Annotated in this window: 99 protein-coding genes and 1 tRNA gene (1 of these 100 only partly in view); 45 read left to right on the top strand and 55 right to left on the bottom strand. The window is 35.2% G+C overall.

The genetic code is table 11. The features are described 5' to 3' along the window. Positions 1–66 precede the first annotated feature (66 nt). The 6 genes from EYD45_RS08415 to EYD45_RS08390 form a co-directional block, all read right to left on the bottom strand. On the bottom strand, positions 67–1,908 hold the full coding sequence (locus EYD45_RS08415; protein ID WP_130964095.1) for a PKD domain-containing protein: 1,842 nt from the start codon (positions 1,906–1,908) through the stop codon (positions 67–69). A 30-nt stretch (positions 1,909–1,938) separates the two neighbouring features. Continuing rightward, complete coding sequence (locus EYD45_RS08410; RefSeq protein WP_165453908.1) at positions 1,939–3,504, bottom strand: RagB/SusD family nutrient uptake outer membrane protein; 1,566 nt, start codon at positions 3,502–3,504, stop codon at positions 1,939–1,941. A 3-nt stretch (positions 3,505–3,507) separates the two neighbouring features. Next, positions 3,508–6,612 carry a SusC/RagA family TonB-linked outer membrane protein gene (locus EYD45_RS08405; protein WP_130964094.1) on the bottom strand — a complete coding sequence of 1,035 codons (3,105 nt, stop codon included), beginning with the start codon at positions 6,610–6,612 and terminating at the stop codon, positions 3,508–3,510. Positions 6,613–6,844: 232 nt separating this feature from the next. Continuing rightward, entirely contained in the window at positions 6,845–9,658 is a 2,814-nt protein-coding gene (locus tag EYD45_RS08400; RefSeq protein WP_233702583.1) for a triple tyrosine motif-containing protein, read from the bottom strand. 149 nt (positions 9,659–9,807) lie between these two features. Continuing rightward, a complete protein-coding gene (locus tag EYD45_RS08395) occupies positions 9,808–10,485 on the bottom strand; it encodes a head GIN domain-containing protein (protein WP_130964093.1) in 678 nt (225 codons plus the stop codon). An 85-nt stretch (positions 10,486–10,570) separates the two neighbouring features. Then, positions 10,571–10,894: a YbjQ family protein gene (locus EYD45_RS08390; RefSeq protein WP_130964092.1), complete on the bottom strand. Its 324-nt coding sequence runs from the start codon at positions 10,892–10,894 to the stop codon at positions 10,571–10,573. Between the two features lie 166 nt (positions 10,895–11,060). Here EYD45_RS08390 and EYD45_RS08385 point away from each other — a divergent pair, with 166 nt between their 5' ends. The 3 genes from EYD45_RS08385 to EYD45_RS08375 all read left to right on the top strand — a co-directional run bounded on the left by EYD45_RS08385 (position 11,061) and on the right by EYD45_RS08375 (position 14,264). Next, positions 11,061–11,729: a gamma-glutamylcyclotransferase family protein gene (locus EYD45_RS08385; RefSeq protein WP_130964091.1), complete on the top strand. Its 669-nt coding sequence runs from the start codon at positions 11,061–11,063 to the stop codon at positions 11,727–11,729. Positions 11,730–11,763: 34 nt separating this feature from the next. Next, on the top strand, positions 11,764–13,419 hold the full coding sequence (locus EYD45_RS08380; RefSeq protein ID WP_130964090.1) for a SulP family inorganic anion transporter: 1,656 nt from the start codon (positions 11,764–11,766) through the stop codon (positions 13,417–13,419). A 170-nt stretch (positions 13,420–13,589) separates the two neighbouring features. Then, positions 13,590–14,264: a hypothetical protein gene (locus EYD45_RS08375; RefSeq protein WP_130964089.1), complete on the top strand. Its 675-nt coding sequence runs from the start codon at positions 13,590–13,592 to the stop codon at positions 14,262–14,264. A 155-nt stretch (positions 14,265–14,419) separates the two neighbouring features. On the opposite strand, the gene EYD45_RS08370 is transcribed toward EYD45_RS08375, so the two are convergent. After that, positions 14,420–16,654, bottom strand: a complete 2,235-nt coding sequence (locus EYD45_RS08370; RefSeq protein ID WP_130964088.1) for a ribonuclease R family protein — start codon at positions 16,652–16,654, stop codon at positions 14,420–14,422. Positions 16,655–17,273: 619 nt separating this feature from the next. Here EYD45_RS08370 and rpiB point away from each other — a divergent pair. From rpiB to EYD45_RS08355, 3 genes are read left to right on the top strand one after another with little or no spacing between them, the layout of a single operon-like run. Beyond that, positions 17,274–17,708, top strand: coding sequence for a ribose 5-phosphate isomerase B (gene rpiB / locus EYD45_RS08365; RefSeq protein WP_130964087.1), 435 nt, complete (start codon positions 17,274–17,276; stop codon positions 17,706–17,708). A 9-nt stretch (positions 17,709–17,717) separates the two neighbouring features. Beyond that, positions 17,718–18,638 carry a cation diffusion facilitator family transporter gene (locus tag EYD45_RS08360; RefSeq protein ID WP_130964086.1) on the top strand — a complete coding sequence of 307 codons (921 nt, stop codon included), beginning with the start codon at positions 17,718–17,720 and terminating at the stop codon, positions 18,636–18,638. A gap of 6 nt (positions 18,639–18,644) precedes the next feature. Then, positions 18,645–19,091 (top strand): GNAT family N-acetyltransferase, encoded by a 447-nt coding sequence (locus EYD45_RS08355; RefSeq protein ID WP_130964085.1) that lies wholly within the window; start codon positions 18,645–18,647, stop codon positions 19,089–19,091. On the opposite strand, the gene EYD45_RS08350 is transcribed toward EYD45_RS08355, so the two are convergent. The 6 genes from EYD45_RS08350 to EYD45_RS08325 form a co-directional block, all read right to left on the bottom strand. After that, positions 19,092–20,588 carry a T9SS type B sorting domain-containing protein gene (locus tag EYD45_RS08350; RefSeq protein ID WP_165453907.1) on the bottom strand — a complete coding sequence of 499 codons (1,497 nt, stop codon included), beginning with the start codon at positions 20,586–20,588 and terminating at the stop codon, positions 19,092–19,094. A gap of 57 nt (positions 20,589–20,645) precedes the next feature. Further along, positions 20,646–21,509, bottom strand: a complete 864-nt coding sequence (locus EYD45_RS08345) for an OmpA family protein (protein WP_130964083.1) — start codon at positions 21,507–21,509, stop codon at positions 20,646–20,648. A gap of 45 nt (positions 21,510–21,554) precedes the next feature. Then, on the bottom strand, positions 21,555–23,189 hold the full coding sequence (locus tag EYD45_RS08340; RefSeq protein WP_130964082.1) for a S41 family peptidase: 1,635 nt from the start codon (positions 23,187–23,189) through the stop codon (positions 21,555–21,557). A gap of 140 nt (positions 23,190–23,329) precedes the next feature. After that, positions 23,330–24,019, bottom strand: a complete 690-nt coding sequence (locus tag EYD45_RS08335) for a DUF4349 domain-containing protein (RefSeq protein WP_130964081.1) — start codon at positions 24,017–24,019, stop codon at positions 23,330–23,332. 9 nt (positions 24,020–24,028) lie between these two features. Continuing rightward, the gene (rnpA, locus tag EYD45_RS08330; protein ID WP_130964080.1) at positions 24,029–24,406 is read right to left on the bottom strand and encodes a ribonuclease P protein component; all 378 of its coding nucleotides are present in this window, start codon (positions 24,404–24,406) and stop codon (positions 24,029–24,031) included. 115 nt (positions 24,407–24,521) lie between these two features. Beyond that, complete coding sequence (locus tag EYD45_RS08325; protein ID WP_130964079.1) at positions 24,522–25,400, bottom strand: alpha/beta hydrolase; 879 nt, start codon at positions 25,398–25,400, stop codon at positions 24,522–24,524. 200 nt (positions 25,401–25,600) lie between these two features. Here EYD45_RS08325 and EYD45_RS08320 point away from each other — a divergent pair, with 200 nt between their 5' ends. Together EYD45_RS08320 and EYD45_RS08315 are read left to right on the top strand one after the other, a co-directional pair. After that, a complete protein-coding gene (locus EYD45_RS08320; RefSeq protein WP_130964078.1) occupies positions 25,601–27,451 on the top strand; it encodes a CBS domain-containing protein in 1,851 nt (616 codons plus the stop codon). Between the two features lie 4 nt (positions 27,452–27,455). Beyond that, entirely contained in the window at positions 27,456–28,640 is a 1,185-nt protein-coding gene (locus EYD45_RS08315; protein WP_130964077.1) for a M14 family metallopeptidase, read from the top strand. Positions 28,641–28,732: 92 nt separating this feature from the next. On the opposite strand, the gene EYD45_RS08310 is transcribed toward EYD45_RS08315, so the two are convergent. The 4 genes from EYD45_RS08310 to EYD45_RS08295 are packed head-to-tail and all read right to left on the bottom strand — an operon-like array spanning position 28,733 to position 32,217. Further along, the gene (locus EYD45_RS08310) at positions 28,733–29,608 is read right to left on the bottom strand and encodes a sterol desaturase family protein (RefSeq protein WP_130964076.1); all 876 of its coding nucleotides are present in this window, start codon (positions 29,606–29,608) and stop codon (positions 28,733–28,735) included. A 2-nt stretch (positions 29,609–29,610) separates the two neighbouring features. Beyond that, a complete protein-coding gene (locus tag EYD45_RS08305; protein WP_130964075.1) occupies positions 29,611–30,492 on the bottom strand; it encodes a sulfurtransferase in 882 nt (293 codons plus the stop codon). A 30-nt stretch (positions 30,493–30,522) separates the two neighbouring features. Next, positions 30,523–30,996: a monoheme cytochrome C gene (locus EYD45_RS08300; protein ID WP_130964074.1), complete on the bottom strand. Its 474-nt coding sequence runs from the start codon at positions 30,994–30,996 to the stop codon at positions 30,523–30,525. Then, positions 30,997–32,217 (bottom strand): sulfite oxidase, encoded by a 1,221-nt coding sequence (locus EYD45_RS08295; RefSeq protein ID WP_130964073.1) that lies wholly within the window; start codon positions 32,215–32,217, stop codon positions 30,997–30,999. Positions 32,218–32,345: 128 nt separating this feature from the next. Between EYD45_RS08295 and EYD45_RS08290 the strand changes: the two genes are divergently transcribed. Further along, positions 32,346–33,038: a hypothetical protein gene (locus EYD45_RS08290; RefSeq protein ID WP_233702581.1), complete on the top strand. Its 693-nt coding sequence runs from the start codon at positions 32,346–32,348 to the stop codon at positions 33,036–33,038. Positions 33,039–33,176: 138 nt separating this feature from the next. Here EYD45_RS08290 and EYD45_RS08285 read toward each other — a convergent pair whose 3' ends face one another. The 6 genes from EYD45_RS08285 to EYD45_RS08260 form a co-directional block, all read right to left on the bottom strand. After that, on the bottom strand, positions 33,177–33,431 hold the full coding sequence (locus tag EYD45_RS08285; RefSeq protein WP_130964071.1) for a hypothetical protein: 255 nt from the start codon (positions 33,429–33,431) through the stop codon (positions 33,177–33,179). Beyond that, positions 33,412–35,253 (bottom strand): M1 family metallopeptidase, encoded by a 1,842-nt coding sequence (locus EYD45_RS08280; protein ID WP_130964070.1) that lies wholly within the window; start codon positions 35,251–35,253, stop codon positions 33,412–33,414. The genes EYD45_RS08285 and EYD45_RS08280 overlap by 20 nt, the downstream gene beginning before the upstream one ends. A gap of 65 nt (positions 35,254–35,318) precedes the next feature. Next, positions 35,319–36,926, bottom strand: a complete 1,608-nt coding sequence (locus EYD45_RS08275) for a S8 family peptidase (RefSeq protein ID WP_130964069.1) — start codon at positions 36,924–36,926, stop codon at positions 35,319–35,321. Between the two features lie 23 nt (positions 36,927–36,949). Beyond that, positions 36,950–37,810 carry an MBL fold metallo-hydrolase gene (locus EYD45_RS08270; RefSeq protein WP_130964068.1) on the bottom strand — a complete coding sequence of 287 codons (861 nt, stop codon included), beginning with the start codon at positions 37,808–37,810 and terminating at the stop codon, positions 36,950–36,952. 53 nt (positions 37,811–37,863) lie between these two features. Then, complete coding sequence (locus EYD45_RS08265; protein WP_130964067.1) at positions 37,864–40,056, bottom strand: SulP family inorganic anion transporter; 2,193 nt, start codon at positions 40,054–40,056, stop codon at positions 37,864–37,866. After that, positions 40,053–40,901 carry a universal stress protein gene (locus EYD45_RS08260; protein ID WP_130964066.1) on the bottom strand — a complete coding sequence of 283 codons (849 nt, stop codon included), beginning with the start codon at positions 40,899–40,901 and terminating at the stop codon, positions 40,053–40,055. The genes EYD45_RS08265 and EYD45_RS08260 overlap by 4 nt, the downstream gene beginning before the upstream one ends. 139 nt (positions 40,902–41,040) lie before the next feature. Here EYD45_RS08260 and EYD45_RS08255 point away from each other — a divergent pair, with 139 nt between their 5' ends. Further along, entirely contained in the window at positions 41,041–42,897 is a 1,857-nt protein-coding gene (locus EYD45_RS08255) for a cation:proton antiporter (protein WP_130964065.1), read from the top strand. Between the two features lie 56 nt (positions 42,898–42,953). Here EYD45_RS08255 and EYD45_RS08250 read toward each other — a convergent pair whose 3' ends face one another. The 12 genes from EYD45_RS08250 to EYD45_RS08195 all read right to left on the bottom strand — a co-directional run bounded on the left by EYD45_RS08250 (position 42,954) and on the right by EYD45_RS08195 (position 62,321). Beyond that, complete coding sequence (locus tag EYD45_RS08250; RefSeq protein ID WP_130964064.1) at positions 42,954–45,356, bottom strand: glycoside hydrolase family 31 protein; 2,403 nt, start codon at positions 45,354–45,356, stop codon at positions 42,954–42,956. Between the two features lie 330 nt (positions 45,357–45,686). Then, positions 45,687–47,597: a 1,4-alpha-glucan branching protein GlgB gene (glgB, locus tag EYD45_RS08245; protein ID WP_130964063.1), complete on the bottom strand. Its 1,911-nt coding sequence runs from the start codon at positions 47,595–47,597 to the stop codon at positions 45,687–45,689. A 9-nt stretch (positions 47,598–47,606) separates the two neighbouring features. Then, positions 47,607–49,226, bottom strand: a complete 1,620-nt coding sequence (locus EYD45_RS08240; protein ID WP_130964062.1) for a phosphotransferase — start codon at positions 49,224–49,226, stop codon at positions 47,607–47,609. Between the two features lie 3 nt (positions 49,227–49,229). Then, a complete protein-coding gene (locus EYD45_RS08235) occupies positions 49,230–51,170 on the bottom strand; it encodes an alpha-1,4-glucan--maltose-1-phosphate maltosyltransferase (protein ID WP_130964061.1) in 1,941 nt (646 codons plus the stop codon). Between the two features lie 30 nt (positions 51,171–51,200). After that, positions 51,201–52,469: a glucose-1-phosphate adenylyltransferase gene (locus EYD45_RS08230; RefSeq protein WP_130964060.1), complete on the bottom strand. Its 1,269-nt coding sequence runs from the start codon at positions 52,467–52,469 to the stop codon at positions 51,201–51,203. A 41-nt stretch (positions 52,470–52,510) separates the two neighbouring features. Next, on the bottom strand, positions 52,511–53,713 hold the full coding sequence (gene glgA / locus EYD45_RS08225) for a glycogen synthase (protein WP_130964059.1): 1,203 nt from the start codon (positions 53,711–53,713) through the stop codon (positions 52,511–52,513). A gap of 493 nt (positions 53,714–54,206) precedes the next feature. Continuing rightward, positions 54,207–54,971 carry a hypothetical protein gene (locus EYD45_RS08220; RefSeq protein ID WP_130964058.1) on the bottom strand — a complete coding sequence of 255 codons (765 nt, stop codon included), beginning with the start codon at positions 54,969–54,971 and terminating at the stop codon, positions 54,207–54,209. A gap of 230 nt (positions 54,972–55,201) precedes the next feature. Next, positions 55,202–56,575, bottom strand: a complete 1,374-nt coding sequence (locus EYD45_RS08215; protein WP_130964057.1) for a hypothetical protein — start codon at positions 56,573–56,575, stop codon at positions 55,202–55,204. A gap of 313 nt (positions 56,576–56,888) precedes the next feature. Next, positions 56,889–58,709, bottom strand: coding sequence for a sensor histidine kinase (locus EYD45_RS08210; RefSeq protein WP_130964056.1), 1,821 nt, complete (start codon positions 58,707–58,709; stop codon positions 56,889–56,891). Beyond that, positions 58,687–59,322, bottom strand: coding sequence for a response regulator (locus EYD45_RS08205; RefSeq protein ID WP_130964055.1), 636 nt, complete (start codon positions 59,320–59,322; stop codon positions 58,687–58,689). The genes EYD45_RS08210 and EYD45_RS08205 overlap by 23 nt, the downstream gene beginning before the upstream one ends. 35 nt (positions 59,323–59,357) lie before the next feature. Continuing rightward, positions 59,358–61,154, bottom strand: a complete 1,797-nt coding sequence (gene lepA, locus EYD45_RS08200) for a translation elongation factor 4 (RefSeq protein ID WP_130964054.1) — start codon at positions 61,152–61,154, stop codon at positions 59,358–59,360. A 69-nt stretch (positions 61,155–61,223) separates the two neighbouring features. Continuing rightward, on the bottom strand, positions 61,224–62,321 hold the full coding sequence (locus EYD45_RS08195; protein ID WP_130964053.1) for a TolB family protein: 1,098 nt from the start codon (positions 62,319–62,321) through the stop codon (positions 61,224–61,226). A gap of 54 nt (positions 62,322–62,375) precedes the next feature. Between EYD45_RS08195 and EYD45_RS08190 the strand changes: the two genes are divergently transcribed. Genes EYD45_RS08190 through EYD45_RS08180 form a run of 3 tightly spaced genes read left to right on the top strand, consistent with a single transcriptional unit; the run spans position 62,376 to position 64,613 of the window. Further along, positions 62,376–63,599 carry a M20/M25/M40 family metallo-hydrolase gene (locus EYD45_RS08190; protein ID WP_130964052.1) on the top strand — a complete coding sequence of 408 codons (1,224 nt, stop codon included), beginning with the start codon at positions 62,376–62,378 and terminating at the stop codon, positions 63,597–63,599. A gap of 9 nt (positions 63,600–63,608) precedes the next feature. Next, positions 63,609–63,992, top strand: a complete 384-nt coding sequence (locus EYD45_RS08185; RefSeq protein ID WP_130964051.1) for a DUF4345 domain-containing protein — start codon at positions 63,609–63,611, stop codon at positions 63,990–63,992. 27 nt (positions 63,993–64,019) lie between these two features. Next, positions 64,020–64,613, top strand: a complete 594-nt coding sequence (locus EYD45_RS08180) for an SOUL family heme-binding protein (RefSeq protein ID WP_233702579.1) — start codon at positions 64,020–64,022, stop codon at positions 64,611–64,613. A 3-nt stretch (positions 64,614–64,616) separates the two neighbouring features. Here EYD45_RS08180 and EYD45_RS08175 read toward each other — a convergent pair whose 3' ends face one another. Genes EYD45_RS08175 through EYD45_RS08160 form a run of 4 tightly spaced genes read right to left on the bottom strand, consistent with a single transcriptional unit; the run spans position 64,617 to position 67,162 of the window. After that, positions 64,617–64,826, bottom strand: a complete 210-nt coding sequence (locus tag EYD45_RS08175; protein WP_130964049.1) for a hypothetical protein — start codon at positions 64,824–64,826, stop codon at positions 64,617–64,619. Positions 64,827–64,828: 2 nt separating this feature from the next. After that, positions 64,829–65,038: a hypothetical protein gene (locus EYD45_RS08170; protein WP_130964048.1), complete on the bottom strand. Its 210-nt coding sequence runs from the start codon at positions 65,036–65,038 to the stop codon at positions 64,829–64,831. Further along, a complete protein-coding gene (locus EYD45_RS08165) occupies positions 65,035–66,429 on the bottom strand; it encodes a radical SAM protein (protein WP_130964047.1) in 1,395 nt (464 codons plus the stop codon). Before EYD45_RS08165 ends, EYD45_RS08170 begins: the two co-directional genes overlap by 4 nt. Next, a complete protein-coding gene (locus EYD45_RS08160; RefSeq protein ID WP_130964046.1) occupies positions 66,419–67,162 on the bottom strand; it encodes a prolipoprotein diacylglyceryl transferase in 744 nt (247 codons plus the stop codon). Before EYD45_RS08160 ends, EYD45_RS08165 begins: the two co-directional genes overlap by 11 nt. A 58-nt stretch (positions 67,163–67,220) precedes the next feature. Here EYD45_RS08160 and dusB point away from each other — a divergent pair, with 58 nt between their 5' ends. From dusB to EYD45_RS08145, 3 genes are all read left to right on the top strand, one after another. Further along, the gene (gene dusB, locus EYD45_RS08155; RefSeq protein ID WP_130964045.1) at positions 67,221–68,216 is read left to right on the top strand and encodes a tRNA dihydrouridine synthase DusB; all 996 of its coding nucleotides are present in this window, start codon (positions 67,221–67,223) and stop codon (positions 68,214–68,216) included. Between the two features lie 81 nt (positions 68,217–68,297). Beyond that, entirely contained in the window at positions 68,298–68,414 is a 117-nt protein-coding gene (locus EYD45_RS16935; protein ID WP_233702577.1) for an Rdx family protein, read from the top strand. Positions 68,415–68,616: 202 nt separating this feature from the next. Further along, the gene (locus tag EYD45_RS08145; protein ID WP_130964044.1) at positions 68,617–69,741 is read left to right on the top strand and encodes a C1 family peptidase; all 1,125 of its coding nucleotides are present in this window, start codon (positions 68,617–68,619) and stop codon (positions 69,739–69,741) included. Positions 69,742–69,868: 127 nt separating this feature from the next. On the opposite strand, the gene EYD45_RS08140 is transcribed toward EYD45_RS08145, so the two are convergent. The 3 genes from EYD45_RS08140 to rbfA all read right to left on the bottom strand — a co-directional run bounded on the left by EYD45_RS08140 (position 69,869) and on the right by rbfA (position 72,244). Further along, entirely contained in the window at positions 69,869–70,537 is a 669-nt protein-coding gene (locus EYD45_RS08140; protein WP_130964043.1) for a DUF3667 domain-containing protein, read from the bottom strand. A 105-nt stretch (positions 70,538–70,642) separates the two neighbouring features. Further along, positions 70,643–71,848, bottom strand: coding sequence for an ABC transporter permease (locus tag EYD45_RS08135; protein WP_130964042.1), 1,206 nt, complete (start codon positions 71,846–71,848; stop codon positions 70,643–70,645). Next, complete coding sequence (gene rbfA / locus EYD45_RS08130) at positions 71,849–72,244, bottom strand: 30S ribosome-binding factor RbfA (protein WP_130964041.1); 396 nt, start codon at positions 72,242–72,244, stop codon at positions 71,849–71,851. A gap of 78 nt (positions 72,245–72,322) precedes the next feature. Between rbfA and mce the strand changes: the two genes are divergently transcribed. Both mce and EYD45_RS08120 read left to right on the top strand, forming a co-directional pair. Then, positions 72,323–72,742: a methylmalonyl-CoA epimerase gene (gene mce, locus EYD45_RS08125; RefSeq protein WP_130964040.1), complete on the top strand. Its 420-nt coding sequence runs from the start codon at positions 72,323–72,325 to the stop codon at positions 72,740–72,742. A gap of 129 nt (positions 72,743–72,871) precedes the next feature. Continuing rightward, positions 72,872–72,948, top strand: a tRNA-Ile gene (locus tag EYD45_RS08120). A 210-nt stretch (positions 72,949–73,158) separates the two neighbouring features. Here the strand turns inward: EYD45_RS08120 and EYD45_RS08115 are convergent. Next, positions 73,159–73,770, bottom strand: a complete 612-nt coding sequence (locus EYD45_RS08115; protein ID WP_130964039.1) for an RNA polymerase sigma factor — start codon at positions 73,768–73,770, stop codon at positions 73,159–73,161. Between the two features lie 155 nt (positions 73,771–73,925). Here EYD45_RS08115 and EYD45_RS08110 point away from each other — a divergent pair, with 155 nt between their 5' ends. From EYD45_RS08110 to EYD45_RS08090, 5 genes are all read left to right on the top strand, one after another. Then, complete coding sequence (locus EYD45_RS08110; RefSeq protein ID WP_130964038.1) at positions 73,926–75,083, top strand: FecR family protein; 1,158 nt, start codon at positions 73,926–73,928, stop codon at positions 75,081–75,083. 157 nt (positions 75,084–75,240) lie between these two features. Continuing rightward, a complete protein-coding gene (locus tag EYD45_RS08105) occupies positions 75,241–78,612 on the top strand; it encodes a SusC/RagA family TonB-linked outer membrane protein (RefSeq protein WP_165453906.1) in 3,372 nt (1,123 codons plus the stop codon). 19 nt (positions 78,613–78,631) lie between these two features. Next, a complete protein-coding gene (locus EYD45_RS08100) occupies positions 78,632–80,425 on the top strand; it encodes a RagB/SusD family nutrient uptake outer membrane protein (protein WP_130964036.1) in 1,794 nt (597 codons plus the stop codon). A gap of 298 nt (positions 80,426–80,723) precedes the next feature. Then, the gene (locus EYD45_RS08095) at positions 80,724–82,121 is read left to right on the top strand and encodes a hypothetical protein (protein ID WP_130964035.1); all 1,398 of its coding nucleotides are present in this window, start codon (positions 80,724–80,726) and stop codon (positions 82,119–82,121) included. 407 nt (positions 82,122–82,528) lie between these two features. Then, on the top strand, positions 82,529–82,729 hold the full coding sequence (locus EYD45_RS08090) for a PID-CTERM protein-sorting domain-containing protein (protein WP_130964034.1): 201 nt from the start codon (positions 82,529–82,531) through the stop codon (positions 82,727–82,729). Between the two features lie 8 nt (positions 82,730–82,737). Here the strand turns inward: EYD45_RS08090 and EYD45_RS08085 are convergent, their stop codons facing one another. Continuing rightward, positions 82,738–83,325 (bottom strand): riboflavin synthase, encoded by a 588-nt coding sequence (locus EYD45_RS08085; RefSeq protein ID WP_130964033.1) that lies wholly within the window; start codon positions 83,323–83,325, stop codon positions 82,738–82,740. Positions 83,326–83,389: 64 nt separating this feature from the next. On the opposite strand from EYD45_RS08085, the gene pdxA reads away from it, so the two are divergent. The 9 genes from pdxA (at position 83,390) to EYD45_RS08040 (ending at position 92,365) form a co-directional block, all read left to right on the top strand. After that, positions 83,390–84,448: a 4-hydroxythreonine-4-phosphate dehydrogenase PdxA gene (pdxA, locus tag EYD45_RS08080; RefSeq protein ID WP_130964032.1), complete on the top strand. Its 1,059-nt coding sequence runs from the start codon at positions 83,390–83,392 to the stop codon at positions 84,446–84,448. A gap of 63 nt (positions 84,449–84,511) precedes the next feature. Beyond that, the gene (locus EYD45_RS08075) at positions 84,512–85,048 is read left to right on the top strand and encodes a YceD family protein (protein ID WP_130964031.1); all 537 of its coding nucleotides are present in this window, start codon (positions 84,512–84,514) and stop codon (positions 85,046–85,048) included. Positions 85,049–85,056: 8 nt separating this feature from the next. Beyond that, positions 85,057–85,257, top strand: coding sequence for a 50S ribosomal protein L32 (gene rpmF, locus EYD45_RS08070; RefSeq protein ID WP_130936604.1), 201 nt, complete (start codon positions 85,057–85,059; stop codon positions 85,255–85,257). Positions 85,258–85,436: 179 nt separating this feature from the next. Further along, a complete protein-coding gene (locus EYD45_RS08065) occupies positions 85,437–86,438 on the top strand; it encodes a beta-ketoacyl-ACP synthase III (RefSeq protein WP_130964030.1) in 1,002 nt (333 codons plus the stop codon). Between the two features lie 24 nt (positions 86,439–86,462). Then, positions 86,463–86,960, top strand: a complete 498-nt coding sequence (gene accB, locus EYD45_RS08060; RefSeq protein ID WP_130964029.1) for an acetyl-CoA carboxylase biotin carboxyl carrier protein — start codon at positions 86,463–86,465, stop codon at positions 86,958–86,960. Between the two features lie 86 nt (positions 86,961–87,046). Continuing rightward, entirely contained in the window at positions 87,047–88,399 is a 1,353-nt protein-coding gene (gene accC / locus EYD45_RS08055) for an acetyl-CoA carboxylase biotin carboxylase subunit (RefSeq protein WP_130964028.1), read from the top strand. A gap of 119 nt (positions 88,400–88,518) precedes the next feature. Then, entirely contained in the window at positions 88,519–89,634 is a 1,116-nt protein-coding gene (locus tag EYD45_RS08050; RefSeq protein WP_130964027.1) for an NAD(P)/FAD-dependent oxidoreductase, read from the top strand. After that, on the top strand, positions 89,631–90,080 hold the full coding sequence (locus tag EYD45_RS08045) for a 3-oxoacyl-ACP synthase (RefSeq protein ID WP_130964026.1): 450 nt from the start codon (positions 89,631–89,633) through the stop codon (positions 90,078–90,080). The genes EYD45_RS08050 and EYD45_RS08045 overlap by 4 nt, the downstream gene beginning before the upstream one ends. A 32-nt stretch (positions 90,081–90,112) precedes the next feature. After that, positions 90,113–92,365 (top strand): efflux RND transporter permease subunit, encoded by a 2,253-nt coding sequence (locus EYD45_RS08040; protein WP_130964025.1) that lies wholly within the window; start codon positions 90,113–90,115, stop codon positions 92,363–92,365. Between the two features lies 1 nt (position 92,366). On the opposite strand, the gene EYD45_RS08035 is transcribed toward EYD45_RS08040, so the two are convergent. From EYD45_RS08035 to EYD45_RS08000, 8 genes are all read right to left on the bottom strand, one after another. Continuing rightward, positions 92,367–93,278 carry an ABC transporter ATP-binding protein gene (locus EYD45_RS08035; protein ID WP_130964128.1) on the bottom strand — a complete coding sequence of 304 codons (912 nt, stop codon included), beginning with the start codon at positions 93,276–93,278 and terminating at the stop codon, positions 92,367–92,369. A gap of 72 nt (positions 93,279–93,350) precedes the next feature. After that, positions 93,351–95,513 (bottom strand): prolyl oligopeptidase family serine peptidase, encoded by a 2,163-nt coding sequence (locus EYD45_RS08030; RefSeq protein WP_130964024.1) that lies wholly within the window; start codon positions 95,511–95,513, stop codon positions 93,351–93,353. 309 nt (positions 95,514–95,822) lie between these two features. Beyond that, entirely contained in the window at positions 95,823–96,812 is a 990-nt protein-coding gene (locus EYD45_RS08025; protein ID WP_130964023.1) for an aspartate-semialdehyde dehydrogenase, read from the bottom strand. Positions 96,813–96,950: 138 nt separating this feature from the next. Continuing rightward, a complete protein-coding gene (gene mscL, locus EYD45_RS08020) occupies positions 96,951–97,352 on the bottom strand; it encodes a large-conductance mechanosensitive channel protein MscL (RefSeq protein ID WP_130964022.1) in 402 nt (133 codons plus the stop codon). A 492-nt stretch (positions 97,353–97,844) separates the two neighbouring features. Beyond that, on the bottom strand, positions 97,845–98,501 hold the full coding sequence (locus EYD45_RS08015; protein WP_130964021.1) for an HD domain-containing protein: 657 nt from the start codon (positions 98,499–98,501) through the stop codon (positions 97,845–97,847). A gap of 6 nt (positions 98,502–98,507) precedes the next feature. Continuing rightward, on the bottom strand, positions 98,508–99,503 hold the full coding sequence (locus EYD45_RS08010) for an acyl-ACP desaturase (protein WP_130964020.1): 996 nt from the start codon (positions 99,501–99,503) through the stop codon (positions 98,508–98,510). Positions 99,504–99,515: 12 nt separating this feature from the next. Then, entirely contained in the window at positions 99,516–100,253 is a 738-nt protein-coding gene (locus EYD45_RS08005) for a lysophospholipid acyltransferase family protein (RefSeq protein WP_130964019.1), read from the bottom strand. Positions 100,254–100,339: 86 nt separating this feature from the next. After that, on the bottom strand, positions 100,340–100,750 hold the full coding sequence (locus tag EYD45_RS08000) for a BrxA/BrxB family bacilliredoxin (RefSeq protein ID WP_130964018.1): 411 nt from the start codon (positions 100,748–100,750) through the stop codon (positions 100,340–100,342). Positions 100,751–101,083: 333 nt separating this feature from the next. Between EYD45_RS08000 and EYD45_RS07995 the strand changes: the two genes are divergently transcribed. From EYD45_RS07995 to EYD45_RS07980, 4 genes are all read left to right on the top strand, one after another. Further along, positions 101,084–101,854 (top strand): TerB family tellurite resistance protein, encoded by a 771-nt coding sequence (locus tag EYD45_RS07995; RefSeq protein ID WP_130964017.1) that lies wholly within the window; start codon positions 101,084–101,086, stop codon positions 101,852–101,854. A 105-nt stretch (positions 101,855–101,959) separates the two neighbouring features. Continuing rightward, positions 101,960–102,499 carry an RNA polymerase sigma factor gene (locus tag EYD45_RS07990; RefSeq protein WP_130964016.1) on the top strand — a complete coding sequence of 180 codons (540 nt, stop codon included), beginning with the start codon at positions 101,960–101,962 and terminating at the stop codon, positions 102,497–102,499. An 11-nt stretch (positions 102,500–102,510) separates the two neighbouring features. Then, complete coding sequence (locus EYD45_RS07985) at positions 102,511–104,040, top strand: hypothetical protein (protein ID WP_130964015.1); 1,530 nt, start codon at positions 102,511–102,513, stop codon at positions 104,038–104,040. A 197-nt stretch (positions 104,041–104,237) separates the two neighbouring features. Further along, positions 104,238–104,690 (top strand): DUF1569 domain-containing protein, encoded by a 453-nt coding sequence (locus EYD45_RS07980; protein WP_130964014.1) that lies wholly within the window; start codon positions 104,238–104,240, stop codon positions 104,688–104,690. Between the two features lie 55 nt (positions 104,691–104,745). On the opposite strand, the gene EYD45_RS07975 is transcribed toward EYD45_RS07980, so the two are convergent. Further along, a complete protein-coding gene (locus EYD45_RS07975; RefSeq protein ID WP_130964013.1) occupies positions 104,746–104,979 on the bottom strand; it encodes a hypothetical protein in 234 nt (77 codons plus the stop codon). Between the two features lie 270 nt (positions 104,980–105,249). Then, positions 105,250–106,263, bottom strand: coding sequence for a S66 peptidase family protein (locus tag EYD45_RS07970; RefSeq protein WP_130964012.1), 1,014 nt, complete (start codon positions 106,261–106,263; stop codon positions 105,250–105,252). Between the two features lie 277 nt (positions 106,264–106,540). Here EYD45_RS07970 and metG point away from each other — a divergent pair, with 277 nt between their 5' ends. From metG to EYD45_RS07945, 6 genes are all read left to right on the top strand, one after another. Next, complete coding sequence (metG, locus tag EYD45_RS07965) at positions 106,541–108,631, top strand: methionine--tRNA ligase (RefSeq protein ID WP_130964011.1); 2,091 nt, start codon at positions 106,541–106,543, stop codon at positions 108,629–108,631. Between the two features lie 50 nt (positions 108,632–108,681). Beyond that, positions 108,682–109,524 carry a helix-turn-helix domain-containing protein gene (locus tag EYD45_RS07960; RefSeq protein WP_130964010.1) on the top strand — a complete coding sequence of 281 codons (843 nt, stop codon included), beginning with the start codon at positions 108,682–108,684 and terminating at the stop codon, positions 109,522–109,524. 91 nt (positions 109,525–109,615) lie between these two features. Next, positions 109,616–109,792, top strand: a complete 177-nt coding sequence (locus tag EYD45_RS16745) for a hypothetical protein (RefSeq protein WP_165453905.1) — start codon at positions 109,616–109,618, stop codon at positions 109,790–109,792. Between the two features lie 123 nt (positions 109,793–109,915). Continuing rightward, the gene (locus EYD45_RS07955) at positions 109,916–110,464 is read left to right on the top strand and encodes a carboxymuconolactone decarboxylase family protein (RefSeq protein WP_130964009.1); all 549 of its coding nucleotides are present in this window, start codon (positions 109,916–109,918) and stop codon (positions 110,462–110,464) included. Positions 110,465–110,649: 185 nt separating this feature from the next. Further along, a complete protein-coding gene (locus EYD45_RS07950) occupies positions 110,650–111,039 on the top strand; it encodes a cupredoxin domain-containing protein (RefSeq protein ID WP_130964008.1) in 390 nt (129 codons plus the stop codon). 186 nt (positions 111,040–111,225) lie between these two features. Then, positions 111,226–111,744, top strand: a complete 519-nt coding sequence (locus EYD45_RS07945; RefSeq protein ID WP_130964007.1) for a ferritin — start codon at positions 111,226–111,228, stop codon at positions 111,742–111,744. A gap of 235 nt (positions 111,745–111,979) precedes the next feature. Here the strand turns inward: EYD45_RS07945 and EYD45_RS07940 are convergent, their stop codons facing one another. After that, entirely contained in the window at positions 111,980–112,450 is a 471-nt protein-coding gene (locus EYD45_RS07940) for a nuclear transport factor 2 family protein (RefSeq protein WP_233702573.1), read from the bottom strand. 153 nt (positions 112,451–112,603) lie between these two features. Here EYD45_RS07940 and EYD45_RS07935 point away from each other — a divergent pair, with 153 nt between their 5' ends. The 3 genes in view from EYD45_RS07935 to EYD45_RS07925 are tightly spaced (at most 45 nt apart) and all read left to right on the top strand, a layout consistent with a single transcriptional unit that may run on beyond the window. Then, positions 112,604–113,467 carry a DUF695 domain-containing protein gene (locus EYD45_RS07935; RefSeq protein WP_130964006.1) on the top strand — a complete coding sequence of 288 codons (864 nt, stop codon included), beginning with the start codon at positions 112,604–112,606 and terminating at the stop codon, positions 113,465–113,467. A gap of 34 nt (positions 113,468–113,501) precedes the next feature. Beyond that, positions 113,502–114,404: a histone deacetylase family protein gene (locus EYD45_RS07930; RefSeq protein WP_130964005.1), complete on the top strand. Its 903-nt coding sequence runs from the start codon at positions 113,502–113,504 to the stop codon at positions 114,402–114,404. 45 nt (positions 114,405–114,449) lie between these two features. Next, on the top strand, positions 114,450–115,343 hold the 5' portion of the coding sequence (locus tag EYD45_RS07925) for a VCBS repeat-containing protein (RefSeq protein WP_233702571.1). Its footprint extends 2,379 nt past the window's final position; only the first 894 of its 3,273 coding nucleotides appear in the window; its start codon is at positions 114,450–114,452; the stop codon falls past the right edge of the window.

Genomic DNA, 115,343 nt, shown 5'->3' with positions numbered 1-115,343 from the left:
AAGCGGTCCGAAAATGAGACCGCTTAGCAGCAAAATAATTTTCTTGAAGTCAGGAGTATATTACTATTACTGTTTTACCAGTTTGAAAGACCAATGCCCTCCACCTGCAACTTCAATATCAAGTTCTAGTGTATTTCCGTCAAGACTAGCCATATATGTTACTGAATCTGGTGCATCGGCAGGACTCGCTAATTCCGCTCCGTTTACAACCTTTGCCAATCCTAGGAATGCCCCTTTACCATCGATGGTAATAGTTCCTGCAGATTCGTCATACGTGTAAGTAGCGGTAGCTGTTCCGTCATGCGGAAATATTGGCGTGCCACAGCTTTCTCCATTATTACCTTGCCATCCTTCTAACCATGTTTCACTTCCTAAAATATTTTGGAAAGAACCATCATTATTAAACACATATTCATCATCGAATAAGCATGCTCTTGTAGTTACGTCCTCAGACGAGTTAGACCACCATGAAATATCATTTAATGCAGGACCTACCCCTAACGCAGCAGCTTCTGGTGCTAGTGTCCAAGTTCCTACTAATGGGTTTGCAGGAGGTGCTTCTTTTACAAGTTTGAACGACCAGTGTCCACCGCCCGCAACTTCAATATCAAGTTCCATGGTATTTCCATCTACTGTTGCTATATAAGTAACTGAATCTGGTGTATCTGCTGGACTAGCCAGTTCAGCTCCATTAACCACTTTTGCTAAACCTAAGAACGCGCCTCTACCATTAATGGTAATGGTGCCAGCTCCAGCATCATAGGTATATGTTGCGGATGCGGTACCATCGTGTGGAAATATTGGCGCGCCACAGCTTTCCCCATTATTGCCTTGCCATCCTTCTAACCATGTTTCACTTCCTAATATATTCTGGAATGTACCATCTTCATTAAATACGTATTCGTCATCGAACAAACATGCTCTTGTGGTAACGTCTTCAGACGAATTAGACCACCATGAAATATCATTTAACGCTGGCCCAACACCTAATGCTGCAGCTTCTGGCGCTAATTTCCATGTTCCTACTACTGGAGATATTGCCGGAGGAGCCTCTTTAACTAATTTAAAAGACCAATGTCCTCCACCTGCAACTTCTATGTCTAATTCTAAAGTATTATCATCTACCAATGTTGCCATGTAGGTTACTGAATCTGCTGCATCTGCTGGAGATGCTAATTCTGCACCGTTGACAACTTTTGCCAACCCTAAGAAAGCACCTCTACCGTTGATGGTAATCATATCGTTTGCATAGGTGTATGTAGCAGATGCCGAACCATCGTGAGGAAATACGGGTGCACCACACTCTTCTGCAGCGGCTCCTTGCCAAGGTTCTATCCAAGTTTGGTCTCCCATTACATTTTGGAATGTTCCGTCTTGATTAAACACATATTCGTCATCAAAAAGACATGCTCTTGTTGTTACATCTTCTGCGGAATTTGACCACCATGACACGTCGTTTAATGCTGGACCAACTCCTAGAGCTCCAGCTTCTGGTGCTAATTTCCATGTTCCAACAATTGGTGGTGCATCTACAGGGTCTGGCTCAACTGTAAACACTACTGTATGCTCTTTTGTTATGGTAACATCTTCCTTACCAGATAAAGATGCTGTTACAGTTATGGTATAGGTCGCTGATTCCTCTGGATAAACATAAGTTACCATTGGACCGCTCGTCATAAATACATCATCCGCTGAAGCAGGGTCACCAAAATCAACAGAGTATACTATCCTGCCATCACCAGGAACCGTTGTGGGTACAACGCCTGCTTCAGTCCCTTCAGGGTTTAGCGTCGCTACTGTAAAATCTAAGCCTGCTATTATGTTTAAGTCATCTTCTTGTTCGCAAGATGTTATAAAACCTACCAATAAAATTGATAGAACGTATATTCCTTTTTTTAATAAATCCATCTTTTTAATTTTTTATTTTAATATTTTAGTTTAGTTATTAGTATATCCTGGGTTTTGTCCCCAAGTTTCTTCGGCTAGAGCCAACTTAAGCTCTATTTGTGGAATTGGGAAAACCTCATTCTTGTTTTCTACAAAATCAATCGATTGAAAATCGTCAGGCTTATTGGCATTATATTCATCAAATGCTGCATTGGCTGTTCCTGTCCTTACTAAATCAAAAAACCTATGACCTTCTCCCGCTAGCTCTTTTCTTCTTTCTTCATAAATAGCATCAATTAAAGCGCCTTCTGCAGAAGTATAATCCATACTATTATCACCATAGGCTCTGGCTCTTACTTGGTTTAGATAATTTTCAGCATTTGAACCACCACTTTGTGCTTCTGCCTCAGCAGCCATTAATAACACATCGGCATAACGTATTGCGCGATAGTTGTTTTTATGCACTAACTCTGCTGTATTCGCGTTTCCTGCCTTATCAGCTTTTCTAGGCATGTATTTATGATTGTAAAACCCTGTATCTTCTCTGGGGGCAGAATAATTTCCTCCTGAGTCTCTTAGCTCTCTTAAATCGAAAATGGTAACATCTCTCCTCATATCATTGTCATCATATAAATCGTATAACATTTGAGATGGCAATAAGAAGCCCCAGCCTGAAGCATAAACAGGATCATCAAACGGAGATCTTGGACCATTAAATTGTACAAAATAAGAGCCCTCGCTACAGTGAATACAATCCCATCCAGCACCTTCAACATTGGTGTATTGAATCTCGAAAACAGATTCTGGACCGTTTTCGCCGTCAGTAGTGAACATGTTTTGATAGTCCTCTCCTGTGGTTAACTGGTATTGATTACTATTAATCACTTCATTTAATACCGTGGCAGCTTCAGCATATTTTCCGTCGAATAAATATACTTTCCCCAGTAATGCTTGCGCCGCACCTTTAGTGACCTTGTATGGTAAATCTTGTGTGAGAGGTAAACTAGGAATAGCTTCCTTTAAATCTTCTTGGATTAGTGCGAAAGCCACAGATTTGCTTGCCACTCTTTGCATGGAAAGTTCATCACCAGCTAAAACTTGAGCATCCGCTATTCTGTTTACGCCGTTTCTTTCCTCAACTTTTAAAGGTATGTTTCCAAAAAACTTCACAAGCTGAAAAGCATAGTAAGCTCTTAAAAAGTAGCCTTGTGCCAAAATCTCATCTTTACCTGAAAAATCAAGTTCATCCTTGTTTTCTAGTAAATAGTTTGCACGATTCATTCCCGCATACATTAATTGCCAAACACTTCTTAACTGCTCTTGGTCTGCAGGGGTTTGAATCATGTAATTCACATTCTGAACCACCGGTTGATCGTAGTTGAAGGCATCTCCTCCAGATCCAAAATCATCCGATGCAGATACTGCCAATAAATTACCCCAAAATGTACCCTGGAGTAAATCGTAGGCACCAATCAATGCATCTTCATACTCTTCTTCCGTATTGAAGAAATTATCTGCATTTGGACCTATCGGGTCAACTTCTGTAAATTCATCACAGGCCGCCAGCGAAAGCAGTACTGTAAGGAACACGTACTTTAATCTTTTTATCTTTTTCATTGCTTAAAAATTTAAATTAACACCTAGTAAGTAAGTGGCTGCAACAGGGTAAAACCCTTTATCAATTCCTCCACCTATTGGCGCACCATTTGTAGCTGAAGGATCGTAGCCTTTGTAATCCGTTAACGTGTAAACGTTATTTCCTGATAAGTAAATTCTAATTTTATCTATTCCGGTTTCTTTAAAACCTTCATTGTCTATTGTATACCCTATTTGAATATTTTGTAGGCGAAGAAAAGACGCATCTTCTACCACAAAGTCTGAGAATAAATCAGTATTTATGTTTGCACCTGCAACAGCTCTTGGTACAAAATTGCTTGTGCCAGAACCTTGCCAACGTTCTAGCATATAAGTACCTCTATTTGCAAATAAGTCTTTACGCTCATAATCACGGATCATATCATTGCCAACTGAAGCAAAGGCATTTGCGCTAAAATCGAATTTTTTATACGAGAAGCCGATGTTAAATCCAAATGTGAAATCTGGAATAGCGTCGCCGATGTTAGTTCTATCGGCATCTGTGATTTGACCATCGCCATTCGTATCTACAAACTTTAAGTCTCCAGGTGCAACACCCCCAACTGTACTATAAGTTCCGGTAGGAGACCCTGCATTTAAAATATCTATTTCCTGTTGCGTCTGGTAAATACCGTCTGTTTTATAGCCATGAAAATAGCCTAAAGGCTCTCCTACTACCATTCTAGAAATATCGTTTTGGCTTATTCCTACACCAAACTCTCCGCCTGGAGGCACATCTCTTCCGTTTAGCGAAGTCACTTCATTTTCCAGATATGTCGCATTAAAACTGACGTTAAACCTGAAATCATCCGAAAAATTATCGTCATAAGCAATCATAAATTCAACACCTTGGTTTTGTACTGTACCAGCGTTAATAAATGGCGAAGCAGCCCCTGGTGCCCCAACACCTATTATTCCTGGGGCCTGTGGTTGAATTAATAAGTTTTTGGTTTGCTTACGAAATACATCGGCAGTAATGCTTACAGTATTATTAAATAATCGGGCGTCTAGACCAATATTTGCTGTTTCTTGCTCTTCCCACTTTAAATTAGGGTTTCCTATGGTGCCAGCCCCTACACCATTAAGTAAGTCGTTTTCATCAACAACATTCGGGTCTCCCGGATCGATTGTCGCTTCTCCATTTAATCTCGTAAGAAATGCGAAATCTGCTATTCTATCATTACCTATGATACCATAACTTGCTCTTAGCTTTAAAGAGTTTAGCCAACCCTCTCTATTGAAGAAATCTTCATCAGAAACATTCCATCCGATAGAACCTGAAGGGAAATACCCAACATTGTTGTTGTTTTCAGTAGAAAACCTTGAAGACACATCTCTACGAATAACACCAGAAATTAAATACTTTCCTTTATAGCTATATTGTAATCTTGCGAAGGTGGATGATAAACGAGAATCAAATTGGTCTCCACCAAGAGCTTTAGAAGCATCATTAATTCTATCTGATAGCACGCCCTCAACTCTGTCTCCAATCCATCCATCAACAAAAGCATCACTTACAGAGTTGCTTCCGTTTCTTAGTTGAAGACCGCTTTCTCCATAAAAATGACCTCTTGTTCTAAATGTAGACATACCCAAAAGCACAGTTACATCATGGTCTTCTCCAAAGGTATTGTTGTAATTAATGAAGTTATCCCAAGTGTAATCAGTGTATAAATCACTAAAATCCTGTACTTCATTTACATCTCTGTTAGCCGATTTACCGTTCCCATAATTGACGATTGGGAAAAATACATCGTTTAAAACATTAGAATAATTTATTTGAAATTTGGAGCTTACCGTAAAATGCTCTAAAAATGTATAATCCAGACCAATAGTACCACTGTATCTATCTACTCTGGTAATATTGTGCGTATTTGCTATTTGAGCTAGTGGATTGATTATTTCAATTTGTGAAATACGATTAGGTTGCGAGAACCCGCCATCAATATCCCTTACTGGTAAATCTGGATTGATATTGACCGCACTGTACAATACAGAACCGATACTACCTTCAGGTAAGTTATTCTTTGTGGAATTGGTATACAACGCTGTTGCAGAAAATTTAAGATTATCTAATATGTCATACTGATATCCTAATCTTGCCGTAAATCTTTCAAAATTATTTTTACTCGCGCCTACAATACCATCCTGATTTAAATAAGAAGCACCAAATGTATAAGCTGATTTTTCAGTACCACCGCTACCACTAAAATTAATATTAGAAATCACAGCAGTTTTGAGCACTTCGTCCTGCCAATCAGTGCCCTCTTGTGGGTATACGAAATACTCCGTTCTGTCTGCCGCATCATTCACATAGATGGCAAAATTTAAAGGATCTAAAAGATCTATCTTATTACTTGATGTTTGAAATCCTGTATACGAATCTACCTGAAATTTAAGTTCCGAATTCTTTCTACCTGTTTTTGTTGTGATTAAAATAACACCGTTTGCACCACGTACACCGTAAATACCAGCAGTAGCATCCTTAAGTACGTTTACACTTTTAATATCATTAGGGTTTATTACAGAAAGGTCTTCTATAACGTTACCGTCTACCAATATTAAAGGCCTATTATCTCCGTTAGTAGTGATACCACGAATCCTTATGTTTGCACCTGCGCCAGGAGAACCTGAAGTAGAGGTTACATTTACACCGGCAATCTGTCCTTGAAGCGCTTGCTCAACCCGTTGTGGGTTTAGCTTCTCAATGGCCTCAGAGTCCACAACCGAAACAGCTCCTGTAACTTCCTTTTTACGTTGTGTACCGTAACCAACAACGACTACTTCGTCAAGTTGCGCTACATCCTCGTCTAAAGTAACGGTAAGTTTCTGTCCATCAGAAACTACAATTTCTTTTGTGATGTATCCAATGTAACTAAAAGTTAGTGTAGCCCCCTGCTCTACATCGCTAAGGGTAAAATTTCCATCAAAATCAGTTACCGTTCCTTTGGTAGTGTTCTTGACAATTACATTAACACCTGGAATGGGAAAGCCCGTATTGTCCAGTACAGTTCCGCTGACCTCTATATTTTGAGCACCAGTGTACCCAACAATAAGGAATATCAGCAATCTAACTAATGAATGTCTCATAGTTTAATTAGTTTTGAGTTAGTTTTATAAAATTATAGGTATTGATTGATAAATTCTCATTTTTGCCCTCTACAAAAAGTATACATGTCAAAAAAAAGTGAGTTTATTTGTGAAATTATTAAAAACACCCAGGTTTTATGAGGGTTTTGGAAGATTGCTGTTTAATCCAAAAAAGAGTGAAAAGGCAAAATGTTGTGGTAATGTATAGGTGTTTCAGTGCTGTGTAGTGGAGTTATATCTCCAAAATATAGTCTGATAAGCTTGCCTCGTGTGGCAATTCCATCTTTTTTCGAAGCCTGTAGCGCTTCACCTCAACACTTCTTGGAGAGATATTAAGTAATGGCGCAATCTCTTTAGACGATAGATTTAAACGTAGGTATGCGCATAAACGCAAATCATTTGAAGTCAAATTAGGGTGCATACTTTTTACTTTCTTTAAGAAGTCTTTATCTGCATTATTGAAAGCTTCTTGAAACAAATTCCAGTCATCTGTATTGTTAAGGTTCTTGTCAATAATTCTAATCACCTTATTCAATTTACTAGCATCATCAATACTTTCTAGTTCTTGCTTTAAACTGCTTAGGAATTCATTTTTCTTAATCAGGTTCATTGTAGAAACTCCAAGTTCTCGGTTTTTGTTTTCAATATCTTCCCTTAGCTTATCGTTTCTAAAACGCATTAACTGCTGTTTGTTTTCCAATTCTTTTAGTTCAAATTCCCTCGTGGTTCTCTGCATCAAACGCTCTCTTTGTTTTCGATAATAACGTTTATACAAATTATGTATAAACAAAGAAAGAAGCAGGAAAGCGACCACGTATACAGCAATAAATATATTTGACAAAAACCAGGGTCTTTTAATTCTAAACGTATAGGTAGCGTTGTTTAAAGTATTTTGATTGCCCACTTTGCCATTTACCAAAAACGTGTACTCTCCATAGGGTAAGTTTTTAAATAATACCGAGCCATCAGTGGTCCAATCACTCCAATTATCGTATATGCCTTCAAGTTTATATCGATATTCTGGTGGTTGTGTCTTTAAGAATTCTGAAATACTGTACGAAAACCGAATGTTGTTTTCCTTGTTTTCCAGTTCTGGTGCTTTGGTGGTATCTATAAACCTTTCCTCACTACTTTCTTCTAAACTACTTATTGTTATTTGATCAATATTGATTTCAGGCTCCTTATTAGTAATCTTATTTAAGTCTAAAATGACATAGCCTGTCGTGGATCCAAGTAGAAATTTCTGGTTGTTTATATGTGTTACACTCTCGTAACCTGAGACATCCTTACGTATATCTTCAGGAAATGGCACGGTGAATATCTTTTGCTCTCCGCTTAACTTTGAAGACGTTAAGTAGTGTACGCCTTTACCGGAAAAACTCCAAAGTTTATTGGTTTTTGTATCTGATACTAGTTTTGCAGAGGTAAAATCAGCATCACTTATTAATTCGCCTAAAAGGCTATCACTTTCAAAAGTTTTAGCAAGTTCGTTGTATTTAAACACACCTTCTCTAGTGGAATACAAAACGTTATTATTGTGCCTTATAAGGCTGGAGTTCATGCTCTTTTTTAATACTGTGTCCAAGGAGACAGTAAACACCTCTGTTAAGCTGTCATTTAGTTTTAACTTGAATACTCCTTTATACTCGTGGCTCACATAAAGTTCATTGTCTTCCACAAACTCGAAGTATCTGCTAGAAATATTAAAATTTTTAATCTTGTGCTTTAATCTCCATTTCCCATCGTTTTTTTGCAAAACATGTAGCCCATCATAATTTCCTTGAATCATTTCGGAGGTGTTATCAGGTAATGGTTTTATTTGCCACGTTCCCTTAACATCGGAAATTTTTGTTGCTACAGTGTCATTTATTATAAATGTCCCTGAGTCATGGCCACAGAACAGCGTGCCATTAATCATGCCTAAAAACCACACCTGACCCTGAGTGCCTTTTATAAATTGAAAATCGCTATTACCCAATAAAGGCTTATAGAAAAGCCCTTGATTAGTACCCAAATAAAGCATGTCTCTGTGAACCTCTGAGGTATATACACTGCCTATTACCCCAGTTTTGTCAAAATAAACACTATATGGAGAATTTAGGTTTATACAGTTAATGCCATTGTCTAAACCCAACCAAATGTTGTTGTTTACATCTTCATATATTGAAAGCACAGTGTTATTGCTTAACCCATTGCTTTTATCAATTTTGTGCGTTATGTATCCGTCTTGCGATAATAGTATAACACCATCTGAAATTGTACCAAGGATATACTTGTTGTCTTTTAATTTAATGCTGCTGAAAACACTTACCTCCGTTAAAACGTCGTTTGCTGGAATATCCCACGGCATAAGTTGATTGTTATCTAATTTAAAAAAACCATTGTCCTGTGTTAATACCAGTAATGACCCGTAATGGTTATAAACATTAATAACACGGTTTTCTTTTAATAGATTGTCCCCTGAGAGCAAAACAGCACTCCCACTTTCAATTTTGAATAAGCCTCTATTTAAACTTTGGAAATAAAAATTAGACCCTTCTTTGAATAAATTTGTTATATCGCCATCAAAAGACACGATATTATATACTTCCGTCGCTTTGTTATAAATATGAATACGATCTAACGACTGAAAAATAACAGAATTCCCAAAGGCTTGGATGTTCCAAAACTCTTCGTCTTCCAAAAACTCAACCTTTAATTTCTCTGAAAGTGATGTGTAATTTAATACTCCAAAATTATCTCTTTGCCAATATCCAAATTCATGATAGCTGCCTGTATAAATTAAACTATCTAAAACCTGTACTGAACGAATAATGGTTTCATTTGGAGACTCGTACAAATTCCATTTTGCGCCATTGTACTCTAATAACCCTTTATTGTTTGCTACATATATATGATGGTTTTGAGATTGGGAAATAGACCAGTTTTGGGAAGCTGCGCCATAGTCCTTTGGATTAAAAACATTAATTGGCGGTCGTTCTTGGGCCTTTACTTTTATGAAGAAACCAAGTATTAATAATAGGAAAAAATAGTTGGCGTTTTTCACAAGTTTTAGTTTTGTTGTGTAACGAAGGTAGTGAAAACAGGGCTTAAAAACAATAATGTATGGTTCGTGTATGGTAATAGTGCATTTAAAAACTAAAAAAAGAGCCACTAGAATATAGTGGCTCTTTTTATAAAACTATTTCAAAATAATTACTCTTCTACTCGTTTTATTCTTCCGCCCAAAACTCTGCTTTCGTTAACGCTGTCTGGATTACCATAAATAAAAATATCTCCACCAGCACGAACCTTAGCTGTTACCTCTTTTGTAGCATATACATATGCCTCTCCGGCAGCTCTAACAGAAACCTCGGTAAACTCAGTTTTTAAGTTTTCTCCGTTATAATCACCGCCTGTGTAAATAGAAACGTCTTGGTTTTTAGCCTTCCCGGATGCTTTTATATCAGCTCCTGTAACGGATCGTACATTTGCGTATTTCACATCTAGCTTAACATCTATTCTTCCACCTTCTTGTGCTGTTAAATCTATCTCAAACTGTTCAATTACATCATCAGAATGTATGTTCGCGCCTTCATTTGCATCTATAGCATCAATACTGGTGTAATATAATGTCACTTTGGTATTGGCGCCATCAAAAGCTTCTTCTAGCTTCATCTTTATTTTTAATGTGCCGTTTTTATTATTTACCACTACATCATTTTTATTCTTTCCGGTAATTACTACTTTATTTTCATCAGATTTAACAAGCTCCACGTTTATTAAATCATACACTTTAAGTTCGGTAAACTCACCAACTGTTTTTTCAATTGGTTTTTGTGCTAGCGCTGAAAAAGAAATTGCACACACAAAGAGGGACATTAATAGTTTCATTTTCTAGATTTTTACTGTTCGATACAGCAAAACTATCAATAATTATTCCGATAACTATTCGTTTAGGAAAAAATTAAGACTCAAATCAACTTACTTTTACCGCGGTTCCAGTTATAGATACAATTATGTGAGAACTATTAGCTAATGGTTCAATATCTATTTTAATTCCAACCACCGCATTAGCCCCTAATCTTTTAGCGTTCTCGCTTAAATTCTGAAATGCCTCTTCCTTTATCGTCTCCAAACCTAAGGTATAGGCTTCGCGATATTTCGACATATTAAACATATCCTTAAAAGACATGCTGCTGCCTTTGTATTTGTAGCTTGAATTATAAGCAATCCCAGTCACTATGCCTAGATAGTCATTAATTGTTTGGCCTTCTATTGAGTTTGTAGTTGTAAAAATCATAAATTCTTTTTCTATTGGTATACAATATAATAAAAATGTTACGCCTTTGTTGCGTCCGCAATCTTGAAGTTATAAAAGTTTTAATTACTTTCGTTAAGTTGCTTAAAGCTTAGCCTGTTATGTAAATTTTTGAGTTAAGCATTAACCTTGTAAACAAAAAAACACTATGAACTTCTTCAAATATTTATTGTCATTTGTATTTATATTACTTCTATCTGGATGTAACAACAAAGAGCTTATAACTATCGAAAATGGTAAAGTTGGAATGATAGGTTTTGGTTCGCTGATGTCTAAACGAAGTATGGAAAGAACATTGCAACGTAAGTACGAAGATTCAGTATATCTCGTACATCTTGAAGGCTACCAAAGAGCGTGGAATTATTATACTCCAATTAAAAGAATTGTGGATAATGAATTATTTTATCTAAATAATGGAGACACAATCCCCATCCATAACCAAATAGCATTAAATATTATGGACACTCCTGACAAAAAAATGAATTGTGTTTTATTTTTTATTACACCTGAAGAATTGATTGGGTTTGATGAACGTGAGTTTGGATATAACAGGGTAGACGTAACTGATAATATAGAAGAATACCGATTTAAAGGAGGTCGCATTTATGCCTATAAAGCAGATGATGAACACACCTATCAACACAAAAAAGGAGACAACACTTTTTTGCCAGAGTATTACCTAAACTTAGTAACAGAAGCATGTGATAGTATTGGTCCAGAATTTAGACAAGAGTTTGAAGCTTCAACTATTCCACATGATGCAGCTAAAGTTGTATCGCAATCTAAAGTGTATCGAAAAGAGAAGGTAAAACAATAATATTCCAGTACTTATAATTTTTAAAAATTAAAATATGCTATCAAAGTTTTATAACATCAAAAATTTAAAAGGAGATTTTACAGGTGGTTTGGTTGCAGGTGTGGTTGCATTGCCACTTGCACTTGCTTTTGGTGTACAATCCGGTATGGGTGCTACAGCTGGCCTTTATGGCGCTATTGCAGTTGGCGTTTTTGCGGCAATGTTTGGTGGTACCGAAACACAGGCTAGCGGCCCTACAGGGCCTATGACGGTGGTTTCTGCTACGTTGGTGGCTGCAGCGATTGAACTTACAGGAAGTCTTGAAAACGCCATGAGTATTATTTTACTCGCCTTTTTATTGGGTGGGCTATTTCAAATTATTTTTGGTTTTTTAAACATTGCCAGTTATGTAAAATACTTTCCCTATCCCGTAGTCTCAGGTTTTATGAGTGGTGTTGGGCTCATTATCGTTATTTTGCAACTGTTTCCTTTTGCGGGATTAGATTCCGCAAAATCTACAATAGCCGTTATTCAAAACTTTCCCAGACTCTTTACTGAAGCCAATCTTCATGCATTACTTTTAGGTGGTATTACCATCTTAATATATTTTATTTTTCCAAAAATCACTAAAGCTATTCCTAGTGCATTAGTAGCATTAATTGTTGCTACCTTAATCGCTTATTTTACTAAAATGGACGTGCCTTTAATAGGTGAAATTCCTTCTGGTTTGCCATCATTTCAATTGGGAGGAATTTTTGAAGTTGACCCTAGTGCTTACGGTATCATTTTAGAGTATGCTGTGGTTTTAGCTGTTCTTGGAAGTATAGACTCATTACTAACGTCTGTTATTGCAGATAACATGACCAAAACTAAGCACAACAGTAATCGTGAGTTGATTGGTCAAGGTATAGGCAACATGATAGCTGCCGCCATTGGTGGAATTCCAGGGGCTGGCGCAACCAAAGGTACTGTAGTAAATATTAATGCTGGAGGAAAAACAAGACTATCAGGGATTTTACATGGGTTATTTCTTTTAGCCGTTTTATTAGGTTTAGGACAATTAGCGGCGCATATTCCGCTTTGCGTATTAGCAGGATTACTAATTCCAATAGGTTTTAAAATTGTAGATTTTAAAGGGTTGAAACACCTGCTTAAAGTACCAAGAGCGGATGCTGTAGTTTTAGTTTTGGTGTTATTGATTACTACTTTTGGAAGCTTAATTCAAGCAGTAGGTATTGGTGTAGCCTTAGCGTGTTTATTATTTATGAAAAAATCTGGAGATATCGGCGAAAAAGGTATGGAGGTAGGCGCTGTTGCAGATATTGATGGTTCTAAACCATGGCAAGATGAAATAGAATTTTATGAAAGCTATAAGGATAAGGTGATTATAAAACACCTTTATGGCTCATTATTTTTTGGCTTTACATCTTACTTCAAGGATCAAATTAAGACATTGCCCAATGAAGTGAAGGCTGTTATCTTTAGAATGGATCGTGTGCCTTATGTTGATCAGTCTGGATTATATGCTTTGGAAGATATTATTTTTGATTTACGTGAAGAAGGTATTGAAGTTTTGCTTATAGGTTTACAAGAACAACCTAAAGACATGCTAGAGGCTGTGGACATTATACCTGATTTAGTACCAGAAGATGATGTTTTTGAAGATATTGATGATGCTTTTGAGTATTTGAGAGGTAAACTGAGGGGATAGTTAGAGAACTTACCAAATCACTTTTTTTAAGCAGTTATTAACTTGACTTTGTAAAATTTTTCTGCTAACTTCGTTTACCGGCGGATATAAGCCATTACCAACGGCGCATATCCGAAATCTCGTTACCTGCAAGCTGAAAAATGACAATCCGAAAGAATATATTAATAATTATGGTTTTGCTTCTTTGCTCTTGTAGCGAAAAAAAGAAAAAACAAGAAACTGAATTAAAACTAAAAATTGAATCTATAACTGAAATTAAGCCTGAATCGGAATTAGATAATGATTACTCAAAATCTGCTGAATTATTCGCTAAAGAAATTTTAAGAGAAAATTTAAGATTCCATTCGTTCAATATGACTGATTCAGAAAACCCAAAGCATTTGGATATATTTCAATACGACGGACTTAACAAAATTGAGGGATATTCAAACAAAAACTATCCTAAGAATTCAAAGCCTAAATATTATGAACATTTTACATTATTTGTTGCTACATACAAGAATACTGAAATTGCGAAAAATGCTTTTGACCAAATAAAAGCGGACTCAAAAAATTTTGGATTGTTAAGCGATTTTAAAAGTTTAAACATAGTATCTTACAATAGAGCAACTGCATTAATAACAGGAATCAAACCAGGAGGAATGATTACTCATAAAGGTAAACAAGTATTTAGTTTAGTTGAAACTTGTCGTGAAATTCCTATTGGTGGGAATTGGCTTGATTACGAACAAAAATTATTGAGTTATATACTTAATACTGAAAATGAAATTGAAATTGAAGTCTTGAATTCAGACTGTGGAAAAATGACAAATTATATTGTAGAAAAAAGAAAAGCCAGCAGGTAACATTGTATAAAAATAATGCGTAAGTTTATTCCTAAATAAAAAGGTTAGTGCGTATTTGGTCACTCTGATTTTCCTGCGGAAAATCCTCGGACACAAAACCGCACTATTCTTATACGTAACCGGTAAACGAAACTCTTCCCCGTCCTTAATAAAAACTATTCCACCTTCTCAATCAAATTAAAATCCAAGTGCTTCTTCACCAAATCAGTACTCTTTACTTTTACAACAACTTCATCACCTAACTGATAGGTTATTCCAGAACGTCTACCTACCATGGCATACAAATCCTGATCAAAGGCATAGTGGTCATCTGTCATATCCCGCACGCTTACCATACCTTCACATTTGTTTTGAATAATCTCCACATAGATGCCCCAGTCGGTTACTCCTGAAATTACGCCAACAAATTCTTCATCTTTATGGTCTTCCATAAAGCGAATCTGCATATATTTTATAGAATCGCGTTCTGCTTTAGTGGCTAACATTTCCATATTGCTGGAGTGTTGACATTTCTCTTCGTAAACGTCTTCGCTAGCCGATTTTCCACCATCTAAATACTGTTGTAATAAACGATGTGCCATAACATCTGGATAACGACGAATAGGTGATGTAAAATGACTGTAATAATCAAACGCTAAACCGTAATGCCCAATATTATGTGTGGTATATTCCGCTTTGCTCATACTTCTTATAGCAAGTGTATCCACTAAATTTTGCTCTTTCTTACCAACAACTTCTTGTAATAAATTATTCAATGATGCCGTGGTTGATTTTCTATCTTTAAAATTTAACTTGTAGCCAAACCTGCTCACAACATTTTGCAATGACGCCAGTTTGCTTTCATCTGGTTCATCATGTACACGATATACAAAGGTTTTTTTAGGGGATTGTTTACCTATAAATTCAGATACTTTCCGGTTTGCTAAAAGCATAAATTCTTCTATCAGTTTATTAGCATCTTTACTGGTTTTAAAGAATACACCTTCAGGATTATTATCTTCATCTAAATTGAATTTTACTTCAACCTTATCAAAAGAAATAGCACCAGCGCTCATACGTTTTTTACGCATAATTTTAGCTAGTTTATCTAAAGTTAGAATAGCCTTAGCTAATTCATAAGACGTTTTATAGGTGTTTCCTGTAAGCGATACATCTTCTGGTATTTCAGTATTGATATTAGACGTTTCAACTGCGCTCAACGCGACATTTGCATTACTTTCTATAACCGCCTGAGCTTCTTCATATGCATAACGTGCATCACTAAAAGTTACCGTCCTACCAAACCATTGGTTTTTAATTTCGGCTTTATCATTCATTTGAAACACTGCAGAAAAGGTGTATTTTTCCTCCTGTGGTCGTAATGAACAAGCATTATTTGATAATACTTCTGGTAGCATGGGCACTACACGATCTACCAAATAAATAGATGTTGCACGCTCATAAGCTTCATCATCTAAAACGGTACCTTCTTTTACATAATGCGATACATCAGCAATATGAATTCCTATTTCATATAAGCCATTATCTAAAATTTCAAAAGATAGTGCATCATCAAAATCCTTAGCATCTTTAGGGTCAATGGTAAAGGTTAAATCTTTACGCATATCACGTCTTTTAGCTATTTCTTCTTCTCTAATAGATGTATCTATTTCATTTGCAAAAGCTTCAACTTCATCCGGAAATTCGTGTGGTAAACCATATTCGGCTAAAATTGCATGAATTTCTGTCTGGTGTTCTCCTGGTTTTCCTAAGATTTTAATCACTTTACCATATGGAGAATCTGCATTTTCTGGCCAATCCTCAAACTGCACTAAAACTTTATCTCCGTCTTCAGCCTTCAATGTTTTATTGATAGGGACAAAAATATCCTTGTACATCTTGTTGCTATCAGGAATTACAAAAGCATAATTACTGTTTTTTTGAATTTGAATAACCCCAACATACTCAGATTTAGCGCGTTTTAAAACACTGGTAATTTCGCCTTCTATTTTACCACGTTTACGCCTTTTATAGGCATAGAATTCTACCTCATCGCCATTTAAAGCTCTGTTGATGTTATTGGATGCAATAAACACATCTTCATCAAAATCGTCACATATAATATAACCTGTTCCTTTACCTGATAAATCTAAAATACCTGTATGATATTCAGTATTGGTTATCGCTTTAAACTTACCGCGCTCTACTTGTTCTATTTCTTGTTTTGTAGCGAGTTTAGCTAATGTTTTTATAATTTGATTTCTGCTGCTAGCGTCGTTTACACCAAGTTTTGCAGCTATTTGTTTGTAGTTAAAGGCTTGGTTTCTGTCCTTTTTTAGTATACTTAAAATTGTATTTGTAAGATTCGATATTTTATTATTTGATCTTTTTCGTTTTTTCTTTCTTGCCATTTAAAATTTTGTAATCATTTCATTTCCTAAAAGTGTCAGGAATTCGTTCTATAAAACTTGATAATTAAGCAAAGTGAAGATATCAAGTTTTTACAAAACTACGGTTTTAATATTAAATCGTAATTCACTAAGTGTTAAATTGAAGTTATCCACAACATATATCATATTAATATTTTTTTTTAAAATTTAAAAAATAAAATGATGATTATAATAGCATGTTAATATGTAGTATAACTTTTTTAGGCTTTATTTTGAAAAGTATCTTATTGAATGTTGTTGATAAGAAATTAACAGCAGTTATTGATGTAACTTATTAAATTTTAGAAGATTCAATTTTACTATTAACAATGGTTAACAACCATAACTAACAACTAATTTTTAATAAGTATTTTAATTAACAGTACTTAAAAGTATACAGTAAGATGCTGATAACTTAACCAAAAATTTACGTTAACTAATTTGTATGTTAACTAATGGTTATGGATTGAAAATTTTAAATGATTTTCCTAATTATTTTTATAAAAAAACATCAAGAGATATTAACAAGTCATTAAAAGGCTAGTTAACAGTATCAGGATTTAGTAACTTTGTACCTCAAAACTATTTATTACATAATATCATGACAATTTCAATAGGAAATGACCACGCTGGAACCGAATATAAATTTGCAATAAAAACTTTATTGGAAGAAAAGGGTATTACTGTAGTAAATTATGGAACAGATACCAATGATAGCGCAGATTATTCAGATTTTGTACATCCAGTAGCAGATGATGTTGAAAACAATAAATCAGACTATGGTATTTTAATTTGCGGTAGTGGAAACGGTGTAGCTATGACGGCAAATAAACATCAAAATATTAGAGCTGGTTTATGCTGGAACAAAGAAATTGTTCACTTAATACGCAGTCATAACGATGCAAACATTTTATGCATCCCAGCGAGATATACAGCTTTAAAACAAGCTGTGGAAATGGTAGAAGTGTTTTTAAATACAGAATTTGAAGGTGGAAGACATAAAAGGCGTATAGATAAAATTCCGTTATCTTGTTAATAAAACCAGATGTCACATTCTCATGGTCATAACCACTCCCATCATCACCATGGCGACTTAAAAGGTCGTAATCTTTTCATATCAATTTTACTTAATATTATTATTACCGTAGCTCAGGTTATAGGTGGTATTATATCAGGGAGTTTATCTTTGTTAAGTGATGCACTGCATAATTTTAGCGATGTACTATCACTTATTATAAGTTATGTTGCTAACCGACTTGCGAAACAAAAAGCTTCAAACCAAAAAACATTTGGGTATAAACGTGCCGAAATTTTGGCTGCTTTTGTTAATGCCGCAACTTTAATGGTGGTGGCAGTGTTATTGATTGTTGAAGCCGCAGAACGTTTTCAAAATCCTCAAGAAATTGAATCTAACTTGGTAATTTGGTTATCGTTTGTTGCTATTTTAGGTAATGGCTTTAGTGTTTTATTACTAAAAAAAGATGCTGAAGCCAATATGAATATGAAAAGTGCCTATATCCATTTACTTACTGATATGATGGCAAGTGTAGCGGTACTTATTGGTGGTTTGTTGATGAAATATTATCAGCTGTATTGGGTAGATAGTGTGTTAACTTTTGCTATTGCTTTATATTTGGTTTGGATGGGTTGGGATTTATTAAAAAATTCCACAAAAGTATTGATGCTTTTTACGCCGGATAGTATTCCAATACAACGTATTGTTGATGAAATAAATAGTTTTGAATCTGTAAAAAATACGCATCATGTGCATGTATGGCAATTGAATGAAGATGAAATTCATTTGGAAGCACATATAGATTTTCATGAGGATATCACCTTATCAAAATTTGATAAAATTTTAAAAAATATAGAAGAACTGGTATTTGATAAATATGATATTAACCATGTAAATATTCAACCAGAATTTGGTAAAGATGATGCTAAGGAGGTGATTGTACAGGATTAAGAAAGTATGAGTTTAGATATTAAGATAAAAACGTTTGATGAGTTAAGCTCTAACGAACTTTATGATTTACTGCAATTACGAAGTGAAGTTTTTGTGGTGGAGCAGGATTGTGTGTATCAAGATATTGATGGAAAGGACCATAACGCAATTCATGTTTTAGGTTTTAAGAATGATATTCTGGTGGCGTATACTCGTATTTTTAAACCTGGTGATTATTTTAATGAGGCAAGTATAGGTAGAGTAGTGGTTAAGAAAAGTGAGCGTGCTTTTAAATATGGTTACGCTATTATGGAGGTTTCAATTAAAGCTGTTGAAGACTATTTAAACGAAACTAAAATAAAAATATCTGCACAATGTTATTTAAAAGGGTTTTATACTAAAATAGGGTTTCTTCCTATAGGCGATGTGTACCAAGAGGATGGTATTCCTCATGTTGCCATGATAAAAGAATAATTAACGTTTAAGGGCAAAATATCCTCTTAATACATTTCTGTTATCTAGAACAACTTCGTACCAGTAAGTGTCATTAGGTAAAACCTTATTATTATAAGTTCCATTCCAGCCCTCAGCGTTGTTCGGTAAGAATTTTATAAGTTTTCCATAACGGTCGTAAATAGATATATTGTTTACACTACCATTTAAATCAACAACCTTCCAAATATCATTAATACCATCATTGTTAGGTGTAAAGTATTTAGGAATGAAAATATCGCCTTGGGTTATAAACACACTAAAATTTGATTGTTTTTCATAACACTCATTTTCACTATAAATATATATGGTTTGTGATGTATCAATGGTAGTTCCTGCACTAAGTTGTGTTCCATTTCCAAAAGGCTCGGTATAATAATTACCAAGAAATATTTCAGGAAGTGTATATGAAGACGCATAAACATCATCTAAAACATCAATTCCAAGAAGGTCGTTAAGAATTTCGGTGCATTCATCTCTTGTAGATACAAAACGAGACTGCATATCAATACTGGTCCAATTCGTATCACTATAAACAGGGTCGTCCACAAAAATACAAACCAATTCACCATTTAACGTGGCATCAAATAGTTGCATATTTATATTATTTGTGTTTTTCACATTTAATTGACAAAGCTTATTATTACTACAATCTAGGTTATTTATCGCTGTATTGGAAGAAATATCAAGAGCTCCTAATAAATTAGTTTGGCAGTATAATTCTTGTAGATTACTATTAACTCTTAGATCCAATTCAGTTAACTGATTTTCTCCACAACTTAAAACTGTTAATTTTCTATTGTTGCCAAGATTTAATGATTCTAGATTATTGGATAGGCAATATAGCAGTATCAGGTCTGTATTATTAGTTAAATCAATGCTTTCAAGGTTGTTATATTCAAAATTAAAATCTTGTAATAATGGATTTTGAGATACATCAAGCGTATTTAAATCATTATTTCCACAGTGAAAAATAGTCAATTCAGGATTAGAGGTTACGTCTAAACTAGAAAGCTGATTACCGATACATAGTAAAGTTTTTAAAGATGGATTATTGGAAACATCAAGCTCAGTCAATAAATTGTTACTACAGATTAAGGATATTACCTTAGGATTATTTGAAATATCAATGCTTGGAATTTTATTAAAATTACACCAAAGGATGATCAATTCTGGATTTAATGAAACATCTAAATTTTCTATGGCATTAAAACCACAGAATAGCTGTGTAAGATTGGTGTTTTTAGAAACATCCAATTGTGTCAGGTTATTTTCTGAACATTCCAAGACTTCCAACGCCACAAAATCTTCTATTCCAGTGAGGTCGTTAATGTTTAATAGTGAAATGTTTAAAGCGGTTACATTGTTGATATTTGCGGTTGGAACAAAGTCGTTTAAAGGAGCCGTATCATAACCCAAGTCAATTAAAGCCTGTTCAAAATTATCATCGGGCACAAACGTATTTTGGGAAAGGCTCACTTCTGATAAGAATAATAAAGTGAAGCATATGAAGCGGAACCTGTATAACATTATAATTTATTTCGTGTTATCCCCTACGTAGGTAATTACTATTTCAACACGTCTATCAAATTTTGGGTCTCCACCCAAGGGAAACTTTCTGCGCATACCTATGAAACGCATTCGTTTTTTATCCACTCCTTTTTTTGCAAAATAGTCGTAAACATATTTTGCCCTGGCGACTGAGAGGTTTCTTTTTTTAGTTCTTTTGTCAACGGCATCGCGGGTATATTTTGTGCAGCACACATGTCCTTGAATAGTAAAATAGATATCATCTCGTTCCACTAATGCTTTGGCTATTTCCTCTAATGTTTTTTTCGATTCAGATATAACAGTACTGTAACCTGTTTTAAATAGGATATTTTTAAACAGAATTTTGTCTCCAACCTTTACATCTCCTTTTATTTGTTCTGGTACACTTGGGTTTTCAACAATTTCCTTCGAGGCAGGTTCTACTTTTTCTTCAGGTTCTGGTTTCTTCTCAGTAACAATAATTTCTACTTTTCTGTTAAGTCCGCGTATTTTTAAAACATCTTTTTCGTTAACGATTTTAAGCAATATTTCTCCCTTTCCATCTACATTTCTTATTAGGGATTCGCTAATTTCATTGTTAGCAAAAATGGATTTTATAGCATCTGCACGCTGTTGGGATAGCACCATATTATAAGAATCGGCACCAACATCATCACAAAACCCATAAATAGCAATCGATTCTATTTCAATATCGTGAAGCCCAGAAATAAACAAGAGCAATCTATTTTCTTCGGTTGTTGGTACAACATATTCATCGGTATTAAAATACACATCATGTGTGTACTGCGTTTGAGAAAACGCACTACTCATTTGAAGACATAACAATATGATTACTAGTAGTCTATGCATTCTTGGGGAAGCGATTAATTGATAAAGATAGTATTTTTGTGAAATTTACCTTAAATAATCCATGTACGTCACGGTATTACCGAGGATTTGCGTACTTTTTTGAATGTCCGCATCATTGTCCTTATAATATTCATACAAACCTTCACGATATGCGTATCGCTTCACAATTTCCTCTGTAAGTGATTTTAAGATAAAATCTTTGTGTTCGTCAATCGCCTTAGTCTTTGATGCTTTTAGTCCAGAAATAAGAGCGTCGTAGTTTACCTTTATGTCATCATTTAAATTTTCTTTAATAGAGGTTTCGTAAGCCTTATAAAGTGCTTTTTCTGTATCAGTAGTAAACGAAAAATTGTTCTTATCTAAGAAGTTTTTAAAATCTTTGAAATCGGTATCAGTAAGTTTGAAATTATCGATGGATAGGGATGGGTTTTTATAATAGTACTGTGTCGCAAAATCAAAGATTAAATCACTATTTATAATGGCATTTGTAATTGTGGTGTTTTTTACTTTATTGATGGTCACGTCTGGAAAAATACCACCTCCGTCAAACACTTTACGTCCGTTTTTAGTTTTAAACTCATTATAGTTTTCTTGCTTTACACGTACAGCCTCTCCATTCTCGTTTCTATTCCAATAGTCTAAGGACTGAATACACCTACCAGAAGGTGTATAATATCTAGAAATCGTAATTTTTACTTGTGTACCATAGGTTAAACGTTTAGGACGCTGCACCAAGCCTTTACCAAAACTACGTCCCCCCACAATTACGGCGCGGTCCAAATCTTGTAAAGTACCTGAAACAATTTCACTCGCCGAAGCACTGGAGCCATCAATTAAAACCACTAAAGGTATTTCGGTATCTAAAGGCTCTCTGGACGTAAAATATTGTTTGTTATACTTCTTCACTTTAGATTTTGTTGTAACCACAAGCTGCCCTTTTGGTACAAATAAGTTTACAATATTTACCGCTTCATTAAGCAGGCCTCCTGGGTTCCCTCTTAAGTCTAAAATCATACGTTCAGCACCCTGGGCTTTTAAATCCCTAATGGCGTAACTGGTTTCCGCAGATGCTTTTCGGTTGAATTTACTCAATACTACATACCCGGTTTTTTCATCCACCAAGGAGTAATGCGGTACAGCTTTTATTTCAACTTCAGCACGTTCTATAGTGGCATTCTTAGTTTCGTTATTACGTTTAAAGGTTACATTTACCGTGCTTCCTGAGGCGCCTTTTAGTAAATTACCAGAATCGTCCTTATAGTCTGAAACCAAGATATCTCCTACTTTAATAATTTCGTCTCCAGCCTTCAAGCCCGCTTTGTCAGCAGGATAATCTTTATACGGCTCAACAATTACCAGTTTGTCTTTTAAGGTTTTTACACGCGCACCAATACCAGTATAATCGCCAGTGTTATTAATTCTAGCCGCTTCCACATCTTGTTCGTTCATAAATCGTGTGTACGGATCTAAATCGTCCAGCATGCTTTTTATGGCGGTATCCATCAAATCGGCAGGATTGGTTTCATCAACATAATTCATATTGATCTCCTTATACAGCGTTGTGAAAATTTCTATTTGTTTTGCGATTTCAAAAAAGTCATTTTTAAATGCTGTTGCGCTTAAAAACACAACGGACAACAATGCTGGTATTACTATTTTCTTTTGAAGTAATTTTTTCATGAGGACTATTATTTTTTACTTTTTTTAAGGTAGCGTCTTAACAAAAATATACCAATAATTACGATTAGTATTAGTGGCCAAATATAAAGCAGGCCTAAAAAGAATACTGAAATACCATCAAACCCGCCTTTAATGGCATTTCACATTTTTGTACCATAACTTGTTGCTACAGGAGCGCCAGAGGTCAATTTATAAAATTCTATTTCAATAGTGCTTAAGGATACTTTATTTTGAAGATATTTTAAGCGCCCTTGTTTGGCTTCAATTTCCTCTCGAATATTAGAAAGCTCTCGTTCTATCTCCAGTATCTCTTTTACGTTTTTAGCTTTTTCCAATAGATCTAAATACCGTTTTTCCAAGGTTTGTTTCGCCTTTAATCTGGCTTCCAGATCTATAAATTCTTCGGTAACATCCTTTGCGGAAATGCGCTTACTATCAAAATAAGATACATTTTTACTAATGGAATCTATAGCCGTTTGAAAGCTTGATGTTGGGATTCTAATAGTTAGCCTTCTGGTTAAGGTGTTGTACGATTTACTAGAATTGTCGTCTTGTACAAAGCCCTTGTTTGTTTTTACGGCTTTTATGATTTGATTGTAGCTTTTCTCTAAATCGTCGGTTTCAAACTTTAAAAAAGAGGTTTTTATAATCTTTTGTTCAACATTATTTTGCTCGGTAACAACGCCATATCTTTTTTCATTGGAAGTTGAAACATCATTAAATTCAAAATCAGCCTCTGTAGATTCATAATATTCTGGGGCATCTCCTTTTGGAGACGAACACATCAAAGGCAACATGATAATCATTATATAAGGAAACAACTTCATCATAATTTGAGTTTAGTATTCTGAAACTTTGCTTAAAAACTTTTCAAACACATGTTTCATACTGGTTTCAACCTGGGCGTAAGAGGGTTTCTCTTTACCAATGTACAAAATCATAAACGCGTATTGTGTTGTTAAATTGTTAAAAACAACTGCTTTATTAAGCCTGTAAGCCTCTCTTAACAAACGTTTTATACGGTTTCTGTCCACAGCGGTTTTAAAATTACGCTTAGATACTGAAACGCCTGTTTTTATTAACACATCATCATCAAAAGTAGTGCCTAAATAAACGAGACGCAAAGGAAACGCAGACACCGATTGCCCTTCAGTAAACAATTGGTCAATCAGCTTTTTACTTTTGAGTTTTTCTTTTTTTGGGAAGGTGAATTTCAAACGCTTTGTATTAGGTGCTAAAGGTAATGAAATGCTGGGATTGGTTTTAGGGTGTTTTTAAGGGTTTCGATAGCGGCTCTGTACAAACTTCGTTAGGTATTCGTTTTTTATTCCACTATTTTTCTTCTACTAAATTGGTTTTTATGAAATCTAAAGCATCTAACATCGAATTATCTACGCATGTTTTGTTATGCTTTCCATTTGTAACCCTAAATTCATGGTCAATTTTCTTTTGATGAAATAATACATGCAATTCGGCATTAGGAAGTGAGTGGAAATCGTCGTCGCAGGTTTGGATATACCATTTTTTACTTTTCAGAATTTCCACATTTACCTTTTCGGCGATATAGAGCGCGTTGTTATTGACATAAACTTGAGTTATTCTTTCTTTTGGGCTCAGGTTTTCTCCGTACAAATGCGCATGAAAACGTTGATAATATTTTTCTAAATCTTCAACCATTTGTTTTTTTGTACTTATTGCACCCATAAAACTTACGCAAATCCCAAACTCTTCAGGATTTAACATGGTAAATCGTAATGCTCCAAATCCTCCCATTGACAACCCCATAACAACTGTTTTTTGTGAAGATTTTGTCAATGAGTACCTTTTTTTCATTTCAGGAATAAATTCTGAGATAAACATTGTTGCGTATTTCTCCTTACCAGCATAGTCGTCTATATACCAAGACTTGCCTCCATCAGGGGAAATTATAATTGTTTCTGGAAAACGTTCTTTTATAATTAACGAATCAATTTGTTTGAAAATACCCTTAGTACGGGAACTATTGTTATTTCCTCCAAACCCATGTAAGAAATAGATTGTCGGATATGTTTTTTTAGTATCATAATTGGGAGGTAAATAAATATTGTATTTTACTCCTTTGTTTAAAACTTCACTTTGAACAATTTGATTTTCAAAAACTTCCCCTTTTTGACCAAAAATTGAGGTCTTTATTAAAAGGATAAAAAATATTAAAACGTATTTTTTATTCATATTGTTATATAATGAAGCCTAATGTGTTTTACGGATATCCGCCGTTAACGAAGGTAGTAGAATTTATCTACAAAGTCAATATTTATAACTCACAAGCTCTATGCTTAAAACCTACGTACGGCGTTATGACAAATATCATAGAATAAAAATCTGTATAACAGTAATTTAACATACTAAAATCATCTAAACTATTTGAGGTCATGGGAAATATGGATGTTAAAAAATTAAAGAAGAAAAAAGATAGGGCAAACTATGTGCACCACTTATTAAATGATATTAGGGCGCTAGACCTCATGCTGGAAAAGGGCATGATTGAAACAGACCCTATTCGTATAGGTGCAGAACAGGAGTTTTGTTTGGTAAAGCCTAATTTTTCTCCAAGTAGTAATGCGCTGGAAATTCTTAACGATATTGATGATGACCACTTTACCACTGAGATTGGAAACTACAACCTTGAGGCTAATTTAGACCCCATTGAGCTAAAAGGCGATTGCTTTTCCAAGCTACACAAACAGCTTAAAAAACTTCTAAAAAAGGCAGAAGATGCCGCTGCAAAAAAGAATACCAAAATTGTACTTACAGGCATTTTACCTTCTATTGGTTTGCATAATATAGGCGAGAGCCAAATGACACCCTTAAAGCGCTACACGGTTTTAAACGAAGCCATAAAAGACTCTAGAAAGCAGGATTTTAATATTCATATTCAAGGTGTAGATGAGCTGAATTTGTTATTCGACTCTGTAATGCTTGAGGGTTGTAATACTAGTTTCCAGATGCATTTACAGGTAAACCCTAGCGTATTTATAGATACTTACAATTGGGCTCAGGCCATTGCGGGTCCTATTTTGAGCGCTTGTACTAACTCACCTTTGTTGTTCGGCAAAGAATTGTGGAGTGAGACTAGAATTGCTCTTTTTACGCAAAGTATTGATACTAGGGCAAACTCATTTTTACTGAATGAAAACCAATCGCGCGTAAGTTTTGGAAGAAACTGGTATACTGGTTCTGTGACAGATATTTTTAAGGACAACATTTCGAGATTCCGCAGTTTTTTAACTTCAGATTATATTAAGGACAGTGTGGACCTGATTGAAAACGGACAAATACCCAGACTGTTAGCACTACAATTGCACAATGGTACTGTTTACCCGTGGAACAGGGTGTGTTATGGTGTTGGCAACAATATACCACATTTAAGAATAGAAAACAGGTACATCCCTTCGGGGCCTACCGTTGTTGATGAAATAGCCAATATGGTGTTTTGGGTAGGCGTGATGATGGGCAAACCAAAAAAATATAATAACATACATAAGCGCTGGGATTTTAAAGATGTAAAAACCAACTTTTTTAATGCAGCGCGTTATGGAATGGCCGCTCAAATTTATTGGGATGGTAAATACATATCATGCTTGGATTTGATTTTAGACGAGCTCTTGCCTATGGCTTATAAAGGGCTGTATAAATTTGGGATTGCACCAGCAGATGCAGAGTATTATTTAGCCATTATAAAAAACAGGGTAACAGGTTTAAACGGTTCAGAATGGACTATAAGAAGCTATAGACATTTACTAAGAAGCCATAAACGTTTTGAGGCAATGCAAATTTTAACGTCAAAGCTATATGAAAAACAGAAACACGATTATCCTGTTTCTACATGGCGTATTTTACAAGAAACCACCGAACTTCCTGATGAAGAAAGTAGAGTGGTAAAGCACATTATGCGGACGGATGTGTTTTCAGTTTACGAAACGGATAGCATAGAATTGGTGCTGAATATAATGCAATGGAAAGATATACATCACATGCCAGTTATCAGCCATGGCAAAGTGTTAATAGGCGTGTTGTCTTGGAAGGACATTAAAGCTTTTAAAGGGGTAAAGGAAAGCGCTATTTTGCCTGTTGGTAGTATCATGACCAAAGAAGTTATTGCCATTAATGATCAAACTAAAATACCTGAAGCCAAGGCTTTAATGAAAGCCAACAATATCAATTTTTTACCTATTACTAAAAATAATAAATTGATAGGTTTAATCACTTCAAGCGATTTATAGCTGTATGAAAATAAAGGAAACCAAAGTTTCAGTTAAGAATGCGTACGAGCGTATTCTATTTCAAATAGAAAAAGACGAAAACCTACCCACTATTGTGTTTTTTGGAGGTATCCATGGAAATGAAAAAGCGGGTGTTAAAGCTTTAGAGCACTTGCATGACACTCTGGACATCTCGCTTTTTAATGGAAACGTCTACGGTATTTTAGGAAACTTAAAAGCTTTAGCTAAAGACCAAAGATATTTAGAGGAAGACTTAAATAGATTGTGGACTAAAGCGAAAATAGAACACATTTTATCTAAAACAAAACACAATACTGAAGAGCTACAATTACAGGAACTGTTTCAGGTACTACAAAAGATTTTAATGAAGCATAAAGGCCCAATATATTTTATAGACCTGCACACTACATCTAGCCAAAGCTTACCTTTTATTACAATAAATGATGCATTGATCAACCGTGAGTTTTCAAAGTTATTTCCTGTACCAATAGTTTTGGGAATAGAAGAATATTTGGAAGGCGCTTTGTTGAGTTATATTAATACGCTGGGGTACGTTTCTATTGGTTTTGAGTCTGGACAGCATAATGATTTGAGGTCTGTTGAAAACAATATAGCCTTTATGTATCTAGCAATGGTTTACGCCGGAATATTGGATGAAGAGAGCGTTGATGTGAAAACCCATTTAAAAACATTAAAACTAGCGTCAGAAGATGCGGATCGTTTTTATGAAATTATACATTTACAAAAAATATCTGCTAATGATAATTTCAAAATGCACAACGGTTTTAAAAGTTTTCAGCCTATTACAAAAGGCACACCAGTAGCACACTTTAATAATACTGAAATACACTCTGATTATAATGGCAATATGTTTATGCCATTGTACCAAAATAAAGGAAACGAAGGTTTTTTTATTATTAAGCCTATAAAACCATTTTTTTTAAAATTATCATCGTTATTAAGACGCATAAAAACCGATAGTTTATTAGCTTACTTACCAGGCGTTTCTTGGGTAAATAAGCAAGAAGGTATTTTACAAGTCAACTTAAAAGTAGCTAAGTTTTTCGCAAAACCTTTATTTCACTTATTAGGTTATAGAAATAGAGAAATAACGAGCACGCATTTAAGGCTTAATAATCGAGAACGTGTGGCTAAAACTAAAATTTATAAAAGAGAACCTTGGTATTGAGGCTTAAAAATTCAAAATCACTTAATCACTAAATTTTTATTTTTAGCAGTTAAGTGATTTTGTTTAGTATTGTTTTTTTAAGATGAAAATAATTAACGTTGGCCTTTTTTGAAACCGTAAGTGTTTTGTTGAATAAAATCTTTAGGAAATATATCATCTCCTTTAAACCCAATTTCTACTTTACCGCTATCTTCAGGTATGTAGTTAGTTTTAAAAATATAATCCCAAAGACTTAAACTAATCCCGTAATTAACTCCATATTTGCCTTCTGGTAATGTATAAGCATGGTGGTATAAATGCATTACTGGATTGTTGAATATATATTTTAATGGTCCCCATGTAATTTTAATGTTAGAATGATTGAGATGACCAATTATTATTGCAATAAAGTGTACTATATAAGCTTGTTCTGGCTCAAAACCACCTAGCAACATTACACCAAATGTTTTAAGTGGTTTATACAATATATTCTCCATCCAGTGGTATCTTAAATGCGCTGCAAAGCCCATTTCCTTAACGCTATGGTGTACTTTATGAAACTTCCACAAAAATCCATATTTATGTAATAACACATGCGTAAACCATTGTACAAAATCTAAAACAATAAAGAAAACCAATAATTGCAACCACATGGGCCAGTAAGAAGTATCTGCAATAGCAAGACTTTTTGCCGTTATATTAAATTCACCAAAAAGAACGCCTAATATTTGATAAACTCCACTTATGACTATCGCAAATATGAAAAAATTAAAATACATGTAAAATGCATCTAACCAAAAATCTTTTCTAAAAATTGACTGTTCTTTTCGCCAAGGAAATGCAATTTCTAATAACCAAACCACTAAAGAAATTACTGTAAGTCCCCAAAAATAATTAGTGTACCACGGTACTTCAAATAATATCGATTTCCATGTCCAATCTAACGTACCCATAAAGGCATTAACAAATGCGTCTAAATACTTTTCCATAATTAATCACTTAAAACTGTTATACTATCTTTTTCAATTGGTAAATCATTAAAATAACTCCACTCTATCCATGAGCCATCATAATTTTTTACATTTTTATATCCTAATAATTGTGTGAGCACAAAAGTTGTATGTGCTGAACGAACGCCGCTATGGCAATACAAAATGATAGAGTCGTTCTTTTTTATATTTAGTTTACTATAAATATTTTCTAATTCCTTTAATTCTTTAAAGCGCATATCGCCTCCATAGTTTATAGCTTCTGCCCAATCTATATGTATGCTATTGGGTAGTCGTCCTCCTTTAGTTGCTCCTTTTTTTTGTCGTTTTCCAGAAAACTCATCTTCACTTCTGGTATCTATAATAACAGTGTTGTTCTTTAAAGCTTTAATTACATCTTCTTTTGATACGTAATACTGCATCTTAGGATGCTTTTTAAGCTTAAAAACAGCTGTGTTCATTCCTGTTGCTTCAGTTGTTACAAGCCCATTATTTAACTTCCATTTCGAAATTCCTCCTTTCAATAATTTAATACTATTGAAATCATAGTTTTGTAAGATCCACCATAACCTAGAAGCTTCACACAATCCATTGTCATCATAAACAATAATAGTATCTTCAGTTTTAATACCAAGTTTTCCAAATAACGTTTCTATTTGTGTTTTGCTTGCCATAATTCCTTCATAGGGATAAGCGGCATCTTCAATATCCGTTCGCCAAAGATTTAAAGCACCAACTATATGTTCTTTTTCATAAATTTCTTTTTTTCTGAAATCAATGATTTTGATGTTTGGTTGATGAGCAATGGCTTTTAATTCATCAGTTTCTATTAAATATTTGGTTTTAACATCTTCTACTATATCATTTTTTCTGCGTGTTTGCATGCCGAAATAAAAAGTACCAATACTATGATATTAATCCTCCAATTCATACCAATCAATATCTGATAAAACCATTCGACGCCCCTTTGCTTTTGGTGGATAGTTGGTAACTAAATAATTAACAATAACCTCTTGATTTCTTCCTAAATCCCATAAGTTTTGGGTTTCTTGCATCCACTTTATTGTTGCATTCCAACGTTCGGCATTCATTCTATTTTGTGTCACTAATTTTGAAGAGTGACAATTAGTACAATTATTAACAACAGTCATTAAGCCTTCAGCATCAATCAACCCAGTTCTTACATGAATTCCATTTTCAATTCTATCCTCATCAACTTCAATAGGCGCAAAAGCAACCGTTTCAGTTTTAGACATAAAATCTAAGGCATCAGGATTTACCATGTAATACATCAATCCACCTCCAGAAATTATGAACAAAGCTAAAAGCAGCATCAATAGACGATACACTTTTTTAACTTGTGCCCTAAAAGCTTCTTCTTTACTCATTTATGTAACTTTTACTGCAATTCTATGGCAGGCATTATTTAAATATCCTTTTGGATTCCAACCAGGTAAAAGCATAGGTTGGGCTATACCATTGGTGTCTGTTGCTCTTGCCCAAACCTCATAATAACCAGGTTTTGGAAAATCTATTTTCGCCGAAAAATGTTGCCATGCTAAACGATTTTCTGGTTTTTCTAAAGGACATGTGTTCCAAGTAGAACCAAAATCTATAGAATACTCCATTTTAGCAACTTCCAATTCTCCTGCCCATGCATGACCTCTAATAGTTAAAGATTTTCCATTTTTTATCATGGCTCCAGTTTTAGGGTATGTAATTAGTGATTTTACAGGCATAGACTCTATAATGCACATGTCTTCATCTTTCACTTTTTCTCCTGGTGCAACAGGTTTACATGGTACCCGATAAGCTGTACCAGTCATTTTTGTACCGTCGTGTACTTTATCACGAATACTAATTCTATTTATCCACTTGCCAGAAACCGAAGCCGGCCAACCACCTGCAACTAAACGCAAAGGGTACCCGTGAACCAGGGGAATATCTTCACCATTCATTTTAAAAGCTAAAAGCGTTTCATCTTGTAAAGCTTTAGTCATTGGGCAACCTCTGGAAATAGGTTCTTTGTTTGGATCCATACTAAGGTGTTTATCTACAGCATGATAACCAATATAAACAGCATTACTTTTAATACCAGCATTTTCTAAAACGTCGCGTAAGCGCACACCGGTCCAAGAGGCACAATGTACAGCGCCTATAGTCCATTGGTTTCCTTTTGCTGGTGGATCAAATTCAGCTCTACCATTGCCACCGCATTCTAATGTTAATTGATAGGTATGTTGTTGAAATTTAGATTTTAAATCCGACAGTGTGTATGTTTTTTTGGTTTTGACCGATTCGCCATCAATGGTTAGTGTCCACGTATTAGGATCAATGTCTTCTGGCACTAGTCCATTATTTCTAATGAACATACACGAATTAGGTGTAATTTTATCATCTAGCAAGTGTGCTTGTGCTTCAATATTCCATGGTTTATCGTTGAGAACTACCATGTCTTTGTGTTTATTAAATAGTTTAAAAGGATCAGGATCTTGTAATGCCAAAGGGGTGTAACCATTAAGCATTTTAGACCCAAAAACAAGTTCTGTTCCTATTAAAGTGGCAAATGAACTTAAGGTTGCTTTTTTTACAAAATCTCTTCTTTTCAAAATATTTAATTTATAGTTTATGTAACCAACTTCCTAAGTTATAGTATCTAAGCTTCTTTATATGTAACTTATGTTACATTAAAAAGTTGAGTTTAAGGCTAAATTGCATTATTTCCTAAAAATTAACAATGATGAATATCATGAAAAAAGATTTCGAAACTAAATTTACAGGTTGGGCATTTGTTATAGCAGCTTTATTGCTATGGTTGGGATGGGCGCTCTCGCCTCATCATATTGGTGAATACATCGTTGCTTCCGATTTTGAGGCTATTGGCGAAAGTGTTTGGACTTGGATTTGGATGTATCGCATTCATATTTTTGGTTGGGTAACCATGGCTATTGCTCTATTTGCTTTTGTGGCTGTAGCAGCAAGAAAGCCTTATCGTGTACTTATATTACCAGGAGCTGGTATGCTCATTATTGGTACGTTTACTTTAGCTATTGCAAATGCATATTTTTATAATTTTGGTGCTTGGGGTGTTGGTCAAACCATGGGAAAGTCTGCTACAGAAATTCAGGCATTTGTAAATGATATTTTATACACCAATCAATATGTAACGTGCTTTATTCGTTTTGGTCGTGTGTTCTCTGGTGTTGGGTTGGTTTTATTAGGCTACGGATTAATTAGGTGGCATATTGTAGCGAAATGGTTGGGCTGGTTTACGGTACTTTTAGGGCTTGCCGCTATGGGTATTGTTATGGGTATTCCTGATAATTACGAAATTTATAAACCACTATTTCACGTTAAGGTAATTTGGTTGATAGCTATGGGTGTTTTAATACTTATGAAAGGCATTCATTTACCAAAATCTGAGAGCTAATAAGAGATTTTAAACATAGTTATTCTTTTGATTTTATAGCATAAAAAAAGCCACTTTGTTTTAGATGAAGCGGCCTTTTTGCTGAGTTATAATACTATTTTTATTTAATAAAGTAGCGATTTTTTATATAAACAAGCGTTACCCTTTAAAATCACTTCTAGTTATCAACTCTTGCTTAATTTTTCTAACATTAAAAAAGTTAACCAACACCATTGGAATGAAAAAAACAGGCATTAACACAGTAGCATTAAAACCACCTTCTCGCCAATTGAAATAACTTATTACAAACATAATACCAACAATTCCTGCCAACACATAAAATGCCATTTTAAAGGTTTTGTATTTTTTCTTTAAATCTTCGGTACTTACCGCCTTAAGGTCTTCTTTCTTCATCTTTTGTCCAGGTATTATCAGTTTTATTCACATCTGCCATAAAGCCGCTGGGGTCAATCTGCACAGATTTTACAGTTTTTGAGGCTTCAAATGTGTATGTTGGATACGCCCAAGCCCAATCTTTTATTATGGTTGCTGAGGTTGGTTTTTCACCACGCATCATTTGTAAAGGAATGTAGAAACTTTCGTCAGAACCATCATCATACACTATTTTTAAATCAATAGGCATTGGCATTAAGCCTTTGCGCTCTAAGGTGACACTGTTGTTTGCAACAGATTTTACGGCATAATCAATAGTGTTTGTAGTTTGCGCAAAATCCATTAAGTACCAGTCTAATTCCAAGCCCGAAACTTTTTCCGCAACGCGGATAAAATTCATAGGAGTTGGATGTTTAAATGCCCAATCTTTAAAATACTGTTTAATGGTTTTCTTAAGATTGCCATCGCCTATAACATATCCCAATTGCGCCATAAAAACGTCACCTTTACTGTAAGCTGAAATTCCGTAGGACTGATTGTATTCATATCTGTCTGCGTGAGTTGTTAAAGGCTGCTCTTTTCCTGAAGTTGCTAAATAAATATAGCTCTTATAAGAATTTGCAGAGGGATTTGGGTTATTTCTATCAAAGATATCATTCATGGCCCAATGGCTAATATAGCTAGTAAAGCCCTCATCCATCCACTCGTGTTTTGCTTCGTTAGTGGCTAACAAAAATTGAAACCAAGTGTGCGCCATTTCGTGTGCCGTTACACCAACCAAACTCCCAAAACTGCGATTTCCAGTAATTAAGGTACACATGGCATATTCCATTCCACCATCACCACCTTGGATTATAGAATATTGTTTATAAGGATATGTTCCAATATTCTGGCTAAAGTATTGCATTAATTCCACAGTTTTTGGCTGCAATTTCTTCCAGTTTTCAAGTTTGTCTTTATCTAAGGTTTTTTTGTAATAAAAGTTTAGTAAAGGGCCATTAGGTACTTGAGCTGTGTCGTGAATATAGTCAGGATCTGCTGCCCATGTAAAGTCGTGTACGTTTGGGGCTTTAAAATGCAATGTTTTTTTATTTCCACTTTCTTTTTCACTTTGTAGATAGCCCGTACCACCAACCACATAGTTTTTGCCAATGGTTAATGTCACATCAAAATTTCCCCAAACACCGTGAAACTCACGTCCAATATAAGGGTCGGCATGCCAACCTTCAAAATCATACTCAGCAAGTTTAGGATACCATTGCGTCATCGACAGGGCAACGCCCTCTTTGTTATTTCTGCCTGAACGACGAATTTGCAAAGGCACCTGAGCATCAAAATCCATGGTAAACGATACGCTTTCACCCGGTTTAATAGGTTTTGCCAAAGCTACTTCCAATACAGTGCCAACGGTTTCGTAGTTGATTGGTGTTCCATCTTGTTTCAAAGAATTCACTTTAATGTAACCAATTTCATCAGGTTGTAACTTACTGATTCTGTCGCCAACTCTTGAATCGGGGTCCGCTATTGTTCTGGAGCGTACATCCATTTCACTTCCTGGTTGAAAAGCATTGAAGTATAAATGATAAAACACTTTATCAAGTACATCAGGAGAATTATTGGTGTATACCAACTCCTGTTTTCCTTTATATTGGTAGGTGTTCACATCCATATCTATCTCCATTTTGTAATCCACATGCTGTTGCCAATATGCTGATGTAGACGGTGATGACGGTATTGGAGGTTTAGGTGCTTCAGGAGCGGTTGGAGCATTAACTACATCTTTTGTTCCTGAACATGATGCAATTACTAAAAAAACAAGAGTATAAAACGGAATTCTTTTCATAGATAGACCAATTAAAAAAGGTTGCTCAAAATAGTTTACAAGCAACCTTAAAGGGTTTATAATTTTTAGTTTGCCATTTTTGATGCCATAATTAAGGCGTTATAGGCGTTAACAATTTTTCCAGATTTTACCACATCTGCAAATGGTTTGATGTTTTCTGAATTACCACCAACAATAACTTTGGTTTTAATATCCAATCCAGAATCTAAAATGATTTTCTTTACCTGTGCAGCGCTTAATTTAGGGTAGTAAGAACGTATTAACGCTGCAACACCAGCAACAGCAGGAGCAGCAAAAGAGGTGCCGTCTATATAGTCATACTCATTATTTGGTTTAGGGGAATAAATTTGATAACCTGGAGCAAAAATATCTACATTTTGCTTTCCATAGTTTGAAAAAGTAGCTAATAAGTTAGAGCCATATTTCCATGAGAGCGCTCCTACACGTATATATGAGTCAGAAATCTCTTTACCATTGATGTTGTCGTCTGGAAAACTTGGTTCTGTATCAACATTTTTACTATCATTCCCCGCGGCATGAATAAATACTACATCTTTTTCAGCAGCATAAGCAATAGCGTCTCTTACCCAATCACTATGAGGCGAAAAGCTTTTCCCAAAACTACCATTGATGATTGAAGCGCCGTTATCAACTGCATAGCGAATAGCAAGTGCCACATCTTTATCGTATTCATCACCATTTGGTACGGCTCTTATACTCATAATTTCTACATTATTGGCAACACCATTCACTCCTTTACCATTATTGCGTTCAGCAGCAATAACACCAGCCACATGAGTACCATGAATTTCATCTTTTTTTGCAGGCTTTACATTGCCATTACCGTAATACTTTTGGTTAAAATCGTCTGGGTCGTCCCCTGTTTTCCTGCCTTTAAGGTTTTTATTCAAATGAATGTTTAAACGTTCGGTAATACTTTTAAGAGAAGCTTCAATGTCTTCAACCACTTCAGACATTGATTCTGCGCCATTGCTAAACATAAATTGAGCAATTTGTTTTGCTTGGTTTAGCTCTTGGTTTTCTGTTTTAATGGCCGCAACCTCCTTTTGTGTATAGTCCTTTTTACCAAAATGTTTAATCAGGGTCTGATTAGCATTTTTAACCTGTTGGTGTATTTGGTCATACTGTGTCTTAAGGCCAGTATATTTTTCATACATTTTTTGGTATTCAACTTGAGCTCTTGCATAGTCAGGATGAGAGCTATTACCACTACTTAAAATTCGAACAAATTCTAATTGCTCATCATAAGTGTCTCCTAAAAAATTCCATCCATGCACATCATCAATATAGCCGTTTTTATCATCGTCCTTTCCGTTTCCGGGTTTCTCGTCTTTATTCGTCCAAATATTGGCATCTAAATCTTCATGGTCAATATCAATGCCTGAATCAATCACCGCAACAATCACTTTTTTTCCTTTTCTGTTTTTGATGATTTCGGTATAAGCCTTATCAACACTCATTCCTGGAATAGTATCTACCAATAAGTCTAAATGCCCCCAGTTTTGTTTTTCGGCTTCAGTTAAATCTGAAACCTTTAATGGAATGGCATCAATATTTTCCTCTGGGGTTAATAGAATTGCCCCAGTACTTCCGCACCCAGACAATAGGGCTGATAGCACTGCTATAAATGCTAATTGTTTAATTGTTCTCATTTTTATATTTGAATTAGTCCTTCTTAATTAAACACCTCATTGGCAGATAAGACCTGATCCAATCTTACGCCTTTTTCGGTATGTTTTACTGTTATAACTTCGTTATAAGCATCATGTTCTAAAAATAAATAAAAGCCATTGTCTGCAGCCATGTTTAAAAACTTCTCTTTTTCGTTTAAAGTTAATAAAGGGCGCATGTCGTAGCTCATAACATAAGGTAAAGGTAAATGGCCTGCGGTTGGTAGTAAATCGGCCATAAAGCAAATAGTTTTGCCTTTATAATTAATCATAGGAATCATCTGTTTATCAGTATGCCCGTCGGCAAAAAAAACATCAAAATCCAATGCTGAGTTTTTAAGCATATCGCCTTTTGGAATATCGGTAAATTTTAAACGACCACTTTCCTCTATCGGTAAAATATTTTCTTTTAAAAAAGAAGCCTTTTCACGCGCATTTGGATTTACAGCCCAATCCCAATGATCTTTATTGCTCCAAAAATCGGCGTTTTTAAATGCTGGCTCATAGCCCGTTCTGTCCTTATTCCATTGAATAGCACCACCGCAATGGTCAAAATGCAAATGCGTCAAAAACACATCTGTAATATCGTCTCGATGGAAACCGTGTTTTTCTAAGGAGCTATCAATACTATCATTGCCCCACATATAATAATACCCAAAAAATTTATCAGATTGTTTATTGCCCATCCCAGTATCTATTAAAATGAGGCGATTTCCATCTTCAATAAGCAGACATCTAGCGGTTAAATCTATCATATTATTTTCGTCCGCAGGGTTGGTTCTACTCCAAAGGGATTTTGGCACAACACCAAACATAGCACCACCATCTAGCTTAAAATTTCCTGAATTTATAGGGTATAAAGTCATAGCGAACGAATTTACAAAATATGACTAAAATCTTATATAATGTTAAGAGTTTATTATGAAATCACTTGATGTAAACGTTTACCGAAATCAAACAGTGCTTTAATTTCTTTTATGCTAGCTAAACGTTCTTTGCCAAAAACTAATAAAGCTTTACCATTTGATTCTACATGATAGTAGGGATTGCTTTCAAAAAAATGAGTAATGTCATCATTAAAAAATTCCTTTATTTGAACTTCATTTTCGCCTAAAAGATAAAAGCGATTAGAAAAATCGGAATGGTTTTGAATAGGAATATCCCTAAAACCAGCAAAAGCATATATTTTTTCTAAAAATCCTTCCCTGTCCAAAGTAAATTCTGGAATAGTTGTTTCTAAATTTATATACAACATGGTAGAACGCACCACCTCTTTGGCAATAAATTCACCTTCAGAAAACTCAATGTCAAAGAGTTTTATAATACCATCTTGATGCAGCAATTTGTTATAAATATGATTGACGTTTTTTGTATTGAAAAAATGAAAACTATAAAGAAATTCAATGTCTTTTTCTTTTTCAGGTGTATATTCCAACTCATAGTCTTTAGCCAAGTCCTCCATATTAGTTTGCCTGCGGGTAAGGTTGTCTTGAATGATTTTTGGTACTGGCAAAATACGTCGCAAAGCAAAAGGGTGTTTAGAATCGGTATCGTGCATGTCCAACCCAATAACATCGAAATGTCCTCCTCGTTTTTTGAATAGCTCTTGATAGTTGTGCATGTTTTCCATAACAGTATGGTCAACAAAACCACAAAGAGAAAAATCAACAATAACGTCATGGTCTTCGGGGATAGCATCTAGTTTTTCCTTCAAACGGTAATAATTCAAAAAGCTACAAAAATGCTTGATACTTACATAAAAGCCTTCATTATCTTCCTCTTGATACATCAAAACGTTGGGTTTTAAAACATTTCTAACAAATAGTGAAATATTACCATTTAACACCAAGTGAATAATTTGAGTAGTAATAACGCCAGCAACAATACCAGTTATCAAGCCAACTTTAAGAGTAACAAGCAAGGTAACGAAGAAAATTATGAGTTGCTCCTTGCCAATGCGACTGATGTTTCTGATAACTTCTGGCGATGCTAATTTGTAACCAGTATATACTAATATTGCCATTAAAGCGGGTAGTGGAATTCGAGTTAATTGGGTGCTAAATAACACGATAAACAACACTAAAAATGTAGCATGAGCAAAATTTGAAGACCTATTACTTGCGCCATTATTAACGTTTACAGAACTACGCGCAATAACAGTAACTACGTTAAGTCCGCCTAAAAACCCACTGCCAATTGTTGCAAATCCTAAAGCTTTTAAATCTCTATTTACGTTTGAACGTCTTTTTTCAGGATCAAGCTTATCAACAGCTTTGATGCTTAATAACGACTCTATACTGGCGATAAGCGTTATGGCAAAAACGCTAGACCAAAATGAGAACGAACCTACTTTGCTAAAATTGGGAGTCTCCATATTTACTATAATTTCTTGGATGGAAGGAATTCCAGAAATCATGTATTGTGATGAAATAGGATTTTCTTCATGTAATACCATTTCAAAATAATAACTGAAGCCAATGGAAAGCATAACAATCCACATAGGCGCTGGTATAAGCTGAAAATATTTATTTCTAATTTTTGAATAGAGCAACATGATGGTTAAACTAATGACACCAGCAAGCGCGGCGTAAATGAAGCCTTTGTTCTCATAGTGAATAGCATCATTTATGGAAAACGGAATTTCATATAAATAATCTATAGTATCTTCTCGCTTAATTTTATGCGCCAACATAATATGAAACTGTTTCCCAAGAATGATGAGCCCAATTGCTGCCAGCATTCCTTGAATTGCAGAAGAAGGGAAAAAATCAGCAAGTTTTCCCATTCTAAAGAATCCAAGCAACATCATCAAGACACCTGAACAAATAATTGCGGCAAATGCACTTTCTAAACCCAAAGTAGATATAGCCACCAAAAGAACGCCTACTAAGCCATTTCCAGGACCAGAAATAGTAACATGACTACCACCAAAAATTGAAACTACAACACCACCAACAATAGCAGCAATTATGCCGGCTATAGGAGGTGCATCACTAGCCATAGCAAGACCTAAACCCAGAGGCAATGCGATAAGGCTAACAACAAATCCAGAGAAAATATTCTTGGGCAGTGCCTTAAAAAAATCAGTTATGTTGTTTTTTTTCGGACTCATTGCAGAATTAAAACATCGGTTGGTAATTCGGTTAAAATGTGTTCAATATCATGTGGAAACAAACGGTCCCAAAACGACATTTTACTTGGAGCGTTCATAATCAATAAATCGGCTCTTGAAATTTGAGCATAATGCCCAATGGAATACCCTTGTTTACCAAATATAGGTTGTAGCTTTACGGTTTTGCCATCGGTATATTGTTCTGGGATATGACTGATGATTTCTTTTATTCTTTGGTTTTCACGAAGCTTTATACGCTCTTTGGCAATATTGGCTCGACGTAACGATTTATCATCCTCCACTTTTACAGCTACTTGCTGTTCCTTTATTTCTTCAACAATAGTAACTTTTTCAGAACTTAAATGTTTGGCAACATAAAACGCCGTGGTAATAGCTTGTTCAGTTTTTGGGTCTTTTAGTCCATTCACAACAATATGCTCACAAGGCACACGCTCAACTGAAGGATTAATTAAAAGTAAGATAGAACATTTAACTTTTCTAGTAATCTTTCGAGCTATCGAACCCATGTAGTAGGTTACAAATCGCTCGCGTTTTTGAGCACCTAAAATCAATAGATCTATTTTTTCCCTTTCGGAAACTTCTAAAATAACATCAACTGGTTCTCCTTTTTGAAAGATAATTTCAAAATCTAAATTATCTTTTTCAAAAGACTTTAAGATGGTTTGAAGATTTTCACGTTTATCAGAAGCGTCATCACCAACGTGGATTAAAACTAATTTCGACTTAAAAAAAACTGCTAATCGTGCAGCCTCAAAAAGGTTAGCTTTTAAGTTTGGTGAGAATGCTACACCGATACCTATAGTTTTAAAGGGTTTTAAGGTCAATTTTAAAGTTTAGTTAAGTGTGAAAGGTAGTCTTTTTTATAAAACATGGAACAAAATTAATTTTGAAGCCATAAAAACATATTCCATTGTAATCTGATCATTTTACTTAAATTAGTGTTTTTAAATAAAAAACGACCATATGTTAGAGCTTGCGGGCATTATTATTCTTGGTATTTTGGCACAATGGGTGGCGTGGAAACTGAAAATTCCTGCTATACTCCCACTGATTTTAATAGGATTATTGGTAGGCCCTATAGCCTCCGAGTTTTTAAGTGAAGATGGCACAAAATGGATAGAACCTATTTGGAACGGTGAAAAAGGCTTATTTCCAGGTGAGGGATTGTATTACTTTGTCTCGCTTGCCATAAGTATTATTCTTTTTGAAGGCGGGCTTACTCTTAAACGATCTGAAATACGAAATGTAGGCCCTGTAATTACAAAACTAATTACACTTGGTTCTGCAATAACGTTTTTTGGAGCAGGAGCTTTGGCACATTTTATTTTTAATTTAAGTTGGGAGTTATCACTTTTATTTTCCGGTTTAATTATAGTTACGGGACCAACAGTAATTACGCCGATTTTAAGGAATATTCCATTAAAAAAAGATATTTCTACCGTTTTAAAATGGGAAGGTATTTTAATAGACCCCATTGGTGCCTTAGTAGCCGTACTGGTATTTGAGTTTATTAGTGTGGGAGGCGATAGTGGTTTTACAAAAACAGCGTTAGTAGAGTTTGGTAAGATTCTATTGTTTGGTACCACCTTTGGTTTTACGTTTGCCCATGCGTTGGCATTTGCGGTTAATAAGAAATTAATTCCGCACTATTTATTAAATGTGGTGTCTCTGTCTGCTGTACTTTTAGTGTTTGTGGAATCTGAGATTTTTGCACATGAATCTGGTTTATTGGCAGTTGTAGTTATGGGAATGGTTCTTGGAAATGGCAAATTAGAAAGTATCAAGGAGCTTTTATATTTTAAAGAGTCGTTAAGCGTACTCTTAATTTCAATTTTATTTATTCTGCTGGCAGCTAATATCAATATAGAAGATATGCGATTGCTATATACCTGGAAAACAGCTATTTTGTTTGGCTTGGTGGTATTCTTGATAAGACCAATAGCTGTTTTTGCGAGCACATTTGGCTCTAAACTTAAGTTTAATGAAAAACTCTTTATAAGTTGGGTGGGTCCGCGTGGTATTGTCGCAGCAGGTATCGCCTCACTTTTCGGAAGTAAGCTTATAAAACAAGGCGTTGAAGGTGCAGAATATATCACACCATTGGTGTTTATGATCGTTTTAGGCACTGTACTTTTAAATGCAACTACAGCGCGACTTTTTGCAAAAGTAGTTGGGGTGTTTCTAAAACGTTCGGAGGGTATTTTAATAGTTGGCGCATCACCTTTTGCTAGACTTATAGGCGAATATTTGGAAAATAACGGTAGGCATGTGGTGCTTATAGACAGCAACCAAACCAACGTACAGATTGCCCAAGAACAAGGTCTAGATGCGATTAATACTGATATTTATTCAGAAGAATTAAACAATAACATAGAGCTTAACGATGTAGGTTTTTTAATGGCCTTAACAGGCAGTAAAGATGTAAATGATTATGCGATAAATCGTTTTAGAGGTCAGTTTGGAGAAAGCGGTTATTTTAGATTGATTACTAGTGATGAAATTGACGACCCAGAAAGCATACCAAAAGAAGCACTATTTTCTCCAACGGATGATTTTAGTTCTTTAACAGAGGTATCCCGACAATTCCCTGAAATACACGAAACCGATATTAACAGCAGGGAGCATTATGAAGAGCTTATAGAACTTACCAAAGAACAAGAAGATATGATACCACTTTTGGTTAAAGATAAAAAGGGTGTACTTGAAGTCATATCATCCCACAACAAAGCAATTGAAAACGTTGAAGCAGGCTATAAGTTTGTGTATTTGGGTAAATCTATTAATAGTAAAATAATAACTGAAAAAGCTAAAAACAAATAAATATAAAATCAAAAAAAGCCTTTTTAAAAGGCTTTTTTTGATTTTAAATACTACGTTTACCCAACAATATGCAACTCCGTAAACTCTTTTTTAAGCGTTAACGTGTTGTCGCCATTTATTTTTAAATCTTTTAGCGGAATATCCTCATTGTCCACTTGCACTTTTTTGATTTTAAATGGCAAACCATGTAGGTTTAACTTAAAGGTTTTATAGGTAGTCATAAACTTACCTGTTTTATGCTGTTGGATAATCAGTTCTTTCTTTTTTCCTAACAGTCTAAAACTACGCAAGCTATACCTACCTTTTATGTAATCGTATCCATCACCAGCATCTTCGTAAACCATTGATTCTTCCTTACCTTCTGTATAATATACATCTAGGAGAAGTTCGTCGATAACTTTCTCACCAACATATTGCTGAATAGGATATTTTGGTATGATAGCGCCTTCTTTTACAAAAATTGGCATACTGTCTAAATCAGCATCTACCCAAACTTCCTGTCCACCTTTCACAACTTCATCTGTCCAGAAATTATACCAGTTCCCTCTTGGGATATACATGCGCCTTCCTTTTTGGTTAGCCCCATTAACAGGACATGCCAATATTTTTTCACCAAAAACAAACTCATCATTTCTGTAATGTGTTTGAGGGTCTTCTTGATCATATAGCACTAACGATTTTAAAATTGGAATACCTTCTTCGGCATATCTCCAAAATGCTGTATATAAATAAGGTAGTAATTGGTATCTTAACTCAATAAATTTCCTAACCACATTAGTAATGGTATCACCAAAAGCCCAAGGTTCTTGGTCTCCATGGTCACCGGAAGAGTGTGTTCTACAAAACGGATGGAAAATACCCAATTGAATCCAACGCGCATACAATTCCCCGTTAGGTTGTTCAGCAAATCCCCCAATATCAGACCCCACAAAAGAGAATCCAGACATGGCCATACGTTGCGCCTGAAGGTTTGCAATATTTAAATGATCCCAAGTGGCTACATTATCTCCAGTCCAGCTAGATGTATAGCGTTGTGTACCAGAGTAAGCAGCTCTTGTAATAACAAATGGTCGCTTAGGATATGAGAATTTTTTTAATCCTTGATAGGTAGCGCGCGCCATTTGCATACCATACACGTTGTGTGCTTTTCTATGGCTACAACGGTTACCGTCGTAATCATGTCTTACATCATTAGGGAAAGTTTTTCCTGGAACGTCCATCACAGCGGGTTCGTTCATATCGTTCCAAACACCTTTCACACCTATGTCCTCAACTAGCTCCTTAAATAAATTAGACCACCAATCTCTCACTTCGGGATTCGTGAAATCCGGGAAATAACATTCACCAGGCCACACTTTACCCTTCATATAAGGTCCGTCGGCTCGTTTACAGAAATAATCTTTCTCCAACCCTTCTTTAAACACAGAGTAGTCCATGTCTATCTTAATCCCAGGGTCGATAATAACAATGGTTTTAAAACCATCGTCAGCCAACTCCTTTACCATGCGTTTTGGGTCAGGAAAATGCTCCTTGCTCCAAGTAAAACACCTAAAACCTTCCATATAGTCTATGTCTAGGTAAATAGCGTCACAAGGGATTTGCAGTTCTCTAAACTTTGCAGTGATTTCTTTTACGTTCGATTCTGGGTAGTAGCTCCATTTACACTGGTGGTAACCAAGCGTCCAAAGTGCTGGCATTTCGTGCGGCTTCCCTGTTAAGTCGGTATAGTTCGCAACAACTTCAGACATTTCTGGCCCGTAAATGAAATAATAATTCATTTCTCCACCATGCGCCCAAAAACTTGTGATGTTTCTACGCTCAGCACAAAAATCGAAAAATGAACGGAATGTGTTGTCAAAAAATATACCGTATGCCTTTTTGTGATGTAGCGCCGTGTAGAATGGGATAGCCTTATAAATTGGATCGGTCTCTCTGCCGTATGCATAAGAATCGGTTACCCAGTTTTCAAAGCGCTTTCCTTTTAGGTTATTATCAACAGGTTTATCACCTAAACCATAATAACTTTCTCCTGGTTGCGCGGTTTTAGACATTTTTACAACGTCGCCACCAAATTCATAACTCTCTTCCCAATGGAATCCAAGTTCGTCTTCGCAGATTAACGTTTTATCTTTTGCATCAAAAATTGAAGTTCTTAAATCAGTTTTTGATACGTTACAAATTAATTTTGAAGTCGTAATGATATAGTTATCCTCGTCTTCGGTTACTTCAAGGTGATTATATCCTCTACTAGCATATTTTGTAATGGCGTATGAAAAATCATTTTCAAAAATACCAGTGGTTGTAAATCGAAATCGTAAAATGCTATCACGACGTACTGTAACTTCTAGAACAACACCGTTTTCTGCAGTAAATGAGAGAACGTTAAGGTTTTTTTCGTATTTAACTATTTTGGAAGGAAATAGGTTTCCTTTATATTCTAATTCAGTATTTAATATCATGAAACAGGTATTAAAATTAATCTACGAAAGTACTAAATTTTAAATGCACGCATAGTTTCATTTTATCAAAAAAACGGTTAATTGTTTAGACAAAACACAATTAAAAGGCGGTAAAATTATTGAATTTTAAAGAAAGCGTAAATCAGCGTTCTTTTTAAGCTTTAATCGGTTTGTAAATACGATAAATGGTAAAAATATTTGTTGAAATAGTTTGGGTTTAAAGGAGTTAAGCATAAAAGAGGTCAATGCTCCTTTTGAGATATTAAAAATCGCTTAATATCTGAGTTTTTTAGTCTTCAGAAATTAAGCGATTTCTATTAAAATGAAGTATTACTTTTTAAATTCAAAAACTGTAATAGCTAATGGTGGTAGGGTAATTTCTACTAAATAGTCTTTACCATTCCAAGGCTCTTTTTTAATTGTAATTGTCTTTTTATTAGCAATTCCGCTACCTCCAAACTCCTTGGCGTCACTATTAAAAATTTCAACTAATTTTCCTTTGGAATTAACCCCAATTTTATAACTTTTTCTTACCGCAGGTGTTAAATTACATACCACGGCCACATGCTCGTCCTCTTTATACCCTTTTCTTATATATGAAATCACACAGTTTTCATGGTCATCATAACTAATCCACTCAAAACCCTCACCACTAAATCCTTTTTCGTATAGTGCAGGTGTCGATGTATAAAGCTTATTCAAATGTTTAAAGTAGTTTTGAACGTCTTGATGAGGCTTAAAATCCAGTAAATTCCAGTCTAAGCTTCCTTGGAAATCCCACTCGTTGTATTGGCCAAATTCCCCACCCATAAACAATAGTTTGGTGCCAGGGTGTGTAAACATATAGCCATACAATAACCTCAGGTTCGCAAAGCGTTGCCACTCATCTCCGGGCATTCTTCCTAGGATGGAGTTTTTACCATATACGACTTCGTCATGGGATAAAGGCAGCATAAAGTTTTCTGTAAATGCATACGCTAAGCTGAAGGTGATTTCATTATGATGGTATTTTCTATACACAGGATCTTTGGCAAAATACTCTAGGGTATCGTGCATCCAACCCATCATCCATTTCATACCAAACCCTAGTCCGCCCATAAATGTAGGCTTTGATACCATTGGAAAAGCTGTTGATTCTTCTGCAATGGTTTGCACATCTGGGAAAGACGCATACACTTCTTCATTCAATTGCTTTAAGAAATCAATCACTGCAAGGTTTTCCCTTCCGCCGTAAATATTTGGTTCCCATTCCCCGTCTTCTCTTGAATAATCTAAGAATAACATGGAGGCAACGGCATCAACACGTAAACCATCAGCGTGGTACTGGTCCAACCAGAAAATAGCGTTACTAATTAAGAAAGAGCGCACTTCGTTTCTTTCATAATTAAAGATTAAACTTTTCCAGTCTTGATGATAACCTTTGCGTCTATCGGGATGCTCATAAAGATGCGATCCATCAAAAAACCCTAGTCCGTGGGCATCTTCTGGGAAATGCGAAGGCACCCAGTCAAGAATAATACCGATATCATTTTGATGCAGTTTATCTACTAAATATTTAAATTCTTCGGGGTAGCCGTAGCGTGATGTAGGTGCAAAATACCCAGTAAGCTGATACCCCCAAGAAGGGTCGTAGGGGTATTCCATAATTGGCATGAGTTCTACATGAGTAAAATTCATCTCCTTCACATAGTTCACCAAATCATCGGCCAACTCGTGGTAGGACATAAACCTATTTTCCTCTACGTTTTTTTTCCAGGATCCTAAATGGACTTCATAAACAGAATAAGGCGCATCAATGGCGTTGTTCTTTTTACGCTTTTTCATCCACTTGCTGTCTTTCCACTTGTAAGTGTCATCCCAAACAATGGAGGCTGTTTTTGGCGGATGCTCACAGCGTCTTGCGTACGGATCAGCCTTTTCTGTTTTTACGTCATTATGATGACTTTGAATTTTATACTTGTAAATTGCACCTTTCTCTACCATTGGAATAAAGCCTTCCCAAATTCCACTAGCGTCCCAACGTACGTTAAGCTGATGTTCGCCTTCCATCCAATAATTAAAATCTCCAATTACAGATACTTGTTTGGCACTTGGTGCCCAAACAGCGAAATAAACGCCCTCTATTCCGTCAACGGTTACAAGGTGAGATCCAAATTTCTCATAAAGCCTAAAGTGCTTACCTCCCTTAAATAAGTTAATATCAAATTCTGTAAATAAACTGTACGGTTTAACGTGTGCCATAGTTTGTTGTTAGTTGTTTATAATATTTGAAATTCCTTTTAAAGGAATTATTGCCCATTTGGGGCGCGAATTAAGTTCGTAACCCAATTCGTAAACGGCCTTTTCTAATAAGGCGTATTTTAATAAGAAAATGCGTTCTTGGTTATATCCAATATTTAAATTTGCATCCCTAACTTTAGTAATATAAGTGCCTAAGAAAATTCCAACAGTATAGTCATATAAAAGCTCTGCTGCCGCAAAAAACTCGTGAGAGTTGTCTTTATATTGATTAAAAATAGTAGTATAAATGGCATAGTGAAAACTCCTAAACAAGCCTGCCACATCTTTTAGGGGAGGTTGTTTTACCTTTCTGTCTCGAATTGTACTCTCAGGTTCTCCTTCAAAATCTAAAATATAGAAATCGTTGTCTTTTACTAAAATCTGTCCTAAATGATAATCGCCATGGACCCTGATACGCTGTCCTTTTAGCTTCGTCCAGTCAAAATTGACAAACCGTTTCCTGATGCTGTTTTTTTTATCTAAAAACTCTTCAGCTAGTTCAAGTGCCATTCCATCTAGTTTGTGCAGGTTATTTTCTACGGTGTTTAATCTATTTTGAAACTGATAAAGCAACCTGTTTTTTAACCACACCTCATAATCGCCATTATAGTGCGCAGGGGCAAATGCCATTTCTTCAAACTCAGACCCCAGGGCTGTATGCATTTCAGCAGTGCGTTTTGCTAGTTTTTGAATCTTCTTTAAATAATCTAAACCTACCCAATCAATTAAAATAGGAGGAATGTCGCTTATGTTAAGTTTAAGAAATTGCTCCGTTTTCGGGATATCTTTAATATTTAGTTTTTTATCATCAAATGCCTTAAATATTCTCTGAAATTCCTTCAGCATATAATCCCATGCATCACCTTTGTTAGGAATCATTTTTTGCATTAGTGCAATGGTGATGATGTCCTTTTCTGAGTCCACAATATTGATGCTTCCTAGGTACGGCGGTGTATTTTCAAACTCTTGTTTTTCAGAAAGATACCTACTCATTTCATAGTCAGGATTTTTATCAGAATAAATTCGTCTAAAAAACTTTAAAACACAACTGTCGTTGTAAATTATAGAAGTATTGCTTTGCTCTAAGCCCATAAACCTAGAAGATTCATAAGCGGTGTCTTCCAGTAAAGCACTTTTATGATATCTTACTTTTGTGCGATCAACAGGTTCTGCAGTTAAAATACGCTCAAAGGCCAATTTCCTGAAGGCCTCTAAGTTAACAGCATCAATGATGTATCCATAATTGTCTTGGATAGAAATTGGTAGAATTCTATCTTTTTCTGCAAAAGATTCATCCGTAACAAAGGCTATTGGTAAAAAGTAGTGCTGATAGAATGCTTCAACAAAATTTACTTCGAGAATTAACCCGTAATAGACTTCTTCTTTCTGCTGAATTCTAAAATACTCAGAAAGTTCTATGTATTTTAACTTGCTTGCTTTCCCGCCGTACCAACGTTGTTTTTGAATATATTCTTCTAAAACATCAGACAAAAACACAGATATAAAGTTTGAGTCATCCAAGAGTTGTTCCCAGGCAACATCAAAAGCTAAAGCTGTTTTTTTATTTGTTTCAGAAGGTGTTTCAAGCATATATTACTTATTTATTTGAAATATATGAAATGGCAATGTGGGATGTAACTCTACAAAATTCCATTCGTTGTGCCAATTGTATCGGTTATCTGTGATTAAATCATGCATTTCTAGTTGATGACCAGCATGCACACCTAATTCTTGCAGAGGCATTTGAATAGTACCTTGTTGCGAGTTATGAGCATCTAAACTAATAACCACAAAAATGTGATTGGTTTTAGCTTCGTTCCACTTATAAAACGCTATTAAATTGTCATTTTCAACATAACAGAATTTTATATTATTGGTTTGCTGTAAAGCTTCATTAAGATGCCTTATATAGTTTATTTTACCAATAACCGTGATAAGTTTATTCTGGATACCCCAGTCGTAATGCGTAATTTGAAACTTTTCTGAGTTTAAATATTCTTCTTTTCCAAGAAGCGAATCAGAAAGCATATACTCGAAAACAGGTCCGTAAATACCAATACTAGAACTTAAGGTTGCTGCTAAAACATAACGTTGCATGTGCTTAGATTCTCCAGTACCTTGCAATGGAAACGGATTAATATCTGGTGTATTTGGCCAGAAATTAGGTTGCATGTACTCTTTTAATTCAGTTTTGGTCAATTCTTCTACGTACTCAATCAATTCGTGCTTGCTATTACGCCAAGTAAAATAAGTGTACGATTGTGTATACCCCTGTTTTGCCAATTGTTGCATTACTTTTGGTGCTGTAAATGCTTCAGCTAAAAAGATAACATTTGGGTGTTTTTCTTTTATTTTGGTGATAATCCAGTTCCAAAAATAAAATGGTTTTGTATGCGGATTATCTACTCGAAAGATTTCAATACCACAATCTATCCAATGTAATAAAACATCTAAACATTCATCCCAGAGTGCTTTATAGTCTTCACTTTCCCAATAAATAGGTAAAATATCTTGATATTTTTTTGGTGGGTTTTCAGCGTATTGAACGGTACCGTCTGGTCGCCACTTAAACCATTTTGGATGTTCTTTTACCCAGGGATGATCTGGGGCTGCTTGTAATGCATAATCCATCGCAATTTCTAAATCCTGCTCTTTTGCTTTTTGAATTAAAGCCTTAAAATCATCAAGATTCCCCAATTGCGGATGAATGGCTTTATGCCCGCCATGTTTAGAACCAACACCCCAAGTAGAACCAACATCGCCTTCTTTAGCTTCGGTTGTATTATTTTTCCCTTTACGATTTACTTCGCCAATAGGATGAATAGGAGGAAGGTAAACCACATCAAACCCCATGTTTTTAATTCTAGGGAGCAATCTTTCACAGTCCTTAAAAGTACCATGAACACCTTCTTTTTCTGATGCAGAACGCGGGAAGAATTCATACCAAGTACTAAACCTAGCTTTTTTTCTATCCACATAAACTTGATATTCTTTAGAAGTGTTTTCTAAAAACTTTACCGGGTTGTTGTAGAAAATGTCATGTAACTTATCTGAAATAGCCTCGTTTATTGCCTCTCCATAAGCATCTTCATTTTTAAAAATATTTTCAAGGTGTTTTAAATAGGTTTTATCCTCTTTTGAAGCTACTTTTTTTAAGATTTGGTTGATGTATTCGGCACCTTCTAAAAGTTCAGAGCGTACATATTGTCCATCTTCAATCTTTCTTATGGTACCATGTTGCCAGTTTAATGCATAATCTACCCAAGCTTCCACTTTGTAGGTGTAAAACCCCTGTTTTTCAACCGTAAAAGCACCTTGCCATTCATCATTAAAATCCAGTGACAGCCTTGTTTCAACCCATTTCTTAGCATTTTGATGCTTATATAAAACTGAAGCTCCAAGAACGTCATGTCCGTCGGCCAAAATAAAGGCTCTTATATTTACAATTTCATTAACAACTCGTTTGATATAAAAGTCGCCACAATTTACACTTGGCGAAACATAGTCTATTACAACTCTTCTTTGGTCTTGCATATTAATTGGTTAGTTATAAATATGTTGGCTCTATTGAATGGTAAATTTTTTAGGAAGTACGGCGCCTTTTTTAATTACAACGATACCATCTTTTACAAAGTATGTGTCCGTCTCGGTATCTTCAAGGTGTTTGCCTCCATTAATCTTTACGTCGTCACCAATACGGCAATTTTTATCGATAATGGCATTTTTTATAAAACAACGTTGGCCTATGCCCATTAGAATTTCTGTTTTTTTATTATTAATTTCCTCTAGCGTTTCATACTTGTCACTTCCCATCATGTAAGTATTAATAACGGTAGATTCATCACCAATTCTAGAACGAATACCAATTACTGATTTTTCAATTTTTGCGGCACTGATAATACAGCCTTCTGAAATAACAGATTTTTCAACTACAGTATTAGCTATTTTAGTAGTTGGCAACATTCTTGCTCTAGTGTAAACACGTTTCTTTTTGTCGTATAAATCAAATTTTGGAATATCGTCAGTTAAACCAATATTTGCTTCGAAGAAAGAATCAATATTCCCAATATCTGTCCAGTAGCCTTCATATTGATAGCTTAAAGTTTTATGCTTTTCAATGGCACCTGGGATAATTTCTTTACCAAAATCATTGGTGTCCGGGTTCTCCATTAATTTGGTAAGCAAGCTTCTGTTAAAAATATAAATACCCATGGAGGCTAAGTAATTACGCCCCTGTTTTTTCATGTCTTTACTTACTTCTGAAGTCCAATCTGGCAGTAAGCTGGCATCTGGTTTTTCAATAAATGAAGTGATAACATTTTGGTCATCAGACTTTAAAATACCAAACTCGGTGGCTTCTTTCGCATTAACCGGAATAGTAGCAATAGAAATCTCAGCGCCACTTTCCTCATGTGCATTGATCATTTTCTCGTAGTCCATTTGGTATAATTGATCTCCAGATAGGATTAAAAAATACTCGAAATCATGTCTTAAAAAATGATGCATGCTTTGGCGAACAGCATCAGCGGTTCCTTGAAACCATGTTTTGTTTTGCGGTGTTTGTTCGGCAGCAAGTACGTCAACAAAAGCGCTACTAAAAAAACTGAAGTGATACGTGTTTTTGATATGACGGTTTAAAGATGCAGAATTAAACTGTGTTAATACATACATACGCTTGATATCCGAATTGATACAATTTGAAATAGGAATATCCACCAAACGATATTTTCCGGCAATAGGAACTGCTGGTTTCGATCTGTCCTTAGTTAATGGATATAGCCTTGACCCTTGTCCGCCACCTAAAATGATGGATAATACCTTATTGTTAATCATATCTAGTTATTTTAGTTTGTTCTTGTTTTTGTTTAAAGTTTTTATATTAAAGATTGGTACAAATCTTTTACCTGTTGGGCAATGGCCACCCAATCAAAATAGTCTTCTACCCGTTTTCTACCTTTTTTAGCCATACTGTCCCTTAGGTCTTTATCATTGATTACTTTATTAACACCATTGGCCAAATCTCTTGCAAATTTATCAGGGTCAATCGGCTCAAAAGGTGCTTCAGTTTGTTGCTCTAATGGCACTAAAATCCCAGTTTCACCGTCTAAAACTACCTCTTTTATGCCACCTACAGCACTTGCAACCACGGCTGTGTTGCACGCCATGGCTTCAATATTTATAATACCAAAAGGTTCGTAAATGGACGGACAACAAAATACATCAGCATGAGAATAGAGCTGGATAATCTCCTCTTTTGTTACCATTTTATCAATCCAAATGACGTTATCTCGCGTTTTCTTTACTTCGTTAACCGCATTTTCCATCTCAACACCAATTTCTTTTGTGTCTGGTGCGCCCGCGCAAAGTACTATTTGCGTTTCTGGATCGATATATTTTATGGCGTTTACCAAGTGTATAATACCTTTTTGGCGCGTAATTCTACCTACAAAAAGCACATAAGGTTTCGTTTTATCTACACCATATTCATCTAAGGTTGAAGACTCCGAGGTTTGTACATATTGCTGAAGGTTAATACCATTATAAATTACCTTAACCTTGTTTTCGTCGACATTAAAATGTTTAATCACGTCCTCTTTCGTTTCTTCTGAAACTGCAATTAAGGCATCTGCCATTTCTATGGCTGTTTTTTCAACCCAAGAAGACGCATCGTAGCCTCTCCCCAATTGCTCACGTTTCCAGGGGCGCAAAGGTTCTAGAGAATGGGTAGTTATTACTAAGGGTGTACCATAACAGAGTTTTGACACGATACCCGCAAAATGCGCATACCAAGTATGGCAATGTACCACATCAGCATCTACAGCATCAGCATTCATGTGAAGTCCCGTGGTCAAGGTTTTAAAAACTGATTTTAATTTGTCGTCAGCATTTTTAAATACACCATCTTCAAATGGAAACCCTTTTACACTTAAATTACCATCATTGGAATCTTGATCTCCAAAACACCTGACATCCAACTCCATGAGTTTTGATAGTTCATCGGCTAAATATTCAACATGTACTCCTGCGCCACCGTAAACGTAAGGCGGAAATTCTCGAGTGTAAAAAAGTGCTTTCATATAAAAATTATGGTCAGTTTTTAGTCAAAAATAGTGTCAAAAGAAAGGATTTTTAAAGAACACACCATCCTTTTTAAGATATTACTTCTAAAAATTGTTAAATATGCTATTGAACGTTGTAATCGTTTGAAATATAATAAAGTACACCCTAAAAGAATAAGAAATTGTTAATAACAATTTTAGCTTTTTTGGATTGAAACTCAATACCGCCAAACGATTGGAACATAGTATTTTTGGGGTTTCTAGCAGTTTATACTACAAACCAATACGCTAGAGATGTAATTTACAAAATAAATTATTAACAATTTGAAGGTTAAAAATTTTTACAGAAAAAAGAGTGTTTTTTCGTTAACAAGTGATTATTAATAAAAATTTAGTGATAAAGATTAAAACCTTTGCAGAATATTAACGGTTTTTTTCAAATTAGTGAATAAAATTGAAAAGCGATTATAATTGACTTAATAACCGCTTTTTAGAAAAAGTGATTGAAGTATTATCTTCTAGCTTTAGCTAAATTCCATACTAAAGATAAGGTTAAGAGGTTGTTTTTATTTATGAACCCCCAAGTGTTATCATCTTTAAATTCGCCACCGCTTTCTGGTTTAAATGTGTTTCTAACATGAGCTAATACATTAGTTTGTAACATCAGAGAAAGCTGGGTAGTTAAAATTATTTGGAAACCAATAACTAAAGCTAAAGTTAACCTCGTAAAATCAGTTTGTCCTCCACTATCAAATTTATCTGCTCCAAAGGCATAAGCTAGCATGAGCCCATAAATAAAGTTTACTTGGTTGTAACGCGTTATAGGAGTAAACATTAAGGCTCTAAATTGTAATTCTAATAAAGATTGTTTGAAAAAATCATTACTAATACCACCATATAAGATGCCTAATGACATATATAGAGCGGTGCTACTAAACACTGCTGCTCTTAAATAATAAGCGGCATGTAAGCACCATAGGGTGTCATCTCCACCAAAGGCTATTCCTCCTCCTAAGGCTAATAAAGTTCTTGCAAAAACTGCAGCTACTTCTTGGGTATTTTGATCTTCCAAAGTATACGACTCTTTAAATTCATCTGAGATTCCAAGGAGTTCGTTTGAAGCAATTTCAGTGTTTTCGCTTTCATATGATACAATAGTGAAAGTGTCTTGCGTTGTTTCTAAAATAGTTTTAAAAATGTTGTCCTGAGCGAACAAGTTACATGTGAAAAGTAAAAGCAATAAAATACAAACGAAGTTAGGATGTTTTGTTTTCATAATTATATGTGGATTGATTAGTTACTTTTTTTAACTCAGTAGAGAGAATCACATGATAATTAGAAACTAAGGCTTTGAAAAGTTACGATAAAACTTTCAAATAAACAACTGTTTCTTAGTGATTTACCGCATGAGTAAGGTAAAAAAATTATTATAATAAAGTAAATTCTATTAGTGGAAAGAGACTTCACATATAACGAAGCCTCTTTGCCAAAGACTAAAAACTAAACTCAAAAATTAAATCTTACACCTAATTTTAGCGGATTGTCTTTGTTGATGAGCAAGCTTGTACCATCTGTTTTAAACTCACCTCCAGATTCTGATTTAAAAGTGGTGCTTTCATAAATGAAAACGGGAAACTGACCAAATACCGACCAATTTTCGCAAATGCGAATGTTTACCCCGCCGTAGGCGCACGCAACGATTCCTGTTACATCATCTATGGAGAATCCGTTGTCTGTTGTTCCAAAATTATAGTTCCCCATGATACCAGCTACAAATTGGGTTTGCTTGCTTGGGGTTAGTGCCGTATGGTACTGTAGCTTAGGGCCAATTTTAATTCTATTTGAATTAGAGTCGTTAAACGACCAACCAGAATAACCAGCCTCAATACCTGCATACCAAGCATAATCATCACTACCATAGGTTATTTTTTTCAAATATTCAGCAAAGAAACAGTACGATATTTCCTCAAAATCTTGGGTGGCTCCAAAACCTACGCCACCACCTATGTACTGATCGGGCATTAGATTATTGATGTCTTCAGTTTTTGGTTCGGAGGAAATGGGTCTGTCTTTTTGTTTTTCTCCACAACACACTAATGAATTGATGGTTATTTTAGAATCTTTAGGTTGGCTGAAAGTTACTTTAGGATGCGTTAAAACGCCTGATGTTGTAGCGGTATATTCAAACGAGCCACTTTTTACTTCGGTCTTATCCAAACCGTTATTGCATACACAATTAACGTTTGCACGTGTTTTTATTTCCCAAGTGATGTTAGGGTAACTGAATTTCGCCACCTTAATAGTGGACAACACCGTTCTTCTGCAATTATCGCTCACAGATTCATCATATTTTACATTGAAGTCCAGTGTTGTAAAAAAACTTTTCAGGCCATTGTAATACCTACGGATAACATCAATGTCTTTATATTCCATACCGCTACTACTGGTACGCTTACCTTGAATATCACCAATACTCTTCCCTGTGTATTCTGATACAAAATCAGAAAAATTTTTACTCTTCTTATAGGAGTATAAACCTTTGTCTTCCATAGTGGTAAAAAAACCCTTATCAAAAGTATCCTTAGTTGTGGGGCTTTGAAAACTATAATAAAGTTTGTTTATGGTGTATATAGCCTCAGTCATACTTACGGATTTCATGGAGCCATCCACTTTGCTTATTAAGTCTTTAGCCTTACAGGTTTTGTTATCTTTCCAGTTTGCAACTTTTGCTTGCGCATGCATGGTTTTAAATGCGGCGTGAAGCTCCTTGGCTGCATCTTTGTTTTTACAGTAAGGGAGTTTTTTGTCTTGCGAATACCCTTTTAAAGAGAAAAAGATAAAACACATCAAAAATCCTGATACAAGTTGATTGGTTTTCATAATGTATGGTTTTAAATTGATTTGAGTAAAGCTACATCAGGATGTTACTACGGTGCAATACCAGAGGTCAGGTAGATTTTGGTTTGAAAGCGTACACCATAAAAAACCAAAAGAGGCTCCAACCTAGGGTGAAGCCTCCTTTTTTCAAGATAAGTGTTTAATCAATTTAAAACATACATCTCGATGGTTGGTTACATAAGAATATCGATTAATAGCATTATAATTATTGAGATATCAGACGTTAAATTGATTGCTTAAAATTATAATAAGTTGATAGGGAAATACAATACCAGAGTTCAGGTAGATTTGCACATTATTTTGGAATTGAAATAAGAATAGAAGTGCCCTTGATGCCATCACTATCTATTGAAAGTGTTCCTCCAACCTGCTGAATTCTAGATTTCATGTTTTTTAAACCAAGACCGTTTTTAGCTCTTGAAACATTAAAGCCGTCACCGTCATCCTCAATTGAGATGGTATATGCATCGTCATGTCCCATAAGTTGTACATCAACATGTTTTGCATTCGCATGTTTTAAAATATTATTAAAAGCTTCTTGAACAACACGATACAATTGGGTAGCCATTTCTTCACCTATAATTTCAGGAAATTGATAATTACTAAAAGAAACCTCTAAAGACGTTTGATTTGATAGTGTTTTAGATAAATCTTCAACACTATCTTTAAATCCAACAATTTTTAAATCTGAAGGAGAAATTTCATGAGACAAATTTCTAACATCGTTACAGATGGTATCAATAGTTTTGGTAACCTTTTCATCTTTAAATTTATCTGAAACAAATCGTTTCAAATAACTTAATTGACTACCAATATTATCATGAAGCTCCTTACCAATACGTTTGCGCTCTTGGTCTTCCCCCTTTATAAAAGCGGTTAGGTTTTTTTTCTCTTCGATCACTATTTTTTCAGAAAGCACATTACGTTCATCATAAATGTCTTTCACCATAAATACCACTGTAAAAGTCAAAAACAAAATTTCTAAAAATGAGGTATAAAACAAAAGGGGTAAATCGTAAAAATAGGTGTTTATTACACCATAACTGTGGTACAAAATGCTAGCCATTGTACCTAAAATCATAAATATATAAGCTAAAGCAAAAAGCGAAGTGCGCTTGTTGTTTTTGCGATAGTAGATCACTATTTGTATAATAATTATACTTATCAAAATAATAAAAAAGGCATACCATATTTTCATGAATATAGAGACCGCGCTTTCAAAAATATGAGTAAACACAAAATGTAATGCTAATCTTAAAACGATAACAACACCCAAGAGTATCTCAATATATTTTTTCAGTTTTGGCGTGTAAGTTTTGGTCTCCAGTATTTTTTGAGAGAACAATGCAAATAGAATTAAAGAAATTTCACTAAAAATAACATAATGGGCATACTTGTTTACGGTACTGTTTTCACGTAAAAATATTTGTGAAAACACACCAATATAGGCACTAATAAAAAGCCCTAGGAAAATAACATAGGCTGCATAGATTAAGTAGGTGCTTTTTCTTAAAAATGAAAAAATAAATAGGCTAAATACAACAGATAAGAGGCTTACCCCAAAGTAAGACCCAATAATTATCTGTTGGATAAAGTTTTGTTTGGTAAATGTTTTTTCATTTTTTAAAAGTATGGAGGTTGCTAAAGGCTTCCCTTTTTCTTTTTTAAGTTTAAGTTGGTATGAAGCTGTTTCTCCTGGGTTTAGATGAATAGGGAAAGTAAAGAGCCTATGTTCTATTGGTTTTGTTGAAATCTTATGTTCAATACCCGTGGTAGACAAAGGGATAAGATGACCGTCTTCATATTTACAAAAAATGATTTCCTTAATGTACACATAAGAGAGTTGCAGAATGAGTTTTCGAGGTGCCTCAAGTTTGTTTTTTATGGTAAAATCAATGCTATTGTAGCTGTTGTTAAAGCTGAAATAAAAATAACTTTTGTTATCAGCTTTTAAATGGTTCGCTTGCCCATTAACTTTTGAAAATGATTTTAGGTTGACTGATGTAAAGTTTGAATCTATAGTGAGTGTGTCAACCTTAGCATCCAAGTTCAAGCAAAAGCCTAAACTAAAAATCAGAAAAAAAGTAATACAGTTATGAGAGCAACTTTTTTTCATTCACAAGTTTTACTAAGTCTATAGAATTATGGATGTCCAGTTTCTTAAAGATATTCTTCTTATGCGTTTCAACAGTGTGGGCACTGATAAATAGGGTTTCAGCAATTTGGGGAACGTTATGGCCTTTTAGAAGCTCTTCAATAATTTCTTTTTCCCGTCTGGTTATTTTTATTTTTTCAACAAAACCATCGGTTTCAGCAACAGCATTTTTTACATCTTTTCCTTGATAGAATTTGTTGCTTTCAAAAACGGAGTCAAGAGCATTTAAAAGGTCATCAGAAGAACAGTTTTTCAGCAAAAATCCATCAGCTTTTAATTGCTTTGCTTTTTTCACGATACTCTCCTTGTTATACATGGTAAGTATAATGACCTTGATTTTTGAGTGTAACGTTTTAATATCTTTTAGAATATCCAAACCGTTTTTGTCGGGGAGGTTTAGATCGAGTAAAATAGCATCAGGAAGGTTTGTTTCTATGGTAGGTAAAACATTGTTTCCATTTTTAATATAACCAATAACTTGATATTCGTTTTGGGTTTTGAATATGGATAGTAAACCATCAATAACGATTTGATGGTCTTCACAGATGAGGATTTTTTTTGGCTGGTTCTCCATGAGAGCAATCTACATGAAGAAAGATACAAAAAAGATTAATCATTAAGCTTTAACACTGCCATAAAGGCTTGTTGCGGGATTTCTACATTACCCACTTGTCGCATACGTTTCTTCCCTTTTTTCTGCTTTTCTAAAAGTTTACGCTTACGCGAAATATCCCCACCGTAACATTTTGCAGTCACATCTTTACGCAACGCTTTTACAGTTTCTCTTGAAATAATTTTAGCACCAATAGCCGCTTGAATTGGAATATCAAATTGCTGACGCGGGATAAGTTCTTTTAATTTCTCACACATCTTTTTGCCAATGGTCTGGGCGTTTTCTGCATGTATTAAGGCTGAAAGGGCATCAACGGGTTGTGCATTCAGTAAGATATCTAATCGTACTAATTTTGAAGGCTTCATGCCAATTGGATGGTAATCAAAAGATGCGTAGCCTTTTGATACAGTTTTTAATCTATCGTAAAAATCAAATACAATTTCAGCTAAAGGCATTTCAAAAATTAATTCAACACGCTCAGTCGTTAAATAGGTTTGGTTGGTGATGATACCACGTTTTTCAATACACAACGACATCACGTTACCCACAAAATCTGATTTTGTGATAATTGTAGCTTTAATATAAGGCTCCTCAACACGGTTTAATGTGGAAGGTTCAGGTAAATCAGAAGGGTTGTTTACTATTATTGCCTCGTTAGGAACTTTATTTGTGTAAGCATGATAGGATACATTGGGTACGGTTGTAATCACCGTCATGTCAAACTCACGCTCCAGACGCTCTTGGATAATTTCCATATGAAGCATCCCTAGGAATCCACAGCGAAACCCAAAACCTAATGCCGCAGAACTTTCAGGTTGAAACACCAAAGACGCATCGTTAAGCTGCAGTTTCTCCATGGAAGCCCTTAAATCCTCGTAATCTTCAGTATCAACAGGGTAAATGCCTGCGAATACCATAGGTTTTACGTCCTCAAAACCTTCTACAATATTGGTTGTTGGTTTAGCAAAATCGGTAATGGTATCACCCACTTTAACCTCTTTGGCAGTTTTAATCCCTGTAATTAGATAACCAACATCGCCCGTTTTTACGGTTTGTTTTGCAACTTGGTTTAGCTTAAGTGTTCCAATTTCATCCGCATAATAATCCTTATCAGTCGCTACAAACTTTATATGTTGGCCTTTTTTAATTTCACCATTAAATACTCGAAAATAGGTTTCAATACCTCTAAAAGTATTATAAACAGAATCAAAAATTAGAGCTTGTAATGGCGCATTTGGGTCGCCTTCAGGAGCAGGAATACGTTCTATGATGGCCGCCAAAATATTATCGACTCCAAAACCTGTTTTTCCACTGGCGTGAATTACCTCTTCGGGGTCGCAACCTAATAAATCTACAATGTCATCTGTAACTTCTTCAGGATTTGCACTTGGTAAATCTACCTTATTCAAAACAGGAATAATCTCCAAGTCATTTTCTAAAGCCAGATATAGGTTAGAAATGGTTTGTGCCTGTATGCTTTGTGCAGCATCAACGATTAACAGCGCACCTTCACAAGCAGCGATAGAACGCGATACTTCATAAGAAAAATCGACGTGCCCAGGAGTGTCAATTAAGTTTAAAATATATTTCTGTCCTTCATATTCATAATCCATTTGGATAGCGTGACTTTTAATAGTAATTCCACGCTCTCGTTCCAAATCCATATTGTCCAAAAGTTGATCTTGCTTTTCTCGTGCGGTTACAGAACCTGTATAGTCTAGCAAGCGATCTGCAAGTGTACTTTTTCCGTGATCAATATGTGCAATAATGCAAAAGTTTCTGATGTTCTTCATAAATCAAGTCTCGTCTTAAAAAAGATGCAGCAAAGATAAGGTAATTATTATGCTAAATATATTTTAAAATTAGTCTTGCCATTCTGCAATAAAAAGGTTGGTATCCCTACCACCTCCATTATTTCTATTTGATGAAAAAGCTAAATACTTCCCATCATTTGAAAATACTGGGAATGCATCAAAGGTGTCGCTATGAGTAACACGTTCCAAGTTTTTCCCATCGATATCAATTAAATATAAGTTGAAGGGGAAACCACGTTCTGCTTCAAAATTTGAGGAGAACAATATTTTCTTTCCTGAAGGATGAAAAAACGGACTCCAATTGGCATTTCCTAAATCGGTTAACTGTTTTAAATCACTGCCATCAGCATTACATATGTAAAGCTCCATTTCTGTAGGTTCAACCAAGCCTTCAGCTAAAAGCTCCTTGTATTCTTTAATTTCTTGTTCGGTTTTTGGGCGTGAAGAGCGGAAGATTATTTTAGTACCATCTGGCGAGAAGAACGCTCCACCATCATAACCCAATTCATCTGTAATTTGGGTTACACTGCTACCATCAAGGTTCATGGTATACAATTCTAAATCGCCACTACGGGTTGAGGTAAATACAATTTTATCACCTTTTGGAGATACGGTTGGTTCAGCATCATACCCTTTTTCGTTGGTCAATTGCTTTACGATATTACCTTCTAAATCTGCCATAAAAATATCATAGGTATCATAAACAGGCCAAATATATTTTCCATTTTTACGCAATGGTGTGTCTGGACATTTTTCGTCACCTAAATGTGTCGACGCATATATAATGTGTTTGTTGTCGGGTAGAAAATAAGAGCAAGTAGTTCTGCCCTTTCCCGTTGAAATCATAGGCGGTGTTTTATCTTCAAAAGTTTCACCAACATTCATTAAAAACATTTGGTCGCACCCAACGTTCCAATTCTTATTATTGGATTGAAACACAATTTGCTTGTCGTCAAAACTCCAATAGGCTTCAGCATTATCCCCGCCAAAGGTGATTTGTTTTATAGACTTAAAATGTTTTTCACCCGGATAGATTAAGGAGTCCTTAACTTCAACAGTTTCTTTAGAGGATTCAGCAGCTTTTTTAGTTTCGTTTTTGCAACTAAAAACAAGAGCAACAAAAACAATAAGGTATATAGATTTCATTCTTGAAAAGTTATAGCTATTGATTAAATTTGAACAAAATTAATACTTAAAACCATGAAATACATCGTCATACTTCTTTTTTTGGGAATATTAAGTTCGTGCAAAACTGAAAAGTCAAAACCCGTTAGCATTCAAGACGATGTTGTTTTTTTGTCGGCCGATTCGCTTGAAGGGCGACAAACAGGAACAGAGGGTGAAATATTGGCCGCCAAATACATATCAAACCGTTTTGAAAACTTAGGTATAGATGGTAAAGGAACAGATGGCTACTTTCAAGAATTTTCATTTAAACCAAAAACAAATCCGCACCAACAGGTAAACTATACGGTAAAGGATGGCGATAGCACCATTACAGGAACTAACGTCATCGGCTTTTTAAATAACAATGCTGAAAACACGATTGTTATTGGAGCACACTACGACCATTTGGGTTATGGTGCTGAAGGCTCATTACATCGCGGTGAAAAAGCAATCCACAACGGTGCTGATGATAACGCCAGTGGTATTGCCGTTATGCTAAATTTAGCAGAAAAACTTAAAGGTAAAAACACAAATAACAACTATCTTTTCATGGCGTTTTCTGGTGAGGAAATGGGTTTATTGGGCTCTAATTATTTTGTAAAAAACCCAACAATCGACACCAAAAAAGTGAATTATATGATTAATATGGATATGGTAGGACGCTTAAAAGCCGATAGTACATTGGCGGTTTATGGTGTTGGCACATCTCCCATTTTAAAACAAACACTAAAGGCACATAACGAAAGTTTTAAATTGATTCAAAAAGAATCTGGTATTGGCCCGAGTGATCATACGTCTTTTTATAATGCTGATATTCCTGTATTGCATTTTTTTACTGGGCAACATGAAGATTATCACAAACCAACAGATGATTTTGATAAGTTGAATTACAAAGGCATGCAAACCATATCAAACTATATTTTTGAAGTGATTTCAGATTTAGACGATAATGGAAAATTACCCTTTAGAAAAACAAAAAATGAAAGTGAAGAAACGCCGAGGTTTAAAGTTGGTCTGGGTGTGATTCCTGATTATTTATATGATGGTAAAGGCATGCGCATTGACGGTATCAGTGAAGACAAGCCAGCACAAAAGGCGGGGTTGCAAAAAGGCGATATTGTTGTGAAATTAGGTGATAGCGCGGTAGTGGATATGATGAGCTATATGAAAGCCTTGGCAACTTTTAAAAAAGGAGATACCACCAAAGTAGTAGTTGATAGAGAAGGTGAACAGGTAGAAGCTAAAATTGAATTTTAAAATCAGCAAATGCTAAAAACCAAACAGGACTTTTTAAATAAAATCCACCTGATAATTTCGTTGATTATTGTTGTTCCTGTAGCGCTTTTGTATGGTTTCAATCCAAGTTTAGAATTTGATATTCATTTAGATACCATTGATGAATTGAACGCTTTTAAAGCTATTATGGGTTTATATTTAGGCTTTTCAACACTTTGGGTTTTAGGAATTTTGCAAAATAAGTATCTAAAACTAGCTTTAGTAACCAATATGATTTTTATGTTGGGGTTGGGCTTAGGCAGGTTATTAAGTTTAGCCTTAGACGGCACACCAACATTTGCCTATATTTTTGGAACCGTAGGAGAATTGGTTCTAGGGATTTACGGAATCGTGATATTAAGCCGTTTAAAATAGTCGTATCTTAGAGAAAAGTTGTGAGCTATGAAAATGAAAACAATACTAATAATTTTAGGTGCTTTAGGATTAATCTTTGTAATTGTTCAGGTTATATATTATTACAAAATACAGAGTAATATAGAAACCTATCCCTACGAGGTTGTTAAGGATTACGACACTTTTGAAATAAGAAACTACGAGGCATCACTGTTTACATCTGTAAAACTTAACGAAGGGAATTACAAAGAAACCTCCAGCAAAGGGTTTTCAGTTTTGGCAGGTTATATCTTTGGAGACAATAAAAAAAACGAAAAAATAGCAATGACGTCTCCTGTAGCAATGACTATTGAAGATAATAGTACCATGATGTTTATGGTACCTGGAAAGTTTAATAAAGAAGATTTACCCGAGCCAACGAATAACGCTATTACATTCAAGGAAATGCCCGCAAAAAAGGTAGCCGCCATTACATTTGGCGGATGGGCAAATGATGAAAAAATAAATGAGTATAAGGAAAAATTAGTAGCTGCGCTAAAAGCTAGCAATATAAAGCACACCAATAACTTTTACTTTTTTGGATATAACGCGCCTTTTGAAATTATCAAAAGAAAAAACGAGGTAATTGTGGAGCTGGAATAATATTTAAAAACCCGCAATTAGGGCACCACAAATACCTAAGCTAATAATGAGGTACACAGTAGCAATAATAAACAATACTTTTGCTGCTTTTTTATTTTTACCAAGTAAGCTAAATCCAATGATGGCTAATATTACTGATGGTCCAAACATTATCAGTAAAATGATAATGAACAAACCGGTAAAATCCATATTTGGGCTTAATAAGTATATCATAATTACATTTTTGTTAAAATTACGCCACAGGTTCCAAAACCAATTATTGTGTAAACAATAGCGATGATTTGAAGGATTTTTGCTGTTTTAGGCCTTCTCATTTTAATGCGAGAACCTATTAGAGAAATGATAATTGCTGGAGTTAATGCAATAAGTAAAATGAATAACCCCATCAATATTAGTGGGAAAGTATCATCATTTAAGCTTTTCATAAAACCCCATTTTTCAATTCCTCCAATCGCGCCCGCTTATCATCCCGATACAATAAATTCATGGTTTCAAACGGAATAATTTTGTTATCCTTATCCACAATATGCACGCAGGATTTTTTTATGGCACGCACATCAAAGTTATAAGCATCAATAAATTGCATGATAATAATACGAAATAAATTATCGTAACCCAGATTTGGCGCATCAATATTTGGTAAGCAGCACATAATACTTTTTAGATTTTCCTCAGCAACTTCCACTGAATTTCCGGTGCTAAACAGCTCAATCATTTTACCATGCAGCTGTTCATCCTGCTCATAAATAATGGTGTTTTTACTGTTGTCTAGCAAATCATTTGGGTTAATATAGCGCGTTAACGGAAACACCTCGCCATCCAATTTTAAGGCATAACCCATCACCAAAGCATCAGGATTACAAGGTACGGGCAATAAATCGTCACCCGTAAAAATATCCGTTTGTTCCATAATCTTGCGTCGTACTTCCGTTAAGGTCATCCTATCCGTTTCAGGATTAAAATTATCTAAACGGCCAGCAATTTGTGTGGGCTGAAACGTCACTCCACGCACACACTTTTGTTGCAAAGCATAGTCAATAATTTTTCCAATCTCATGGTCATTCAATCCTTTTTGAAGCGTGACTACCAAGGTGGTCGATAAGTTCAAGGCATTCAAATTATCCAACGCCTGTACTCGAATATCCCACAAATCCGCTCCACGCAATTCTTGCAACACACTATTCTCAAACGAATCAAACTGTAAGTAGATTTCAAAATCGGGAGCATAACTTTTTAAGCGTTGCGCAAAAGCAAAATCCCTAGCAATTTTTATCCCGTTGGTATTCAACATCAAATGCCTAATCGGTAAGGATTTCGCATAATCCATAATCTCCCAAAACTGTGGATGAATCGTGGGTTCACCGCCCGAAATTTGCACCACATCAGGTTCCTTTTCGTTCCGTACAATAGTATCCAACATCGCTTTCACTTCATCCAAAGTGCGATGCCTCCCATAAGTTGGCGACGATCCCGCATAACACGTCGGGCACGTTAAATTACAGCGGTCTGTAACCTCTACAACCGTCAAGCACGAGTGCTGCTCATGGTCGGGGCACAAGCCACAATCATAGGGGCAACCATAGTGCGTTTGTGTGTTAAATTTATATGGTGTTTCGCTCGGTTTATTGTAGTTTCTAATGTTTTTGTAGTACTCAATATCGTCCGCAATCAAAACTTTAGAATTTCCATGCTCATTGCAGCGTTTCAGCATATACACATTACCATTTTCAAACACAATTTTTGCGTCTACACGTTTTAAACACTCAGGGCAGAGGCTTAGAGTAAAATCGTAATAGGTGTATTTTCTAACGGGCATGTTTTAGTTTTTGAAAGATGAATTTATTGTAATAGAACACACAAATTATACATAAAATTTGGATTGTACTCAACCCAAATGCATAAAATACATTTGGTTTTAAAAATTCAATACAAAAGCGAAACCCAAAGTACAAAATCATAAACCATTTAAAGAGGTCGCCATTTATTAAGCTGGGGCTGTTTTGTAGTCGTTTCAAACCAAAGAAGAGTAAAACTAAAAACACCAATTCATATAAAGATGTTGGGTGCCGTAATACACCATCGCCCAAATCCATTCCTGTAAAAAAAGCGGTTTCCTTACCATAGGTAAATTCATTAATGCCAGATAAAAAGCATCCAATACGGCCAATAAAAATGCCCAAAATAATAGGAAACACAAACAAATCTCCTGATGATTGGGTTTCGCCAATATATTTTTTAGCAAGCTCAACACCTAAAAGTCCACCAAACAAACCACCCATAATGGTTTTGGCGTTTAGCAGTTGAACGATGTTTTGTTGCGACCACTCAAACACAGGGTTTTCCAAAATACCAACTACGCGAGAACCAATTAAAGCGCCTAAAGCTGCCCCCAGAATGATGGATAAACGATTGTTTGACGAAATATGGTCTTTCGATTTTCGCCGTAGAATAACATAATATCTAAACGCCAAAAAGAACGCCAAATACTCTAAAACCAAGTGAATGTTTATGTTATAACCGAATAATTGTGGTTCAAAAGGGATTTGCAACAGTTGAATTTTTTATAAATATAGAGAAAAGCAGTAGTTTTGCTGAAAAATTGAACTCTTGGTAAAAATAGACAACATAGAACTTGGTGAATTCCCATTGCTTTTAGCACCAATGGAAGATGTAAGCGATCCGCCATTTCGTGCCTTGTGCAAAGAGCAAGGTGCCGATGTGGTGTACACCGAGTTTGTGTCTAGTGAAGGCTTGATTAGAAACGCAGCCAAAAGCGTGATGAAGTTGGATATTTACGAAAAAGAGCGTCCTGTTGGCATTCAAATTTTTGGGGCTAATCTGGATAGTATGCTGCAAACCATTGATATTGTTGAGCGTTCCAAACCAGATATTATCGATATTAATTTTGGGTGCCCAGTAAAAAAAGTAGTGAGCAAAGGTGCAGGCGCAGGTATTTTAAAAGATGTGTGCCTGATGGAAAAACTCACTGCTGAAATGGTTAAGCGCACCAATATACCAGTAACTGTAAAAACACGTTTAGGTTGGGACCATGATTCTATAAAAATAGTTGAGGTCGCCGAACGCTTACAAGATGTTGGAATAAAATCTATTGCAATCCACGGGCGCACACGAGCGCAGATGTATAAAGGTGATGCCGATTGGAAACCGATTGCCGCCGTAAAAAATAACCCAAGAATGCATATTCCTGTGTTTGGAAATGGCGATGTGGATACACCAGAAAAAGCAGCAGAAATGCGAGACAGTTATGGACTGGATGGCGCTATGATTGGTCGCGCTAGTATTGGTAATCCTTGGTTTTTTAAGCAAGTCAAGCACTTTTTTAAAACAGGCGAACATTTAGCGCCAATTTCTCTAGAAGAACGTGTGGAAGCGGCTCGTCGTCATTTACAAATGTCCATAGATTGGAAAGGAGAGGTTTTAGGTGTTTTTGAAACCCGTCGTCACTACACCAACTACTTTAAAGGGATTCCACATTTTAAAGAATACCGTATGAAAATGGTAACTAGCGACCATTCCGAAGATGTATTCGCAACCTTTGACGAGGTTCTGGAGGAATTTGCGGGGTATGAGTTTACAGCGTAAATTTTCATAGTTTGTTTATGAAAAATCACATCAAAAATTATCTACTGCACCCAATGCCGATGGTTACTTCGCGCTACGTGGATGTCACAAGAATTACTCACGACTTTTAACGAGGAGATTGACGAACTCATTTTAGTACCAGGAACTGGTGGTATTTTTGAAGTGTATGCCAATGCAGAAAAAAGTATGGTGGCGTAAGAATATGAATGGTTTCCCAGAGATTACCACACTAAAAAAGCTAGTAAGAGATGTGATTGCCCCCGATAAAAATTTAGGACATATTGATAGGAAAAAATAAACTATATACTCACTTCTAACACCGAGAGACTTAGATATCTGTAGTTATTTTAACTCTCTTCTTTTTTATAACTTAGCTAGCGATAATTTTAAGATATCCGTTATGTTTAAAAATGTGCTTATTACTCTTGGGCTTTTATGCTCGTTAACCATTGTCAGTGCCCAAGAACCGTATCAATTTACTGAAGTAATCGATCTGGAAGCGACACCAGTTATTAGTCAAGGACGCACAGGCACCTGTTGGAGCTTTTCCAGCACATCCTTTTTAGAATCTGAAATTATTAGGCTTACAGGAAAACAAATTGATTTATCCGAAATGTATACGGTACGCAATACCTATCCTAAAAAGGCAGATAATTTTGTAATGCGCCAAGGCAAAGCACAATTTAGTGAGGGCGGTTTAGCGCATGATGTCATGAATTCTGTGGCGGAATATGGCTTGGTACCTAATACAGCTTTTAGTGGTTTATTACAAGGCGAAACCTATCATAATCATGCTGAATTGGTGGCTGTTTTAAGAAGTATGGTGGAAACTTATGTAGACAACCCAGGTAAAAAACTAAGCAAGAAATGGAAAGATGCAGTAGAGGCTGTACTAACGGTTTACATGGGGGAAAACCCTAAATCTTTTGAATATGAAGGGAAAACCTATACGCCGCAATCGTTTTTGGAATTAACGAAAATCAACCCCTCGGATTATGTAAACATCACCTCATTTGCACATTCGCCATTTTACGAGAAGTTCATTTTAAACATTCCTGATAATTGGAGCTACGGGAGTTTTTATAACGTGCCTTTGGACGAGATGATATCAACTATAGACAATGCCTTGGAAAACGGATTTACAGTAGAGCTAGATTGCGATGTGAGTGAGCGTACATTTTCATCCAAAAACGGTGTTGCCGTAATTCCAGAGTCTGATGAAAACTACAAAAAGGCTTTAGAAGCTATTTATCCTGAAAAGCAAATTACCCAACAATACAGACAGGATGAGTTTGAAAACTATACCACAACCGATGACCATTTAATGCATATTACGGGCATTTTAAAAGACCAAAATGGCACTAAATATTACAAGGTAAAAAACAGTTGGGGTACAGATGCCTCTAGAAATGCCAATGGGGGCTATGTGTATTTCAGTGAAAGCTATATGCGTTTAAAGGCTATTAGTATTACGGTGCATAAGGATGCTGTTGCCAAGGCTTTGGCAAAAAAGTTGGGCTGGTAGAATTTTAATTATTTCGGCAAATGGCAGGTAAACTGTCGCCTAATCTGTTACTAGTTTTGGCTCGATGTTCGTTTCGCCAAAAGCTAATAATTTGCACTACTTTTGCTTGTGTTTGTTGAGGTTTTCACTATCCTGTTTTTGTTGTTTTAATAAAAACAATTACTGCAAAAGCGATAATAAATGATATTATCATGAACAAAATAAAATTAACGCAATATACCATGGTAGTGCGTAAAACATTTAATAAGCGGTTGCCCTGATTAAATATTTGCCAATACACCCAAAAATTATAACCTACAGAGATAAAGAATGGTAGCGACTCTAAAAATGGATTATTAATAAAAAGAGTTATAACTATAAATAGGCTATACAATATGGCTTGCTGACCAATGATATAAGCATTTATTACAATATGTTCTAAGTAGTTATATTTGTACTTAATGAACAAAAGATATGATGCTAAAGAAAAAAAGGGAATAGAAATTAATGTAGCGTATGCAAAGTTGTTTGAAAGCCAAGTGAAGAGATAGATTGCTTCATTATCTACACTTGATGATTGTGCCCCATTGGTAAAACCTTCAATAAAATTATTCATCCAAGTTTTACCGTCTAACAATATCGATAACATATAATAAACAGTAGATAGCGTTAACGCATAAGCAATGGGTTTGAAGTGTGGTTTTCTTTTCCCGTTTAAAAATGCTTTTATGCTGTTTCCAGGATTTAGAAATAGCATTTTAATCGTGTAGAAAAAACCTTTGTCTACTTGAAAAACACTTTCTGATAGTTCTTCCAAAAAAGACGATAGGCTTATTTTTTTATGTTGGATTTTTGCCCACAATGGCTACAAAAGTTTCCGCCTATTTGTTTTCCACAGTTTTTGCAATTCATATGCGAATAATTAATATCCTGTTACTAATTTCTCTGTAACTCTAGTGGCACTTATCTTGGAGGATGCAATACCTAAAACCGAAATGGTTAGGAAAACAATGATGAAGTTTTCGAGCTTAATACTTACTGGATAAGCCAGTGTTGGTGTGATGGGAACAAGTCCGAAGGTTTGTTGTAGAAGCACGATGAGCAGGCCTAAAAACAGGCCAACAACACACCCAATAAGTGTAATGGCAGATCCTTGAATGAAAAAGATTTTCCTCATGTTTTTTATAGTAACGCCTAAATTGTAAAGGGTATTTAGCGATTGTTTTTTTTCTAAAATCATCATGATAATAGAGCCAATAACGTTGAATATGAGAAGTGCCGAAACAAGGGTAAGCAGCAGATAAATGAGCAGGTTTTCGCTATTGAGCATTTTGTAGAGGGCATCGTTAAGCTGTACGCGGTTTTTTATGGCTACTGTATCGCCCAGGATGTTTTGTAATTGGGACTTTACGGCTGCTTCTTCAGCACCTTCTTTAAGTTTAAACTCTATAGCTGAAATTTGGTTGGGTTTGTAGTTTAGAAGTCTTCTGGCTAAACTTATAGAGGCGTACACATAGGTGTCATTTAGCTTTTCGTTAATATCAAAAATACCAACATTAACGGCTCTTACGGTATTAAAGGCGTTTTTGGTAGAAGTTACTTGTCCTTTTCCAGGTTTTGGTACATATATGTTGATGCCTTTTGTGTAATCTAAAACACCAAAAGACAGATTTTGAGACACACCCCAACCAGCCACCACTTGATTGGTTTTTTGCTCGAGCCAATTACCGTAGCGAACTACAGAATCGATACTACTTACTTTATTAAAATTTTCATCTACACCCTTAATGCGTGCCAAGTAGTTTTTCCCTTCTGAATATACGATAACGTGTTCTTCTATAATTTCGGAATACAGTGCAATGTCTTCAATATTGTTTAATTGTTGACGTTGTTCTTCTGATAAAACAAAAGATTTGCCAATGACAGTTTCAACCTTTAAGTCAGGGTCTACAAATGTGGAAAACTGTAATGTAAAATCTTTTAATCCAGCAAATCCAGATAGGACAATAAATAATGAAGCCGCACCAATAACCACGCCCAGAAGCGCAATTATGGTAATAAAATTAATGGCATTGTTGCTGCTTTTAGAGCGTAAATAACGTTTAGCAATGTATAAGGAAAAACTCAACTACGATTTTTTTCTTTTATCCAATAAGTCCGGGTTTTCAAGCGGGTTATCTTTCCCTTTGAGAGACTGTTCTATTTTATCGATATACTCCAAAGAATCGTCAATAAAAAATTCTAAATGAGGCATACGGCGCAACTGGTTTTTGGTACGTTGTGCCAATTCATGCCGAATTAAAGGGGTGTTGCTTCTTATGCCCTCGATAAGTGTTTTGCCTTTATCATTTGGGAAAATACTTAAATATACTTTTGCCACCGATAAATCTACAGTAACCTTTACTTTTGAAACCGATATAATAACACCCTGCATCCCGCCTTGGGTAGCTGCGCTTTGTAATACATCTGCTAAATCACGTTGTAAAACACCTCCTATTTTTTTTTGTCTTTGACTTTCTTCCATAAAAATTAATGTAACATTAATTTTGTCACGATGCAAAAATAAGGGATATTTTGTATCTTTCTGTAAAAGTAATACCTAATGAATAAAATAGAACATATAGGAATAGCGGTAAAGAGTTTAAAGGACTCCAATACACTATTTGAAAAGCTGTTTGGTATCCCAAATTATAAGGTTGAAGAAGTGAAAAGTGAAGGCGTGAGCACCTCCTTTTTTAAAGTGGGTGAGAACAAAATTGAACTATTAGAAGCAACAAAAGAAGATAGCCCTATTGCTAAATTTATTGAGAAGAAAGGTGAAGGTATTCATCATATAGCGTTTGATGTGGATGATATTGAAGCAGAAATAATACGGTTACAAGATGAGGGATTTAAGGTATTAAACGAAACCCCAAAAAAAGGTGCCGACAATAAGCTGGTAGCGTTTCTACATCCAAAATCTTCCAATGGTGTGTTAATAGAATTGTGTCAAGAGATTGGGCTTCCGCCTTTGCGAGAGTAACAATTTAAAGAAACTAAGGCGCATAGCACCTTAGAGTGTTCTTTTAAACTAAAATATCTTGTAGGATTTTAAAATATATAGTAATATTGCACACTCTTATTTAAAGAGCATTGCAATGTTATTGCAAGGGGTCCTATAACTCAGTTGGTTAGAGTATCTGACTCATAATCAGAAAGTCCCTGGTTCGAGCCCAGGTGGGACCACCACTTCAATTAAGCCTTAGCATCAGCTAAGGCTTTTTTATGCTCCAAGATTTAGACACGGGTTTAATAATTTCAGGCTATACATGTATACTACGATTTCCAAAAAATCATTTTTATAAAGTCCTCAAATTCTCTTTTTTACGTTTGATATTTATTTGATAATAATATTGAATTAAAAAAACTCGAGTAACCAAAAGAAATTTGACTTAAAAACTAATCAAAAGCTTTCAGGGGTTCAATAAACTTTTTTTTAACAAATAATAAGGATAATATAAACTCTGTTTTACTCCCTACTTCATCTCTAATCTTAGTAAAAGCGATGGTTATATGTCTCTCTATTGTGCTAACTGAAATATTAAGGTATTCAGAAATCTCTATATTCGTTAGTCCATCTTTTTTACTAAGAATGAAAACTTCTTTACACTTTGGCGGTAGGTTTTCAATTGCTTGTTTAACTTTTAGTTTTAATTTGTCTAGAGTATCTTTATCTTCTTTTTCGACAATTCGGTTTAAGCCTTCAACATATTTCTTTTCTAGAGCTGTTAATGCTTGGTTTTTTTTATATTGATTAATGCAGGCGTTGTATACAGATTTGTATAAGTAGTTTTTAAGTGGTAAATCTTCTCTGAGACCATCTCTCTTTTCCCAAATTTTAATAAATAAATTTTGAACTATATCTTCAGAGAGCGGGATATCGTTAAGTAAGCTATTAGCATAAAGGCATAATTTACTATTGTATTTGTCTACAAGGTTTGCAAAAGCCTTCTCATCTCCACGTTTTAGTTTAGAAACAAATGCTGCGTTGTCGTCAAATATTAGTCCCATAAAAGATTATGTATCAATAGTCAAACACTAATGATTTTCCCTAAAATTATTAATATGCCTTAAATATGTCAAATATTTTAATAAAAAATCAAAAAAATTTATAAAATATTGGGGGTCTCATAAAATGACTTTGTAATATATGTAAAACTTTAAAAATGATGCCAAAAAACATTGAGGAACTTATCATAAAGTTTTTAAACAAATCTATTAATAACCAAGAATGGAATGAGTTGAATTTATGGTACGAGAAAAGTGAGAATAATCAATTGCTGCATGATTACATAGAAATTAACTATCTAGTTGATGAGTTTATGAAAGAATTTAATACCGAACGCACCAAAAACAATCTTTTGCTAAAGATTAAGAAGGACAAACAATTATCGTTAAGGCTTAGCTTAATGAAATATGCTGCGGTAGCTATACTTTTCGTTTCAATAGCATACTTTTTTATTGACAGACATGCGCAAGACAAACCACAAGAGATTACACCAGTAATAGTAGATTCAAAAATCAACCACGGCACTGATAAGGCTATACTAACATTAGAGGATGGGTCTGAAGTAAAATTGACTAAAGGAGAGGAGTTCAAAACTAAAGACGTGAATAGTAATGGTGAAGAAATCATATATGATTCTATTGATGAAAATAAAACCAAATTAGCGTATAATTATTTAACTATTCCAAGAGGCGGGCAGTTCCGTGTGTTACTTTCCGACGGCACACAAGTGTGGTTAAACTCTAAGACACAATTAAAATACCCAAAAAACTTTATTAAAGGCAAAACACGTGAAGTAGAGCTTGTATATGGAGAAGCCTATTTTGATATTTCTCCTAGTTCAAATCATGATGGCGATACGTTTAAAGTTATAAATACATCACAACATATTGAAGTTTTAGGTACTGAATTTAATATAAAAGCTTATAGAGACGAGGCGGTGGTATTCACCACTTTGGTAGAGGGTAAAGTTACTGTAAATACAGAGAAAAAAAATCAAATTTTAAAACCATCTGAACAATCAATACTAGATATTAAAACCAGTGATATCGATGTTAAGTTAGTAGATGTTTATAATGAAATATCATGGAAAGAAGGCATATTTACTTTTGAAAAGATGCCATTGAGCGATATCGTTAAAGTATTATCTCGATGGTATGATATTGATTTTGTTTTTGAAAGTGAAGCAATCAAAGAAAATAAGTTTAATGGTTCTTTGAAGCGCAACTTAAAAATAGAAGAAATATTAGATGCTATTAAGAATTTTAATAAAATAAAAGATTATAAAATAGATGATAGAACCATTATCATAAAATAGAAAAGGGATAAAGTATACGAAATTTGGCGGTTTCACTTTATCCCAATTTACTATTAGTATTAATTTAATGTTTAACTAAACTAACACAATCAAATTTATGGAAATTAAATTTATTCATTGTCGTTTTCAGTTGCGAAAACGATTACTAATTATTTTTATGAAAACATTTATCTTTCTTTTGAGTGTAGCCGTATTTGGCTTTAACACCTCGAACGGTTTTTCGCAAGAGCGGATAGAAATTAAGAAAGATAAGAAGGTGACTGTATATCAAGCCTTTAAGACTATTACAAAAGAGTCTGGATTCAGTTTCATCTATCCAGATGGATTATTTAAAAATGCCCCTAAAGTAGAACTTAAAAAAGGAATTATCGAAATAGAAACACTGTTGGATAATATCCTTTCTGGCAGTAATGTTGATTTTAAACTTTCGGAGAACAAATCAATTATTATAAGTCCATCCAATAGTCCAGAGTCGAAGGCGCCAAAACCTGTAAAGCAGCAAAAGTTTGAGGTGTCTGGTGCGGTAAGCGATGAAAATGGTCAACCCTTACCTGGAGCTAATATATTAGAAAAAGGAACTTCAAATGGTGCGCAAACTGACTTTGATGGAAATTTTACATTAGAAGTTAACAACAAAAATGTCGTTTTAGTAGTTTCCTATCTTGGGTTTTTAACTCAAGAAATTCAAGTAAATTCACAAAATAGAATCACGGTAATTTTACAGGAAGATACTGCAAAATTAGATGAAGTTATCGTTATTGGATACGGTACTGCTAAAAAAAGTGATTTAACTGGAGCGGTGACACGATTAGACGCTACCAAATATGAAAGCCAATCAGCTACCAACGTTGTAGAGCTTCTTAATGGTACAGTGGCAGGTTTTAATTCAACACAAGGTACAACTGCTGCTGGTGGAGGTTCTTTGGAAATACGAGGCACCAATTCTTTAACGGCAACTACAACGCCTTTAATTGTTTTAGATGGCGTGATTTATCGAGGCGCATTATCTGACATAAACCCTAACGATTTAGCATCTGTAGATGTATTAAAAGATGCGAGTTCTGTTGCTGTTTATGGGGCGCAAGGTGCGAATGGTGTTGTAATATTAACCACTAAGAAAGGTACCGATAAAATTAAAGTTAACTTTGCTTTAGAAACTGGGGTGTCTACAATAGCGAACCATGTTAGACCTTTTGATGCGGAGGGATACTTAGATTTTAGAAGAGATCACTCTGTTCTTGTAGACCCAGGAGCAGGAGAGGGCTTTTATGATAATCCAAATGATTTACCAGCTGGGGTAACTATTGACCAATGGAGGGATTATAACAATAATTCAAATGCTGACGACACGCTTGAATGGTTGAACAGATTAAATTTCTTCGATACTGAAATTGAAAACTTCGTAAACGGTAGAACGACCAACTGGTACGATAAAGTAACTCAAAGCGGTATTCGTCAATCAGCAGATATCAATGTATCAGGAAAAAAGAATAAAACTTCTTTTTTCTTATCATTTGGATATACAGACAATGAGGGTGTAATAGTAGGGGATGAATTTAGAGCATACCGTACGCGTGTAAACATTGAAACAGAAATAAACGACTGGTTTAGCTTTGGTGTAAACACACAATTTTCTAGCCAAGATTTTAGCGCTGTTCCTGCCGGTTTCGATTTTCTTAACCGCAGTAGAAGCGTATTTAGACAAAGCCCATACGGGACTGATATTGATGAGAATGGAGACTTTGTACTTATACCTCATGACTATCAACCTGCTCAAAATCCATTAGCTAACCACTATGCTAAACAGGAAGAAGATATAAGAAATGGACTGTTTGGAGTGCTTTACGCAAATATTAAACTTCCATACGGGTTTAATCTTAGAGTATCTTATCAAAACCGTTTTGATTTTGATAGAAACTATCAGTTTTTCCCATCAAGTACTAGAACTCAGGGCATAGGTCTTGGTAGTAGAGCAGACTTCCATCAGCATGAGTGGATGGTAGACAATATTTTAAGTTGGAAAAAAGAGTTTGGTAATCATGCTTTTGACGCTACTTTCTTATGGAATGTCGAAGAGTTATCAAATAGAAGATCTTTCCAGCAAGCTTCAGATTTTGCACCTAATGAAAACTTAGGGTTTAATGCACTTCAATTAGGAAACCCTGAATTTTTTGTTATCAATAACAATGATACAACAAGACGAGGAGATGCTCTTATGGCAAGGGTAAATTATAGGTTTAAGGATAAGTATTTGTTAACTGCATCAGTTAGGCGAGATGGATTTTCTGCTTTTGGTGAAAGAAACCCAAGAGCCACATTCCCAGCAGCAGCATTAGGTTGGGTAATCTCTAAAGAATCTTTTTTTCCTAAAGGAGATTTTGTAAACAATCTTAAACTTAGGTTTTCATGGGGTAAAAACGGTAACAGGTCCATAGGTACTTATGCTGCTCTAGCACGTCTTAACAGCAACCAATATTTAACTGAAGATGGTGTGGCACAAGGGGTTATTTTTGGTGGCACTTTGGCTAATCCTAATTTACGCTGGGAGCAGACCGAAGCTTTTAACCTTGGGCTTGATTTTGGCTTATTAAGTAACAGGATTAATGGTACAGTAGAAGTATATAAAGCGAATACTAAAGACCTTTTGGTAAATAGAGGTCTGCCAGCAATTTCTGGCTTTACAGATGTAAATACTAACATTGGTGAGGTGCAAAACAAAGGAATTGAGGTAACCATAAATTCTATTAATGTAAACAAACCTGATTTTAGGTGGAGTTCAGGTGTAATATTCTCTTTAAATCGCAACGAAATTGTTGATCTTTTTAATGACACAGAAACAGTTACTATAAATGGTGAAGAAGTTACCCGACCTGTAAATGATGTTCAAAATGGTTGGTTTGTTGGTCAAGATATCGATGTGATTTGGGAGTATAATATTACAGGGGTATGGCAGCAAGGAGAAGAAGCAGAGGCAGCCGTATTTGGACAAGTTCCAGGAGATTACAAAGCAGAGGATCTTAATGGAGACGACCAATTTACACAACTTGAGGATAAACAGTTTATTGGGTATACCACGCCACGTTGGAGATTAGGTTTAAGAAACGATTTCACATTCCTGAAAAATTTCACGCTATCTACATTTTTAAGAGGAGAGTTTGGGCATAAGGGTAATTTAAACCAACTAACACACCCTCAAACTAATCTTTACGATCGTATTAACACTTATAACATACCGTATTGGACTGCGGAAAATCCATCTAACGAGTACGGTAGCTTATTACAAAATGATCAAGCTTTTGAAACGGGTCTTGATGTTTTTAGAGACCGCTCTTATTTAAGAATACAGGATGTTACCCTGTCTTATAACCTTCCAAAAACAGTATTAGATAAAATTAAATTCGATAGTGCAAGCATGTATGCCTCAGTAAGAAACTTATACACGTTTACCAACTGGGAAGGATTAGACCCTGAGTCAAATAACTCGCCTTTACCACGTATTTTTTCCCTTGGATTTAGATTTAGCCTTTAATAAAAAAACACATGAAATTATGAAAAGTAAGTTTAAATATTTTATAATATTAATTTTAACCCTGACAGTGACCGTCTCTTGTGATGAAGAATTTTTAGAGCCCGAACCGTTATCGTTCTTATCACCAGATAATACGCTAGTTGATGCAACAGGTTTTGATGCATTATTAATTACTTTGAGAAAAGAATTAAGGTGGCAATATGATGGCGAACGTAGTGGCATTTGCTCACAGTCAATCACCACAGATATAGGTTTTGCGCCAGCAAGAAACAACCGTGTGCCTCGTAACCTGCCATTACAGTTTACACCTAATAGTGATGGAGGCTACAAGATGTTAGACTATTTTAACAGAGCCTACTCAAGGCCTATAAGTACTGCCAATTTACTTCTTTTCTATGCAGATAGAGCAGGTTTAGATTCGGAAGACGAGAGAAATAGTATTACAGCAGCTGCTTATTTCCATAGATCTTACTGGTATTACCAATTGGTGCATCTTTATGGCGATGTACCGTTTGTTGGACAAGTAATTACAGGACCCAAGTTAGATTATTTTACTCATGCCAGAAAAACGATTTTGGATAAAATAGAAAGCGATATGGAGTTTGCTGTACAATGGCTTCCGGAATCGAATGTTGCAGGCGGAGAAACCAAATGGGCGGGTTATCATTTACTTACCAAAATTCAATTAGCCAACAGTCATTTTACTGAGGCAGTACAATCGGCAACAGAAATTATTGACGGTCCTTTTAGCTTGGTAGAGAATAGATTTGGCGTAGATGCTAATAATCCTGATAGAGATTACATATGGGATTTGGCAAGACCAGAGAACGTGTTTAATGGTGCAAACACCGAAACAATATTGGGCTTTGTAGATCGATTTGATGCGCCACAAAGTGCGAATAGTGGCGGTTCAGGTCGTGCCACCCACAGAGATTTTGTACCTGCATGGTGGAACGGTGGCGTTAGAGATAGCAATGGCGCAAGAGGTAGTATTGACAGAATAAGGGGTGTATGGACAACAATGATCGATACTATTGGAAGAGGTAATGCATGGTCAAGAGCGACACCTTATTACATTTATGAAATGTGGGATGATGCTAATGATTTAAGACGTAGTGATGGCAACTGGGTGGATAAGGATGAGTTAGTTTATAACAATCCAAGTTCGGCAGATCACTTACAGCCGGTTAATCCAAATAATTTTGGAGATCCAGCCCAAGACTCTTTGCAATTTTACTATGCTTTCCCGCATTATAAAACATTTATTGCTCATGACGAATCAGATGATTCAAGACCCGATGGCGGGTTTGGTAATGGTTATATTTACCGTTTGGCGGGAACCTATTTACTTCGCGCAGAAGCTAATTACTGGTTAGGGAATACAGGTGCAGCCGCAGATGATATCAATGAAGTTAGGAGTAGAGCGAATGCAAGCGATATAAGTGGTGGCGATGTAACTATAGAGAAGATTTTAGAAGAACGTGCAAAAGAACTGTATTTAGAAGAACCTAGAAAAGTAGAACTAACACGTATTGCCTTGATTATGGCCGATAATAATCTCAATGGGTATTCTATAGATAATTTATCAGAGAAAAGTTTTTATTTCGACCACGTTATCGATAAAAACATATTTTATCAGGTAGGTAGTACTATTAGAGGGGTTCAGGCGACCATTGAACCACGCTTTGTTTTATGGCCAATTCCTGCTGCTACGATAACGAACAACTCACAAGGAGTTATAAACCAAAATATAGGGTTTCCAGGTGCAGAGCAAAACATACCACCGTTAACGGTAATAGATGATAGTCAATAAAAGTTAGTTAGTTAGTTTTAGTTTATTTAGCAAGGTGGTTTCAAGTGTTTTTATGAAAATAAGATGCTTGAAGCTGCCATTATTGACCACATGTTTTATTTACTAAATCATAATCAGAAAATCCCTGGTTCGAGCTCAGGTGGGATCACTTTAAAGCCTAAACTATTTTTTAGTTTAGGCTTTTTTCTTTTTTGTAAAAGCTAAATTTTAAGTTAGAAAAAATAATTTAAAGACTTCTGGTACATATTTTGTGGCATTTTAAGAATTAGCTAAAGCATTAATTCTTAAACCAATCCACATGAAATCACTACCGCTGTTGCTTTTCAGTTTTTTAATAATCTTGTGTAGAACGTCATTCGCACAAGGCAATATTGATGATTGCCAAACTAAACTTTCTATTTTTCATGAATATGTCAAAGCAAAAAACTATGACGCTGCTTATGAACCTTGGGCTTTTGTAAAAAACAATTGTCCCGATTTAAGCATTGCCATTTATATTGATGGAGAAAAGATTTTGAAAAATAAAATTGAAAACGCCAAAGGCAATGAGAAACGAAAATTTATTGAGGAGTTAATTGAAGTATTGCAAAAACGTCTTAAATACTTTGAGAATAAAACGCACAAAGGAAAATATTTAGCGAAGATATGCCAATTAAGATTTGACAATAGGGATATACTTCAAAAGGACATAAAAGATTTGTATGATTGTTTTGATGCAGCTTATATTGAAGACAAGAGCACGTTTACCCACCCGAAGAGCCTTTATACCTATTTTTCATTAATTGTAGACTTGTATCATAATGGGGAAAGACCAATTGAAGATGTGTTTGATAAATATGACGATATCTTGGAAAAGATTGAGGAGGAAATAAAAAACTATTCTGAAAAGCTAAACAAACTAATTCAAAAAGAAGACGGTGGCACAAAATTGACTAAAAAGGAAGTACAGCGTAAAAATGTGTATCAGGATTATCTCAAAAATTACGATTTAATTTCCAAAAGTATTGATGTTAAATTAGGGGTTATAGCCGATTGTGAAAATTTAATTCCGTTATACAATAAAAATTTTGAAGCAAATAAAGATGATGCTATTTGGTTAAAACGGGCTGTTAGCAGAATGTATAATAAAGAATGTACAGAGGATGCCCTTTATGAAAAATTAGTTAAGGCCTATGATGATGTAGCTCCATCTGCAGAAACTAAAATATACATTGTAACTATTCTTATTAAAAAGGGTGGTAATCCCGCAGAAATAAATAGATATTTAGATGAAGCCTATAAACTGGAGACCGATGCTTATAAGAAATCGAAAATTGCGTATAAAATAGGTTTGATTCTAAAGAAAAAGGGAAGTTACGCTCGTGCAAGAAGTTATTTTAGGAATGCCCTTAAATTAAACCCTTCAAATGGCAGACCACATTTAGCAATTGCCGCGATGTATGCGGAAAGTGCAAAAAACTGTGGAGATACAAATTTTAATAAAAGAGCGGTGTATTGGCTTGCGGCTATAGAAGCAAGAAAAGCGTTGAGAGTAGACCCTACTCTAGAAAAGGCAGCTACTCAAAATATAAAACGTTATGAGGCCTTAGCACCATCAAGGGAAGATATTTTTAAATGTGCTTGTTTTGGTAAAATCATCAAAATTGATTGTTGGATTAATGGGAAGGTTACTGTACCAAATATTAAGAAACGATAAGATAATATAGATTTACAGTAGGATGATCTTTTACGATGTGTTTAAAGAGAACCATTTAATTTTTCTACAAGAAAAGAAGTACAAGCCCTTATGGGCGGTTCAGCTTCTGGAAGGGTAGTGAGATAGTAATTCTCCTAAAATTGGTAAAGTTATGTTTACACATTTGTTAATAAATTAGCCCTGTTAGAATTTAGGTCATTAAAACTTTTATATATTTGTGCTGTAATTATGTAAAAATAAAGGGATTAATTTATATTTAATTATACTTTTAGAATTGTTTTTACGTTAAAAAAGCGGAAAGTTCGTTAAAGAATAGTGCATTTCATCGATGATTTTTTACTTTTCATAGATGATTTTTTGATAAAAACCTTTTATCGGCTCCCTTTTTTTTATACATTTGCGTCCCAATGATGATACAAACTAAAAGAATATTAGCCTCAATCTTATTTGTATTAATAAGTTTTGTATGTGTTGCTCAAGGCGGTGGTAACCCTTTGCCTCCTCCTCCTCAACCACCACCACCTGTAGGTCTTCCAATTGACGGTGGTATTTTTGTAGGCGTTTTAGTTGCTTTGTTTTACGGAGGGAAGAAGTTATTGAAAAGATAATTTTTTACCTATTGATTTCCCATCAGTTTAGCCACATATTTACCCACAACATCAAATTCTAAATTTACTTCTGTACCTTTTTCAAAGGTTTTGAAGTTAGTATTTTCGTAAGTATAAGGTATTATTGCTACGCTAAATGTATTATTTCCTGAATTCACAACGGTTAAGCTAGTACCGTTAATGGTAATTGAGCCTTTTTCAATGGTAATATTATTTTGGGCTGCATCATATTCAAAAGAAAAATACCAGCTACCGTCGGCATTTTCAATATTTGTACAAATAGCAGTTTGGTCTACATGCCCTTGTACAATATGACCATCAAGTCGGTCGCCCAATTTCATAGCACGCTCTAAATTAACAGTATCCCCAACTTTAAGTAAGTGTAAGTTAGTTTTATCAAGTGTTTCCTGTATTGCTGTTACGGTATATTCATCATCATCAATTTTAACCACTGTTAAACACACACCGTTATGCGCCACACTTTGATCAATTTTCAACTCATCAGTAATATTGCTTTTTATAGAAATATGAAGGTTCTCTTTGTCCTTTTCTAATTTGGTAACACTACCAAGAGATTCAATAATTCCTGTAAACATAGTATTATGTGTTTATTTGGTTAAATTTGTAGCTCAAAATTACGAACAAAAGTTAGCATTCTTAATGAAGAACGAAGAAAATATTGTAGTAGGGATTTCGGTTGGAGATTTAAATGGAATCAGTGGTGAAATTATTTTGAAAACCTTTGAGGACTCAAGAATTCTTGAACTATGTACACCCGTAATTTTTGCATCGGTTAAAGTGATGAACTTTTTTAAGAAACACTTTAATTCAGCGGTAGATTTTAATAGTGTTCATGACATTCAGAACATAAATCATGGAAAAGTAAACGTATTGAACTGCTGGAAAGAGCCAGTAAGTATTAATTTTGGGCAGGAAGAAATTAAAATTGGAGAGTATGCGTTGAAGTCTCTCGAAAGCGCAACCAAAGCTCTAAAAGAAGAGCAAATAGATGTTCTGGTAACTGCACCAATAAATAAACACAATATACAATCTGAAGCTTTTACATTTCCGGGACATACCGATTATTTGGCGAAAGAATTAGGAGGTAAAAGCCTGATGTTTATGGTTACCGATACATTGAAAGTGGGACTGCTTACCGACCATGTACCTGTTAAAGACGTATCTGAACATATTTCAGAAGAATTAATTACGGATAAGATTGATACGGTTTATGACACTTTAAGAAAAGACTTTAATATAGTGAAGCCTAAGATTGCGGTTTTGGGTATTAATCCACATACTGGCGATAATGGTGTTATCGGCAATGAAGATGACGATGTGATGCGCCCTACTTTGAAAAAAATCAAAGAAAGTGGAAAATTAGTCTATGGCCCTTATGCTGCTGACAGTTTTTTTGGATCAAATAACTACAAGAATTTTGATGCGATAATTGCTTCCTATCATGATCAGGGGCTGATACCTTTTAAAACCTTATCATTTGGACAAGGTGTTAATTTTACAGCAGGCTTAACACGTGTAAGAACCTCGCCAGATCATGGCACCGCCTATGAAATTGCCGGAAAAGGTGTAGCGGATGAGGGATCGTTTAAAGAGGCGTTGTTCACTGCAATTAAAATTTTTAGGAACAGACGTGATTTTGAGGAACTTACAGCAAACCCTTTAAAAAGACAACCCAGAAAAGTTGGCGTAAAAAAATAATATTTTCCAAGTTGGCTTAAGCCAAAAAATTTATATATTTGCAGGCTCAAAATAGATGTGATAATGAAGCCAATGAAAGAATATGCTATCCCATTTGTGGGGTTAAAGGTTGGAAATCACGATTTTGAGTATAACATTGACCAGACGTTCTTTGATTATTTTGAGTATGAAGATTTCAATGATGTAAAAGTTAAAGTTGATATTACGTTAAACAAAAAGTCCACTTTACTTGAATTACATTTTGAAATTTCTGGATACGTAAATATAAATTGTGATGTAACTAACGAACCTTACAACCAAAACATCGAAAATAATTTTGATTTGGTAGTAAAGTTTGGTCAGGAATATAATGATGAAAACATTGATATTCTTATTTTACCACATGGAGAGCATGAAATAAATGTGCAACAATATATTTATGAGCTTATTGTACTAGCAGTGCCGGTAAAGCGCATACATCCAGGAGTTGAAAATGGCACATTAAATTCAGAAATACTTGATAAACTCGAAGAGTTAAGTCCAAAAGAAGAAAAAGAAAAGGAAGACAAGGATATTGATCCGCGTTGGAATACATTAAAAAAACTATTAACGGATAAATAACATAAAAAATGGCACATCCTAAAAGAAAAATCTCTAAAACAAGAAGAGATAAAAGAAGAACACATTATAAAGCAACTGCGCCACAGATTGCTACATGTCCAACAACAGGAGAGGCTCATTTATACCATAGAGCACATTGGCATGAAGGGAAATTATACTACAGAGGTCAGGTGCTTATAGACAATACAGAAGAAGAAAACGTAGCATAAGTACTATGCACGCATATATTAAAACGCTCACTTGTGGGCGTTTTTTTTATGATATGTATTTATAAAAGGTAAAAAAGCCTTAATTTGCATTATAATTCTTCGAAATTTGCTATTTTTCACCATAAATTGGCAAATTTTGATGCTTTTAGAGCGATTTTCGTTCAAATTTATAACTAAGTATGAGTAAAATCTCAGCAGCAATCACCGCGGTTGGAGCTTATGTTCCAGAGTATGTGTTAACCAATCAAATTCTTGAAACCATGGTTGATACTAATGATGAATGGATAACGACCCGTACTGGAATTAAAGAACGTCGTATCCTAAAGAAGGAAGGGGAAGGAACGTCTTACCTCGCTATAAAAGCAGCAGAAGACCTTATTGCAAAAAAAGATATTGATCCCAAAGACATAGAATTAGTAATAGTTGCCACTGCTACTCCAGATATGAAAGCAGCTTCTACAGCAGCTTATACTGCAGCTAAGATTGGTGCTACAAATGCATTTTCTTTTGATATGGATGCGGCATGCTCTAGTTTTCTTTATGGTATGTCTGTCGCTTCGTCATTTATAGAATCAGGACGATATAAAAATGTATTGTTGATTGGTGCCGATAAAATGTCATCTCTAATAAACTACAAAGACAGAGCTACTTGTATCATTTTTGGAGACGGCGCAGGAGCTGTGTTGTTTGAGCCTACTACAGAAGATGTTGGTCTTAAAGATGAATATTTAAGAAGTGATGGCACAGGACGCGAGTTTTTACAAGCCACTTATGGCGGTTCCGTACATCCGTTAACCCATGAGGCTTTGGATAATGGGGGCCATTATGCTTTCCAAGAAGGAAGAACCGTGTTTAAAAATGCTGTGTTTAATATGGCTGATGCTACCGTGAAAGTTTTGGAGCGTAATAATCTTGACAAGGATTCTGTAGATTGGTTAGCGGCACATCAGGCGAACAAAAGAATAATTGATGCTACGGCACAACGTATAGACTTAGCAGAAGAAAAAGTAATGATGAATATCCACAAATATGGAAATACAACATCTGCTACATTGCCATTATTGCTAAATGATTATGAGTCACAGCTCAAAAAGGGCGATAATATAATATTTGCTGCCTTTGGCGGCGGATTTAACTGGGGCGCTATTTATTTAAAATGGGCCTATAACTCAAAAGACTAACTATTAAAAACCAATAGCTGAATTATGGATTTAAAAGAGATTCAAAACTTAATCAAGTTTGTTGCTAAATCTGGAGCAAGCGAGGTTAAATTAGAAATGGATGATGTGAAAATCACCATTAGAACAGGGTCAGATAGTGATGCACCAGCTGTTCAGTACACACCGGTTGCTGCACCGCAAATAGCACAAGCACCAGCACCTGCCGCAGAAGCACCTGCTCCAGCAGCTTCAGAACCGTCTAAAACTGAAACACCAGCTGCGGCAGCTGATGATACATCAAAATATATTACCATAAAATCCCCAATTATAGGAACGTTTTACAGAAAACCATCTCCAGATAAACCTCTATTTGTTGAGGTTGGCCAAACTATTACCGAAGGCGATGTGCTATGTGTAATTGAGGCCATGAAGCTTTTCAATGAGATAGAATCTGAAGTTTCTGGAAAAATAGTCAAGGTTTTAGTTGACGATGCTTCTCCAGTAGAATTCGATCAACCATTATTTTTAGTAGATCCATCATAACCTATTAAAAATTCCAATATGCAAATCTCAAAATCCAATATTTGGAATTTGGCGATTGGAATTTGAAATTTTTAATTCAAGACGTTATGTTTAAAAAAATATTGATTGCCAATAGAGGGGAAATTGCGCTTCGCGTAATTAGAACCTGCAAGGAAATGGGAATAAAAACGGTTGCAGTATATTCTACTGCTGATGCCGAAAGTTTGCACGTTAAGTTTGCAGATGAAGCCGTTTGCATTGGTCCACCATCAAGTAGTGAGTCATACCTTAAAATGTCAAACGTAATATCTGCAGCAGAAATCACAAACGCAGACGCCATCCATCCAGGATATGGTTTCTTATCTGAAAATGCTAAGTTTTCAGAAATATGTGAAGAGCACGGTATAAAATTCATAGGGGCTTCTGCAGAAATGATTGAGCGCATGGGAGACAAAGCCAACGCTAAAGCTACAATGAAAGCTGCAGGCGTACCTTGTGTTCCTGGGAGTGACGGTGTAATAGAGACCTTTGCGGAGTGTAAAAAACTAGCGAAAAAAGCAGGTTACCCAGTTATGCTTAAAGCGAGTGCTGGTGGAGGAGGAAAAGGTATGCGTGGTGTTTGGAAAGAAGAAGACCTTAAAGATGCATGGGATTCTGCGCGGCAAGAAAGCAAAGCGGCCTTTGGCAATGACGACATGTATATGGAAAAGCTTATTGAAGAGCCTCGGCATATAGAAATTCAAGTTGTAGGAGATTCTCGTGGAAAGGCATGCCATCTATCCGAAAGGGATTGTTCTGTACAGCGTCGCCATCAAAAATTAACTGAGGAGGTGCCTTCACCATTCATGACGCCACAATTACGTAAAAAAATGGGAGCTGCTGCTGTAAAAGCTGCAGAATATATCAATTATGAAGGCGCAGGAACAGTAGAGTTTTTGGTAGATAAACACCGTAATTTCTACTTTATGGAAATGAATACCCGTATTCAAGTGGAGCATCCTATTACAGAGCAAGTAATTGATTTTGATTTAATTAGAGAGCAAATTTTAGTGGCTGCTGGCGTACCAATTTCAGGCAAAAATTACGATCCAAAGTTACATTCTATAGAATGCCGTATCAATGCTGAAGACCCTTACAATGGGTTTAGACCGTCTCCAGGAAAAATCACAACGTTACACGCTCCAGGAGGTCATGGTGTACGTTTGGATACTCATGTATATGCTGGCTATACTATTCCGCCTAATTATGATTCGATGATTGCGAAACTAATTACCACGGCACAAACTAGAGAAGAAGCTATCAATAAAATGAAGCGAGCGCTAGACGAGTTTGTGATTGAAGGTATAAAAACTACGATACCATTCCACAGGGCGCTTATGGATCATCCTGATTATTTGGCAGGGAATTACACCACCAAGTTTATGGAAGATTTTGAAATGCCAGAACCTGTATCAGACTAAACATAAAAAACTCCGAAATTACTTTCGGAGTTTTTTATGGCATTTGTCTATCTGCCGGCTTTCACCACTGAGTCCCTAACACGATTCCCAACTTTAATTTAAAACCCTAAATTAGCACCATGCAATTGTCCTATTGGGAAATAAAGTCATGGCTCACTAACATCGATTTTTGTATCGTTGGAAGTGGTATTGTGGGGCTTAATTGTGCACTACAATTAAGAGAACTTTATCCAAAATCCAAAATCGTCATCTTAGAAAAAGGCATGTTACCACAAGGTGCAAGCACTAAAAATGCCGGATTTGCTTGTTTTGGAAGTTTAAGTGAAATCTTAGATGATTTGAATGCCCACACCGAGGAAGAGGTTTTTAACCTCATAAAAAGGCGCGTGGAAGGTTTAAAATTATTAAGAACCACCATTGGCGATAAACTACTCAATTTTCAACAGTTAGGCGGTTACGAATTGTTTTTGGAAGCAGATAAAGAATTGTTAGATTCGTGTGTAGAGCAAAAAGAGTATATAAATGCGCTACTAAAGCCTATTTTTAAGGATGAGGTTTTCAGCTTTAAAGACAATATTTTCAATTTTAAAGACATAAATGAAGATTATATTTTCAATCAATTTGAGGGACAAATAGATACTGGAAGTATGATGGAGGCACTTCTTGAACTAGCACAATCAAAAGGCATTAAAATTTTGAGCACTGTGACGGTTGAAGAGTTTTCAGAAGACAACTTTTCGGTAAAAATAAAAACCAATCAATTTGAATTTTCAGCATCAAAATTATTCATCGCCACAAACGGATTTGCATCTCAATTGTTAAATGAAAATGTAAAACCTGCAAGAGCACAGGTACTGATTACAACACCTATTAAAAACCTCCACATTAAAGGTACATTTCATTTAGACAAAGGCTATTATTATTTTAGGAATATTGATAACCGCATCTTACTGGGAGGTGGCAGACATTTAGATTTTGAAGCAGAGGAAACTACAGATTTCGCACAAAACAAAATTATTCAAAATCAATTAGATGCACTTTTAAAAACAATTATTTTGCCGAATGATACTTTTGAGGTGGATTACCGTTGGAGCGGTATTATGGGTGTTGGCCATAAAAAGGAAGCCATCGTTAAACAGTTGTCAAACCATGTGTATTGTGGCGTACGCCTAGGCGGTATGGGAGTAGCCATCGGCAGTTTAGTTGGGAAGGAATTAGCTGATGTAACGGGATGAAAGTAAAACAAGACCTATACAACCAATGTTTTGAATTTATTGAAAATCGCCTTCAAACCATTCAAACTACCATTCAGGATATTCAGAAATCCTTACTTTCTGAAACCAAAAGTTCAGCTGGAGATAAGCATGAAACAGGGAGGGCTATGTTGCAGTTAGAACGTGAAAAGGCAGGAAAGCAACTATCTGAAATTCAAAAGGTAAAGGCCTCACTCTCAAAAATTAATATTGAAAAAACTTCAAATACAGTAGGTTTAGGTAGTATAGTTTATACTTCAAAGCTTAATTATTTTATCGCTATTAGTGCTGGAGAAATAGAATTGGGCAATGTTAAGTTTTATGCTATTTCTCCGTCTACACCAATAGCAAAATTATTGTTGTCTAAGAAGGTTGGAGACCAAATAACGTTTAGAAGCCTTACCTTTGCAGTTCTTAAAATAGAATGATACATGCTTAGAAATTTTATGCCATTACAAAAGTGAAGCGGTTAGAAGGTATCATAAAATCTATTATAAAGTTTAGACTTCCGATTATAGTAGCATTGGCCATATTAATGGGGATTGCGGGTTACCAAACCGTAAATAAGTTAAGTATAGACAACTCTCTTACCATCTGGTTTTTGGAAGACGACCCCAGCTACAAAGCCTATATAGACTTTCAGGAGGAGTTTGGCTCTGATGAAATTTTTATTACTATGTTCCCAGTAGAAAATGCTATTGGAGAAACTGAAAGAAAAACACTGCTACAACTTCATGAAAGTATAGAAGGACTTTCTTTTGTAAAGACATCATTTAGTTTAGCAAAAGCAAAATACCCTATTTACAATAACGGAAAAATCGTTTTTGACGACTTATACAATACACAGCGTAGTGAAAAAGGATTAAAAAACTTATTGTCTAAGCTACCGAACATCACCTCTCAACTGCTCTCAAAGGATTTTAAGCATCAGTTTTTCTACATTCAATTAAACCCTACACCTCAGATCGAAGAAAAACGGGAAATCATTGCGGCCACCATAAGAAGCACTATTGAAGAATATTATTCTGATTATTTTTTAACAGGACCACCAGTGTTAAATGAAGCTTACAGTAAAGGGATATACAAGGAGAGTTTACTCTTTGGTGTGCTTACGGTTTTAGTCATTACCTTAATGCTATTGTTTTTGCTTCCCAGCAAGCGTTATTTAATTATAGCGTTACTCTCGGTTGCTGTTCCAGTATCCCTATTATTTGGTATTATTACATCTTTAGGTTATGCATTAAATATGATATCAATGCTGATTCCTACCATTTTAATGGTGTATAGCGTAAGCGATGCAGTACATATTATAAATATCTATCACAAAGAAGGACTTCTAAATACAACCTTGAGTAAAGTAGAGCTTTTGGCATTAGCGGTTCGCAAAAGCATCACACCTTGCTTTTACACAACGCTTACCACTTTTGTGGGTTATTTTGCGCTGTACTTATCACCACTGCCCGCATTTAAAAATATGGGTATTTTTACTTGTATTGGTTTGGTGCTAAGCTTTCTGTTGGTTTATGTCATAACGGTTATCGGGTTTAGTTTTATGAACTTAAGTTTTGAAACTACTAAACCCATTTTATCCTTAAAAACATTCAGTCAGACAAGATTTATTAATTGGATAAACCGTATAACATCACAATATAAGACAGCAATTATTGCTGGATTCACCGTTGTTTTATTGTATGGTTTGTATTCTGTTTTTCTTGTAAAAACCGACACGGATTCTTTAGATCTTTTAGCAGAAGGAAAGGCAAAACAAGACTTACGAATTGTTGAGGCTCAACTTGATGGTAGCTCTAGGTTGCAACTAGATATTTCTATGGCAGATGGCACAAGTATTCTTAACAAAGAAGCCATGGAACGATTGGAAGTTTTTCAAAATAAATTAGAGAAAAACCCGTTGATTACCGCACCAGTATCTGTGGTTGATGTTAAGAAATTTTTAGAAAAGCGTTCACCAGTATTATTCCAACCAAACATTTCAGAAGAAAAAGTAAGAAGTACATTGGCCTCTGTTGAGAATGCCGACAACAGTTTCTTTAAGTTATTTGCTGATGATTTAAGTTCAGCAGGAATTACAATTAGCCTTAGAGATGTAAAAACATCGCAATTAGAAAAACTATTGGTCGATATAGAGAATGACTTTAGAAGTTCATTTAAAATCGAAGATTATAATTTGCAAATCAATGGATTTGCTGTGGTTTTTGCTCAATTGAATAGCTTTATTTTGGAAACGCAATTCAAGTCTTTTTTCGCAGCATTTTTTGTTGCCTTTTTGTGTCTTTGGTTTTTTATTAAAAGTTTAAGAACGACTATTTTGGTGTTGATTCCTAATGTTTTGCCATTGGCAATTCTTGCTATTTTTATGAGTTTATTAGATATTCCTTTGGATGTTTCTACGGCTATGATTACGCCCATAATGTTGGGAATCGCTATGGATGATACCATCCATTTGGTACATAAATACCGAAAAAGTAAAAGAGTACAAGGTACAGCCGAAGAACGTATGAATAATGCGATGCACTATACAGGTAGCGCACTGTTATCAACCACAATAGCCTTGGTTGGTGGGTTTTTAATTATAGCGTCAAGTGCCACACCATCGGTTAGGGATTTTGGAGCTTTGTGCGCCATTACGGTCGCTATTGCGTTAATTACTGATATTTTTTATTTGCCAGCCCTGTTAAAGAAATTTGACAGATAAATTATTTTTCAACTTCAAGGTAGATAGTCGCTTCTTTTTTTAACGATGTGTTATGTTCAAAAAAAACAGACTCTCCATTTAAAATGGCTTCAATCAAATAAAATCTGCATTTATAATAGGAAGCTTTAACAGTTGCTTGTATTTTGGATTCAGCTACAACTTTAAGTTGGTGCGCATAGACAATATTATTATCAATGATGTTGAACTCCCCGAAAAAAGCAGCGATTAGATGGGATTCAGGAGTTTCAAACAGATCCTTAGGAGGCTTGTTAGCTAAAATGGTATGGTTATGCAATACTAACATCCTATCAGCAAACCCAAGCACATCTTCTTTTGAATGGGTTGCAACAATACAGGTGATATTATGTTCTTTTAAATACCTGAAAACCTTACGTCTTAAACTTTGCTTTTTAAAATTATCGATATGACTAAAAGGTTCATCCAATAACAGTATTTCTGGTTGTTTAGCTAAAGCTCTAGCTAAGGCAACACGTTGTTTTTGTCCGCCACTTAGTTTCTTAACTTTTGTTTGAGCAAAGGCTTCAAGCTCTACCACCTGTATAAGGTCGTTTACACGCTGTTGCGCTTCCTTAGGAAAAAATCTGGATAAGTGTTTTGAAATATTCTCTTCAACAGAAGTATAAGGCATCAAATCGAACTCCTGAGCTACGTACTTCATAAAATCATAGCCAACAACCAAATTAAATTTTGGCCCTAAAATCTCTTGGTCTTTCCAAAAAATTCGACCTTCATCTAGATCATATTCGCCATAAAGCAGCTTTAAAAGTGTACTTTTTCCTGATCCACTTTCGCCAATGATAGCAACATGTTCCCCTTGTTTTGCTTCAAAAGAAATATGCTCTAAAACTGCATCTTTTTCGTATTTAAATGAAAGGTTTTGTACTTTTAACATAGCCATGGCAAAAGTACTATAAAAAAACACGCTTCTGATGAGGAAGCGTGCCATAAATAATGCTTTTTGAAATTAATCTTTTAATGTCGCATTTGCCTTATTTGGTAAGGTTTCAAAACCCATATTGTAAAGTGTAAACCCAAAAATATCAGCATATTGCTCTATAGTTTTACTTACTGGCGTTCCAGCGCCGTGACCCGCATCGGTTTCAATTCTAATGAGTGTTGGGTTATCGCCAGTTTGCTTGCTTTGTAATTCTGCAGCAAATTTAAAACTGTGTGCTGGTACAACACGGTCGTCATGATCGCCCGTGGTTACTAAAGTTGCTGGATATGCTACACCTTCTTTTACATTATGCACAGGCGAATAGCCTTTAAGATATTCAAACATTTCCTTATTATCATTGGCCGTACCATAATCATAAGCCCATCCTGCGCCAGCCGTAAATGTGTGGTAACGCAACATGTCTAAAACACCAACTGCAGGTAGTGCTACTTTGGCTAAATCTGGACGCTGAGTCATTACAGCACCAACTAGTAAGCCGCCATTTGAGCCACCTCTAATAGCCAGATAATCTGATGAGGTATAGTTGTTTTCAATTAAGTATTCTCCACCAGCTATAAAGTCGTCAAATACGTTTTGTTTTTGCAATTTTGTTCCTGCTATATGCCATTTTTTACCGTACTCGCCACCACCTCTTAAATTAGGCACTGCTAAAATGCCGCCTTGTTCCATCCAAACAGCATTTGTAATGCTAAAAGACGGATTTAAACTAATGTTAAAACCGCCGTAACCATAGAGAATAGTTGGGTTTTTTCCATTAAGCTCCAATCCTTTTTTATGTGTTATTATCATTGGGACTTTAGTGCCATCTTTAGAACTGTAAAACACCTGATTGCTTTCATAATCTTCACTATTAAAGGCAATAGAAGGTTTCCAATACAACTTTGATTCACCTGTTTTTAAATCGTATTTATAAATACTAGATGGCGTATTATAGTTTGTAAATGAATAATAATCTACTTGCTCTTCTTTTTTTGCACCAAAACCATTAGCGTTACCAACACCAGGTAGTTCGATTTCCCTCACTAATTTTCCATCATAATCATATTGTAAAACTTTAGAAATGGCATCAACCATATATTCGGTAATAAAATAACCACCGCCAGTTGAAGGAGATAATACGTGCTCTGTTTCAGGAATCACATCTACCCAGTTATTTGGTGCAGGATTAGAAGCATCAACTGAAACAATTTTTTTGTTGGGCGCATTCAAGTTAGTAACTAAAAACAGCTTGCTACCCACGTTATCAATTACGTACGTATCACTATCCGTATGATCTAAAACAGTAATTAACTTACTATTTGGTTTTGTTAAGTCTTTGATTAAAAGCTTATTACCTGAAGTTGAAATTTTAGGAGAAAGGATTAGGTATTTATCATCTTCAGTAACTGTCCCGTATATGTAACGGTGCTTTTCCTCAGGAATGCCACCAAAAATCAAAGTATCATTTTTTTGTGATGTACCCAACTTGTGATAATATACTTTGTGCTGATCTGTTTTAGCAGATAGTTCACTGCCCTTGGGTTTGTTGTAACTTGAATAGTAAAATCCTTCATTTTTGTACCAAGAGATACCGCTAAACTTTACATCCACTAAAGTATCCTCAAGGATTTCTCTATTTTCGGTATCCATTATTAGAATTTTTCTCCAATCACTACCTCCTTCAGAAATAGAATAGGCTAAAATTTTCCCGTTTTTAGAAAAACTTACATTGCCTAACGATACCGTACCATCTTCAGAAAATGTATTTGGGTCTAAAAATACAGATGCGGTACTTGGGTCTTCTCCAGTTTTATGTCGGTAAATCACATATTGGTTTTGCAATCCGTCATTTTTATAAAAATACGTGTAATCACCTTCAATAAATGGTGCTCCAACTTTCTGGTAATTCCAAAGTTTGGACAAACGTTCTTTTAAATCTTCCCGAAACGGAATATTATCCAAGTAGCCAAACGTGGTTTTATTTTGCGTCTTCACCCATGCTTCAGTTTCTTCACTTCTATCATCCTCTAGCCATCGGTAAGGGTCTTTTACTGCAATACCAAAATAAGTATCCACGGTGTCAACAGTTTTAGTTTTCGGGTAATCCACAACAATAGTATTTTTGTCTTTGGTTTCTTTACACCCCATTAATACAGAAATAACGAGTGCAGTTAATATTAGTTTTTTCATCTTTTGCTATAATTTCATCAAAAATAGCTGATTTAGGAATTTTAAACTGTTTAGGTATTGTTAATGTTTTTACGCGCCTGCCTACTGGCAGGCAGGTTACCCACAAGGGGTCGGGCTTGGAGTTTATCCTGAGCGCAGTCGAAGGGTTAAAAGTTTTGCCTCGACGCGCACCTCGGCAAAAGCTACCGCTGCAATCCCTAACGCAGGCTTATTTGCCGAAAGCAGTGCATCACTCAAAGCATTAAGTGTCATTTACAAAGCAAAAAGGCTCCTATAAATAGAAGCCTTTAAAACCCAAAGAGGTCATATTTACACTAAATTATTATCAACTAAATACTCTGCAATTTGTACGGTATTGGTAGCCGCTCCTTTACGCAAATTATCTGCAACAATCCACATGTTTAATGTGTTGGGTTGTGTTTCATCGCGACGAATACGTCCAACAAACACCTCGTCTTTTTCATGAGCGAAAATAGGCATTGGGTAAGTATTGGTATCTGTGTTGTCTTGCACAACTACACCAGGTGTTTCATGTAAAAGCTTACGGATATCGGCCAAATCAAAATCATTTTCAAACTCCACGTTAACAGATTCAGAATGCCCTCCAGCGGTTGGTATTCTTACTGCTGTGGCAGATACGGAAAATGTTCTGTCGTTCATAATTTTCTGTGGCTCTCTAGCTAATTTCATTTCCTCTTTGGTGTATCCGTTATCCTCAAATACATCACAATGTGGTAATGCATTTCTTCCTATAGGATAAGGATATGCCATTTCACCTTCAACACCTGCAATCTCGTTTTCTAACTGACGTACGGCTTTTACTCCAGTACCAGAAACAGATTGATATGTAGACACCACTACACGTTTCATTTTATATTTTTTGTGAAGCGGATTTAAAGCCATTACTAATTGAATTGTAGAACAATTAGGGTTTGCAATAATCTTATCATCTTTAGTTAATTCGCTCGCATTAATCTCAGGAACCACTAATTTTTTTGTAGGATCCATTCTCCAAGCAGAGGAGTTATCTACAACTGTAGTACCAGCTTCAGCAAATTTAGGAGCCCATTCAATGGATGTTCCTCCGCCTGCTGAGAATAAGGCGATATCTGGCTTCATAGAAACAGCAGTTTCCAAACCAACTACTTTATAATCATTACCCTTGTAGGTTAATGTTTTACCAACAGAGCGTTCTGAAGCAACAGGAATTAATTCCGTTACAGGAAAATTACGTTCTGCAAGTACTTTTAACATCACTTCGCCAACCATACCAGTGGCACCAACAACAGCTACTTTCATTTTTTCTTTTCTTTTTATTGTTTTGAGAGGACAAAACTAAGTATTAATTACAATTCTAGATACAAAAAAAGCCCTCATTTTCAGAAAACAAGGGCTTTTTAACAACAAATAACAGGTTGTTATTTATTTAACAAGTTGTTATTTTTTAAGCAAATCTCTTATTTCAGCAAGTAAATCTTCTTGAGATGGTCCTGCTGGTTCTTCTGGAGCAGGCTCCTCTTTCTTTTTCATTTTATTAACACCTTTAACTACCATAAACATTACAAATGCTACGATAATAAAGTCAAGAACATTAGTGATGAATTGTCCATGCTCTAAATAAACTTCTCCTACCATTTCCCCTGCGTCGTTTAGTGTACCTTCTGTTAATTTATACTTTAAATCCTTAAAGTCTGTATCGAATAATAGACCAACAAGAGGTGAGACAATACCTCCAGTAAATGATGCAACTACTTTATTAAAAGCAGCACCCATTACAAAACCTACTGCAATGTCTACAAGGTTGCCCTTCATTGCAAATTCTTTGAATTCTTTTAACATATTTTATAAATTTCTAGTTAGTGAATTGCTAATTTAAGTAAAAAAAGATTAAAAATTAACATACGTTAATCATATAGCTAATTCTTAAATCAAAAAGATTTAATAAAAGTAAATCTAAGAGCACGGTGATACTCATTATTCAGTTACGAATGATATATATAAAGACCTAGCTAAAATTTGAAAGATGTACTCTATAAAGTACAGACTACTAAATAACTAAAACAACTTAAATCCTAATAATAAAAGACCCACTATTACAGGTAATATTAATATTAAAAAGCTTATGTATATAAAACGATTTAGCCTACCTCTGTTATTTTTAATCATTGTTTTCCTTATTAAATGATTTATAATAATTAGTGCAAAACAAAATTAGGAAATAGGAATATTGACTAAAACATCATTTTTAACAAGTTATTGTACTATTTTGATAAAAAAATGATGAAAAATAATAAAATAAATAATTGTATATCAATGCGTTAAATTAGAATATCATAATTCTGAAGACCATTCTTTATAAAACTGTTGAAGGTACAGTTCCATAAATTTATGGCGCTTTCCCGCTAGTTCTTTTCCTGTTTTGGTATTCATTTTATTTTTTAGAAGTAATAGCTTTTCGTAAAAATGATTTATGGTTGGTGCCTTAGAAGCTTTGTAGGCTTCTTTGGTCATATTTAAATCTGGTTTTATTTCCGGATTATAAAGTGCTCGGTTTTTAAAACCACCGTAATTAAAGGCTCTTGCAATACCTATTGCGCCTATGGCATCTAACCTGTCCGCATCTTGTACCACGTCCAGTTCTTTAGACCAAAACTTCTGGTTATCATCTAGACTTGACTTAAATGAAATATTTTCAATAATTGCAATTATATGTTCAATCGCAGTTGAGTCTACATTCATTTTAAATAAAAACTCCCGTGCTATTTTGGGCCCGATAGTCTCATCACCATTATGGAATTTACTATCAGCAATGTCGTGGAGTAATGCGCCCAAAGACACAACAAAAGTATCCACAGGTTCATGTTTTGCAATTAACAAACTGTTTTTATAAACCCGTTCTACATGAAACCAATCGTGTCCGCCTTCAGCATCCTGCAGGGTTTTTTTAACAAAAATTATCGTTTCGCTTATGATTGTTTCTGGTGTCATTCCGAATTATTTAACTACAGCTGGTGTTACCCACTTAAACTCATAAGAGTTTTCAGGAATCTTCATGCGCTCAGACAATCGGTACATCCTAGAGGGCAATTTCATTAAGTAATCGCGTGCTTTTTCGGCCTCTTGAGTGAGGTTGGTAATTTTATCAATCTGCCAACGATCAATGAGTTTTTGTAAAATGTCTACATAATCTTTTGATGTGTAAACGCCTATGCGTTGTGCCGTATTTGAAAATTCTTCGAAAGCGGTACTGATCTTTCCTCCAGATTCTCTTAAAAAATGAGCTGGCATGGTAATTTTTTGCTTCATCATATAATGAAAAGCCATCATCATTTGGCTAGGGTCTACCTTAAAAATACGCTCAACAAATTCAGAATATGCATGGTGATGACGCATTTCATCTCCCGAAATGATCTGGCACATTTTTGCCAAACGTTTGTTGCCTTTTTTCTTAGCAATTTTTGCTACTCGGTTATGAGACACATATGTGGCTAACTCTTGAAAACTTGTGTACACAAAGTTTTTATAGGGATCTCTGTCTGTACCAATATCAAAACCATCAGCAATTAAATATTGTGTAGTTTTTTCAATTTCCTTCATATTTACGCGTCCAGATAAATACAGATATTTATTCAGCACATCGCCATGTCTGTTTTCCTCACCAGTCCAATGCTTTACCCATTTGCTCCAACCATTGCCACCGTTTTCAACTTGGTTTACGCCTTCAACATCCATCAACCAAGATTCGTAAGTTGGTAGTGCTTCTTCGGTAATCATATCTCCAACTAAAACCACCCAAAAATCATAAGGTAATTCTTTTGCTAGCTCTTGAATTTCTTGAATTTCCTCGAAAAACGTATCTGACTCAGAATTGGGTAAAAAGTCTGTAGGTTGCCATATCTTTTCAATAGGAATTAAATATTTTTCCATGAGGCTAGCAACATCTTTTTCTATGAATTGCATAACCTCTAATCTTACATTTTTCAACGACATTAATCTATATATTTAAGGGTGAATATGGGCTTTAATTGTGCTTTCAACATGTTTTATGAGCTCTTGCATATCAGCAAAGGTAGCCAATTCCAAAGGCTTATGTACTGTAAATTTAATATGAGTACCCAACCCCATGGGGAACATACCGTAACGCTGCATTTTCCATGAGTTATTAATGCTTATTGGTACGATTACAGCAGATGGAATTTTTTTAAACAGCATTTGCAGCCCCTTAGTTTGAAAAGGTTTTGGCGTACCATCTTTACTTCTGGTGCCTTCAGGAAAGATTACTGCGGCCCTTTTTGTATTTTCAATATACTCCCCAAACTTGGTAATAGCTGGTAGAGACTGTCTTGGGTTTTTCCTATCGATTAATACAGAGCCACCATGGCGTAAATTGTAAGACACACTGGGGATGCCCTTACCTAATTCAATTTTACTAATAAACTTTGTGTGGTGCTTGCGCATAAACCACATAATGGGCGAGATATCATATAGACTTTGGTGGTTTGCAATAATAATTAAAGGCTTATCGGTAGGTATACTATGGGGGTTTTTAAATGAAAAACGTGTACCTAAAATATTAGCGCATCGCATTAAACAAAATTGAAGTGCATCTACACTTAATTTATGGGCTTGATAACCAAAAAGATTAAAGCAAACCCACTGTATGGGATGAAAAACAACCAATGTTAATCCAAAAAACAGGTAGTAAATTACCGATATGGGATATGAAAGCAATTTCTGCATGCACCAAAATTAATGTAATATGGCATAAGGACATAAAAAAACCACGATAATATCGCGGTCTTTTATAACTTTAATTCTGTCTTAAATTAACAGTGCTCGTTGTAAGCATCCATTAGGTTTTCTGCAATTAACTCTGCAGGTCTTCCTTCAATATGATGACGCTCTAACATGTGTACCAATTCGCCGTTTTTGAATAAAGCCATACTAGGTGAGCTTGGTGGAAACGGAATCATATATTCTCTTGCTTTTTCAACAGCTTCACGGTCTACTCCTGCAAAAACTGTAGCAATATTATCTGGTCGTTTCGCATTTTGTAAACTCATTCTAGCCCCTGGTCTTGCATTGGCAGCGGCACATCCACAAACCGAGTTCACAACAACTAGAGTTGTCCCTTCTTTTGCAAGTGCAGCATCAACAGCCTCTGCCGTTTGTAATTCTTCAAAACCAACATTGGTTAAATCCTCGCGCATTGGTTTTACTAATTCTGCTGGATACATATTTTTATCTTTTATATTAAAATTTATACGCTACAAAGTTAATTAAAAAACAGGCAAAATTTATTAGGGCGTTCCCTTAAAACGCTTATGGCGTTATAAGGTCAGGCTATCCGCTATATCTTTTTGGTATGGAGGCTTCGAGAACCTCAGCCTCCATACCAAAAAGGATGCCGCTTCTATTCTTAACGCGGGGTAAGATTTGGTTATTTAGATAGTAAAAGAAAATTTGTGAAAGAAATTATAATCTCAAATAATTTCGGCTTGCGTAACAAAACGCGAAATTTTTCAACTAACAATAGTATATTTGATTGAAAATAAAATTTAGAAATATAAATGAGTTTTTCAAAATGGATAGGAGGTGCTTTGGGATGGTCTTTTGGCGGCCCTATAGGTGCCATAATTGGGTTGGCAATTGGTAGCGTTATTGATTCATTGGCGGATAACGGTCAGCCATTGCTAGGAGAACGGCAATCCACTAGAGGAAGAAGAACATATAGAACACAACCAAGGCAACGTCCGCAAACGCAATCAGGAGATTTTGAAGTGAGTTTGTTGGTGCTGGCTTCCGTTGTTATTAAGGCAGATGGCAAACAAGACCAGCGAGAGTTGGATTACGTGCGCCAGCAGTTTGTAAACATGTATGGGAAGCAACGTGCAAATCATGCATTTAAATTATTTAAGGGGATTAGCAAGCAGAATGTTTCAGTTAGGCCCGTGTGTTTGCAAATTAAGTCTATGATGGATCATCCGTCGCGTTTACAACTCATCCATTTTTTATTTGGAATAGCAAAAGCCGATGGAACGGTTACCAAAGACGAAGAACGCCAAATTTATACCATAGCAGGTTATTTGGGTATCAGCTCTAAAGATTACCAGAGCATCAAAGCCATGTTTTATAATAGCAAGGATAATGCTTATAAGATTTTGGAGATTGAAAAAGATGCATCAGTAGATGAAATTAAAAAAGCATACCGTAAAATGGCAAAAAAATACCATCCAGATCGTGTGATTCATTTAGGAAAGGAACATCAAGAAGGGGCTGAGGAAAAGTTTAGACAGGTACAAGAAGCTTATGAGCAGTTGCAGAAAGAGTTGCGGTTTTAGGTTTTTGTCATTCCCGCGAAGGCGGGAATCTATATATGCATAAATTATTTTAGTTTTTTTGGGAGACCTTTTAGCATTTTGACCATTAAGTAATAAACCAGTTTTATGAATGATCAAAAAATCTTAGAACTTTTTAAAGAAGGTCAACGCGAAAAAGCTTTCAGTAAGTTATATAGTTTGTATCCAAAGATTGAAACTCTAATCCTTTCAAAAGGAGGGCAGAAACAGGATGCTTCAGATGTGTTTCAGGAAGCTTTAATTATCCTGAATAGAAATCTGGAAAAATCAGATTTTAAACTTACATCATCATTTTATACCTATTTATATTCGGTATCCCGATTTATTTGGAAGGATACCCAAAAGAAATTTTCAAAACAAGAACTTCACGACTTAAACACTGTTAAGGTTGAACACTTCCATAACGTTTTAGAAGAAAAGAAGTACCAGCAAGCAGAACATGCATTTCTCGAATTAGGAAAACGATGTCAAGAACTTTTACAACTGTTTTACGTAAAGGCAATGTCTTTCAAAGAGATTGCAATTAAAATGCAATTTAAATCTGAAAAGATTGCAAAAAACCAGAAGTATAAATGTTTGTCAAAAGCAAAGGACATCTATCAATCTCGTAAAACAGTTCAATCTTAATTCTTGAAGTCATGGAAAATCAAATAAAAAATATAGAGTTAATAAATAGCTATTTGAACAAAAGCCTTTCAGGAAAAGCAATGGAAGACTTTGAAAATAGATTAAAAACTGATGAAGGATTTAAATTATTATATGATGAACATTTAATTCTTTTAGAAGGGATAAAACGACAGAAGATTAAATCCGATATTAAGGCAGGGAAACAAAGATATTTAAGAGGTAAATGGTTGAGGTATCTTGGTTTTGGCAGTGCTATAATCGTTTTAACTGTTATAAGTTTCAATCTCTTTAATTCCGAAAAAAACGATTTTTATAATAAACTAAATTTTGAGTCTGATTTTAAACAGGAATTTAAAATAGCCTTGGATTCAATTATAGAAGTAAAAGGTGAAAAAGGCACTGTTTTGCGGTTTAACCCTGATGACTTGGAAACAAAGTCTGGTGCACAACTTTCAAGCGATAGCCTCACGGTTGAATTAATTGAGCTTAGCACAAAACAAGATTTGCTTTTAGCGAAGGCGCAAACCGTCTCTAATGGTAAATGGTTGATATCGGGCGGGGCGTTTAAAATTGATATCAGTCAAGGCAGTAATACTTTGGTTTTAAAAGAAGGAAAAACGATTGATGTAACTCTTCCTAAAAACACCAATGAAAGTGATATGAAATTGTTTTATGGAAAACGGGATGCAATTGGGAATATGAATTGGGCTAAATCTCGCACAAGCTTAAGGGAGAAAGAATATTACACCATTTTTATAAAGGACACAACAATTATTGATGAAGAGCTTACCAGACGTTATGGAGGTGTAGTGACTTTTAGAAATCTATTCACGGTAGATACAATCGGCAACATAAATTCGAGAGAATTAAACGAACGCTTTCCCAAGCTGAATTATTATGACAAAAATGTAGATACTTTAAGAGTTTATAAAACTGAAGTTGAATTAGTGCAAAATGGAGAAAGTTATTCTGATGAATATTATGAGGTGTTTGAAATTGATTCGTTATCAATGTTAGATGGTCAAAAAGAAATTGTAGTTGATTCTGTACTCGTTGATTTGGATGATATGACGTTTGGAGAGGGTTATACTGCTTTCGCTGACGTTTATAGGCAAATATCAAAAGAAGATTTTGATCAACTGAAAATTGATCAAGAAAATAGTCTTGAAGTAAATAGAGTATTTAAGCATGTAAATGAGGAAATTTATGAATCTATTAAACTATCAAAACTAGGCTGGATAAACATAGATAAATTTGCGAGCAATGAGGTAAAAGTGAACATCGCATTAAACGCTAACATCAATGCAGATTATGAACAATTGTATCTTGTAGATCAAAGCAACAACACTATTTTAAATGTTTATGAAAACACCCTTGATTTACCAGTAAACAGAAGTTTCTACTTGATTGGAATAGCCCAAAAGGGCAAAACTATTTTTGGGTTTAAAAAAGCAGTACGATTCAGCAAAAGTGAAAGTTTTCAAATAAAATATAGAGAGATTAAAGAGACTCAAATAAAATCAGTTTTAACAATTGAGTAATCAGAATTTGGGTGAGTAACTTTCATCAATACAACCAATAACCTCCCGTTTTGTCATCAAAGCAAACATCTTTATTAATTTTAGCAACCAAGTCTTATCGCTTTTCTTTGCTTAAACCTTAAAGTCCTGTAAATAACCTTCAAAACAAGAATAAATAATTAACTTTCGGAATGTACAAATCCATCAATCAAAACATCATGAAAAACATATTCGACGCCACGGTAACTAAAGAAGTAATTGAAAGAATCAATAAATTAAAGCCTTCAGCCCAACCTAACTGGGGAAAAATGAGTGTAGACCAAATGTTGGCGCATTGCAATGTTACTTACGAAATGGCTTTTGAGGATAAGCACAAAAAACCGAATGGGTTTACAAAATGGATGCTGAAACTGTTTGTGAAAAATACCGTTGTAAATGATACGCCCTACAAAAGAAACGGAAGGACTGCTCCACAGTTTTTAATTACGGATACTAAAAATTTTGAGGAAGAAAAGAAACGATTAATCGCCTATTTAGAGAAAACCCAAAATTTAGGCGAGAGCTATTTTGACGGTAGGGAGTCGCATTCCTTTGGAAAATTGACCAAACAAGAATGGAACAATATGTTTTACAAACATTTAGACCATCATTTAAGTCAGTTTGGGGTATAAAAAAACCAACTAAATGAGAGTTTAGTTGGTTGTGAGGGATTGTTGTTGATAATTGTTAGTTGTTACTGTTGTAGATTTTAGTTGTATCACCTTTATCAAAAATCATTACCAGTTTATCATTGGCATTCATGTAAACTGATTTTAATTCCCAACCGTCTTGTTTAGAAGCTTCCAGTAAGCATTTTCTAACATCTGGGTTGTTAAGGTTTAAATCGTTGTTTATAATATCTTCAGCGTTTACACTGATAGACAATAAAATCATTGCACTTGCGAGTAATACTTTTTTCATAATTGGGACCTTTTAGGGTTAATATTTTCATACAAGTTTACAGTAGATATTACTAAATCTTAAAATTAATAGTTGACTTCATAGTATTAAACGTTCAACTACCCGCGCATTCCATGAAAAACATTTTTATTCGATAAAAAACATTGTAAAAATGTATAGTTTTACGGGTATAAGCAGTTTAAGCGTATGTAATAAACAATAAAATAAGAATAATATTACACCTAGTTTTTACGGGAAGAAGTGCTTAACTTTTGAGAAATATCAAATGGCTTAAAATGAAATTTCACTAGATGCTTTACTAACTTCTAGGGTAATAGTTTTTCCTAAAATTAAAGCGCGGTTATCCTTTTCATGACCTGCTTTCATGTTGAAAGCTATCGGGAATTCATATTCCGAAAGTACATCTAAAATCAATTGCTCAATAGAAGAGCCCCATGGGGTTGTATTACGTTTTATTTTGGTCATATCCCCAACAATAACACCTTTGCAGTTATCAAAATAACCAGCACGTTTTAAACTTTGTAGCATACGATCAATATGATACTTATATTCGCCTATTTCTTCAATAAATAATATTTTCCCTGAGGTGTCAATACTGGTTTTTGATCCTAACATGGTATGGAGAATGGTTAAGTTTCCTCCAATCAATGGCGCAGAGACTGTTCCAGGTTGATTGTATTTGGAGCCTTCTAAAGAGTAACCCAAAGCATTTCCGAAAATCGCCTTTTTAAATGTTGCGATGGTTTCTTTTATAGTTTCAGCATCATCTTGTAAGCTTGTGCACAACATAGCGTGTAGGGACTGAACCCCCAAATTATGTACTTCGTTATGAAAAGCAGTAATATCAGAGTATCCAATAATCCATTTAGGATTGTTTTTAAATGTCGTCCAATCCAATTTATCCAATATTCTTACACTGCCATATCCACCGCGAGCGCACCATATAGCACTAATTGACGCATCGTCTAAAGCGTTTTGAAAATCCTCGCAACGCTCATCATCCGTACCAGCAAAATGCCGCCCTTGATTAAACACGTGTTTACCAATTACAGCATGTAGTCCCCAACTTTTAAGTAGCATTTTGGCCTTATTAATTTCTCCTTCTCGGTTTTTTAAAATTCCTGCAGGAGCTACAATAGCAACCGTATCTCCGACTTTTAAATATGGTGGTTGTTTCAAAGTGATACTTGGTTTATCTGTTATTATGTTTTGCGATAAAAGCTGATTTATTCCGAAGAAAAAAAAAGCGTAAAACAGGGGTAATATCAGTAGGTTTTTCTGCATAATGTAAATGTACATTTTTTTAGTGAAACCCAATACTTAGAAGCTAAGGCGCACTAAGTATTGTTGGTTGAACTCATCCCATTGAAAAGCGGGATCCCATTTTAAAGGTGTTTTGAAGTTGCAACAATTTTTTTCCAATAAGCCCTTAAAATGTGTACTTTTACGGCTTCAAAATTACTTTCAAATGCATGTCCCCTCGAGCGCAGTCGAGAGGTTTTGAGTACGGAAGTAAAATAAAGGGTCTCGACTGCGCTCGACCTGACATAAAAGTTTTAAAATGAACAAACCGAAACGATATACCATTACGACTGCCTTACCTTACACTAACGGCCCAATTCATATTGGTCACTTAGCTGGTGTGTATGTACCTGCGGATATTTATGCACGTTATTTGCGCTTAACGGGAAACGATGTGGCATTTATTGGTGGAAGTGATGAACATGGTGTGCCTATTACTATAAAGGCAAAAAATGAAGGTGTATCTCCTCAGGATATCGTTGATAAATATCATGCGATTATTAAAAAATCGTTTGAGGATTTTGGGATTACCTATGATAATTATTCGCGAACATCAGCACCAATTCATCATGAAACCGCTTCGGAGTTTTTTAAGACCCTGGATGAAAAAGACGAGTTCATGGAAGAAACCACCGAACAACTTTACGATGAAGAAGCAAACCAGTTTTTAGCAGATCGATTTGTAATTGGCACATGCCCGAAATGTGGTAATGAAGAGGCTTATGGCGACCAGTGTGAAAATTGCGGTACTAGCTTGAATGCTACTGATTTGATAAACCCAAAATCAGCAATTACAGGAAACGTGCCTACTTTAAAGAAAACCAAACATTGGTTTTTACCTTTAGATAAACACGAAGCTTTTTTAAAAGAATGGATTTTAGAAGGTCATAAAAAAGATTGGAAACCCAATGTTTACGGACAATGTAAATCTTGGATTGATGATGGTTTACGCCCAAGAGCTGTAACACGCGACTTAGATTGGGGTATTCCTGTGCCAGCAGAGGGCGGCGAAGGTAAAGTATTGTATGTGTGGTTTGATGCGCCAATTGGGTATATTTCTTCAACAAAAGAATGGGCAGCAAGAGAAGGTAAAAATTGGGAGCCCTATTGGAAGGACGAAGACACCAAATTGGTACATTTTATTGGTAAAGACAATATCGTGTTTCACTGTATTATTTTCCCAGCAATGCTAAAAGCAGAGGGTAGCTATATTTTGCCCGATAATGTGCCAGCAAATGAGTTTTTAAATTTAGAAGGCAATAAACTATCTACCTCTAAAAACTGGGCGGTGTGGTTGCATGAATATTTAGAGGACTTTCCAGGACAGCAAGATGTATTGCGTTATGCATTAAATGCAAATGCACCAGAAACTAAGGACAACGACTTTACTTGGAAAGATTTTCAAGCAAGGAATAATAACGAGTTAGTCGCTATTTTCGGGAATTTCATTAATCGTGTGGTAGTATTAACCAACAAATACTATAACGGTATTGTTCCAGAGCCTTCTGATTTTGAAACAGTAGATGAAGAAACTTTAGCTGCGGTAAAGGCATATCCAGATGTCATAGCAAGTTCTATTGAGCGTTATCGTTTTAGAGAAGCAGGTCAGGAATTGATGAATTTAGCACGCCTTGGTAATAAATATCTAGCCGATGCTGAACCATGGAAAGTGATTAAGGAAGATGAAGCTCGTACAAAAACTATAATGTACGTGGCGCTTCAGATAGCTTCTGCTTTGGCCACGTTAAGTGAGCCTTTTTTACCATTTACTTCAGAGAAACTAAAACGTATCCTCTGTCATTCTGAACTTGATTCAGAATCTCAATGGAATGACATAAAAACTAATGAAGTTCTGTTGCCAGCCAACCACCAAATCGGAAAAGCAGAATTATTGTTTTCTAAAATAGAGGATAAAACGATACAGACGCAATTGGATAAATTAGAAGCCAGTAAAAAAGCTAATGAAGCAGCAAACAAAACTGTAGAGCCACAAAAAGACACCATTACCTTTGAGGATTTCACTAAGCTGGATATGCGCGTTGGCACTATTTTAGAAGCCGAAAAAATGCCTAAAACTAAAAAATTATTAAAACTTAAGGTGGATACTGGTATTGATACAAGAACGATCGTTTCTGGTATTGCCGAAAGTTTTTCTGCTGAAGAAATTATTGGGAAACGTGTTACAGTTTTGGTTAATCTTGCTCCAAGAGCGTTACGAGGTGTGGAAAGCCAAGGTATGATTTTAATGACAGAAACTCCCGAAGGCAAGCTAGTATTTGTAAATCCTGATACTTCGACTGCGCTCAGTACAGGTGATACTGAGGTTGGGAATGGGTTGCAGATAAGTTAAAATTAAAATAGTCTGATGTAATTTTTTGTATTTATTCCGACTCATAGTGAATGCAAAACACATTCACAGAGTTTTCTACTAATGCCATTTTAAAAATAGGAGACGAAGCACTCCTAGAATCTTTCAAAAACTCAAAACAGCCTGAACTGTACACATTTATTAGAACCACCGATTCTAAAGCTGAAATTATAGTAGATAGTATTCCATATACTATTGAAGCCAATAGTATTTTGGCTTTGACCACAGTGCAATACGTGCAGTTCATAGAAGGTAAAAATTTGGTGGTATATCAGTTTAACCGCGAATTTTATTGTATTAAGGATCACGATCAAGAAGTGAGTTGTGCGGGATTGTTGTTTTTTGGAAACGTGCATATCCCTATTATTGGATTAAACGACAAAGAAAGCAGAAAACTAAATATTTTGCACGAGGTGTTTTTGGATGAACTGGAAACCAAGGATACCATACAAGCAGAAATGCTGCGTATGTTGATGGCACGTTTTATAATCATCAGTACGCGATTACTAAAAGCAAAGGAAGGATTTGTAGAAATAGCAAGTAACACAAAGATTGACTTGCTACGTGAATTCAATATGCTGGTAGAGTCTCATTTTAAAACGCAGCATAGCGTATCATTTTATGCCGATAAATTATTTAAATCTCCAAAAACACTGTCAAATAATTTCGCTAAATTAAATACAAGTCCGCTACAAATTATACACGAACGCATTATTCTTGAAGCAAAACGTTTATTAATCTATACCGATAAAACGGCCAAGGAAATTGCCTATGATGTAGGTTTTGAAGACGCCTCTCATTTAAGTAGATTATTCAAAAAACACACATCACTATCGCCTTCAGAGTTTAAAAAACAGCTTAAAAACGCTTCTTAGGGAAAAATTGACATGCTCTAAGGCAATACTAGCATTTTATTGCACCACCTTTTAATTCATCTTTGTACTGTAATTATAAAACAACAAAGTCATGAATTTAAAACACATATCTATTTTCAATTTAATTGAAATCTTCAGAGGGAAAAGAAATAAAGTATTGAATACTATTTCTCCTAAAACGCATTGTGAGCAAAAACATATTCACGATTACTATTGTGATGCCGAGAACCCACATGTTGAAGCTAAATCGATAGCACAAAACATATAAGGGAAAAATTGACATGCAATAAGGAAATGCAGTCATGGTAAAACCTTTAAAGTGGTTGCACCTTTGTACCAACAAAATAAAACACAAGAATTTAACAATAACAACAATTTAAAAATTAAAATTATGAGCACATTTAATGTACCAACCAGAGAAGACGTAAGTGAAAACAATAAAGCGATTTTTGACAATTTAAATAAAGCCTTAGGGTTTGTTCCAAATTTATATGCCACCTATGCGCATAGCGATACGGCTTTAGAGAATTACTTGAATTTTGCAAATGCCAAAACATCATTATCTGCTAAAGAAAAAGAGGTAGTAAACCTTGCAGTAAGCGAAGTAAATAACTGTATTTATTGTTTATCGGCACACACAGCTATAGGTAAAATGAATGGTTTTACAGATGAACAAATTTTGGAATTAAGAGCTGGAGGTGCTTCATTCAATGCAAAGCTGGATGCTTTGGCAAGATTAGCTAAAAACGTAACTGAGAATAGAGGTAGAACTGATGCTGATGTTTTGGAGAACTTTTTTAACGCTGGCTACTCTAAAGGCAACTTAATTGATGTGATTTCTTTGGTTGGTGATAAAACCATTTCAAATTATATACACAGCACTACTCAAGTTCCGGTTGATTTTCCAATAGCACAACCTTTGGAAGCCCAATTGGCATAAAACGCTGGGAAGGGGCAGGTGCATGTTGCGTTAAGGATTGAGGGATTTGTTGAAGCTCCCCGACGCAGGAGGGAGCGACTCCCGAAAGCCTGACCCGAGCACGAATGTTTCTTTTGACTGACGAATTAGAAATCGAGGGGAACGCCCAAATAAGAATAATTAATAAACCATAAATCATAGAAAAAATGAAAAAAGTAATAGCAATTTTAGTAGTAGCATTAGGTTTTACTATAAACGGGAATGCACAAGACAAGATGATGAAAAACGATGTGGTGAAAACCATTGCATTAGAACAAACTGCTGGAGAATTTACGCAGAAATCGGTAACTGTTTCGGAAGGGACATACATCTTTTCGGTGTCGAATAACCATGTAGGGAAAGACGTAGGGTTGGTATTGGTGCCAAAAGGGAAAGATGCCAGCAAGCCTGAAAACCATATTGCAACGGCTTATGTAACAAGTGTAGTGAAAGATGGCGAAGTGGAGACATCTCAAGCCACTACATTAACAAAAGGCGAGTATGTTTATTTCTGCCCGTTGAACCCAACACCGCAATATACACTCACTGTAAAGTAAGTATTTGATTGATAGTTAATGAATGAAAACCTTAAGGCTTAGTCTTGAGGTTTTTTTTGATATTTATGATTGTCTCGAAAACAGATATCTAAAAAAAGGGTATTTTGATAATTGAATAGCCTTTTTTTATGGTTTGAATTGAATAGAGCCAATGGAAATTTTTAACTTTACAAAAAACGGAAGATTATGTTATCAAAAACTATAGAAGAGTCGTTAAATAAGCAAATTAGAGTTGAGGCAGAATCGTCTCAAATATACTTAGCCATGGCCTGTTGGGCTGAGGTTAAGGGTTTAGAAGGTGTGGCAAATTTTATGTATGCACAAAGTGATGAAGAGCGCGAACACATGCTGAAGCTGGTAAAGTTTGTGAATGAACGTGGCGGACACGCGAAAATTTCTCAGCTAAATGAACCTAACGTTACTTTTAAATCGTTTAAGGAGATGTTTGAAAAGTTGTTTGAACACGAGGTGTTTGTTTCCCAAAGTATTAATGAACTGGTACATATTTCGCTTGAAGAAAAAGATTATGCAACGCACAACTTTTTACAATGGTATGTTGCGGAACAGATTGAGGAAGAGGCGGTTGCGCGTACTATTTTAGACAAAATTAATATGATTGGTGATGATAAAGGCGGATTGTATTTGTTTGATAGGGATATTGAAAATATAACGGTGACTACGGCTGCTATTGACAACCCTGAATAATTTTAACATTTAATCTTATTTAGATTTAATAAAAATAACTTATTTTTGCCCGCAGAATTGATGAACAATTTCCTGTGGGCAAAAAAAAGAAGCAGAAAAAAGCAATTAAAAAATTACGAAAGTTGGGCATTGATGTGCCTGAAAAAGTAAAATCTAGTTGCTGTAAAAAGTTTAAAAAAGGCGAAAATAAGCGCTGTAAAAAATGCCCGTGCTTCGATTTGATTAAAAAAGTGGCTTAGTTTCTATTTACCCTTGTGGAGTGCATCATCTCTAATTTCCAAACACTATCTTTCTTAATAGCCACAATACTTTCAAGCCATTGTAATTTGCGTTCTAAAGTGTCTTTTTTGATGGTGGCATAGTTGTGATAGGCCATCCAAATACGATTACCTTCTCTTTTAGCTTTAAAAAAATCGAAACTATTAATACGTTTTAAACCAGTGTCCCTTAGTTTCGCACGCTTGCACCAATTGGCAATGGTATCGTTGGTCCACACCTCGCCATGTTCTAAAAGTATAAAATCATCAGTGTGATATTTTGATATACTTTCTGCTTTTTTGTCGCTCCAAATATCATCGAAGCTATCTTGCACCAGATTTTCTACAACTTTAAAATCTTCACTATTATTTTCTTGTGGTTTATTTGAGGTATTACAACTTAACAAAACCCAAAAAAGCAATAGCATAAAGAGATTGGAAAACTTCATAACTTATAATTAAATGTGTTCAGAATCAAAGGTATTAATTTAGTGAAATACCTTTAAAATTTCATTTACTTAAATCAATGTTTGTGCTTTTATTTAATTTGTTATAAGTTTAGTCACCTAAAGTAAACCAACACATACCTAACCCTTACGTTGATGATGACACTATTTTTGCATTCATTAAGGATTTTGTATTCTGAAATTACAAGAAGCACATTACTTAATGGTTTAGAAAAGAATGCTGTATACATCCCAATATTTTTTTTATGCTTTAATCTTGCATCTCAAGAAAGTGAAGGATATTGGGAAACGTACATGGCGTCTTATGAAGATGGAAAACCGGGCTCTACTACAGTAAGAATGGATTTAATTGATAAGGCTCCAATTGCAGAGTATAAATATGTATTGGTAACCGGTATTACTTATGAAAGCAACAGTGAAGATGGTTTGCCTAAAAGCGATGCAACATTTAAGCTATTACATAAAATAGGTGATGAATTAGAGACGCTCTTAAAGCAGGACGCAGAGAGTTTGTTTGTTGGGTCTTTCATGTTTGATTTTGAGCGTTTGGAATATTTTTACTTGAAATCTGATGTAGGGATAAAAGAGAAGGTGGAAACGTTTTATAAAACCAATTATCCTGACAGAGTTTATTATCTCAATATTAAGGAAGACCAGAAATGGGAGTATTACACTCAGTTTTTGTACCCTAACGAAGCAATTCAAAATTATATGTCTGATATTCGTCTGATAAACGAATTGAAAACAGCGGGGGATAATTTAACCAAAGTAAGACGTGTTGACCATTGGATGTATTTTAGAACAAAAGAAGATATGGAGCGTTGTAAGGAAAACATAGTTAAACTGGATTTTGAGATTGAGTTTTCAGGCAGCAAAGGTGTTGTTAAATTCCCTTATAGTTTGCAATTTTACAAATACAATAAGGTTGATATTGATACTATGGAATCCGATAACGTCTTCATTACAAGATATTGCCAAAAGCTGCAATGCAAAATATGATGGCTGGGAAACAATTGTTGTTACTGATTAGCGCATGTTAAAAATAGCGTATCACCCAATTTACAAGCACCCTTTGCCCGAAGGCCATCGTTTCCCGATGATTAAATATGAGCTATTGCCACAACAATTATTACATGAAGGCACGTGTTCTGAAAGTAATTTTTTTGAGCCTACTATTCCAGACGATTCAGATATTCTTAGAACACATACAAAAACGTATTATCAGGATCTAAAAACGTTAAATTTAGATGCAAGAGCAGCTCGAAAAATAGGATTTCCGCTAAGTGAAGAACTCGTAAAACGCGAAGTTATTATAGCTGATGGCACCATTAAAGCAAGCGAGTTTGCACTGCAATATGGCATTGCTATGAATATTGCAGGAGGTACACATCACGCGTATTCTAATCGAGGTGAAGCCTTTTGTTTATTAAATGATCAGGCTATTGGTGCGCGGTACTTGTTAAATAAAAAGTTGATTTCAAAAGTGTTGATTGTCGATTTAGATGTACACCAAGGAAACGGCACCGCAGAAATTTTTCAAGGTGATACTGATGTGTTCACTTTTTCCATGCATGGTAAAGGTAATTACCCTTTTAAAAAAGAAGAAAGCGATTTAGATATTGCTTTAGAAAATGATACAGAGGATAACACCTACTTGTTCATTTTAAAAGAGACTTTACCTAAATTAATTGAGAGTGAACAGCCTGATTTTATATACTATTTATGTGGTGTTGATGTGGTAGCGTCAGATAAACTTGGAAAACTGGGACTGACTTTAGAAGGCTGCAAAGAGCGCGATCGCTACGTGTTGCAAACCTGCAGGCATAATAATTTACCAGTAATGTGTTCCATGGGAGGCGGATATTCTCCTGATATTAAAATTATCATCGAAGCACATGCCAATACGTTTCGGTTGGCGCAGGAGATATTCTTTTAGATAAATCCAAATTGATTTTATTATCTTGGTTTAAAAGTTAAAAAATTGACGATTTTAAGAAAAATTCTAGGCCTCTTCATTGCTATTGCATGTTTGTCTTGTAATGACACTTTGCCAGCGCCTTTTGACGATGGAAAAGACATCATGTTTACCGCAATTCCATCGAGCCATTCCAATATTACCTTCAAGAATACAATCGAAGAAACTCCAGAGTTTAACTTTTTAAATTACTCCTATATCTACAACGGTGGCGGTGTTGCTGTTGGCGATATAAATAACGATGGATTGGAGGATATTTACTTCACCTCAAACCAAAATTCAAACAAACTATATCTTAATGAAGGCAATTTTGTATTTGAAGATATTACCGAATCTGCCGAAGTAAAAGATGATGAAGGCTGGTCTACAGGTGTGTCCATGATTGATATTAATAACGACGGTTGGTTGGATATTTACGTGTGTAAATCGGCTTCAATTAAAAATCGGGCAGCAAGACAAAACAAATTGTTCATTAACCAAAAGAATAACACGTTTAAGGAAGAGGCCTTACAATATGGTTTAAAAGAGAACGGATTTTCCACCCAAGCCTACTTTTTGGATTATGATAAGGATGGCGATTTAGATATGTATTTGGTGAACCACAGTTTGGAGGCCAAATTACAAACCTTGTTAAGTCCAAGTTTACAGACCAGAATTACGAAAGATGATTTAGATCGCTTATTTAGAAATGATAATGGTATGTATGTTGATGTTTCTAAGACAGCAGGAATTCATAATCAAAAAGCTTGGGGATTGAGCGCCTCTATTGGTGATTTTAATAATGATAACTGGCCAGATATTTATGTGGCTAACGATTTTTTAGAGCCTGATGTTTTGTTCATCAATAATCAAGATGGCACATTTACAGATGAAATCTTAACGCGATTTAAACACATTTCC

It is taken from the genome of Hyunsoonleella flava (assembly GCF_004310325.1).
GTDB lineage: Bacteria > Bacteroidota > Bacteroidia > Flavobacteriales > Flavobacteriaceae > Jejuia > Jejuia flava.
The sequence above is the reverse complement of the archived record's forward strand: the minus strand, read 5'-3'. Positions and strand labels throughout refer to the sequence as shown.

Coding starts and splice junctions, on each gene's coding strand:
- EYD45_RS08415 (WP_130964095.1), bottom strand. CDS start 1,908: ATGGATTTATTAAAAAAAGGAATATACGTTCTATCAATTTTATTGGTA.
- EYD45_RS08410 (WP_165453908.1), bottom strand. CDS start 3,504: ATGAAAAAGATAAAAAGATTAAAGTACGTGTTCCTTACAGTACTGCTT.
- EYD45_RS08405 (WP_130964094.1), bottom strand. CDS start 6,612: ATGAGACATTCATTAGTTAGATTGCTGATATTCCTTATTGTTGGGTAC.
- EYD45_RS08395 (WP_130964093.1), bottom strand. CDS start 10,485: ATGAAACTATTAATGTCCCTCTTTGTGTGTGCAATTTCTTTTTCAGCG.
- EYD45_RS08390 (WP_130964092.1), bottom strand. CDS start 10,894: ATGATTTTTACAACTACAAACTCAATAGAAGGCCAAACAATTAATGAC.
- EYD45_RS08385 (WP_130964091.1), top strand. CDS start 11,061: ATGAACTTCTTCAAATATTTATTGTCATTTGTATTTATATTACTTCTA.
- EYD45_RS08380 (WP_130964090.1), top strand. CDS start 11,764: ATGCTATCAAAGTTTTATAACATCAAAAATTTAAAAGGAGATTTTACA.
- EYD45_RS08375 (WP_130964089.1), top strand. CDS start 13,590: ATGGTTTTGCTTCTTTGCTCTTGTAGCGAAAAAAAGAAAAAACAAGAA.
- EYD45_RS08370 (WP_130964088.1), bottom strand. CDS start 16,654: ATGGCAAGAAAGAAAAAACGAAAAAGATCAAATAATAAAATATCGAAT.
- rpiB (WP_130964087.1), top strand. CDS start 17,274: ATGACAATTTCAATAGGAAATGACCACGCTGGAACCGAATATAAATTT.
- EYD45_RS08360 (WP_130964086.1), top strand. CDS start 17,718: ATGTCACATTCTCATGGTCATAACCACTCCCATCATCACCATGGCGAC.
- EYD45_RS08355 (WP_130964085.1), top strand. CDS start 18,645: ATGAGTTTAGATATTAAGATAAAAACGTTTGATGAGTTAAGCTCTAAC.
- EYD45_RS08345 (WP_130964083.1), bottom strand. CDS start 21,509: ATGCATAGACTACTAGTAATCATATTGTTATGTCTTCAAATGAGTAGT.
- EYD45_RS08340 (WP_130964082.1), bottom strand. CDS start 23,189: ATGAAAAAATTACTTCAAAAGAAAATAGTAATACCAGCATTGTTGTCC.
- EYD45_RS08335 (WP_130964081.1), bottom strand. CDS start 24,019: ATGATGAAGTTGTTTCCTTATATAATGATTATCATGTTGCCTTTGATG.
- EYD45_RS08325 (WP_130964079.1), bottom strand. CDS start 25,400: ATGAATAAAAAATACGTTTTAATATTTTTTATCCTTTTAATAAAGACC.
- EYD45_RS08320 (WP_130964078.1), top strand. CDS start 25,601: ATGGGAAATATGGATGTTAAAAAATTAAAGAAGAAAAAAGATAGGGCA.
- EYD45_RS08315 (WP_130964077.1), top strand. CDS start 27,456: ATGAAAATAAAGGAAACCAAAGTTTCAGTTAAGAATGCGTACGAGCGT.
- EYD45_RS08310 (WP_130964076.1), bottom strand. CDS start 29,608: ATGGAAAAGTATTTAGACGCATTTGTTAATGCCTTTATGGGTACGTTA.
- EYD45_RS08305 (WP_130964075.1), bottom strand. CDS start 30,492: ATGCAAACACGCAGAAAAAATGATATAGTAGAAGATGTTAAAACCAAA.
- EYD45_RS08300 (WP_130964074.1), bottom strand. CDS start 30,996: ATGAGTAAAGAAGAAGCTTTTAGGGCACAAGTTAAAAAAGTGTATCGT.
- EYD45_RS08290 (WP_233702581.1), top strand. CDS start 32,346: ATGATGAATATCATGAAAAAAGATTTCGAAACTAAATTTACAGGTTGG.
- EYD45_RS08285 (WP_130964071.1), bottom strand. CDS start 33,431: ATGAAGAAAGAAGACCTTAAGGCGGTAAGTACCGAAGATTTAAAGAAA.
- EYD45_RS08280 (WP_130964070.1), bottom strand. CDS start 35,253: ATGAAAAGAATTCCGTTTTATACTCTTGTTTTTTTAGTAATTGCATCA.
- EYD45_RS08275 (WP_130964069.1), bottom strand. CDS start 36,926: ATGAGAACAATTAAACAATTAGCATTTATAGCAGTGCTATCAGCCCTA.
- EYD45_RS08270 (WP_130964068.1), bottom strand. CDS start 37,810: ATGACTTTATACCCTATAAATTCAGGAAATTTTAAGCTAGATGGTGGT.
- EYD45_RS08265 (WP_130964067.1), bottom strand. CDS start 40,056: ATGAGTCCGAAAAAAAACAACATAACTGATTTTTTTAAGGCACTGCCC.
- EYD45_RS08255 (WP_130964065.1), top strand. CDS start 41,041: ATGTTAGAGCTTGCGGGCATTATTATTCTTGGTATTTTGGCACAATGG.
- EYD45_RS08250 (WP_130964064.1), bottom strand. CDS start 45,356: ATGATATTAAATACTGAATTAGAATATAAAGGAAACCTATTTCCTTCC.
- glgB (WP_130964063.1), bottom strand. CDS start 47,597: ATGGCACACGTTAAACCGTACAGTTTATTTACAGAATTTGATATTAAC.
- EYD45_RS08240 (WP_130964062.1), bottom strand. CDS start 49,226: ATGCTTGAAACACCTTCTGAAACAAATAAAAAAACAGCTTTAGCTTTT.
- EYD45_RS08235 (WP_130964061.1), bottom strand. CDS start 51,170: ATGCAAGACCAAAGAAGAGTTGTAATAGACTATGTTTCGCCAAGTGTA.
- EYD45_RS08230 (WP_130964060.1), bottom strand. CDS start 52,469: ATGATTAACAATAAGGTATTATCCATCATTTTAGGTGGCGGACAAGGG.
- glgA (WP_130964059.1), bottom strand. CDS start 53,713: ATGAAAGCACTTTTTTACACTCGAGAATTTCCGCCTTACGTTTACGGT.
- EYD45_RS08220 (WP_130964058.1), bottom strand. CDS start 54,971: ATGAAAACAAAACATCCTAACTTCGTTTGTATTTTATTGCTTTTACTT.
- EYD45_RS08215 (WP_130964057.1), bottom strand. CDS start 56,575: ATGAAAACCAATCAACTTGTATCAGGATTTTTGATGTGTTTTATCTTT.
- EYD45_RS08210 (WP_130964056.1), bottom strand. CDS start 58,709: ATGAAAAAAAGTTGCTCTCATAACTGTATTACTTTTTTTCTGATTTTT.
- EYD45_RS08205 (WP_130964055.1), bottom strand. CDS start 59,322: ATGGAGAACCAGCCAAAAAAAATCCTCATCTGTGAAGACCATCAAATC.
- lepA (WP_130964054.1), bottom strand. CDS start 61,154: ATGAAGAACATCAGAAACTTTTGCATTATTGCACATATTGATCACGGA.
- EYD45_RS08195 (WP_130964053.1), bottom strand. CDS start 62,321: ATGAAATCTATATACCTTATTGTTTTTGTTGCTCTTGTTTTTAGTTGC.
- EYD45_RS08190 (WP_130964052.1), top strand. CDS start 62,376: ATGAAATACATCGTCATACTTCTTTTTTTGGGAATATTAAGTTCGTGC.
- EYD45_RS08185 (WP_130964051.1), top strand. CDS start 63,609: ATGCTAAAAACCAAACAGGACTTTTTAAATAAAATCCACCTGATAATT.
- EYD45_RS08180 (WP_233702579.1), top strand. CDS start 64,020: ATGAAAATGAAAACAATACTAATAATTTTAGGTGCTTTAGGATTAATC.
- EYD45_RS08175 (WP_130964049.1), bottom strand. CDS start 64,826: ATGATATACTTATTAAGCCCAAATATGGATTTTACCGGTTTGTTCATT.
- EYD45_RS08170 (WP_130964048.1), bottom strand. CDS start 65,038: ATGAAAAGCTTAAATGATGATACTTTCCCACTAATATTGATGGGGTTA.
- EYD45_RS08165 (WP_130964047.1), bottom strand. CDS start 66,429: ATGCCCGTTAGAAAATACACCTATTACGATTTTACTCTAAGCCTCTGC.
- EYD45_RS16935 (WP_233702577.1), top strand. CDS start 68,298: ATGTCACAAGAATTACTCACGACTTTTAACGAGGAGATTGACGAACTC.
- EYD45_RS08145 (WP_130964044.1), top strand. CDS start 68,617: ATGTTTAAAAATGTGCTTATTACTCTTGGGCTTTTATGCTCGTTAACC.
- rbfA (WP_130964041.1), bottom strand. CDS start 72,244: ATGGAAGAAAGTCAAAGACAAAAAAAAATAGGAGGTGTTTTACAACGT.
- mce (WP_130964040.1), top strand. CDS start 72,323: ATGAATAAAATAGAACATATAGGAATAGCGGTAAAGAGTTTAAAGGAC.
- EYD45_RS08115 (WP_130964039.1), bottom strand. CDS start 73,770: ATGGGACTAATATTTGACGACAACGCAGCATTTGTTTCTAAACTAAAA.
- EYD45_RS08110 (WP_130964038.1), top strand. CDS start 73,926: ATGATGCCAAAAAACATTGAGGAACTTATCATAAAGTTTTTAAACAAA.
- EYD45_RS08105 (WP_165453906.1), top strand. CDS start 75,241: ATGAAAACATTTATCTTTCTTTTGAGTGTAGCCGTATTTGGCTTTAAC.
- EYD45_RS08100 (WP_130964036.1), top strand. CDS start 78,632: ATGAAAAGTAAGTTTAAATATTTTATAATATTAATTTTAACCCTGACA.
- EYD45_RS08095 (WP_130964035.1), top strand. CDS start 80,724: ATGAAATCACTACCGCTGTTGCTTTTCAGTTTTTTAATAATCTTGTGT.
- EYD45_RS08090 (WP_130964034.1), top strand. CDS start 82,529: ATGATGATACAAACTAAAAGAATATTAGCCTCAATCTTATTTGTATTA.
- EYD45_RS08085 (WP_130964033.1), bottom strand. CDS start 83,325: ATGTTTACAGGAATTATTGAATCTCTTGGTAGTGTTACCAAATTAGAA.
- pdxA (WP_130964032.1), top strand. CDS start 83,390: ATGAAGAACGAAGAAAATATTGTAGTAGGGATTTCGGTTGGAGATTTA.
- EYD45_RS08075 (WP_130964031.1), top strand. CDS start 84,512: ATGAAGCCAATGAAAGAATATGCTATCCCATTTGTGGGGTTAAAGGTT.
- rpmF (WP_130936604.1), top strand. CDS start 85,057: ATGGCACATCCTAAAAGAAAAATCTCTAAAACAAGAAGAGATAAAAGA.
- EYD45_RS08065 (WP_130964030.1), top strand. CDS start 85,437: ATGAGTAAAATCTCAGCAGCAATCACCGCGGTTGGAGCTTATGTTCCA.
- accB (WP_130964029.1), top strand. CDS start 86,463: ATGGATTTAAAAGAGATTCAAAACTTAATCAAGTTTGTTGCTAAATCT.
- accC (WP_130964028.1), top strand. CDS start 87,047: ATGTTTAAAAAAATATTGATTGCCAATAGAGGGGAAATTGCGCTTCGC.
- EYD45_RS08050 (WP_130964027.1), top strand. CDS start 88,519: ATGCAATTGTCCTATTGGGAAATAAAGTCATGGCTCACTAACATCGAT.
- EYD45_RS08045 (WP_130964026.1), top strand. CDS start 89,631: ATGAAAGTAAAACAAGACCTATACAACCAATGTTTTGAATTTATTGAA.
- EYD45_RS08035 (WP_130964128.1), bottom strand. CDS start 93,278: ATGTTAAAAGTACAAAACCTTTCATTTAAATACGAAAAAGATGCAGTT.
- EYD45_RS08030 (WP_130964024.1), bottom strand. CDS start 95,513: ATGAAAAAACTAATATTAACTGCACTCGTTATTTCTGTATTAATGGGG.
- EYD45_RS08025 (WP_130964023.1), bottom strand. CDS start 96,812: ATGAAAGTAGCTGTTGTTGGTGCCACTGGTATGGTTGGCGAAGTGATG.
- mscL (WP_130964022.1), bottom strand. CDS start 97,352: ATGTTAAAAGAATTCAAAGAATTTGCAATGAAGGGCAACCTTGTAGAC.
- EYD45_RS08015 (WP_130964021.1), bottom strand. CDS start 98,501: ATGACACCAGAAACAATCATAAGCGAAACGATAATTTTTGTTAAAAAA.
- EYD45_RS08010 (WP_130964020.1), bottom strand. CDS start 99,503: ATGTCGTTGAAAAATGTAAGATTAGAGGTTATGCAATTCATAGAAAAA.
- EYD45_RS08005 (WP_130964019.1), bottom strand. CDS start 100,253: ATGCAGAAATTGCTTTCATATCCCATATCGGTAATTTACTACCTGTTT.
- EYD45_RS08000 (WP_130964018.1), bottom strand. CDS start 100,750: ATGTATCCAGCAGAATTAGTAAAACCAATGCGCGAGGATTTAACCAAT.
- EYD45_RS07995 (WP_130964017.1), top strand. CDS start 101,084: ATGAGTTTTTCAAAATGGATAGGAGGTGCTTTGGGATGGTCTTTTGGC.
- EYD45_RS07990 (WP_130964016.1), top strand. CDS start 101,960: ATGAATGATCAAAAAATCTTAGAACTTTTTAAAGAAGGTCAACGCGAA.
- EYD45_RS07985 (WP_130964015.1), top strand. CDS start 102,511: ATGGAAAATCAAATAAAAAATATAGAGTTAATAAATAGCTATTTGAAC.
- EYD45_RS07980 (WP_130964014.1), top strand. CDS start 104,238: ATGAAAAACATATTCGACGCCACGGTAACTAAAGAAGTAATTGAAAGA.
- EYD45_RS07975 (WP_130964013.1), bottom strand. CDS start 104,979: ATGAAAAAAGTATTACTCGCAAGTGCAATGATTTTATTGTCTATCAGT.
- EYD45_RS07970 (WP_130964012.1), bottom strand. CDS start 106,263: ATGCAGAAAAACCTACTGATATTACCCCTGTTTTACGCTTTTTTTTTC.
- metG (WP_130964011.1), top strand. CDS start 106,541: ATGAACAAACCGAAACGATATACCATTACGACTGCCTTACCTTACACT.
- EYD45_RS07960 (WP_130964010.1), top strand. CDS start 108,682: ATGCAAAACACATTCACAGAGTTTTCTACTAATGCCATTTTAAAAATA.
- EYD45_RS16745 (WP_165453905.1), top strand. CDS start 109,616: ATGAATTTAAAACACATATCTATTTTCAATTTAATTGAAATCTTCAGA.
- EYD45_RS07955 (WP_130964009.1), top strand. CDS start 109,916: ATGAGCACATTTAATGTACCAACCAGAGAAGACGTAAGTGAAAACAAT.
- EYD45_RS07950 (WP_130964008.1), top strand. CDS start 110,650: ATGAAAAAAGTAATAGCAATTTTAGTAGTAGCATTAGGTTTTACTATA.
- EYD45_RS07945 (WP_130964007.1), top strand. CDS start 111,226: ATGTTATCAAAAACTATAGAAGAGTCGTTAAATAAGCAAATTAGAGTT.
- EYD45_RS07940 (WP_233702573.1), bottom strand. CDS start 112,450: ATGAAGTTTTCCAATCTCTTTATGCTATTGCTTTTTTGGGTTTTGTTA.
- EYD45_RS07935 (WP_130964006.1), top strand. CDS start 112,604: ATGATGACACTATTTTTGCATTCATTAAGGATTTTGTATTCTGAAATT.
- EYD45_RS07930 (WP_130964005.1), top strand. CDS start 113,502: ATGTTAAAAATAGCGTATCACCCAATTTACAAGCACCCTTTGCCCGAA.